This window comes from Tritonibacter aquimaris (assembly GCF_009617595.1).
GTDB classification, from domain to species: domain Bacteria; phylum Pseudomonadota; class Alphaproteobacteria; order Rhodobacterales; family Rhodobacteraceae; genus Epibacterium; species Epibacterium aquimaris.
Genome location: NZ_WIXK01000002.1, coordinates 285,597 through 398,783 on the forward strand (window position 1 = coordinate 285,597; position 113,187 = coordinate 398,783).

Below are 113,187 nucleotides of genomic sequence, written 5' to 3' on the forward strand. Positions count from 1 at the left end.
GAAGATGGGCATTTCTATCAGCTTATCCGCGAAGTCTTGATCGCGAACCTGCACAATCACGCGGCTGCCATCTGTATCGAAGTTGGCCGTCAGAATACCCCCTCTCATTTCCGCCCAGGGTTCTCTGAGCTGGAAGAAGCATTGAAATCGGTGAAACAGGACGCAGCATGAATTGGCGCGCTCTTACAATCGTTCTGTCTGCGGGGCTGGCTTCGGCCGCCTCTGCAGAAACGATTGTTGCTCGTTCCGGAGAGCATGACGGGTTTTCACGACTTGTTATGCGCCTGCCTGAAGGAGCGGATTGGTCGCTGACCCAGAACGGGACAGGCGCAAATCTGAAAATTGATGTACCTGATGTGATTTTTGACACATCTCAGGTGTTTGGCCTTATTCCGCGAACCCGGTTGAAAAAACTGTCGCAGACAGCTGCAGGCCAGCCGCTTAAATTGGAACTCGGCTGTGAGTGTCAGTTGGCGTCACATGTGATGTCCAATGGTTACCTCGTGGTCGATATTCGCGGTGAGCCATCAGAAGCAGGTGTATATCAGCCGGATACAACTGTGTTGCCCCTGTTGCCTGCGGCACCGCCGAACAATGGCTATCGTTTTGCGCTCGGTGACGAAGATGTTGCGGCATCCCGATTTGCGACGGATCTTGCTTCCGCTTTGGCCACGGAAAAAACCATTGTCCGGCCATCCAAAACGCAAGAAAAACCGGATGCGATGGACACTATGCCCGAGGCAGGGGAAGTGCTGACCGAAGCGATGTCTGAGCCTGCGGATGAACCCGCACCAACAGGTATGTCGCTACAGCTTGAAAGTGACCTCATTGCTGATTCTGATTTGCTCGACATGCAAGAGGCTGCACGCGCAGCCGCGGTGAATGAATCTGAGCGTCGCCTGTTGCAGCAAATCGGCCGGGCTAGCAACCAGGGTCTGCTTGAGTTGATGGTATCTGAGGTTGAAAGTGACCTGCGCCAGAATATGCTGGATCCATTGGGGCGAAGTGACCGACCGATGAACCCGCTTGATCATCTGTCCATCACCACGGCGATTGACCGTGAGACGGGTCTTGTTGCGCAGCACGAAGAAGACAGCGCCCATAATTTGCTCTGCTTTGCTAATACAGAAGTGGCGGTTCACAAATGGGGCTCAGACGACCCATTTGCCTCCCAGATCTCCCGCTTGCGCAATGGCCTGGTGATGGAGTTTGATAAGTTTGACGAAGGCAAACTGCTCAAACTTGCCAAGACATATCTTTATTTCGGATTCGGCGCTGAAGCTCGCGCTATGCTGTCGTTGTTGCCCGAGGATACTGACAAAACAGACAATATCGATGTTCTGTTTGCCATGGCGGATATCCTTGATGGTCATGAGCTGCCCATAAATAATGTATTTTCCGGCCAGCAAAAATGTGAGGGGCACGCAGCGCTGTGGTCTGCGCTTGCCGATCGTGAGATCAAGAAAAACGCAAATACAGATGCGATTCAGCAGGCTTATGCGATGATGCCTGTGCACTTGCGGGTTCACCTTGGGCCTCAGATCTCGACGTTTTTCTCACATCTCGGCGAGAAACACATGGCAGAGGCAGCCTTGCGCTCGATCGAGCGGACGGGGGTGGAAGATGTTCCCGATATCAACCTCGCGGAAGCGGCTTTGGCAGAGCTTGAAGGTGATACCGTAGCAGTTGCCCAAGAGTTGGAAGAAGAGGTTGCTGAGGGCTCGGAAAACACGCCTCAGGCATTGATTGATCTGATCGATCTGCATTTCCAAGAACGCCGTGCGCTATCACCAGACGTGCCGGAAATTGTCGCCTCCTATGAGGTGGAAAATCGTGATGCTGAATTTGGGCCTGATCTCAGGGCTGCCGAAATCAAAGCGCTTGCGCTGGAAGGGCGTTTCCAAGAAGCCTTTAGGGAATTGGAGCGTTTGAAAAAACATGATGGGGATACAGCTCATGCAATGTCCATTGTCCCAGTCATGACCCTGCTGACCGAACGAGCAAGCGACGTTGATTTTCTCCATTATGCTCTGACGTTTGCAAACTCAGCATCCCAAAAGGAAACCGCTGCAGTCGCCGATTCGATTGCACGGCGCCTGTTGGATCTTGGCTTTGCATCGCATGCGCAGAAAATTTTGGTAGGGCAAGATGTTACCAGCAAGACTGAGCAGCGCCAGATGATGCTTGCGGAGGCGGCTGTAGCTTTGGGCGAACCTGCGGAGGCGATTGCTGAGCTTGAGAACCTTGAAGGATCAAAGGCGAATCGTTTGCGGGCCCAGGCCTATTTGCTCAGCAAAGATTATAACCAAGCCAGCGAGTATTTCATGGCTGAGCAGGAAACCCAGGAAGCCACACGGGGATACTGGTTGTCAGAAAACTACCAGGCAATCAGCGGTGTCGAAGAGGGCTATGGCGCAGTTGCATCCGTCACAACCGAGATCGATGAAATTGCGCAGGATCCGGTTGGAATGCCACCATTAGCAGAGGCGCGGGCGCTTGTTGAAACCAGCGTCGGGACACGGAACCGGATTGAGGAACTCTTGCGACAAGTGTCTGAAATTCCGGAAAGCTAATCTTTTTCATTGCCCGAATAAGGAGCCGCCGCAACTACGGCGGCTTTCCTTTTTGCTAACCCTTTGTAAAGCTCCTCTGCCTATTTTGAACTCAAGGTGAAACCTTGTTTTCGGAATGGGCAGAATGCCAATACATGTGACTCTCACGCGCTCCATTTCGGGCGCTCTCCTTCGGATACGACCGCTTTTTTGTGCGGTTGTTCTGCTGCCTTTGGGCAGTGCTGCAAATGCAGCCTCTGATCCTGCCATTTCAGGTCTGTGTGATATCGCCGCGCGCCACGCGTCCCGCGACCAAGGTGTTCCTTTGGATGTGTTGCGTGCAATCACCCGTACAGAAACAGGGCGTGGCAGCAAAAATGGGCTGCAACCCTGGCCCTGGACCGTCAATATGGAAGGTGCGGGCAAGTGGTTTGACAACGAAGATGAAGCCCGCCGCTACGTGTTTGCGCATTTCAAGCGTGGGGCGCGCAGCTTTGATGTTGGCTGTTTTCAGATCAACTACCGTTGGCATGGCAAAGCGTTTGATTCGATTGATCAGATGTTTGATCCGATTGCCAATGCTCAATATGCGGCGCGTTTTCTCAAAGAGCTATATGGCGAATTTGGCGATTGGTCCAAAGCTGCCGGTGCTTATCATTCACGCACACCTACATTCGCAAACAAATACGCAGCAAGATTCGAACGCATTCGCACCAATCTCGGCCCTGCGACCGTTGTAGCTTCCCTGCCTGAGCGCACGCGGCAACGCGCTGTCTTTGGCCAGCCATTGCCACTTGTTGCTGTACATAAGCCCGCGCCACTCGTCAGTCAGGGGAGTGTCAGGATGGGCTCTCTTGTGCCGCTTCAGGGCAACACCGCCGCAAATTCAGCTCTAATCCCTCTGAACTAAGAGAGACACACAGTGCCCAAACTTACGCTACAACAGATTTTTAGCCCCACCGTGCTGCTGGCTATGGCCCTGATGGCGATTATCGTCATGATGATCTTGCCGGTGCCTGCTTGGGTCTTGGATGTTGGCCTCGCCGCGTCTTTTGCGCTGGCGATTTTGATTTTCACCATTACGCTGTTTATTGAGCGGCCGCTCGATTTCTCCTCGTTCCCCACCGTATTGCTGGCATCTTTGATGCTGCGCCTGTCGCTGAATGTGTCTTCTACCAAGTTGATTATTGGTCAGGGACATAGCGGCACGGATGCGGCGGGCAATGTGATTGAAGGGTTTGCGCAATTCGTCATGGGAGGCAGCGTGTTCCTTGGGCTGGTTGTCTTTGGCGTTCTGTTGATCGTGAACTTCATGGTGATCACCAAAGGTGCGGCGCGTATGGCTGAGGTGGGCGCGCGCTTCGCACTTGATGGGATGCCCGGCAAACAGTTGGCGATTGATGCTGATATGAGCGCAGGTGCAATCGATCATGCCACTGCAAAAGAACGCCGCGAATTGGAACAGAAAGAAACGACTTTCTTCGGCTCTCTTGATGGTGCCTCCAAATTTGTAAAGGGCGACGCTGTTGCGGGTCTGTTGATCACGATGCTCAATCTGGTGGTTGGCCTGGTGATGGGGCTTCTGATCCACGATATGGCGCTGTCGGATGCCTTTGAAACCTATGCAATTTTGACCGTCGGCGACGGGCTGGTGTCGCAGATCCCATCGGTGATTATCTCGATCGCGGCGGCTTTGCTTTTGGCGCGTGGCGGCGCGCAGGGGTCAACAGATACCGCATTGCTGTCGCAGTTTTCCGGCCACCCCGCAGCCCTTGCAACAGTTGCGGTACTTATGGCGATGTTTGCGCTGGTCCCGGGCTTGCCTTTCTTGCCCTTCATGCTTGGTGCCTGTGGGCTCGGCTATGCTGCTTATGCGCTCTATAAGAAGGCCGAAGCTGAGGCCGAAGCTGCGGTCGACAACCAGATTGAAGAGGCGTCTCAACCCAGCGAGGCCCGTCCGCTTGGTGATGTTTTGGATCTTGATGATCTGCATTTGGAATTTGCGCCTGACCTTGTTGGCATGGTGCTGGATGCGGGAACGGGTTTGGATGCGCGGATTGCCAATATGCGGACCCATGTTGCCACTTCATTTGGGCTCATCCTGCCTGAAATTCGCCTGAGCGATCGCGCCGAGCTGGAAAACGGCACCTATGTGATCAAGGTTCAAGGCGTTGAGCAGGCGCGCGGTACGTTGCATCCAGATATGGTGCTCACATTGATGCCCGAAAGACATGATTCGCTGCCCCCGGGGACAGATGTGACGGAACCTGTCTATGGTGCGCCGGCGCGTTGGATTTCAGAGCATCATCGTGAAAAGGCCAATTTGATGGGCGCAACAGTGGTTGCACCGGCAGAAATCCTCGCCACCCATTTGCTTGAAGTGATCAAACTGAACTTCCCGCGCTTGCTGACGCTTAAGGCATTGCGTCGCCTGCTCGATGAGATGACCCAGCTCAGCGATGATTTCCGCGCTGAAGCCAATCGTAAACTGCTCGATGAGCTGGTGCCCGATAAGGTTCCGATCGACAGCCTGCATACAGTCTTGCGGCTGTTGCTAGAAGAGCGCGTTTCCGTTCGAAATATGCCCCTGATTTTGGAAGCAATTGCCGAAGCTCGCGCGCACACCACCCTGCCTGAGCCAATCTGCGAGCACGTGCGCCAGCGCCTTGGTTTCCAACTGGTGTCTGAGATGAAACGTGCGGACGGCACAATTCCATTGGTGCAACTGGCCCCGGAATGGGAAGATATTTTCTCGACCTATCAAATCGATACGCAGGGTTCGGGGCTGGATATCGCCTTGCCGCCGGATCAGTTCAACAAACTTGCCGATGGATTGAATGAGCGCCTGACGGAAATCACCGAACAGGGCATCAATGCGGCGGTGGTGACATCAACCCGCAGACGTCGCTATCTTAAAACGATCCTGCGTTCTCGGGGGGTAACAAACCCGGTGCTGTCGTTTGAAGAAATTGGCCTTGAGGCACAGCCGTCGCTTGTTGGGCTTGTTCCCGCATGAACATAGACTTGCTCTCAGCCGACGTGGTTACGCTCTTTGGGTTTGCCTTCTGGCATGCGGCGATTGTGTTTCTGCGCGTTGGAGCGATGGTAAGCGTGTTGCCCGCCGTTGGTGAGGCTTATGTACCGACACCGGTCAAACTGGGCATCGCCATGGCGTTCACCTTGATTGTGGCGCCGGCCGCGCCGGTGCAAAATCCACCAGATGGTGTGTTGGACTACGCGGGAATTGCTGTGAGCGAAGCCATCATTGGACTGGCCTTGGGGCTTGCGGTGAGAATCTTTGTGTTCACGTTGCAAACGGCCGGCACGATTGCGGCGAACAGTACCTCGTTGAGCCAGGCTTTTGGGACCGCGGGGCAAGAACCGATGCCTGTTATTGGTGGTTTCCTGGTTGTGGCGGGGGTGACCTTTGCCGTGATCATGGGGCTCCACATCCGTGTGGCGGAATACATGATCCAATCGTATCAGCTGTTCCCAGTGGGTGAGTTTCCAGAGGCCTCAGGCCTGTTGCAATGGATCGTGCAGCGCGTTTCACAAAGCTATACGATGGCCTTTGCATTGGCGGCCCCTTTTGTGATCACCGCCGTGGTCTACAACATTACATTGGGCTTCATAAACAAAGCGATGCCACAGTTGATGGTTGCTTTTGTCGGGGCCCCCGCGATTACCTTTGGCGGCATCTTTATTCTCATGGTCGCAAGCCCGATGATCCTGACATATTGGGGCGAAGCTCTGTTTGGCTTCTTTAAGAACCCTGTTGGGGCGCTGCAATGAGTGATCAGGACGACAGCTCTGATAAGTCATTTGAACCGACACCGGAGAAGATCAAAAAAGCCAGAGAGCAGGGCAATGTTGCCAAGTCGGCGGATCTGTCGTTGGCGGCAGCCTATATGGGGCTGGCCATTGCGTTTTACATCTCTGGCAGCGGCGCGATTCAGAAGCTGGGCGTTACGCTAAAATCCTTTATCGACCAGCCTGATCGTATGGTCGCCATGTTCTTTGATGGCTCATCTTCGGATGCACGAGCTGCCTTGCTGACCACTGTGATGAAATCTATTCTGCCGTGGTTCATTGTGCCTGCGTCTTTGGTGCTGCTCTCTATTCTGGCGCAGAAGGCATTTGTCGTTGCCCCCAGCAAGATCAAACCAAAACTTTCAAAAATTTCCATTATTTCAAACGCTAAGAACAAATTCGGCCGCTCTGGCTTGTTTGAGTTTTTGAAGAGCTTTCTCAAGCTGCTCATCTATACGTTTGGATTGGGATATTACTTATCCTCGCGGATGCCAGAGCTGATCGCATCAGCCGCAACCGGGGCCCTTTCTGTTATTATGCTGATGGGGGACATGGTTATCCAGTGTCTCATCATATCAGTGGTGATTTCGGCCGTGATTGGTGTGGTTGATGCAGGTTTCCAGCACGCAGAATTCCGACGCAGGAATATGATGTCTCGCAAAGAAGTCACCGATGAACAGAAAAACTCGGAAGGTGATCCGCATTTCAAAGGGCAACGTCGCCAGCGCGGTCAAGCGATTGCCCTTGGGCAAATGATCGCCGCGGTTCCAGATGCGGATGTGGTGATCGTGAACCCGACACATTATGCCGTGGTGCTGAAATGGAGCCGTGAACAGGGGGCTGCGCCTTCTTGTGTTGCGAAGGGCGTTGATGAAATGGCGGCTGCCATTCGCGAAAAAGCGCAGGAACATGGGGTTCCGATCCACAGCGATCCACCAACTGCGCGGGCGCTCTATGCTTCTGTTGAGATTGGGCAAGAGATCGAGGAGGAGCACTATGCTCCTGTTGCGGCGGCGATTCGATTTGCGGAATCCATGCGTGAACGCGCGAAAGGGAAAATCTGATGAAACAAAAGATGCTTGATCAAATGGCCAGCGTGACCGAAGCGCAGTACCTTCAAGAGCACGCAAAGATCAAACCCGTGCTTGATGCAGAGGCTGCTCTTCGGTCAAAGCTCACGCAATTGGATGCCCAAGTGAAAGAAGCGCGGGGTCTCAGCAACCAGGATATTGCGATGAAATCCCTGGGTGCGGATCTGTTGTGGCAGGGCTGGCATACGCGGACCCGGCGACAATTGAACGTTGAACTGGCCCAGGCGACGGCGAAAAAACTGATGGCAATGGATCGGCTGCGCAAATCTTTTGGCCGCAAACACGCTGTGGAAACCATGGCAAAAGAAGCCAAGGAAAAGCAAAAAGCCGATCGTCAGGCGCGACTGCTTGAGCAGCTCACCAAACTGTAGGTTTTGCTGTATTACGCAACAAAAAGCCCCGGGTCAGTTTCCTGACCCGGGGCCTTCTTTGGTGATATTGCTTTAGACATCCTGGCGCGAGATTTCGACAATCAAGACGTCATTGATGCCTGATCCAAGCTGGCGTTGGGCGGCTTCGCGCAATGCTGTACGCAGTGGATCCAGCATGTCCGAGCGGGTGAACGCGCCACGAAACCCACCCATATTGGCATGATCAAATAGTACCTGCAGAAACACGTCGCGCAGTTTGGGTTCAAACGCGTGTACTCGTTCCTTCATGCCGATGTCGGTTTCCAAGGACAGCGATACCACGACCAGTGAAGACAGAGATTCATGTTCCACCACTGGAACCACAAATTGGTTTTGGATTTTGAAATACTCATACATGGGCTCCGCTTCGGGATCATGTTCTGGTTTTTCTTCCTTGGCGTGTTCCTTTTCGCCTTTTTCTTCTTCGTGCATTTCACCGTCGGCCATCTCGGCTTTTTCTTCGGGTGCAGGTTTCATCATGATTCCTGCACCGATGCCGCCAGCGGTTCCAACAATCAACAAAATAACGGGGAGAAGTTTGGAGAGCATGGGTAACCTCAGAATGGGAGCACAGCGTCAAGCAACTGCTGGCCGTAGCGCGGTTGTTGGACATCGGTAATCTGGCCGCGGCCGCCATAGGACACGCGTGCGGATGCAATTTTGTCGTAGGTGATTTCGTTCTGGCGGCTGATGTCTTCAGGCCGCACATATCCTGATACCAGCAGTTCGCGAATTTCAAAGTTTACGCGAAGCTCCTGGGAGCCGTTGATGGCAAGAACGCCATTGGGGAGCACATCAACGATGGTTGCCGCAACGCGCAGTTCCAGCTTCTCTTTACGTTTGACCGAGCCCGAGCCGCCGGAGGCTGAGTTGGAATTGACAGAAACCGCTTCGGCGCTGCTTGCGCCTTCTGGCAGTTTGCGGTCCAGCCGTTGTGGCAGGCCAAGAAGCTGCGGCACGCCAAGCGTTTCAGATCCGTTGCGAGATCGAGCCGTGTCATTGGAGATCTCTGCTTTTTCGTCGATTTCAATAACCACGGTCAAAATATCCCCGCGCTGAATTGCACGGCGATCGCCCAACAAGGATTGGCGACTGCCGCTCCATAGCGACGAGTTGTCAACCGCGCGTTGGGGGCGACGTTCTTGTGGCAAACCTTCCCAGAGCATCGCAACATGTTCTGGGGTTTCATTTGCAGGGGTGAACGACGGAGGCTTGCCGAGATGATCCATACGGGCGCATGCACCCGTCAGGACAAGGCTGATTGCTGCCAGTTTTGACAAGATAGAGATCGTTTGCATCAGTTTACCTCAATCGATCCATCGGCCTTTACACGGCCAGAAACAGTGGTGCGCGATGACAGATTCATCACGCGAATAGATTCACCCTCAGCTCCTCGCCCCAATGCGCGGCCTTCGGTGGCAATTGTCAGAGACCCGTTGCGAAAACGCAGTGTCACCAGATCATTGCGTTCGATGATCGCAGGCGGGCCAAAATCGCCAGGTCGTATGGGCCGGCCGGCATAGAGTGCGACACGCGCTTCTTGGCCAACCAGTTCGTCCGCTACCGCGATGGCGCCCACGACGCTGACCTGTTTGTGCGTCAGGTCGGACGGCGCGATGATTTCTTTGGGTCGGATATTGCGCACCGGCACGATGATTTCGGCAATGGCTGATTGCGCAATCAAAGACACAAAGAGAGCGAGGGCGAGTTTCATTAGCGTACCTGGGTGGTTGCGCCCATCATCTGATCGACGGCAGAGATCACTTTGGCGTTCATTTCATAGCCGCGCTGAGCTGCGATCAACTCGGTCACTTCACGCACCGCATCAACAGAGCTGCCTTCGAGATACCCTTGGCGCAGGGTGCCAATCCCATCTTCGCCGGCCGTTGAAACGGTGGCGCCACCGGAGGCTTCGGTTTCTACAAAGAGGTTGCCACCAATTGCTTCCAGCCCTTTGGGGTTGGTGAAGTTAGCAACGCTGAACTGCCCAAGAAGCTGGCCTTCAGCGGTTTCATCGAAGTAGGCGTAAACTTCGCCTTCTGGATTGATGGAGATGCTTTTTGCATCATCAGGAATGGTGATTTCGGGAGAGACCGGGAAACCATCAGAGGTGACAATCAGCCCTTCAGCATCGCGTTTGAGCGAGCCGTCGCGGGTATACGCGGATTGGCCAGAAGGCAGCGTGACTTCAAGGTAGCCATTGCCATCGATCGCAACATCCAAATCGTTGTTTGTTTGGGTCAAAGCACCCTGTTCCAGATGGATGGAAACAGCGGCCGGACGCACGCCAAGCCCGACCTGCACGCCGGTTGGCAGAACGGTACCATCGGAGGCGTTCACGGTGCCCGCGCGGGAGACTTGTTGGTAGTGAAGATCGGCAAATTCTGCACGACGGGCATTGTAAGCCGTCGTGTTCATATTGGCGAGGTTGTTCGAAATGGTTTCAACGCGCAGCTGCTGAGCGCTCATCCCGGTGGCTGCAATTTTAAGAGCACGCATTGTTATGCCTCCTAGGTTCTGATCAGTTTGTTGATGGCGTCGCGGACACGTTGATCTTCGGTTTCCAGAAAGCTTTGTCCCATTTCATAGGCGCGCTGGATTTCGATCATGCGTGTGATCTGGTCGATGGAGTTGACGTTGGATTCTTCGAGAAACCCTTGATGAACGCGCCCATCGAGACTGTCTTCAATCTCACCGTCGACGCGGAACATGACGCCGTCTTCGCGTATGGTCTGGCTTCCTTCGCCGGGTTTGAACAGACCGATCTGCCCAAGTGCACGACCATCGGCGCTCAGCGTGCCATCGAGGCCAAACTTGATGGATTTTGCATCGCCCGGAATAAAGACCGGCGCCCGGCCCGCATCCAGCACCCGATTGCCATCAGCCGTTACCAGATCACCTGCGGCATTGGTGGCAAATGTACCTGAACGTGTCAGCCGCTCACCGCGTGGTGTTTCCACCATGAAATAAGAATCGCCTTCAATCGCGAGATCAAAGGTACCACCGGTTTTGGTCAGCGCACCTTGTTCGTTTGACGTGTTGCGAATGTTTGCTCGCGACATCGAAACAGACTCTGAACCAGGAGAAGAGGCAACAAATTCAGAGAAAATCAGACCTTCTTGGCGGTAGCCGGTGGTGGCTGAGTTGGCGATATTGTTTGCAACAACACGCATTTCCCGCATCAAACCGGTCTGGCGTGAGAGTGTTGTGTAGCTTGCCGAATCCATCAGAAGCCTCCTGCGATGAGTGGCACGAGATGCGCATCAAAAAGGGTTACGAGCGTCTGGGTCATAAAACCCATCACAGCCCAGAATACGACCAGAATGGCCACGAGCTTTGGAACGAAGGTCAGTGTCATTTCCTGGATAGAAGTCAGCGCCTGAAACAGGCCAATCGTCAGACCAACAACAAGCGCGACGGCGAGGATAGGCGTGGACATGATGACAGCAGTCCAGATGGCTTGCCGTAACGTGTCAAAGAAAAGACCTTCGCTCATCATTGTGTTAGACCGGCATCCGCATGATTTCTTGGTAGGCTTGTACGACCTTGTTTCTGACGGTCACGGCTGTCTCAACGGCCAGTTCGGTCTGTGCCAGCGCCTGCACCAAGGCGTGTGGATCCGCAGAGCCGGTCATGGCCTGAACCGAGAGCTGTTCTGACTTTTGCATCGTGGTTGCAAAGTCCTGAAAGCCTTGTTCCACGCGATCTTGAAAACCGTTTGATGTGTTGGATGGGTCAGCCTGGGTGGCAGGGCGTGCTGCAACATAGCCATTGGCGGCGGATAGGGAACGAATATCCATTCTGGATCTCCTAGTTCAGTTTATTTGCGTAGTAGGTCCATCAGGGACGTGGACATTTCCCGCACCTGATCAAACATTTTTAGGTTGGCTTCATAGCTGCGCTGCGCTTCGCGCGCGTCGGCGATTTCGATCATTAGATCAACGTTAGAGCCATCATAGTGACCAGATTCATCGGCCATTGGGTGGTTGGGGTCATAGATCTGTTGCAGCTCACCCCGGTCCAGGATGACACGACCAACCCGAACCTGTTCAGTGTTGTTGTTCAAATCGCGCACCGCCTCAAAAGGTACGGATTTGCGGCGATAGCCCGGGGTGTCGGCGTTTGAGATGTTTTCAGCAACATGGCGCAGGCGGCTGGCTTGCGCCTTGAGACCACTGGCCGAAACCGTAAGAGAATTCGCAAAATCGCTCATGGCTAAAGGGTCCCTTAGTTATCGCGAATGCTGGTGCGCAGCACGTTCATGGTTGATTTGTAGATAGAGATGGCGCGGCTGTGCTGACGGCGAACTTCCACACCTTTCAGGATTTCCTGTTCCAGCGAGACGGAGTTGCCGTTGGGGTCCGCGCCGGTTTCATCGGAGGAAATCGCCCATTCCATCCCATGCCCTTGCCCGTTCAGATGCGACGCGCGGGTTGATACCATGTCACCAGACTGCGTGCCGCGGCGCGCATATACTTCCTTAAAGGGACGGATATCTTTGGTGTGGTAGTTAGGGGTATTCGCATTGGCGATGTTTTGAGACACCAATGCCTGACGGGTCCCAGCATGGGACGCCATCGAGTATGCAATTTTAAAAACGTTCAATTCTGTGAACACCGGGGCTTCTCCCTCGATCAATTTCAATCAAGGCTTAACCCCGATTCCTTTAGAAATTGTTTTCAGAGACACATTGGAGAACCCAAACATGATTCCAGCGCTCAAAGCTCTGACCGAGGAATTGGCATCAAAACGTCTGTCCACAACTGTTGGACGGGTCACCGCGGTATCGGATGGGGTGATAAAAGTCTCTGGTCTTGCCCATGTTGCACGAATCGGGGATCGTGCCACGCTACGGCGCGCTCCGGGAGACGAGCTTGATGGCGAGATCATGAAGATCGAAGGGGATGAAGTATCGATGCTGCCGGATACGGCGCCGGATCGAATTCGAATCGATGATCCCATCCTGTTGCAACCCACCGCGTTGTTTGCGCCATCTGACAGTTGGATCGGCCGGGTTATTGATCCCTTTGGCCAACCGTTGGATGGGCGGCCCATGTTGCGTGGTGAAAACGCGCGCGATTTGATGGCGTCGCCGCCAAAGGCCGCGGCACGCCGCGGTTTGGGCGCGCGCGTTGGCACTGGCTATGCCGTCATGAACACCATGCTGCCAGTGGTAAAGGGGCAACGTATCGGCCTGTTTGCAGGCTCTGGTGTTGGTAAGTCGACGCTGTTGGCCAAGCTTGCACAACATATGGAAGCGGATGTGGTTGTGATGGCGCTGATCGGTGAGCGGGGCCGGGAGGTGAATCACTTCGTCAAGGATGTGTTGGGCGAAGAAGGGATGAAACGTGCGGTAGTGGTTGCTGCTACGTCAGATCAATCTGCATTGGTGCGCCGTCGTTGTGCCTGGGCCGCGATGAGTGTGGCAGAACATTTCCGCGATCAGGGCAAACATGTGCTGTTTCTTGCGGACTCTGTTACCCGGTTTGCAGAAGCGCATCGTGAAATCTCTGTTGCGTCTGGGGAAGCCCCGGCGCTGCGTGGCTATCCGCCATCGGTTACGCCGCTGATCACCGGTCTCTGCGAACGTGCGGGCCCTGGAGAAGAAGATCAGGGCGATATCACAGCTGTATTCAGCGTTCTGGTTGCAGGTTCCGATATGGATGAGCCGATCGCCGATATTTTGCGCGGGGTTCTGGATGGGCATGTCGTCTTGAACCGTGAAATTGCCGAACGAGGCCGTTTCCCGGCTATCGATGTGTCACGCTCTGTTTCTCGGAGCCTGCCAGCGGCCGCGAGCCAAGATGAAAACGACCAGATCTTGCAGGTGCGCAAATTCCTTGGTGCCTATGAACAATCCGAAGTGATGATCCGCGCCGGGCTTTATTCTGAAGGCACTGATCTGACGCTTGATCAGGCGGTAAAGGTCTGGCCCGAGCTGGACGCCTTTTTTGGTCGCGAAGAGGCGGGAGCTGTATCTGATAGCTTTAACCGGCTGCATCTGATCTTGCGCCGCGCTGGCAAATGATCGGTGACACATAAATACACTGCCCACCGCTTTGGGAAACGGTGGGCAGCGGTGAACCTGATGGAGACCACGGAGGTAGCCGCCTGATCATGGTTCACGAGGAAGAGGGGATTGCACCAGCTGTATAAAGCTTGTGCTGATGCCTCGTTGATGGTCGTGTTTCGTTAGATACGCATGCGAGGCACGTCGTTTGGATCGAGGTGCAGCTCGATCAGCACGGGGCCTTTGCGATCCGAGAGTTGGGCAGTGGCGGCCTCTAGCTCTTCTATAGAGCGTACTTCAATCCCTGTACCTCCAAGGGCCGTGGCCACGGCCGCGAAAGATGGCCATTCAAACGTGGTCAGCTCCGGATCCATTTCGCGGTCCAGAAACTGAATGTGTTCTGCGCCATAGGCTGCATCGTTGCAGACGATGATGATCAGATCCAAGCCTAGGCGCACGGCTGTGTTGAACTCATTGATGCCACCCATCATAAATCCGCCATCACCGGTAAACAGAACCACCGGGCGGCTGCGGTCGGCAACCCCTGCACCAATGGCTTCTTGCAGGCCAAGGCCGATAGAACCGAAATTTGCAGTAGGGATAAAACTCTGCGGGTCAGAGACTGAAATACGGCACCAGACTTCGGTCATGAAACGGCCGCCATCGGTCACCACAATGCGGTTTTCCGGCAGTGTCTGTTCCAACAATTCGATGGCTGGGACATAATCTACTGTGCCCGGGGCAAAGCTGCGGGATTTATGTGGTTCATGTTGGGTGAGCTCTGCCGAATCGAGCTCACGGGTAAAGCCGCTGGGCTGAATTTCGGCCTCATTCAACCAAAAGACAAAATTATCAGCTGTAAGCGCCGCATCGGCAACCAGCGCCGCGTCTGGGTGCACAGACAGGCCAATCGCCTTGCCTTTGTTGTCGATCTGCACAACGCGCTTGCCTTCGATAAGCTTGCCGCGATCGGTGGTGAATTCATGTAGGGCAGTGCCAAAACAGATGATGCAATCGGCTTTGCTGATCGCATCATAGGTTGCAGGTGTGCTGAGGGTGCCAAAAATATCCAGATTGTAGGGGTGGTCATTGAACAAGCCTTTTGCCTTGAGTGTTGTGGCAAGCGGGGCTTCTAGCCGGTCGGCCAGCTTGATGATGCTGTCACGTGCGTCGCAGGCACCGGCCCCTGCCAAAATCATCGGGCGTTTGGCCGACGCGATCATACCAACGGCCTCATCCAGCACGTCGCCCTCTGGCGCGTAGGCTGGGGTTTCGAAATGGGTGTAGCCAACCGTGCTATGAGTGGTTTTTTCCCACATATAGTCTGCTGGCATGTTCAGCACGATTGGGCGTTTTTCGACCTGAGCACGATAGATCGCTTGGGCAAAATCCTTTGAGGCTGTTTCCGGCAGGCGCACCTGAACAAACCCTGCACCTGTGGATTTGACCACTTCGCGTTGATCAATAGATTGCAGGTGACGCGGGTTTGAAGCGGGGGTGTCACCGGCCAGTAAAACCATAGGGATGTTACCGCGCACCCCTTCGGTCAGGGCGGTGACACAGTTTGTGAGCGCTGGCCCATGGGTGACGGTCGCGACGCCAACTTTCCCGGAAATATGTGCATAGGCAAATGCCATAAGAACCGAACTGCCCTCATATGCGGCAGGTACAAAGGTTCCGCCAAAGTCACGGACAAAGGAATCGGCAAAGAAGAGATTGGCATCTCCCATCAAACCAAAGAGCGTATCAACCTTATGGTCCCTCAACGCTCGGGCGATGGATTGATAGGTATAGATGCTTTCTTCTGACATTTGCTTCGCGCCTCCTCAAGCTGGAAGAAGTTTCCCTCTTGTGAATGTTAGCTGTGAAGCGCTGCGCAGGCGTTGCGAAGATCAGCAAGAAACGTCGGGTCAATGAACAAATTTCGCGTATTTGGATGAGACGGCGCGCATTTGATGCAGTTAATATGTTGCATATGCAGAATGGGGGCGTGGATGGATCAGTTTGATTTGCGTATATTGGCGGCGCTTCAGGGTGATGGAACCCTGACAAATGCAGCATTGTCAGAGCAGGTTCATCTCTCTGCCTCGCAGTGTTCGAGACGTCGGGTTGCTCTTGAACAAGCGGGTCTGATCGAAGGGTATCGTGCCAAGTTAAGCGCTGAAAAGCTGGGCGTACGCCTGCAGGCGATTGTGCGGGTTACCCTCAAAGAGCACGATAAAGATGCGCACAATGCGTTCTCGAGCTGGGTGTCCGCCCAGCCAGAGGTGCAATCTGCGTTTTCAGCCTCAGGGGATGCGGATTATATCCTGATGGTGCGTATGCGAGATTTAGAGGCATTCTCCGAGTTTCTGCATGAAAGGCTGCTGTTTCAGCCGCAGGTGGCACAGGTGAAATCGGATTTTGTGCTGAAAACATTGAAAGACAGCCAGGAGTTGGATGTTTATTCGGTTTCCGCCAGCTAGGGCACGCGCGTAGGGCAGCCTTCGCAAGGGCCCGCCCTGTTGTCGATGGTGCAATAACCCAGCACAAGTCATGAAGTGCTTTCAGCGGCGTTTCTGGTGGAAGCTTGTTGCAGATCAATACCGGCACAGCTGTTTCGTGGCACGTGGGTGATATGGACACTAGGGAGGCCACGATGCTGGATCAAGACCTTCACACGACACCAATCACCCCGAGTTTGCAACATAATGACGCGCCGCTGATGCGTGTGCGTGATCTTTCTTTGTACTATGGGCAGAAACAGGCACTGGATGGCGTCACGTTCGACCTCTATCCACAGGAAATCCTGGCCTTTATTGGCCCTTCAGGTTGCGGCAAGACCACCGCATTGAAATGCCTGAATCGGATGCATGACGGAAATCGTGGGGTTCGTATTGAGGGCTCCATCGAAATGGAAGGCGTCGATATCCATGACCCAGACATTGATCCTCCGCTGTTGCGCCGCCGCTTTGGTTGGGTTGCCCAAAAGCCGAACCCATTTCCCTTTTCCATCTGGCGCAATGTGGCCTACGGCGCGCGTATCCACGGGTTGATGAACAGTTCTGCAGATCTGGATGCCCATGTCGAAAACTGTCTGCGTCGCGCGTTTTTGTGGGACGAGGTTAAGGATCATCTCCATACGAAACAGGGCACATCCCTTTCAGGAGGGCAGCAACAACGGCTGTGTGTGGCCCGTGCCTTGGCGACTCAGCCAGATGTGTTGTTGATGGATGAACCAACCGGTTCCGTTGACCCAGTTGCGACCGCCAAACTCGAAGCATTGATGCTTGAGCTGAAATCCAGCCATTCCATTGTTGTGGTCACCCATTCCATGATGGAGGCGAAACGCATCGCGGATCGCGTGGCTTACTTCCATCTCGGGCAGTTATTGGAGATTGGATCGACCCAGATGATTTTTGATCATCCCGCAGATCCAAGGACCCGCGCGTTTGTCGGCGGCAAATTCGGATAAGAAAAACCCCCGGCGTTTGGGCCGGGGGGTCAATTTAAAAGTCCAGATTTTCCACACTCAGCGCGTTTTTCTGGATGAATTCGCGGCGAGGCTCTACCACGTCGCCCATCAGCTTGGTGAAGAGGTCATCCGCCTCGACCATGTCATCAACCCGTACTTGCAGCAGGGTGCGTGCATCGGGATCCAAAGTGGTTTCCCACAGCTGATCCGGGTTCATCTCACCCAGGCCTTTGTAGCGTTGTAGCGACAGGCCTTTTTCCCCTTCTTCCAGGATCGCTGAAAGCAGGCCAAGCGGCCCGTGAATGGTTTGGCTGCGATCCTTGCGCTGCAGCAGTGCATGGGTGCCGTAAACCTCTTGCAGGGATTGCGTGAAGCTGCCGGTTTTACGTGCCTCACCAGAGCGTAGCATCGGGCCGTCCAGGCTGCGAACCTCCTCAACGCCGCGCAGAATGCGGGCAAGACGGATGCCATGATCCTGGGTGATACGACCTTGCCAGCCACGTTCATATTCCAGCGCAATCAGATCAAGGCGCTGGGCGACTTTGTCAGCAACACCCTGAAGGTCAGCGTCCACAGCACCGGGAATAAAGGCACCAGCAACCGCGGCTTGTTCCAGAATATGGCGTGGATAATGGGTTGGGAACGCGTCCAGAACTCGTTTCAGCCGTCGTGCTTCGTCCACGACCCGGGTAAGATCTGCGCCCGCTATTTCGGAACCATTGCCCAATTTTAGCACGGCACCGTCGACGCCCTGATTGATCAAGTAATCGTCCATGGCGGACTGATCTTTCAGATACACCTCGGATTTGCCGCGCGACACTTTATACAAAGGCGGTTGAGCGATATAGAGATAGCCGCCTTCAATCAGTTCCGGCATTTGACGATAGAAGAAGGTCAGCAGCAGGGTCCGAATGTGGGCACCATCCACATCCGCATCGGTCATGATGACGATCTTGTGGTAACGCAGCTTTTCGATGTTGAATTCATCGCGCCCAATGCCGGTGCCAAGAGCCATAACAAGGTTGCCGATCTCCTGAGACGACAGCATTCTGTCAAACCGGGCCCGCTCAACGTTGAGGATCTTACCCTTCAGCGGCAGGATCGCCTGTGTTTGCCGGTCGCGGCCGGTCTGTGCAGAGCCACCCGCAGAGTCACCCTCCACAAGGAAGAGTTCGGTTTTGGTTGCGTCTTTTTCCGAGCAATCTTTGAGCTTACCTGCCAGGAAGTTCACATCCATCGCGGTTTTACGGCGTGTCAGTTCGCGCGCCTTACGGGCAGCTTCGCGGGCCAGCGCAGCCTCAATGATTTTGCCAACCACCTGTTTGGCCACATTGGGGTTTTCTTCAAACCATTCGGACAGTTTCTCGTTCATCAGGCTTTCAACAACCGGACGAACTTCTGATGAAACCAGCTTGTCTTTGGTCTGGCTGGAGAATTTCGGATCCGGCACTTTAACCGAGAGCACGCAGGTCAGGCCTTCGCGCGCATCGTCACCGGTAAAGGAGACCTTTTCTTTTTTCGCAATGCCCGAAGATTGTGCATAGTTGTTGATGGTGCGCGTCAATGCCCCGCGGAAACCGGCCACATGGGTGCCGCCATCGCGCTGAGGGATGTTGTTGGTAAACGGCAGCACGGTTTCATGGTAGCTGTCGTTCCACCACATGGCGATTTCCACACCGATGTCATCTTTTTCGCCTTTGATATAGATCGGCGCGTCCATGACCGGAGATTTGGAGCGGTCGAGATATTTAACGAACTCATTGACGCCACCTTCGTAGTAGAGCTCGGTTTCAAGCCGCTCTGCAGGGCGTTCGTCGATCAAAATGATGCGGACGCCGGAATTCAGAAACGCGAGCTCACGCAGGCGTTTTTCCAGCGTCTCGTAAATATATTCCAGGTTGGAGAATGTGTCGGTGGATGCCAGGAAACGCACCTCGGTCCCTGTGCGATCACCACACTCGCCAACAACCTCAAGATGCTTCGCTGTGTCGCCGCGTTCAAAGCGTGCGATGTGTTCTTTCCCGTTGCGCCAGATGCGCAGCTCCAGCCAGTCGGAGAGCGCGTTTACAACGGATACACCCACACCGTGCAAACCGCCGGACACCTTGTAGGAGTTGCTGTCAAATTTCCCGCCTGCGTGGAGCTGGGTCATGATGACCTCAGCTGCGGACACGCCTTCTTCGGGGTGAATGTCGACGGGGATGCCGCGACCATTGTCGCCGACAGAAACGCTGGAATCCGCGTGAATTTTCACGGTTACCGCGTCTGCATGGCCCGCAAGCGCCTCGTCGATCCCGTTATCGACCACCTCATAGACCATGTGGTGCAGGCCCGAGCCATCATCGGTGTCACCGATATACATGCCAGGGCGCTTGCGAACGGCTTCTAACCCCTTGAGAACCTTAATGGAATCCGCGCCATATTCTGCTGGAGTTTGCTCGTTCTCAGACATGCATGCTTTCCTGATTTTACCTTGTGATTTTATACGAATTTCCCAGTGGGATGTCACGGGCAGGGAGGGATATTTCTTGGCGAATTCAAACCGATTTCAAGCTGTTATCCGCCGCATTTGAAATCGCGGCTTAGCGGGGTTCAACCACCGAGGTTTGATCTTTTTCGAGCACTTCGAATTTTTGCACGCGCTCGTTGCATTCGGCAAAAAGTTCGGGCCCTGTTCCGGTCATCCAAGCCTGAATGCCAAGGGCCGAGATCTCATCATACAGGGCGGCCCGGCGATCCGCATCCAGATGCGCTGCTACCTCATCCAGAAGCAGAATAGGCGGCATATCATCGCGTGCTTTTAATGCGCGGGCATTGGCCAGAACAAGCGACACCAGCAGCGCCTTTTGTTCCCCGGTGGAGCAGTCCCGCGCGGGTAGAGATTTGGTGCGATAAGTCCCCAAAAGATCCGTACGGTGGGGGCCTACCGATGTGCGGCCTGTTGCCAGATCGCGAAACCGGCTTTCTTCGAGCGCATCCTGAAAATCTGCCGCTGTGTTTGGCATTGCGGCCTCAGATTGGAGCAGCTCCAGCTCGGCAATGGGAAAAGCGGTTTCTGCCTTTGCCTGGGCCTCATGCAGGGTATCAACAGCATCCAGACGCGCCTGATGAATAAGATGCCCGGTTTCGGCCATCTGTTTTTCGATCACCGCATACCATCCACCATCGCGGATCTGTTGCTTCAGCAGTTTGTTGCGTTCCCGCATGGCTTTTGCGTAGGCCAATGTGGCCTCTGCATGGTCTGGCACAAAGCTTAGCGCGACCCGATCAAGAAACCGCCGCCGCCCCTCAGCATTTTCGATCCAGAGACGGTCCATTGCAGGCACCAACCAGACCACACTGGCAATCTGCCCCAGGGCAATTTGATTGGCGGATTTATTGTCGATCCGCACTTGCCGCGCTTGACCGGACTCAGACCAGGTTTCCACCTCATAGAGCTGCTCATTTGCGCGCAGGGTCGCGCTGAGCTTCCAGCCGGGGCTTTCCGGTCTGCGCGCCATTTCCGAAGCGGAGGCGCGGCGAATACCACGGCCCGGCGAGAACAGCGATACGGCCTCCAGAATATTGGTTTTGCCCGCGCCGTTGTTGCCAAAAAGGGCTACCGGGCGACCATCCAATTGCAAATTCGCCCGCAGATGCGAGCGAAAATGCGAAAGGTTCAAAGATGTCAGTGCAAGCATGGCGACAACGGAAGTTCAAATTCCATAAAGGGTGGTTGCGCCAGGTAGATGCGTGATCCCACGTTAGACCCGCATTGGCATGACAACATAAACAGCGCTGTCATCGTTGCCTTCACGCATCAAAGTGGGGTCGCCAGAAGAGTTGAACATGAACACGGCGTTTTCACGATCAACCTGATTGGCAATTTCCAACAGGTATTTTGCGTTAAAGCCAATATCCAGATGTTCGTCGCTATAGGCTACGGCGAGCTCTTCTTCAGCGGCGCCGCTGTCTGGTGCGTTTACTGACAGGATCAGGCGGTCTTCTTCCAGCTGCAGTTTCACGGCACGTGAACGTTCAGACGAGACAGTTGCGACACGGTCAACAGCCTGGGCAAATTCGGTCGCATCCACTTCGAGGCGTCGTGTGTTGCCCACTGGGATCACGCGGGTGTAATCTGGGAAGGTGCCATCAATCACCTTGGAGGTCAGGGTAATATTGGGGGTGGCAAAGCGCACTTTGGTTTCTGACACAGAAACTGCGATATCCATATCGTCGTCGTCCAAGAGCTTGCGCAGCTCGCCCACGGTTTTGCGCGGGACAATCACGCCCGGCATCGCCTCGGCACCGCCGGGAAGATCTGCATCAATCCGGGCCAGACGGTGGCCATCGGTTGCAACACAGCGCAGTACACGATCGCCGGTGCTGCCATCGGTGATGTGCATATAGACGCCGTTCAGATAGTAACGGGTCTCTTCGGTTGAGATCGCGAACTTTGATTTATCAAACAGGCGGCGCAGAACTGCAGCTTTGGCGGCAAAGTTTGACTGATATTCAGCGGTAGCCATCACAGGGAAGTCTTCGCGCGGAAGCGTTGCCAGCGAGAAGTTTGAACGCCCTGCTTCAACTGTCAGGCGGCCAGTGGCCGCGTCAGCGGTCAAAGATACCAGCGCGCCATCCGGGAGCTTGCGCACGATCTCGTGCAGCGTTGTTGCGGCAACGGTTGTTGCACCGGCTCGTTCAACCTGGGCGTTTGCCCGATCGACAACTTCGATGTCGAGATCGGTGGCCCGAAACTGGACCGTGTCGCCCTCGGCTTCGATCAAAACATTGGCCAGGATAGGAATAGTGTTGCGACGTTCCACAACGGACTGTGCCTGGGCTACAGCCTTCAGAAGCGTGCCGCGTTCGATACTGATCTTCATATCCCTCATTCCTTTCGTCTGGCTTCACCAGCAACCGGCCGTGACGCCGGGAGGCTACGGTAACCTTTTGCGCCCCTAAGACAAGACCTTATTCGATTTCTCCAATTGTAGATGACCAGCGTCAAGGGGCCTCATGGGTAGAAGCGCCGGAAACGTTGCATTGCGGCAGTTTCTGCAACGCAAAACGGCCCCGAAACAGGTCGGAGCCGCCTACAATCGCTGTTTTGCCTCTGCGCGTTACGCTTCGAGCGCGCGGCGCAGCATTTCGACGTCTTCTGCAATCTGGCCATCAACCAGCTTCAGCTCTTCGATCCGCTTTACACCATGCATGACAGTTGTGTGGTCGCGGCCGCCAAAACGGCGCCCGATTTCAGGCAGGCTGCGGCTGGTCAGCTGTTTGCACAGATACATCGCCACCTGGCGCGGGCGTGCATAAGAACGCAGGCGTTTGGGGCCAATGATGTCTGACATGCGGATGTTGTAATATTCAGAGACTTTGCGCTGGATCTCTTCGACGGTGATTTTGCGCTCAGAGGCGCGCAAAACATCGGCCAGACAATCCTGGGTCAGTTCCATATCGATTTCACGGCCAACCAATGATGCAAACGCAAAAAGACGTGTCAGAGCGCCTTCGAGCACGCGAACGTTGGTTGAAATGCGATGCGCCAGGAACTCCAGTACGCCATCTGCAATTTTCAGGTCCGGGAAGCTTTTGCGATGCTGCTGAACTTTGGTCTGCAGGATGCCGAGGCGCAGTTCATAGTCTGTGGGGTGCAGATCAACGACCAGGCCACACTGAAGGCGCGATTTTACACGTTCTTCCAGCTCTTTGATTTCACCCGGAGCGCGATCGGCCGAGATGATGATCTGTTTGTTCTGGTCAACCAGCGCGTTGAAGGTGTGGAAAAACTCTTCCTGGGTTGAATCTTTGCCTGCGATGAATTGCACATCATCCACCATCAGCACGTCTACAGAACGGAACAGATGTTTGAAATCCATCATCTTGCGTTCGCGCAGCGCCTGAACAAAGCGGTACATGAACTGTTCCGCAGAAAGATAGAGCACGTTGAGCTCGGGATTGCTGCGTTTCAGCTCCCAGGCGATCGCATGCATCAGGTGGGTCTTACCCAGACCCACGCCACCATAAAGAACCAGCGGATTAAACGTAACTGGGCCCGCTTCGGCGACGCGGCGTGCGGCGGCATGGGCCAGTTCGTTTGGTTTGCCGACAACAAAGGTGTCAAAGGTGAAGCGCGGATCCAGGGGGGCGGCCTGAAGACCTTCGATTGGCTCCTTGGAGAAGCCGGACGTTTGGGGCGCAGTTTCAGCCGGGGCTGAAACAGGTTCGTCCATCGGCACTTCTACAGAGTCATCATTGTTGTGAATCACTTCAAACAACGGCTTTGAGGCCGCGCTTGGACGTGAGGGGGAATTCACGGCAACATTAAAGGTCAGGCGCTGAACGCGTTCGCCTGACATATTCAGCTCATGCAGAATCAGATCTGAGAAATTCTGACCAACATAGTTACCCATAAAATTGGTGGGTACATTAAACACTGCAATCCCGTCTTCGAGATTTCGCAGCTCCAATGGCTCGATCCAGGTTGTAAAGTTATTCTGCCCAACCGTTTTCAACAAACGCTGTCTGACACTACCCCATTTGTCTATCGTCATTATACGCCTCTTGCGTCCCCACGTGCCGCGACCCTTAAGGGTCTTATGTTTCGTTCCAGCTCATTTCACGAGCTTTGAAAAAGACAAAAATCCCCTTGGCAGATGATGTGCTCATCTTACCTGCAGGGAAGCGTCCCTTCGTCTTTTCCAATGTCCAGCAATTGGTGAATGTTATCACCTTGCAACGATCCACAAGCCGAGTGTCAAAATTTAATCGGTCAAATAACAGCCCATCAATGTGCCACAGAAAAGCACAAAGAAAGACAGGAGCGGTCACTGTGTAACCACCTGTTTTCTTACCTAGATTTATCAGAACTCGGTGGAAACCACCTATGGCAGCTAATCCCCTCAGCAGGTGAATCGCTGAAACATTGGTAGCAATTTAGAGTAGGAGGCAGCAACGAAACTATGATGTTGACTCTGCCTTTGTGGATAAAGAATCTCTGACGGCTGAGTTAAGGTTTTGAGTGCTTTAGAAAAAAAAGAAGCGCCGCAATCTGCGGCGCTTCACAAAACTGTTGGGTACACGTTCTTGGTTACGTGCTCCGAAAAGGAATCAACCCAGCGCTTTTACGCGTGCCGCCAGGCGGGACACTTTCCGGGATGCAGTGTTTTTGTGGTAAACACCTTTGGTCACGCCGCGCATCAGTTCAGGCTGAGCTGCGCGCAGAGCAGCGACAGCTGCTTCTTTGTCACCAGATTCGATTGCTTCTTCAACGTTACGCAGGAAGGTGCGGATGCGCGAACGACGGGCTTTGTTTACGGCAAAGCGGCTTTCGTTCTGACGAGCGCGCTTTTTTGCTTGGGGCGAATTAGCCATTGGAGGACCTCACAGGGTTTAAATTAATCGGCGCAGTGCCAGACAGCCCCGGGTCATTTCACCGGTGTGATTCTAGCCTGAGCGGGCTGCACGCGCATGTATAGCGGCGGCTTTTATCCATATGTGCCTTGGGATGCAAGTGCTGATATGAAGGGCGGCTGCGTGCTTTTGCCAAAGACCACCATGTTTGACGGTCTTTGGCTGTGTGTTGTGTTTACTTGTCGCGGAATTGCGCTTCGCGCTTTTCCAAAAAGGCGGCCATGCCTTCTTTTTGGTCTTCGGTCGCAAAAAGCGCGTGGAACAGGCGACGTTCAAACAACATGCCTTCGGCCAGCGGCAGCTCATAGCTGCGGTTGACGGCCTCTTTGGTTGCCAAAGTGCTGATCTGTGATTTTTCAGCAATTTTCTGCGCTGCTGCGGTGGCTTCATCCAGCAATTTCTTGGCTGGGACTACACGCGACACAAGGCCTGAACGTTCCGCTTCTTCCGCATCCATAAAGCGGCCGGTGAGGTTCATATCCATCGCTTTGGATTTGCCAACAAATCGTGTGAGACGCTGGCTGCCACCCATGCCCGGCATAACGCCAAGGTTGATTTCTGGCTGGCCAAATTTGGCCGTATCTGAGGCAATAATGAAATCACACATCATTGCCAGTTCACAGCCGCCACCCAAGGCGTAGCCAGAAACGGCAGCAATGACCGGCTTGCGGATCGCCGCGATGCGATCGTTTGCCTTGGCGAAAAGGTTCTCGTTGAAGACTTCAACGAATCCTTTGCTCGACATTTCCTTGATGTCGGCGCCTGCTGCAAAGGCTTTCTCTGAGCCTGTTACAACGATGCAGCGAACCTTTTCGCTGGTGTCTGCATCTTCCAACGCATCACAAAGCTCTTGCAGAAGCTCAGTGTTAAGTGCGTTCAACGCCTCGGGGCGGTTCAGTTTAATGAGGCAAACATGGTCCTGCACGTCGACGTTGATCGTCTCATATGCCATTGGGTTCCGCTTTCGATTGTTCCGTCTAAGTTGGATTCATTATCACGCATGAGAGACGGATCAAGCTATCTTTGACAGCTGCCACAGTAGAAGGTTGAACGACCAGACTGGGTGATCCTTAAGATTTCGCCTGTGCAACCCTCACGATGGCAGGGTTCTCCTTCGCGCCCATATGCATCAAAGCTATGCTGAAAATATCCAAGCTCTCCATTGGCTTGACGGAAGTCTTTGAGCGAAGATCCCCCTGCTTTGATCGCGTCTTGCAGGACCTTGCGGATCACCGGGACAAGGCTTGCAACTCGGTCCTTGGAGATCTGGCCAGCCTTGCGTGTTGGGGAAATGCCGCAACGGAACAGCGCTTCGCATACATAGATATTGCCTAAACCAGCGATGATTCCCTGATCCAAGAGCGCGGATTTGATCGGGGTGTTTTTCCTTTCGAGCGCAGAGATCAGGTAGGATTCGTTGAATGCATTCCCCAGCGGTTCTGGGCCCAAGACGTTGATGAGTTTGTGATTTTCCAATCCATCAGTTGTGATCAGATCCATCGCGCCAAAACGGCGTGGGTCGTTGAAGGTGATGCGTGCGCCATTGTCCATGTCAAAGACAACGTGATCATGTTTGGCTGCTGCTGGGTGATCGTGCACAAACTGACCCAAGGGATCACCAGAGACCGTCATACGCCCCGACATGCCAAGATGGACAAGCAAGGTTTCACCACGATCCAGTTCCGCCAGAATATATTTGGAGCGCCGTTTCAGCCTTGATACCCGTGCCCCGGTCAGACGTTCTGACATGCGCTCGGGGAAAGGCCAGCGTAGGTCTGGGCGGTTAATTTGCGCCTTTATGATCACAGCCCCCTCCATCGATGGAGATAAACCACGCATCACGGTCTCGACCTCAGGCAATTCAGGCATTACATCGCTCCTGCAACAGATGACCGTGAGCCGCATTGTGCCCCGGAATTTGCGCCCTATAACTGGGGCGAACCAGAGGAAACGGCAAGTCCCATGACCGAGACATCAGAAAATACCACCCACTTCGGATTTGAAACCGTCCCTGAACACGAAAAAGCAGGTCGTGTGCAGGGGGTCTTCAACTCGGTTGCCTCTAAATATGACATTATGAACGATGTCATGAGCGTGGGGATCCACCGCGTCTGGAAAGATGCAATGATGGATTGGTTGGCCCCGCGCCCCGGTCAAAAGCTACTCGATGTGGCAGGGGGGACGGGTGACATTTCATTCCGCTTCCTCAAACGTGCGGGCTACGGGCATTCAACCGTTCTGGATCTGACGCGCCCCATGTTGGAGGCTGGGCGTCAGCGCGCCGAGGCGGAAAAGATGGCCGATAGTCTGGATTGGGTCACCGGTGATGCAATGGCACTGCCGTTTCAGGACAATACCTTTGATGTCTACACGATATCGTTTGGCATACGAAATGTAACCCGGCCGTTGGAGGCGCTCAAAGAAGCGTACCGTGTGCTGAAACCCGGCGGCCGCCTGATGGTGCTGGAGTTCAGCCAGCTGCCAAATGACGGGCTGCAGAAACTCTATGATCTTTACTCGTTCAACGTGATCCCGCGCATGGGGCAGCTGATCGCAAATGACTATGACAGCTATCAGTACCTTGTTGAATCTATTCGTAACTTCCCAGATCAGGATACATTCCTTGGCATGCTGCGCGAAGCGGGATTTGCCAATGCCAAGTACCGTAACTTGTCTTTGGGCATTGCGGCACTCCACTCCGGCTGGAAGATCTGATCAATGCGCGGTCCCCACAATATTATCCGCCTGATCCGAACAGGCGCCACAATGGTGCGAACCGGGGCCATGAATGTGGTGCTCGACGCGTTTGAAGCACCCCGAGCGCTGCGCATCGTTGCATACGGTCTGGGCTGGCCGTTCCAATGGTTGGGCTACAAAGGTGATGAAAACATGCCGGCGGCCACGCGTGCGCTGACCGCGCTTGGGCCTGCTTACATCAAATTTGGTCAGGTGCTCTCAACCCGTCCTGATGTGGTTGGCGATGATCTCGCCCGTCAGCTGCGCGTGTTGCAGGATAAATTGCCCGCGTTTTCACGAGACGCCGCTGTTGAGCAGGTTGAACGTGAACTGGGCCGCCCAATCGGTGAAGTATTTTCTGAGTTCAGTGAGCCAATCGCGGCCGCGTCTATTGCGCAGGTTCACAAGGCGCGACTGGTCGACAGTGGGCGTGAAGTTGCAGTGAAAGTTCTGCGCCCGGGTATTGAACGCGCCTTCAACCGCGACGTGGACGCTTTTTACTTTGCCGCGCGCATTGTTGATATTTTTGCCCCTGGTGCGCGTCGATTGCGCCCGATGGATGTGGTTGAGCACTTTGATGGCGTGGTGCAGGGGGAGCTGGATCTTCGCCTTGAAAGCGCCGCAGCGTCTGAATTTGCGGCAAATACGCAAAATGACGAAGGCTTCCAGCTGCCGCAGATTCTGTGGAACCACTCTTCGCGCCGCGTGATGACCTTGGGCTGGGCGGATGGCACCGCTCTGGGGGACAATGACGCTTTGGATGCTGCAGGCCATAACCGGCCCGCGCTGGCAGAACGTGTTCTGACACTGTTTTTGCGCCATGCATTGCGTGATGGTTACTTCCACGCGGATATGCATCAGGGCAATCTAAAGGTTGCTGATAATGGCGATATCATTGCCTATGATTTTGGCATTATGGGCCATATCGATGAATATACCCGCCGGGTTTATGCTGAAATCCTCTATGGTTTCATCAAACGCGACTATCGCCGCGTGGCCGAAGTGCATTTTGAAGCGGGCTATGTGCCTGCCAATCAAGACGTCGATGAATTCGCCCGTGCGCTGCGCGCGGTGGGAGAGCCGATTTTTGGGATGGATGCGGATCGTATCTCGATGGGGCGTTTGCTCAACTACCTGTTTGAGGTGACTGAGCGCTTTGGCATGGAAACCCGGACCGAACTTATCTTGCTGCAACGCACCATGGTTGTTGTTGAAGGGGTGGCGCGTTCCTTGAACCCACATATGAATATCTGGGAAACGGCCCATCCGGTTGTTGAGGATTACATCAAAAGTTCAATCGGCCCAAAAGCTGTGATCAACGACCTGGCAAAAACGGCCAAAGTCATGGCCCGATTTGGTCCGCGTCTCCCTGGGCTGGTGGAAAAGGCATTGGTTGCGCAATCCAGTGAGCCTGAAGAACGCCCTAATGGGGGCAAAGCATGGCTTGTGCCTGGTGGTCTGGGCCTGGTGGGCGGGGTCGTGATCAGCGCCTTGGCCTTTTGGGGGTTTTAGGCTTCAGGCGCGATCTATTTGACAAACGCGAATGATAGAGCCAGCTTTTCCAGTATGACGGATCAAACGGACGATATTCTGAACCTGCTGCCTGCACGCCTAAAAGAGGCGCGCCGCGCACAGGGGCTTTCGCTTGAAGCGGTGGCCAATCTTTCGGGTGTCAGCCGCTCGATGGTGAGCCAGATTGAACGTGGTGAATCGAGCCCCACCATTGCAACATTGTGGAACCTTACACGTGCATTGCAGGTCGATTTTGCGGGCCTTCTAGAGGCCGGGCAGAAGCAGGACTGGATTGATGTGCTGCAAGCTGCGGATGTTCCCATTATTCAAAACATGGGGCAAGGCTGTAAAATCAAGATCTTATCTCCTCCCGAAGATGCGGGTGGGCATGAGGTCTATGATATTGAACTGTTGCCTGCAGGCGCATTGATCAGCCAACCTCATACGGTTGGAACGCGCGAACAGCTTACCGTTCTGGATGGAAAAGTTCGGCTGTCTTCGGGCAGCGCCGAAGAGATCCTGCAGACGGGAGATACGGCACGCTACGCTGCAGATGTGCCTCATGCGATTACGGCTGAAAACGATTCAGCCCGTGTATTCTTAATTGTCAAAAACGGTTGAAAGCTGGTCACTCCCTTGCATTGGGGTATTTTTGATCGGGTGCAGTATCCGTTATCGCAGATTTTTTTCCGTGATGTGAAAAATTCCCTCTTTACGGATGGGCATCCAATATGACAGATTTCCTCCAATCAATGGAGTTCTGTCATGTCGAATGCTTTCCTGTCTCATCTCAGTGAAACCCTGACCCAGATCGAAAACGATGGCCTCTTCAAGAAAGAGCGCCTGATCACTTCGCCACAGGGTGGTGAGATCCAAGTTGGGGATCGCAAGGTCATCAACCTTTGCGCCAACAATTACCTTGGCTTGGCCGATCACCCAGATCTGATTACAGCAGCAAAAGCCGCGATGGAGCCCAAAGGGTTTGGCATGGCCTCAGTGCGGTTCATCTGCGGCACGCAGGATCTGCATCGTGAGCTGGAGCAGCGACTGGCGCAGTTCTTGGGCAAGGACGATTCGATTCTGTTTGCGGCCTGTTTTGATGCCAATGGTGGTCTGTTCGAACCGCTGCTGACATCCGAGGATGCGATTGTATCTGACAGCCTGAATCATGCCTCTATCATCGATGGTATCCGCCTCTGCAAAGCGCAGCGTTATCGGTACGCAAACAACGATATGGATGATCTTGAGGCCAAGCTTAAGGACGCACGTGCAAACGGGGCGCGCCATATCATGATCGCAACCGATGGTGTGTTTTCAATGGATGGCTATCTTGCCAACTTGCCCGCTGTCCGGGAACTCGCCGACAAATATGATGCGGTGGTGATGGTGGATGACTGCCACGCAACTGGTTTTATGGGGCCAAACGGTGCGGGGACGCCTGATCATTTTGGTGTTGATATCGACATTCTGACAGGCACCTTGGGCAAGGCCCTAGGTGGGGCGATTGGCGGCTATATCGCCGGCCCGCAGCCCGTTATCGATCTGTTGCGGCAGCGCGCGCGGCCATATCTGTTTTCGAACTCATTGCCGCCAGCGATCGTTGCGGCGGGGCTTGAAGCCATCCGCCTGGTGGAAGACGGCGCAGAGCTTCGCGCGCAGTTGTTTGAAAACACCGCTTATTGGCGCGCGGGGCTTGAACGACTGGGGTTTGACCTGCTGCCCGGTGAGCATCCGATTGTGCCGGTTATGCTCGGCGAAGCGCAGCTCGCGCAAGATATGGCGGCGCGTCTGTTTGAAGAAGGTGTCTATGTGTCTGGCTTCTTTTTCCCGGTGGTCCCGCGCGGGCAGGCCCGCATCCGCACCCAGATGAATGCGGCGCTGACGCGTGAGGATCTTGATCGTGCGCTTGCGGCCTTTGAAACCGCTGGCAAAGCCTGTGGGGTGATCTGATGCGTCCCAATACAATGAAGGCACTGGAAAAGTCCAAGCCCGAAGAAGGCTTGTGGCAGGTGCAGGCCCCCGTGCCGGAAATAGGCCCCGATGATGTGTTGATTAAGGTCAATACAACAGGCATCTGCGGCACCGATATTCACATCTGGAACTGGGATGACTGGGCATCGGCCACGGTGCCGACCCCAATGATCACAGGGCATGAATTTGCCGGTGAAATTGTTGATATCGGTAAAGAGGTAACGGGGCTTAAAATCGGTCAGCGCTGCTCTGGTGAGGGGCATCTGATCGAACATGACAGCCGTCAGTCGCGCGCGGGCAAGTTTCATCTTGATCCCGGAACCCGCGGGATTGGGGTGAATGTTCAAGGAGCGTTTGCGCAGTATCTGCGTTTGCCCGCGTTTAATGTGGTGCCACTGCCGGATGATATCCCAGATGAGATCGGTGCGATCTTGGACCCATTGGGCAATGCGGTACACACCGCGTTGAGCTTTGATCTTTTGGGGGAAGATGTGCTGATCACCGGCGCGGGCCCGATTGGCATTATGGCAGCGGCGGTTGCCCGTCACGCAGGTGCGCGCAATGTGGTGATCACGGATATCAACCCGGATCGATTGGCGCTGGCGGAACATGTGGTGCCTTCGGTGCGTGCAGTGAATGTCGGTTCTGAGGATCTCAACGATGTGATCCATGAGCTTGGCATGACGCAGGGATTTGATGTGGGGCTTGAGATGTCCGGCAGCCAGGCCGCTCTGGATCAGATGGTCGACGCCTTGGTGATGGGCGGAAAGATCGCGCTTTTGGGTATTCCACCGGGGCAATCACCGGTGGATTGGTCGCGGATCGTGTTCAAGGCCATCACCATCAAAGGCGTCTATGGCCGCGAGATGTTTGAAACCTGGTACAAGATGATCGCCATGTTGCAAAACGGGCTCGACGTAAGCCGGGTGATCACCCACCGTTTTGGGGTGGATGACTTTGCCAAAGGCTTTGCTGCGATGAAATCAGGCCGCTCTGGCAAAGTGGTTCTTGACTGGAACAGCTAGTTTCTTAGTTGGCTGCAACGCGCGTGCCGTTTTGTAGCCAATACACATCATCGCCCTCAAACACGCCAACGCTGATCGGGCGCCCGTAGCCTGCGCCGCTGTCAAGGTTGACGCGGTTGCCATAGTGCTGCGGTGCTTTGAGTGCGGTATGGCCGTGGACAACAAGCCAAGGGTGATCTTCCTGAAAGCTGAGGAAGGGTTCACGAATCCAGACTAGATCATTTTCTTCCTGATCCGCCAGCGCCACCTTGGGTCGAATACCTGCATGAACAAACAGATACCCTTCCGTTTGATAGAAGCAGGGAAGGTTGCGAAGGAATGCTTTATGAGCTGCTGGAACTGCTTCTTTTGCATGGGCATGAACCTCAGACAAACGATGTTCGTCTGTGACTTCAATACCGTAGGATGAGAGAGTGGCCCGACCACCCAGATCTTTGTGTAACCAGTTATGTGTAACTTTCAAATGGGGGTCGTGGCGTGGTCCGTCTTCGAGAAACCATTCAAACATACGGTCATGGTTTCCCTTAACCGCAGTCCAATTGCGCCCCGCGTTGATTCCGCCAGAAATGAGCTCCAAAACACCTGCGCTATCAGGGCCTCGATCAACATAATCACCTAGAAACACCACCTGAGCATCCGGGCCGCCATCTGCTTCAATCCAGCCTAGGGCTTCTTGCAGCATGGAGAGCTGCCCGTGAATGTCACCGATGGCGTAGATGGTCATAGTCATATCTTTCAAACGTTTTGACACCTGTATGACAGCTGATTGCAACAGGCGGGTTTCAAATCAGGACAGTATAAAAACAAAAAAGGCCGCATCTGGATGCGGCCTTCTGAATTTTACAAACATGCGCCTGTTAGACGACGTCAAAAGCCAGCGGCTTGATCTGGGTGAAAAGACCCAGCTCTGCCAGTTTTGCGCGTGCTGCTGCCGGTACCGGAGCATCAACATAAAGCAGCGCGATTGCTTCGCCGCCTGCATCGCTGCGGCCAAGGGTAAAGTTCGCGATGTTTACGTCCATGTCGCCCATTGTCTTACCCAATGCGCCAATGATGCCGGGAACATCTTTGTTGGTGGTGTAAAGCATGTGTGCGCCAACTTCGGCATCGATGTTGATGCCTTTGATCTGGATGAAGCGCGGCTTGCCATCAGAGAAGACAGTACCTGCAACCGAACGCTCACGCTTGGAGGTCACAACGGTCACCTTGACGTAGCCATCAAACGAGCCGGTCTTGTCCTGTGTGGTGGTGGAGATCTGAATGCCACGCTCTTTGGCGATAACCGGCGCAGAGACCATGTTCACATCAGGGTTTGCCTTTTTCATGATACCCGCGATGACTGAGCAGTTCAGTGCTTCCAGGTTCATATCGGCAACAATACCATCATAGCAGATGTTGATCGCTTCGATCGGCTCATCGGTCATCTGACCTGCAAACGCGCCGAGGTGATCCGCCAGTTTGATCCAGGGGCCCATGATCTTGGCTTCTTCAGCGGTCACGGATGGCATGTTCAGCGCGTTTTCAACTGCGCCGGTCAGCAGGTAGTTGGACATCTGCTCAGCCACTTGCAGGGCCACGTTTTCCTGTGCCTCGGTGGTTGCCGCGCCCAAGTGCGGGGTGCAGACAACGTTGGGTAGGTTGAACAGTGCGTTTTCTTTTGCAGGCTCTTCTGAGAATACGTCGAATGCAGCGCCTGCGACATGGCCAGACTTCAAGAGTTCCGCCAGCGCTTCTTCGTCAACCAGACCACCGCGGGCACAGTTGATGATACGCACGCCTTTTTTGGTCTTGGCGAGGTTTTCAGCAGACAGAATATTCTTGGTGCCTTCGGTGAACGGCACGTGCAGGGTGATGAAGTCCGCGCGGGTCAGCAGCTCATCCAGCTCGACCTTTTCGACCTGCATTTTTTCGGCCTTCTCTTCCGACAGGAAGGGGTCGAACGCAACGACTTTCATTTTCAGACCACGGGCGCGGTCACACACGATGCCACCGATGTTGCCCGCACCAATAACGCCCAGCGTTTTGTTGGTCAGCTCAACACCCATGAATTTGGACTTTTCCCATTTGCCGGCATGGGTAGATTCGGACGCTTCCGGGATCTGGCGCGCAACAGCAAACATCATCGCAATCGCATGTTCGGCAGTGGTGATCATGTTGCCGAACGGCGTGTTCATCACGATCACGCCTTTTTTCGACGACGCTTCTTTGTCCACGTTGTCGGTGCCGATGCCTGCGCGACCAACAACTTTGAGGTTGGTTGCCGATTCCAGGATGGTTGGGGTCACTTTGGTCGCAGAGCGGATCGCGAGACCGTCGTATTGGCCGATGATTTCGGCCAGTTTGTCTTTGTCCTTGCCAACGTCGGGCAGGAAATCAACGTCGATGCCGCGATCGCGGAAGATCTGCACGGCGGTTTCAGACAGTTTGTCGGATACGAGTACTTTGGGAGCCATGTTTTTGGGTCCTTCAAATATATGGGGTGCGGGAGGGCGCGCGGAAGGGCGCGCCCATATCAATTTGGATTAAGCTTGCGCTTCGATCTCGGCCGCAAAGGCCCAAGCGAGCCAAGGCAGCATCGCTTCCAGATCGGCGGTCTCTACCGTACCACCGCACCAGATGCGCAGACCTGCAGGCGCGTCGCGATAGGCGCCCACGTCCAATGCGACATCTTCGGCTTCCAGACGTTTGGCAACGGCCTTGGCAAAAGCTGCGCCATCCTGGATGCGATCGTCGGTGAACTTGAGGCAAACCGAAGTGTTGGAGCGGGTTGCATCATCCACGGCCAGATTTGCGATCCAGTCGTTGGCGTCGCAGAAATCAAACACGGCTTTGGCGTTGGCGTCCGCACGCGCCTTCAGACCTTCAAAGCCACCAACAGTGCGTGCCCAGTCCAGCGCGACCAGATAGTCTTCAACCGCCAGCATAGAGGGCGTGTTGATGGTTGCGCCGGTGAAGATACCATCGATCAGCTTGCCGCCTTTGGTCAGGCGGAAGATCTTTGGCAGTGGCCAAGCAGGTGTATAGCTTTCCAGGCGCTCAACTGCACGTGGCGAAAGGATCAGCATGCCGTGGGCGGCTTCGCCACCCAGAACTTTCTGCCAGGAGAAGGTGGTCACATCCAGCTTGTCCCAAGGCAGGTCCTGCGCGAATGCAGCAGAGGTCGCGTCACAGATGGTCAGGCCTTCGCGGTCGTCCGCGATCCAGTCACCATTTGGTACTTTGACGCCCGAGGTGGTGCCGTTCCAAGTGAAGACCACATCATTTTTGGGATCAACAGTCGCCAGATCAACAATCTCGCCGTATTCGGCGGTTTTTACTTCGGCGTCGATTTTCAGCTGTTTCACAACATCGGTGACCCAGCCCGCGCCAAAGCTTTCCCAAGCGAGCATTTCAACTTTGCGCTCACCCAGAAGGTTCCACAGGGCCATTTCAACCGCGCCGGTGTCAGACGCAGGAACGATACCAATTTTATAATCAGCGGGGATGCCCAGAACTTCACGGGTGCCTTCGATGGCGGCTTTCAATTTAGCCTTACCAACAGCAGCCCGGTGCGAGCGACCAAGAGGCGCATCAGCAAGTTTGGACAGTTCAAAAACGGGGGGTTTGGCACAGGGGCCAGAAGAAAAACGCGGGTTTGCCGGTCGCGTCGCCGGTTGAGCAATAGCCATCAATGCTACCCTTCCAGATAAGTGCCTCTCGTTGGGGAGAGGTGTCCCACTGACCGGAATAGAGTTGGCGCAAAAAAACAACAACCGCCTTTTTGGGTCAATTCCGGCGTTTATAGCTCCAAATGCGACCTAAAATTTCGCCTTTAGGAAACTTCTGGCTGTTTTGGTGCTAGATAGGAACTGCGAAACGGGGGGCTAGCTCCAGCTGGCGCGGCTCGTTATGAGTTGTGCAGAATCACCACAAAGGACCTGCTCGATGTTCGTCACCACACTGCTTGTGAACCCGGCTTCAAAAAGCTTGGAAACCTCAATGGTTGAAGCTCTTCGCAATGCTTGGGGCGGAGGTGAGCTGCGCTGGTTGGCGGAAGGGATCGCCGCAGAATTTGAGCACGAAACCATGCCCGATAACCGCCGGGATGTATGGGCTGGTCTGCAAAGCTTAGAGGTGGATCTTGTGGTGCAACCTGTTGAGGGGCGTAAGAAAAAAATGCTTCTGGCGGATATGGATTCGACCATGATCCAGCAGGAATGCATCGATGAATTGGCGGATGAAGCGGGTGTTGGCGAACGTGTCAAAGACATCACCGCGCGTGCCATGAATGGTGAACTCGATTTTGATGGAGCCCTCACGGAACGGGTGGGGCTTTTGAAAGATCTGCCCGAAGCGGTGATTGCGGATGTGCTGGCCAATCGCATCACCTTTATGCCCGGCGGTCAGGTGCTATTGGCCACTATGAAGGCAAACGGTGCCTATGCGGCGTTGGTATCCGGCGGCTTCACGGCCTTCACTGCCAAGGTTGCGGCAGAGCTGGGTTTTGATGAAAACCGTGCAAACACGCTTTTGGTGGAAAATGGCAAGCTGACTGGAGATGTTGGTCGCCCGATACTTGGGCGCGAGGCAAAGGTCGAAGCCTTGGAGCAAATCACCGCGCGTCTTGGAATCACCGAGCGCGATGTAATTGCGGTTGGAGATGGTGCCAACGATCTGGGCATGCTCGGTCGTGCCGGTGCTGGTGTTGCGCTGCACGCCAAACCCTCTGTTGCGGCAGAATGTGATATTCGGATCAATCACGGCGATCTCACCGCATTGCTTTATATTCAGGGCTACAGCCAAGCCGAGTTCGCCAGCTGATGTTTGAGGTCAGCTTTGACCTTCTGGCACTGCTGGTCGCGGCCGCTTTTGCTGCTGGATTTATAGACGCCATCGCCGGTGGGGGTGGCCTCGTCACCGTGCCCGCATTGCTGTTGGCGGGCGCTGATCCCGTCACTGCCTTGGCCACCAATAAAGTGCAGGGCCTGTTCGGTGCCGGGAGTGCTGCGCTGTCTTATGCGCGTGGCGGTCATGTGAAATTACAGCGCCAGATCGGGCCCGCGCTTGTGGCCTTTGCCGCATCGATGTGCGGTGCGCTTCTGGTGTCTATTGTGCCAACAGATTTGATACGATTGGTGCTCCCAATTGTTCTGGTGGCGATTGCGCTGTTTTTTGCGCTGCGCAAAGGGCTTGATGATGCTGACAGTCACGCGCGCCTAACGCCCGTGGTCTTTGCTGCAAGCATTGTGCCTTTGTGTGGGCTTTATGATGGGCTTTTGGGGCCGGGCGCAGGCAGTTTTTACATGCTTGGGTTCGTAACGCTGGCAGGCTACGGCATCCTCAAGGCAACGGCCCATACCAAATTGCTGAATTTTGCTTCTAACCTGGGCGGATTGGCCGTTTTTGCAGTTGTGGCGACGCCTTGGTGGTTCGTTGGCTTGGCTATGGCTGCTGCACAAGTGGTCGGTGCGCAATGTGGTGCGGCGCTTGCGCAGCGAATCGGAGCACGGTTGATCAAGCCGCTTCTGGTGGCCACGTCCTGCCTGCTCGCAGCCAAGCTGCTTTGGGAAATGATTTAAGGCGATTTTTCTGCTATGCTTCCAATAAGCTGCCCGCGTTCAGGGCGGTGAATATGCAATGTTGGGAGGGAGAAATGCCGCAATTTATCTTTGCCTATCATGGTGGGAAAACACCTGAGAGCCCCGAAGAAGGTGAAAAGGTCATGACGGCCTGGAACGATTGGTTCGCCTCCATGGGCGAGGTCGTTGATATTCCCGGCGCGCCGGTGGGTCTGTCCAAAACGGTGTCGCAGTCCGGCGTCGCGGACAATGGCGGTGCAAACCCTATTTCTGGCTACACTGTCATATCTGTGGATACGATAGATGAGGCCTGTTCCATGGCGCAAGAGTGCCCAATGGTGCGGGATGGAACCGGCAGTGTCGAAGTGGCTGAAATCCACGAGATGTGACGCGGTCGGCGGTCAGATCCATCGTGTGACGCTACGGATACAGCTGAAACATTTGCTTCATCGATATGCAGTGAAGTGAAAGTCATTGGTGTGAGCTGTGCAATTTTTTCTTGGCGATTTCCCGCCAAACGCCCTTTATACGATGGCGTTTAATACGTTATTGTGGTTTTGTCACACGCGCATGGGGCTTTGGAGTGAGACGGTGGTTTGAACACCGCATGCCGCAGCGCATTTGAGGTAAAAGACAGTCTTGGAGTTGGGACAAATGGTATTGAAACTTGCTCGCGCCGTTGCGGGCCTAAGCATGGTACTCATAGCCAATACAGCAATCGGTCAGCAGGCCCAGACGGACAATATCGTTGGCGAAAACGTCGATTGGAGCGTTTTCCAAAGCGAAAGCCCCAAGGAATGCTGGGGGGTTTCTGCGCCAAAGGAGAGTGTCAACACCCGGGATGGTCGCGTGGTTGCTGTGCGTCGCAGCGAAATTCAACTCTTTGTTGTGTATAATCCGGAAAGCGCGCCCAAAGGGCAGCTGAGCTTCACAGGTGGTTACCCGTTTGCGCCTGGCTCAACCGTGGGCATGCAGATTGGTGATGAACAGTTCCTGCTGACCACCGATGGCGAATGGGCATGGCCACAGACCGTTGCAGATGATGGGAAAATCATCACTGCGATGAAGCGCGGGGCAAGTGCGATACTGACGGCGCGTTCTGCTCGTGGCACCCAGACCAAAGACACGTTCTCGCTTCTTGGCTTTACCGCCGCTGTGGAAGACGCGAACAAGCGTTGTAAATAACGTTTCATGCGTTTGTGAATGCGAACAACTCTGGCCGCCTCTGGGCGGCCTTGTTGCATTTAAAGAAATGAAGTTTGCTGCGCGCATCTTTCATTTGGAAGTTTTGCTTTTCTCCTATATAGAAGCGCATCCAGCCCAATAGCCCGTTTGAGTCCCAAGCCATGACAGCCACAGCGCCGATCACGCAAGACGTTATGACCTTGCCCCGAAAATTGCCTGAAGACGGCAAAATCAATCTGGTGGGCATGACACGCCCGCAGATGCGCGACGCATTGATTGAACACGGGACGCCTGAGAAGCAGGCGAAGATGCGCGTGGGGCAGATCTGGCAGTGGATCTACCAATGGGGCAAACGCGATTTTGCCGATATGACCAACCTTGCAAAGGCCTATCGAGCCCAGCTTGAAGAGGTCTTTGAGATCCGCGTGCCTGAAGTCGTGTCCAAGCTGGTGTCGACAGATGGCACCCGGAAATACCTTGTGCGGATTGCGGGCGGGCACGAAGTCGAGGTTGTCTACATCCCCGAAGACGATCGCGGTACCCTATGTATTTCTTCGCAAGTTGGCTGCACGCTGACATGTTCTTTCTGTCACACCGGCACACAGAAACTGGTGCGCAACCTGACCCCGGCAGAGATTGTGGGGCAGGTTATGATGGCGCGCGACGATCTTGAGGAATGGCCGGTTCCGGGCGCACCAACGGAAAAGACGCGACTGCTCTCCAATATCGTTCTGATGGGCATGGGAGAGCCGCTCTATAATTTTGAAAACGTGCGTGACGCGATGAAGATCGCAATGGATCCCGAGGGGATTTCATTGTCACGTCGCCGCATTACCCTGTCCACATCCGGTGTGGTGCCAGAAATCGCGCGAACCGCCGAGGAAATTGGCTGTTTGCTGGCGATTTCATTCCACGCGACCACCGATGAAGTCCGTGATGTACTGGTGCCAATCAATCGTCGCTGGAACATTGAAGAACTGCTGCAGTCGTTGGCTGATTATCCCAAAGTTTCCAATAGCGAGCGCATTACCTTTGAATATGTAATGCTGAATGGGGTGAACGATTCTGATGAAGATGCCCATCGTTTGATAAATCACATCAAACGCTTCAAAATCCCGGCAAAGATCAATCTGATTCCGTTCAACGAGTGGCCGGGCAGCCCGTATAAGCGTTCTTCAAACAACCGTATTCGGGCGTTTTCCAATATCATTTTCGATGCAGGCTATGCCTCGCCGATCCGCAAAACCCGCGGTGATGATATTATGGCGGCCTGTGGTCAGTTGAAATCAGCCACTGAGCGTGCACGTAAATCGCGCAAAGAAATCGCAGCTGAAGCCGGTATCAAGTCAGAATAAAACAAAAGCCCGGAGAAATTCCCCGGGCTTTTAATTTATCGATCGCGGCCCGGCAGGGAATCGCGAGGTGGTGCGCTTTGCCATTCGTTGAAGATCTGCATCGCTTCTTCTGCGGTTTCCGCGAATTTAAACAGCTCCAGATCATCTTCGGAGATGGTGCCCGCATCGGCCAATGCATCCCAGTTGATGATGCTGTCCCAGAATTTGCGCCCAAACAGGATGAAGGGCACACGTTCCATCCGGCCAGTTTGGATCAAGGTGAGGCTTTCAAACAGCTCATCCAATGTGCCAAACCCGCCAGGGAATACGGTGATTGCCCGCGCGCGCATCAAGAAATGCATCTTGCGGATGGCGAAGTAGTGAAAGTTGAAGCTGAGCGAGGGCGTGACATATTCATTTGGGGCCTGCTCATGCGGTAAAACGATGCTGAGGCCAATCGATGCCCCACCGGCATCAATCGCACCGCGATTGCCTGCTTCCATCACGCCGGGCCCGCCACCGGTGACAATCACGTTCTGGCGCCCACCGCTCTCTTTTGATTTTACGGTCATCAGGCGCGCAAACTCGCGGGCTTCATTGTAGAAATGAGACAGATCTGCCAGCGTTTGCGTGCGGGCGGTTTCTTTGTGTTCGGGGGCCGGGATGCGCGCGCCGCCAAACATGACGATTGTGCTTTCAACGCCTTGTTCATCCAGCATCAACTGCGGTTTCAGCAGTTCGAGTTGCAGCCGCACAGGGCGCAATTCATCCCGGCACAGAAATTCCTCATCTGCAAAGGCCAGCGCATATGCGGGCGAAGAGGTCTGTGGTGTCAGCGGAACATGCTCCGCGCGATCGCGGTCGGAATGTGCATCTGGAAAACGGCTGTGGCGGTCTTCGGTCATATAAACGGCGCCCCTTCAACTTAAAATCAGAGTTTAATCCTATCGCTCCGGGTGGTGGCACACCAGAGAAAACCATGTTTGCGGTAAACTTACAGGGGCGAGATTACACAAGCATGTTTGCCGCCGCGATGCCGATGGTTTAATTGTCGATGAACAACAGGCGCTGGGTAATGATTGCACGGGCTGCAAAAATAAGCAGACAGTAGATATGACCAAAACAATTGCAGATAAGATCTTTGATGCATTGAGCGAGCGCATCGTCACCGGTGTGCTGCCTGCCGGAGAGAAATTGCGCCAAGATCATATCGCACGCGATTATGATGCAAGCCATGTGCCCGTGCGTGAAGCTTTGCTGCGGCTTGAGGCGCATGGGCTTGCGACCTCATTGCCACGTCGCGGAACGCGTGTCAGCGCATTGGACCCTTCTGAAATCCGTGAAGTTGTGGAAATGCGTGTCGCGCTTGAAGTTCTTGCGCTGTCGCATGCCATCCCCAAAATGACCGATGAGGATATCGCAGCGGTCAAAACCGCTTTTGAACGCTGTGAGGCAGCGTCTGACATGTTGGATTGGGATCGCGCAAACCGCGCCTTTCATATGGCGCTGCTGGCCCCGTGCAATATGAACCGGCTTTTGGACACAATTGCAGATCTTCAATTGGCTGCAGCACGTCATCTTTTTGCCTATTGGAAAGGTCAGTGGCGGCCACGCCATGACGCGGATCATGCCGCTTTGGTGCAGGCGATTGTGGAGCGCGACGCCATGACGGCCTGTAGCGTTATGCGTCGCCATTTGCGGCGCGTGCGTTAAACCGGGTGATGATCAGCGCCAGACGGCAGATTGGCACATGACCTTTGTGTGAAATCCGGTTATGAAACTGCGACAATCTTTGACCCTGGGAGTGACACCATGTCTAACGCGCAGCTGGAAACCGCCATCGAGGCCGCCTGGGAGGCCCGCGATACCATTACACCAGCCACCACCGGCGAAACTCGTGACGCCATTGAACAGACCCTGCACGCGCTTGACAGCGGTAAGCTGCGTGTTGCGCAGAAGCTGGACAACGGCGACTGGCATGTGAACCAATGGGCCAAAAAGGCCGTGCTTCTTGGCTTCCGTATCAAAGATATGGAAGAGCAGTCTGGTGGCCCGCAGGGCTCTGGCTGGTGGGATAAGGTCGACAGCAAGTTCAAAGGCTGGGGCGAAGCTGACTGGAAATCCGCAGGTTTCCGCGCGGTTCCCAACGCAGTTGTTCGTAAGTCCGCATATATCGCACCTGGCGTTGTATTGATGCCGTCTTTTGTGAACCTTGGTGCCCATGTGGATGAAGGCACCATGGTAGACACATGGGCGACCGTTGGCTCCTGTGCCCAGATTGGTAAAAACGTACACCTGTCAGGTGGTGTTGGCATTGGAGGTGTTCTTGAGCCGATGCAGGCCGGACCAACCATCATTGAAGACAACTGCTTCATCGGTGCCCGCTCTGAAGTTGTTGAGGGCTGTATCGTACGTGAAGGTTCGGTTCTTGGAATGGGTGTTTTCATCGGCCAGTCCACCAAAATTGTCGATCGCGAAACCGGCGAAGTTTTCTACGGTGAAGTGCCGCCCTATTCCGTGGTTGTTGCAGGCTCGATGCCATCGAAAAACGGTATCAACCTGTACTGTGCGGTTATCGTGAAGCGCGTGGATGAGAAGACCCGCTCTAAAACCGGTATCAACGAGCTGCTGCGCGATTGATTGCTGATCTGGGACTTGGGGCTCTGCCCCAAACCCCGGAGTATTTATAAAAAGATGAAATCAGGTATTTCGGGGCCCCAAGCGGGTCTCGGACTACATCTGTGCAAGAGGCATCACATGTCGGAAAAGAAGAAATCCCGCCAGCAGGTCTATACATTGCTTGTCCAGATTGGCCGCAAAGACGGGGATGGGTTGCCTGAAGGGGCAACAGGTGCGGCATTGATGGTGTTTGCTTCTGGTATTGATGAAGCAGAAGCTGTGCGCGAAACCGTGGCCATTTTGAAGCAGGCAGATACCGCGCCGCTTGATGTGACAGGCTATGGAACCTTGGAAGAGCGTGAGGCGACTGGCCACGATATCAGCGAAGAAGAGCGCGCATTGATGCAGCGTGCGCTGGATGAAAACGCAGTTATCGTCGCGCAGATGACGCCATTCTTTTCTGATAGAACAGATACAACTAGCGACACATTGCACTGACGCCGCCAGCGGCTATTGCTGGCGCGATCCAAACCATTTCCGGTAGATGCGGTCATAAGTGCCGTTTTCGCGCAGTTCCAACAAGCCTCGGTTGATTTCTTCGGTCAGAGGCGAATTGGATGGCAGCGCGATGCCGTAGCTTTCCTGAAGAAAGACTGGTCCGATGGTATAGGCCTGACCTGCGCCGGAATGGCTGGCATAATAATTCAGGATCGGTGCATCAAATACTACCGCTCTGGTTTCGCCAGCTTCAAAACCTGCGATTAGATCGTCCAGATTATCATATCCTTTGTAGCCGATTTCGCGACGGTCGAGAAACCCGGCCGCCGTGGAGCCAGACAGCGTTCCAGTGCGTTTTCCATAAAGATCATTCACGGAAGATATATTGCCGCTGATGGCTTCAACGGTCATCACGGCTGTGATTTTTGCCACAAAAATAGATACGATAAACAAAGATGAGACCACCAGAATAACCCCAAAAATGCGACCAATCGGGGTGCGGGGTACACGTTCTTCAAACCCGCCGTTCACAACAAGATTGAGTGCCCACCAAAAGGATGGAAACCATGCTTCCTTGAGTGGTCGATCAAAATAGGGCTGGGCGCGTCTTTCGACCACCCACATCATCATGCCGCCGCCGCCAAGAAGGACAAAAGCTATGAATATCGCCGTGAGCAAATCTTTAGAAAACAGGGCGCTTAGCAGCGAGGGCTGATAGATATCATCTCTCGGCACCATAACCTGCAGGCCGCTTTCAAAAATTGGATGGCTGAAATCCATGTTGATTTCGCGGCTGGACGTGATGGAAATATTTGCCGCTGCCAGATCTGCTTTGCCATTGGTGACGTCAGAGAGCATGTGCGCAAAACTGTCCACGCGATTGAAAACAAACGGCTGGTCTAGATGGGTAAAGAGTGCGTCAACCAGATCAACCGTGAAACCAACGTCTTTGCCGTTTTCGACCATCGAAAATGGTGGCCGGGTGACGGTATTGACGGTGAGGGATTGAGCCAGGCTTGTTCCTGTGAAAATCAGAAAAAAGAATATCGTGATTAGGTGTCGGCAGAACAAATCGCGACCTCATTGGCATCGTTTATATGGGGCAATGCTTAGGCGTAGATAGCGAAACAGGCAAGATTTAAGCGTTTCATGGCCCATGTAGTTATTGAAAAACCTACAGCGAAGGTATTTTTGAACGCATTTGCCATCGAATGAACCTGGTATGTTATTACGTAATACCCCCCTGAGGGTGTGCTGTGATTGTTTTGTGCGATATGCATTGCTTGCGGCTGAGATGGGGCAGCCGCGATAGATGCAAAGCTGATTGAATTTGGCGCGACGTATAAACATCCGCCTGCATGAAATCCGATGTTTGCCTCTCATGCGAATCCGAGCTACGCCAAGAGTGCTCAAATGAAAGGACATCGCAATATGCCCGCTACGAATCCCGCAATACTGACCGCTGATCTTATCCGCTGCCCCTCGGTGACGCCTGAGGAAGGTGGCGCTTTGGTTTTGCTCGAAAAGCTGCTGGCTGAGGCTGGGTTTGACTGCACGCGCGTTGATCGTGGCGATACCAGCAATCTGTTCGCCCGCTGGGGCAACAAAGGGCATGCACGTAGCTTTGGCTTTAACGGGCATACGGATGTTGTGCCGGTTGGCGATGAGGCTGCCTGGAGCGTTGCGCCTTTTGGAGCAGAAGAAAAAGACGGGTTTCTGTATGGGCGTGGTTCAACAGACATGAAGTCCGGTGTTGCAGCCTTTGTTGCCGCAGCTGTTGACTATGTAAAAGAAACACCTCCCGACGGCGCGCTGATCCTGACCATCACTGGCGATGAGGAAGGTGATGCAACAGACGGTACCACTGCGCTGTTGGACTACATGCAGGCTGCGGGGGAAAAGATGGATGTCTGCCTTGTGGGGGAGCCGACCTGCCCCAATAAGATGGGTGAGATGATCAAGATTGGGCGCCGCGGGTCAATGACCGCATGGTTCACTGTAAATGGTGTTCAGGGGCATTCCGCCTATCCGCATCGTGCAAACAACCCACTGAATGCGATGGTGCGTCTGATGGATCGTCTTGCCAGCCATGAGCTCGACACCGGTACGGATCATTTTGACCCGTCCACCCTGGCGGTGCTGACGATCGACACAGGCAACCCGGCAACCAATGTTATTCCAGCCAAGGCAACATCAGCTGTGAACATCCGGTTCAATGATGCGCATTCCGGCGAAAGCCTGACCAATTGGTTGCAACAACAGGTGGATACGGTTGCAGCGGAATTTGATCTTAGCATCGACATGACCGTAAAGATCTCTGGAGAAAGCTTTATTACGCCGCCCGGAGCGCTGTCTGAAATGGTTTCAGATGCGGTAGAGGCTGAAACAGGTATTCGGCCCGAACTCTCAACCACCGGCGGCACGTCGGATGCACGTTTTGTGCAGCATCATTGCCCGGTAGTGGAATTTGGGCTGGTGGGAAAAACCATGCATCAGGTTGATGAACGTGTTGAAATTGCACAGATCCATCAGCTGAAGGAAATCTACACTCGCATTCTGAAGGATTATTTCGCGTGAATGTGCAGTTCGAGATCGTTTCAGATCCGGCTCCTTGTGTTGCCCTGCGTATGGAGATCTTTGTCCACGAACAAGGCGTGCCGCTTGAAGAGGAAATTGATGATCTGGATGGCGAAGCCATTCATATCCTGGCGCGCGACGGTGATGTGGCGGTGGCGACCGCGCGAATCTTGCAAGATGGTGCAGTGGTAAAAATTGGTCGGGTCTGCGTGGTCAAATCCGCGCGCGGTACAGGATTAGGCGCAGATCTGATGCGCTATGCATTGGAGTGCGTTCAACAGTTGCCTGGGGTTCAACGTGTGAAACTCGGCGCTCAAACTTACGCGATTGGCTTTTATGAACGCTTGGGTTTTGCCGCATATGGGCCCATTTACGATGACGGTGGCATCCCCCATCGTGACATGGTGAAAGAGCTCAAATGACAAAAACCCTTGTGGTGATGATCAAGGAACCGCGCCCCGGACGGGTTAAAACCCGGTTGGGACGTGATATTGGCCTTGTGAATTCCGCCTGGTGGTTTCGCCACCAATCAGCTCGTTTGTTGCGCCGGCTGCGTGATCCGCGCTGGGAATTGGTGCTTGCGACAGCTCCGGACAAGGCATTGCTGTCGCGCGTTTGGCCTGCTGATTTGCCACGGATCCCACAAGGGCAGGGGGATTTGGGCGCCCGCATGGCACGTATGTTGCGCAATGCCGCGGCGAACGGTCCGGTCTGTCTGATTGGTGCGGATATTCCCGGAATTAAACCTGCCAATATTGCCCGTGCCTTTGCGGCGCTTGGCGATCATGATGCTGTGTTTGGTCCCGCGCCGGATGGGGGGTTTTGGTTGGTTGGTGCAAAACACCCGCAAAGATTACCACAGGGCGTATTTCAAAACGCGCGTTGGTCGAGCGAGCATGCCCTGACAGACGCTATGCAAACCTTGCCCGATCACAGTATTGCACTGATGGATACGCTGGCAGATGTGGATACGCTTGCGGATTTGCACCGCCTGAAAGGTTGAAGTCGCTTTTTTGCTCATGACCTCGTCATCTGGCCGTGATAGGCGGGATATATGAGCGCCATTCCCAGCAAGGCCGAGATCCTCGATTGGATCTCCGCCCACCCGACCCAGACCTCCAAACGCGATATCGCCAAAGCCTTTGGCATCAAAGGATCCGACCGGATCGATTTGAAACGTGTGCTTAAGGAGCTTGAGGCCGAGGGTCATCTGGAAACGCGCAAGAAAACCTACCGTGATCGGGATCGGTTGCCCCCGGTCAGCGTGCTGGTGGTGAAAGCCCCCGATGAAGATGGCGACCTTTATGCGCAGCCAATGGAATGGCATGGTGAAGGCGAAGAACCAAAGGTTCTGATCATTAACCGCGCGTCTGACCCGGCTTTGGGCCGTGGCGATCGCATTTTGGCGCGGCTGACGCAGCTGGATGATACCACCTACGAGGCGCGTTTGATCCGCCGCATTGGAACCAATCCCAAACGGGTCTTGGGTATTTTCCGGGCAGGTGCCGAAGGTGGCCGGATTGTCCCCACGGATAAGGCCAGCAGTCAGGAATGGGTGGTTCCGGTTGAGGGTGTTTTGGGCGCAAAAGACGGCGAATTGGTCGAAGCGGAGCAGAGCGGGCCAAAGGGTCGTATGGGCCTGCCACGTGCCCGTATTGTCGAACGGCTTGGTGATCCATCCGCGCCCAAATCCGTATCGCTGATCGCAATTCACCAGCACGGCATCCCAGATCATTTCCCTGACAAAGTGATGGCAGAGGCGGATCAAGCCAAACCCATGGGCCTGAAAGGGCGCGAAGATCTGCGTGATCTGCCCTTGGTGACAATCGATCCACCAGATGCGCGCGATCACGATGACGCATGTTTTGCCCATGCTGACGATGATCCCAAAAACCCCGGTGGTCATGTGATTTGGGTCGCGATTGCTGATGTGGCTGCCTATGTGATACCCGGATCGGCGTTGGACCGTGAGGCCCGTAAACGCGGCAATTCCAGCTATTTCCCGGATCGGGTGGTGCCGATGCTACCTGACCGTTTGTCCGGTGATCTGTGCTCCTTGCACGAAGGTGTGCCGCGCGCCTGTCTTGCCGTGCGCATGCAGATCGACGTGGATGGCAACAAGATCGCACATCGTTTTGTGCGCGGCCTCATGCGTTCTGAGGCCTCCTTGAACTACGCCGAAGTGCAGGCGGCGATGGATGGCGAGCCCAATGAAAAAACCGCACCTTTCCTAGACGATGTAATCAAGCCGCTTTACGCCGCCTACGCCGCCTTGGTGAATGCGCGTAAGGCACGCCAGCCGCTTGATCTGGATCTGCCAGAACGCAAAATCATACTTGATGGTGACGGGCAGGTTGCCTCTGTTGCGTTTCAGGATCGTCTGGACGCACATCGCCTCATCGAAGAATTTATGGTCCTCGCCAATGTGGCCGCGGCCGAGACGTTGATCGAGAAACGCACGCCGCTTTTGTTCCGCGTCCACGAAGAGCCCGCCGAAGAGAAACTGGAAGCGCTGCGCGAAACCGCCAAGGCTGCGGGGCTGACGCTTGCCAAAGGGCAGGTGCTGCAGACCCGGCATTTGAACGCCCTGTTGAATGCAGCAGCGGGCACGGATGATGCAGAGGTTATCAATATCTCGACCCTGCGCTCCATGCAGCAGGCCTATTATAATCCGGAAAACTTTGGCCATTTTGGTCTGGCTCTGCGCAATTATGCGCATTTCACATCCCCCATTCGCCGCTATGCGGATCTGATTGTGCACCGAGCTTTGATCACCAGCCATGGCTGGGGAGAAGATGGGCTCAGCCCGGATGAGATCGAGCGTCTGGAAGAAACTGCGCAGCATATCTCTGACACTGAACGCCGCTCGATGATTGCTGAACGTGACACCACGGATCGATATCTCGCGTCCTATCTGTCAGAGCGCGTTGGCAATGAGTTTGTCGGTAAAATCAGTGGCGTGGCCCGTTTTGGCATCTTCGTTAAGCTGGATGAAACCGGGGCTGATGGTTTGGTGCCTGTGCGTTCAATCGGGCGTGAGTTTTTCCATTTTGATGCCCAGGCTGGCACATTGATGGGGGTCGATACCGGCTTGCAGCTGTCAATTGGCTTGCGTGTTACGGTGCGCCTAGCACAGGCCGCGCCCGTGACAGGTGGCTTGGAGCTGGAGCTTCTTACGCTGGAAGACACTCAGATGCCGAAAGGGCGTGGCAGAGGTGGGAATTACCGCCGACGCAGCCCCGCAGGGAAAACAGTCAAACGCAAAGCTGCAAAATCAAAAATCAAAAATGACAAGGTGAAGCGGAAAGTGGTGCGCAAACGCCGTTCGTGAGGTCAGCGTAAATAACGCCAGTTGCAATGGGCGACTCACGGCCCATGAAGGAAGCTTCGCTTTGTGAAGTCTTTTTTGCATGCGTTCTCTTCGCTACACTGTTGATGAGCAGTAGATATAGAGGTGCAGAATGCTGAAATTGGTGTCGATAACCGCCCTTTGTGTTGCCTTTGGAGTGCATGCGCAGGCCGCACCACAAACATCGTTGCAACCACTTTTGCGCCCCTCGTCGCAGGCGGGCATTCTTCAGGCCAGTGCCGCGAAGCCGGTTAAGCCTGTGCTGCGCCCAAGCGATGCGGCGCAAAACAGCCTTGTTCAGGTGGCGGCCAATCCGGGTTTTCAAAACTGGATCAACGGCTTTCGTTCTCGCGCGCGTGCGCAAGGGATCAAGCCCCGCACGCTGGACCGCGCATTTCGCGGTATCACCTATGATCAGGACGTGATCCGCCGCGATCGCAATCAGTCTGAGTTCACCAAAACCATCTGGGAATATCTCGACAGCGCGGCATCGGATACACGTATCAAAAACGGTAAATCCGCCCTGCGGGAGCACCGCTCAACCTTGGCGCGGATCGAAAGCCACTATGGGGTTCCCAAGGAAGTGGTGACTGCGGTCTGGGGGCTTGAGAGCGCATATGGTTCTTACAAGGGCAGCAATGATATTGTGCAATCCTTGGCAACGCTTGCCTATGATGGGCGGCGCGGAAAGTTCTTTGAATCCCAACTGATCGCTGCGCTGAAAATCCTGCAGGCTGGCGATGTTGCGCCGCGCAAGATGACCGGTAGCTGGGCCGGGGCGATGGGCCACACGCAGTTTATTCCAACCTCATATCTGGCCTATGCGGTGGATTTCACCGGAGACGGAAAACGCGATATCTGGTCAGATGATCCCACGGATGCTTTGGCATCAACGGCGGCCTATCTCAAACGATTTGGCTGGGTTGAAGGGCAACCTTGGGGCGTTGAAGTGCAGCTGCCGCGTGGCTTTAACTTTGCGCTGGCCAGCCGCAAGATCAAGAAATCCCCAGCCGAATGGGGACGCCTTGGGGTCAAGGGCATGAACGGTCGCGTGGTGCCAAACCACGGCAGTGCATCGATTCTTTTGCCAGCAGGCGGGCAGGGTGCCGCCTTTATGATCTTCAAGAATTTCTCGGTGATTGAACGCTACAATGCGGCGGACGCTTATGTGATTGGCGTCGGGCACCTGTCGGACCGTCTGAAAGGCGCAGGACCGATCAAGGCCAATTGGCCGCGTGGCGATCGTGCTTTGACGTTCAAGGAACGTAAGGAAATGCAGCGCCGCCTGACGCGGGCTGGCTTTAGCACGCAGGGCGTGGATGGGAAAATTGGCCCCAATACCATTGCAGCGGTGCGCGCGTATCAGGCGTCACAAGGGTTGACGCAAGATGGCTACCCATCGCTGACGTTGCTGAAACGGCTGCGCTAAGCATAGGTCGAAAAAGCTGTTTGACCGTCTTGAGAAGAGATGGATCAGGGGCGGCTTTTTGATTGGAGCAGCGTGTGCATTTACGGCTGAAATTCAGTGCCGAGCACTAGAGCCACTTACCGAAACCGGGTGTAAAAAAGGGCCCCGAGGGGCCCTTCCTTTATTGTGGGCTCATGCCCCGCAGCCGTTCGGAGCGGCGGCGCAATAGTTCTACGGTTGTTAGCAACGCGATCGATATCAGAACCAGGATGGTTGCCACCGATAGGATCGCAGGGCTGATCTGTTCGCGGATGCCGTTCCACATCTGGCGCGGGATGGTTTGTTCATCCAGGCCACCCACAAAGAGCACCACCACAACTTCGTCGAATGAGGTGACAAAGGCAAAGAGCGCGCCGGAAATCACCCCTGGCAGGATCAGCGGCATCTGAATGCGCAGGAATGTGGTGATTGGATCCGCGCCCAGACTTGCAGATGCGCGCGTCAACGAATGGTCAAACCCCACCAATGTGGCCGTCACAGTAATGATCACAAAGGGAATGCCCAGGGTTGCATGGGCCAGGATCACGCCAAGATAGGGGATGCCCCAATTCTGGATGCCAATGGAGGAGTAAAAGAAGAACAGACCTGTGGCGACAATGATGATCGGCACGATCATGGGTGAAATCAGGATCGCCATAATGATCCGGCGGCCAGGCATTTCCGGGCGCGACAGTCCAAGTGCTGCAATGGTGCCCAGTGTGGTTGCCAGTATTGTCGAAAAGAATCCAACAATGACCGAGTTCTTCGCCGCGTTGATCCAGGCCGCGTTTGACCAGGTATCCGTCCACCAGCTCCATCCGCGAGGTGCGTCAGGGTCGGTCATGCCAAAGGTCAGCAACAGATCATACCACCGGGTGGAATAGCCGGTTGGATCCAGTTTCAGCATCTTCTCCGTGAAGGTGAAGTAGGGTTCTGCGTTAAAACTGAGCGGGATCACCACCAGAATGGGCGCAATCAAAAACAGGAAGATCAGCGCACAAATCGTCAGATAGGTATAGTGCCAGATCCGTTCGAGGCGGGATGCATGTGATGGAAGTGCCATTCTCTCTTACCCCAGTTTCAGATTATCGATGCCCACCAGCCGATCATAGAGCCAATAGAGCAAGAGGATGCCTGCAAGCAGCAGTGCAGCAAGGGCCGCAGCGAGGGACCAGTTGAGCGACTTTTGCATGTGGAAGGCAATCAAGTTTGAAATTAGCTGACCATCTGCGCCCCCAACAAGGGCGGGTGTGATGTAATAGCCAACCGCCAGAATGAAGACGAGCAGCGCACCAGCGCCAATGCCCGGCACGGTCTGGGGGAAGTAGATCCGGCGAAATGCGGTCCAGCTGGTTGCGCCCAAGGATCGCGCGGCGCGCACATAAGACGGGTTGATCGGGCGCATTACGGAATAGAGCGGCAGCACCATAAACGGCAGCAGGATATGCGTCATTGCGATCAGGGTGCCAGTCTGATTGTACATCATCTCCAGGCGGCTTTCGTCACCCAAAAGACCGGAGCCAACAAGCGCATCATTCACCACGCCTTGGCTTTGTAGCAGCACCATCCAACTGGTGGTGCGCACCAGAAGCGATGTCCAGAACGGCAGCAGTACAAGGATCATCAGCAGATTTGATTTTGACAACGGCAGTGTCGCCAGCAGATGAGCAATCGGATAGGCTAGAATGAACGTCAGGAAAGTGATCACCAGTGACAGGAACAGGGTGCGTTTGAACAGCTTCACATAGACCTGTCTGTTTTCATTGACAGAAACAACTTCACCTTCCGCGTTTTTGGTGCGGTCCAGTGCTGCCAGGTAGAAATTCGCAGTATAAGATGACGAGGCATCGCGCATGACCCGCCAAAGTGCGGGATCGGCCCAATCTTCATCCAGCTCTAAGATCGCGGCCTTATAGGGGGCTTCCAGTTTCTTGGCCCGGCGCGCGGCCTTGGTGAACATGGAGCGTGAGCCGGATCTTTCATAATTGATCCGCGTACCCGCCTGACCTGCTGCACGCACTTCGCGCAAAACCAGCAAATCACCTGCAAGTGCTGCATAAGCCTCTTCATCCGGCTCCGTTCCCGCAGGGTTGTTATCAAACCAGGCAGCGAGGTTGGTCATGATGGGCGTGCGCGCACCAGAGGTGACATCTTCGTGCCAGGTGAAGCCTTCATTGTGCACAGAGCGGTGCAGCATTTGGCCAATCGGCATCACAAATGTCAGCAAAATAAAGGCGAGGAGCGGCGCAACCAGCAGAAAGGCGCGACGTCGCGCATGGGATTGTGCCCGCATAAGCGCTTGTTTGAGCGGCTTGCCATCCGCCGTTGTCAGCTGCTGCGACCCATCCGGTAATCCCGGAGGCGTTGCCGCTGATGAAAGAGTTGAATCACTCATGATGGTTTAGACCTTTTCCCCTGAGGTGGGCCGGGCCTTATCAAACAGCCCGGTCCCGAATTGTTTCTGCCCCAAAGGGGCAGTTCCTTAGTTTGCCAACCAGGCGTTGAAGCGCTCGTTCAGCTCGGTGTCTTTGTCGACCCAGAACTCAAAGTTGTTGACGAGAGCGTTGCCGAGGTTTGCTTCGGCTGTTGGCATATGTGGGGCCATTTCGGTTTTGCCGTCAGAGAACAGGCCAACCAATGCGCCAGAGGATTTACGCGCCGGACCATAAGAGATCCAGGACGCCTGATCCGCCAGACGTTGCGTGTCGGTTGAAAACGCAATGAAATCCATCGCCGCGTCCTTGTTTGGTGCTCCTTTTGGAACCACAAACAGGTCAAAGTCGAGGATCTGACCGTCCCAAACCACTTCGAGCGGTTGGTTTTCAGCGATAGCCGCGTTGAAGATCCGGCCATTATACGCGGTGGACATCACAACTTCACCGTCCGCCAGAAGCTGCGGCGGCTGCGCGCCTGCTTCCCACCAGACAATATCGTCTTTGATACGGTCCAGAACCTCAAAGGCGCGATCTACACCTTCTTCGGTATCAAGCAGGTCATAAACCTCTGCGGCAGGAACGCCGTCACCCATCAGCGCCATTTCCAGCGTGGCTTTGGCGGATTTGCGCAGGCCACGTTTGCCGGGGATTTTGCTGGTGTCAAAGAAGTCCGCAATGGATGATGGTTGTGAGGCCACATTGTCGCTGTTGTAGGCAAAAACGGTGGACCATACGATATTGGCAACCGCGCAGTCTTGCAGCGCGCCATCGATAAAGTCATCCGCTGCAGGGGTGCCATCAGGCGCCGCTGGCAGAATGGATGTGTCGATTTCTTCCAGCAGACCTTCGTCACACAGGCGTACGGCGTCAGAGAACTCGACATCCGCGACATCGATGCTGACATTGCCTGCTTCAACCTGGGCTTTGATCGGAGTCGCCGGGTTGTCTGCATCAACCGAGACAATCTTGATGCCAGTTTTTGCAGAGAAAGGTTTGTGGTAAGCTTCAACCTGGCTCTTGGTATAGGCGCCGCCCCAAGACATCACAGTGACTTCTTGTGCATGAACCGCCGCGGCGGCTGTTGTCAGCGCGGTGGCCAAAAGTGCAGTTTTGATTTTCATTCGAAAACTCCCAGTTGTTGCCCTTTGTGATTATTAGTATCGGCGGTTCGGGCTTTTTTCCGCCTGTTGTTGATAGTGTGTTTGGTTGGGTTCACGCGTCGAGCGCGTGGCAATCTTCTGGCAACCAACCAACTTCAATCTGCTGGCCGGGTTCTAGGCGGATCTGGTCCGGTGCGTTGCGGGTCTTGATGATAAATTCATCGTTGCCAGCGACGCGAAGGCGCGTTCTGAAAATGTCACCCATATAGATGAATTCGAGCACCTCAGCTTTTAGGGTGTGGGCGCCGTCTTGCAGGCGGTCTTTGTTATATTCCACGCGTTCGGGGCGGATCGACACTTGCGTGCGCTCACCGGGCTTTGACACATTGACCGGCTTACAGTCGATCAGTTCCCCATCATCAAGCTGCACCAAGGCAATGCCGTTGTTGATTTCCTTTACGGTGCCTTCCAGCGTGTTGTTTTCACCGATGAATTGAGCAACAAAACTGTTTTTGGGTGCTTCATAGAGCTCGGTTGGTGGGGCCAGCTGCTGAATGCGACCATCGTTGAACACGGCCACACGATCCGACATTGTCAGTGCTTCGGTTTGGTCATGCGTGACGTAAACCGTTGTGATGCCAAGGTTGTGGGCAAGGCGGGTGATTTCAAACTGCATTTTTTCGCGCAGCTGCTTGTCCAGCGCACCCAGCGGTTCATCCATCAAGACCAGCTCAGGTTCAAACACCAGCGCGCGAGCAAGAGCGATTCGCTGTTGCTGTCCGCCCGAAAGCTGCGATGGACGGCGGCCGCCAAAGGCCCCCATTTCGACCATATCAAGGGCGCGTTGCACCTTTTGCTCGCGCTCTGACTTGCCGATATTGCGTACCTCAAGCGGGAAGCTGAGGTTTTCAGCAATCGTCATATGGGGAAACAAAGCATAGTTTTGAAAAACCATACCAATACCGCGTTTATGAGGCGGAATATGGTTGATCGAGACGCCATCTAGCCGTATATGGCCGTGCGTAGCGGTTTCGAACCCAGCAAGCATCATCAGGCAAGTGGTTTTGCCGGAACCTGATGGCCCTAGCATGGTTAGGAATTCGCCTTTTGGCAGTGTGAGATTCAGGTCTTTAACGACGAGATTCTCGCCGTCATAGCTCTTTTGCACGCGTTCGAATTCAACAAACGCGTTGTTTGGTGACAGATTAGCCAAATCAGGCTCCCCGTTTATTTCGTTTTATCGACTTTTTTGCCGCTTTTTGTTGAGCATACACCGCTCCTTTTGGTTCGCAAGCTTGGCTCGGAATAAAGAATGCAATTTTGCAGAACGTGCGTATCCGTTGACAGAGTGTTTTACTATCGCCGGACCTCGGCCCATGTATGAATTGCGTCACTTGGTGTGCAATTTGCGTCAAGATGGGGCGGGGATTTGTAATATTGTTGCGACGTTGGCTGTGTTCGCCATCGCATCAATGAAATTTCAAAGTGAAAAAAATGGGCGCTGAGGCCCATTTTTTAGTCTTTTTATGCGCTGCGAAGCATGTCGTTGCGTTGCAGATGCTCCAGACATTCGTCCAGCGACCTTGTTGCGCGCTCCATGAGCAGGTCGATTTCATTGGGTTTGATGATCAAGGGCGGTGAGATGATCATCCGATCGCCTACATGGCGCATGACCAGATCATTGGCAAAACAGCGCTCTCGACAAATGTAACCCACGGTGCCGGTTTCCGCGGCAAAGGCTGCGCGGGTTTCTTTGTTTGGTGTCAGCGCGATGGAGCCCATCAGGCCGGTGATTTTTGCTTCCCCCACCAGCGGATGGTCCGTCAGAGCTTCCCAGCGTTCCTTTAGATAGGGTGCTGCGACGTTTTTGACGTGGCCCAGAATATCTTCTTCTTCAAGAATGCGTAGGTTTTCAAGCGCAACCGCCGCCGCCACCGGGTGACCGGAGTAGGTGTAGCCGTGGTTGAATTCGCCCGTGGCGATGACAGATGCAACCTCGTCGCTTACGATGGAGCCACCAATGGGCGAGTATCCTGAGCTCAACCCTTTTGCGATGGTGATAATATCGGGGCGGATGTTCAGAGCTTCTGATGCGAACCAGTCTCCAGTACGCCCGAAACCACAGATGACCTCATCAGCAATCAGCAGGATTTCGTATTTGTCGCAGATACGTTGAATTTCCGGCCAGTAGGATTTTGGTGGAATAATCACACCACCAGCGCCCTGTACGGGTTCCGCAATAAAGGCGGCAACACGATCTTCGCCCAGCTCAAGAATCGCCTGCTCCAGCTCTTGGGCGCGCGCCAGGCCAAAGTCTTCGGGGTTGCTGTCACCACCTTCTGCCCACCAATTGGGTTGATTGATGTGGTGGACGTCAGCAATGGGCATGCCACCTTGTTCATGCATGGCTGACATGCCGCCCAATGACCCCGCCCCAACGGTAGATCCGTGGTAGGCATTTTTACGGCTGATAATCACGGATTTGCTGGGCTTGCCTTTCAGAGCCCAATAGTGACGCACCATGCGAATATTGGTGTCATTGGCCTCAGATCCAGATCCGGCGAAAAACACATTGTTCAGTTCATCCGGGGCCAGTTCCGCAATCTTGTGGGACAGCTCAATGACCGGGCGATGGGTGGTCTGAAAGAAGGTGTTGTAATATGGCAGCTCGCGCATTTGGCGGGCGGCCACGTCTGCCAGCTCATCGCGCCCATAGCCGATGTTCACACACCAAAGGCCAGCCATAGCATCCAGAATTTCATGACCTTCGCTGTCGGTAAGAGTCACCCCGCTGGCCCGGGTAATGATCCGTGCGCCTTTTTGCGCCAGCTCTCCATTACAGGTGAACGGATGCATATGGTGGGCTGCATCCAGTGCTTGAAGTTCTTCGGTTGGCATGTGGTTGGATATCACAGACATCATAGGGCTCCGGTGTAACGTTACCCCTAGAATATGATCAAATTACCAGCTGTCAATCGAATCAATAATTCACAACATACCCTGTTTGATCTGCTCCATGCCCTGAATCACGTCACGTTCCATCGCCAATGCCGCAAGAGCTCCATCCCGGCGTCTGAGCGCCTCAAGGATGTCTTTATGCCGATCCGGGAAATTCTCGGCTTCCAGTTGGCCACAGACCACCCGCATAGAGGGGCCAAAACGCAGCCAGATGCGCTCTGCTATATCCGCCAGAACTGGGGCATTGGCGTGCTGATAAAGGTTAGCGTGAAATGTGTAGTTATGGGCCAGATACCCAGGCAGATCATTGTCGACAATTGCTTGGTCTAGCGCTGTATCAATGGCCGTCAACTTTGCGATTGAGGCTTCATCCATTACTTCTGCGGCTCGGCGAGCGAGCTCACATTCAATTGATTTCCTTATATAAACAATTTGTTCTAGATCGCTAGGTGTCAGAGAAGGGACAGAAACCCTTCGGTTGCCCTGGAAGACCAATGCGCCTTCAGAGATCATTCTACGGATCGCTTCACGAACCGGTGTCATTCCTACACCGAGAGTGTCGACCAACCCCTGAATGGTTACAGCTTGACCAGGGGCAAATTCTCCAAACAGTAACTTTTCCCGCAACCGCTGATACACGACCTCATGTGTGGGTCTTTTGGCTGTCGTATTTTCTACCTGCATGTCCTGCTGCGTCTTGGCGGTCACCGTCACGCGTCCTCCTGTATTTTGAGCAGAATGCACCAATAAACCGTCGCTGGAAATACAAAGATATTGCAGGACGGGCTTAAACTTGATCAAATTGCAACCAGCCGGACGAGGAAGCCGGTCTCAATTGGGAGTCTGAAAATGACTAAGAAACTAATTACACTATCTGCCGCAGCAGCGCTTTGTGCCGTTTCGGCGGCGGCCGAAGAAGTCCGCGTCTATAACTGGTCCGACTACATCGACGAATCACTTCTGTCCAAATTCGAAGAAGAGACCGGCATCAAATTGATCTATGATGTCTTTGACAGCAATGAGCTGCTTGAGACCAAGATGCTCGCAGGTGGGTCGGGCTATGACGTTGTGGTGCCAACTGGCTCTTTCCTTGCGCGTCAGATCCAAGCGGGCGCGTTCCAGAAGCTTGACCAGTCAAAACTCAGCAATCTGGGCAATATGTGGGATGCAATTGCAGAGCGTACCGCGCTGTATGACCCCGGCAACGAATACTCCGTCAACTATATGTGGGGCACCACGGGCCTGGGTGTGAACACCGCAAAAGTTGCTGCGGCGCTGGGCGCGGATGCACCGATTGATTCGCTTGATCTGGTATTTGATCCGGCAAATATGGAAAAGCTGGCTGAATGCGGCGTGCACTTCCTTGACGCCCCAGATGAGATGATCCCCGCGGCATTGAAATTCATTGGCGAAGATCCCAACAGCAAGGACGCCAAAGTTGTCGCCAAAGCAGAGGCGGTTCTGACGGCGGTCCGGCCCCACATCAAGAAATTCCACAGCTCAGAATATATCAACGCGCTCGCCAACGGTGAGATCTGCGTAGCCTTTGGCTGGTCCGGTGACATTTTGCAGGCACGCGACCGTGCAGCAGAGGCAGAGAACGGTGTTGAAATTGCATACAACGCTCCAAAGGAAGGCGCGTTGATGTGGTTTGACCAGCTGGCAATTCCTGTGGATGCCCCCAATCCCGATGCCGCGCATAAGTTCATTGATTTCATTATGAACGCGCAAAACATGGCGGCTGCGTCCAACTATGTGTTTTACGCAAATGGCAACAAAGCCAGCCAAGAGTTTCTGGTTGAAGATGTGATTGGTGATCCGGCAATCTATCCCAAAGAAGAGACCGTGAAAAACCTCTATATTAAAGAGGCTTACCCGGCCAAGGTTCAGCGGGTCGCGACCCGTCTGTGGACCAAGATCAAATCCGGTACCTAACCTTATTTTAGGACAAAACTGGCCCAGGCGCATATCGGCGCCTGGCGCGCAAGTGCTGACCTAAGACGGTGTTTCCCTCTTAGGTCTGTGTACCCTGTCCAACTTTTCAGCGAGGTGCGGCGTGTCCATTCCCGTTTTCGCCCCATGGGACGACCCCGTGGCGCAGCCTTTGATCCAATTCCGAAATGTGACCAAACGTTTTGGCACTTTTACGGCAATTGATGATCTGACCATCGATATCTACGAACGTGAGTTTTTTGCTCTGCTTGGCCCGTCGGGCTGTGGCAAGACCACTTTGATGCGCATGCTGGCCGGGTTTGAAACCCCAAGTGAGGGCAACATCTTTCTGGCAGGTCAGGACATAGCATCGGTGCCGCCCAATGTGCGCTCGGTCAATATGATGTTTCAGTCCTACGCGCTGTTCCCGCATCTGAGCATCTGGGACAATATTGCGTTTGGTTTGCGCCGCGAGCGTATGCCCAAAGCCCAAATCGAAGAACGCGTCACGGAAATGCTGCGCCTGACACGGCTGGAGAAATTCGCCCGTCGCAAGCCGCATCAGATTTCGGGCGGGCAACGGCAACGTGTTGCACTTGCGCGCTCTTTGGCCAAAGCGCCCAAACTCTTGCTGCTGGATGAACCACTTGGCGCGCTGGATAAAAAGCTGCGCCAGGAAACCCAGTTTGAACTGATGGACATTCAGGAGAAAACGGGCACCACTTTTGTCATCGTTACCCATGATCAGGAAGAAGCGATGACCGTGGCCTCCCGCGTGGCGGTGATGGATCACGGCAAAATCATCCAGGTGGCCACGCCGGACAAAATTTATGAAGAACCCAATTCCGTCTATGTCGCGGATTTTATTGGGGATGTGAATATTATCAAAGGCACAGCCAAACCTACGGGTGAAGATAGCTTTGGTATCACCTGGTCCGAAGGCACAGCCCCGCTGACGGCGCGGTCCAATACGGGTTTTGCCGATGGGCAAAATTGCCATCTCGCCATTCGTCCCGAAAAAGTAGCGATTTCATCCGAAAAACCCGTTGATGCAGCAAATGCGGTGCAGGGTAAGATTCTGGATATCGCCTATCTCGGCAATATTTCCACCTACCACGTCGAGCTGCCCACAGGCGATATTGTCAAAGCGCAATCCGCCAACACCCGGCGCATTGCCCGGCGCGCCTATACCTGGGAAGATACGGTCTGGCTGTCATGGACGGATACCGCTGGTATCTTGCTTGAACAATGATGCGGCGCGCGGTTCTGATTCTGGTTCCATATGCATGGCTGATTGCCCTGTTTTTGGTGCCCTTCCTCATCGTGTTGAAAATATCGCTCTCTGATGTTGCGATTGCCCGGCCGCCTTATTTGCCCCAGTTTTCCTGGGTCGAAGGTCTCTGGGCCTTTATTGCAGAGCTTGATTTTGAAAATTTTGTCTGGCTGACGCAGGATGATCTCTATTGGAAGGCCTACCTCAGCTCATTGCGCATTGCAGTTGTTTCAACTGTGCTGGCGCTAATGCTGGGATACCCTATCGCTTATGCGATGGCACGGGCGCCATCCGTCTGGCGTCCAACGTTGCTGATGCTGATCATCTTGCCGTTCTGGACCAGTTTCCTGATCCGTGTCTATGCGTGGATGGGTATTCTGGCCAATGAAGGTCTGCTCAACCAATTTCTGATGTGGACCGGGCTGATCAGTGAGCCTTTGATCATCCTCAACACAAATATCGCGGTCTATATCGGCATCGTTTACACCTATCTGCCCTTTATGATCTTGCCGATCTACTCGGCGTTGGATCGGATGGATGCCTCGCTCATTGAGGCGGCCGAAGATCTGGGGTGCTCGCGCTTTAGCGCCTTCTGGCTGGTGACTGTACCACTCTCGAAGGCAGGTATCATTGCGGGTAGCTTCCTTGTGTTTATCCCGACCCTGGGCGAGTTTGTGATCCCGTCGCTTTTGGGCGGATCAGATACGCTGATGATCGGCAAAGTGCTGTGGGAGGAGTTCTTCTCCAACCGTGACTGGCCGGTGGCCTCTGCGGTGGCGGTGGTTCTGTTGCTGCTTCTGGTGATCCCGATCGTATTGTTCCAGCGCAATCAGCAAAAAGAGCAGGAGGGTGTGAAATGAACCGGATGAGTTGGTTTAATACAGTCTCGCTGACGCTGGGCTTTGCCTTCCTCTATATCCCGATGGTGATCCTGATCATCTACAGCTTTAATGAAAGCAAGCTGGTCACCGTTTGGGCTGGGTTCTCCACCAAATGGTATGGTGAACTCTTGCGCAATGAGGCCTTCCTCAACGCGGCCTGGGTCACGGTCAAAGTTGCGGTGATTTCTTCAACCATCGCAACGGTTTTGGGCACAATGGCGGCCTATGTGCTGGTGCGCGGTGGGCGTTTCCTGGGCCGGACGCTGTTTTCCGGCATGATCTACGCGCCATTGGTGATGCCCGAGGTGATCACTGGCCTGTCGCTTTTGCTCTTGTTTATTGGCATCGGGCTTGATCGCGGTGTGCTTACCATTGTGCTGGCACATACGACATTTTCAATGTGCTATGTGTCCGTTGTGGTGTCGTCGCGCCTCGTCACTTTTGATCGCTCCCTCGAAGAGGCGGCGTTGGATCTTGGCGCAACAGCGATGGAAACTTTCCGTTTGGTGACGCTGCCGATCATTGCGCCTGCGGTGATTTCCGGCTGGCTTTTGGCCTTTACCTTGTCGCTTGATGATCTGGTGATTGCGTCTTTTACTGCAGGTCCTGCCGCAACCACGCTACCGATCAAGATCTTCTCAGCCGTGCGTTTGGGGGTCAGCCCAGAGATCAACGCGCTCTCAACCCTGTTGATTGCGATTGTCTCTGTTGGGGTGATTGTTACATCGCTGGTGTCAAAACGGCAGTTGGTCAAGCAACAGCGAGAAGAGCGCGAAGCGTTGCGCAGCTAAGGAAAAACTGCGGCACACTAAAATTTGTGCCGCAGTATCTAGTCAGTTCTGAAGGTCTGCAGCTTTGCCAATTCCAGCTGTAGCGCTTCTGTATTCCGGTCGCCATCCCGCTCGCTGCGCCAGGCGCAATAGGCCGCCATACGCCAATGATACCAGGGGCGTATATCGAGGTAACGCGCAACAACAATTGGGTCGGGGTAGGCCGCAAGGAACGCTTCTTCTTCTGCTGGGTTGAGAGGGGTTCCACGATAGATGAGCTGCATTGCGGGGGATAAAAACAGCGCCAGATCCTCGCACGGGTCACCAATTACGGGGCACTGCCAATCGATCAGTCGCAGGCCATTGCTTGTGCGCAAAAGATTGCCAGGTACCGGATCGCCATGCACCAGCGCCAAGTGCCCGGTTGGGGCAACATCGGTTTGGGGGCGCGCTTGATGCAAATTATATTCTCCGCGCAGCAGAGATATTATTGATTCGGTTTGCTGGTTCAGCGCGTTAGAGCCATTTGGACCCAGCGCGATATCTTCCGGTAAGCGCGCTTGATGCAGGTTGAATAAAAGCCGGGCAACAGCGGTGACGCCCTCGGTCCAGATACTGCCGTCCACGTGATCATAGATCAGCCAGCAGTGATCATGAAATCTGCCAAAATCGACAAGCTTAGGGGAAATACCTTGCCCCTCAAGCGCACGTAGCGCGGAGCTTTCACGATCAAGGCTATTGGCAAACAATGGGTTTGTGCCGCTCTGATCAAAAACTTTCAGAACCTGTTGCCCTATTCGAAACACCCGATTTGAACGCCCACCTTTTAGATGTACGGGCGCCGTGGTGTTATATCCTTTGTGCTTGAGATGCGCGAGCAGGCGCGCATCTAAAAGGGCGAGAGGGGGTTGCAGAATGTGCTCCAGCTAAAGCTCTAGTTTCAGACCACACCCTGCCAAGCGTTTTATGCCCCTGGATCCCGGAGTGCGGTTACGTCTGTGGAACTGATCGCCGATCCGCCGTTCATGATCAAGATCACTTGATTGCCTTGCAGCTGGGTTTCACGGATGGAACTGTAAATTTCCGCAGTTTCCGAGAGCAACAACTCATCGTCGCGGTAGCTTTCCATGGTGAAGCTGTACGAGCCGGATGGAAGCACATTGCCATCGGCATCGGTGCCGTCCCAATTGTAAGGCTCTGCAGAGACCGGCAACAGGATCCGGTTCACCTCTGTGCCATCTTCGTTTTTCACAATCAGGCGGACATCATCCGCAGTTGCCACTGGATTGGGGGAAACAGCAATTGGTGTGCTGCCGTCAAAATGGCCTGGAACGGCGGCGCGGGCTTCCATTCCAACCCATTGGGTGACGGTCGCCATGGCGGAAAGGCTCAGCTGCGCTTGCATACCGGCAAGCAAATCATTGCCCTGAACCTGTTGCTCGACCATAGAGAACTGCGCCAACTGTGACGCATATTCCTGCGAATCAAGCGGCTCCAGCGGATCTTGGTAGCGCGCTTGTGTTGTAAGCAGGCGCAGGAATGTTTCGAAATCGGTTGAAATCCCTGCGGCGCGGCCGCTGGTGCTTGCTGAAAAAGCCCCACCTGTCGGCAAGGTGGACGAGTTGGTGACGGGGGTTGTCATGGCGTTACACTCTCATATCGAGCCCGGTCTCGCCCAGGCTCAAGGTTTGCATCGGTTGTGTCGAAACAGGGAGTTCATCTCCGCTTTCAACATTGGCGTTGGTGGCGTTTTTCACTGCGGGTTCACTGCTCTGCTGAGACTGGTGTTGGCGATCGCCGCTGGAGAATTCAAATGAGATGGTTTCAAACCCCATGCTTTTGAATTCTTTTTCCAGCTCACCCGCGTGCCGCCGCATGAGATCAATCGTATCACTCCGCTCGGCATTGATTATGACTTTTACCCCAGTGTCGCTGGTGGCGAGCTGCATGTTGACGCGGCCCAACTCCTTTGGATTGAGCATCACATCAACTTTGCGCTCCCCTTTCGAAGCAAAAGCCGCAGTCAGCTGAACTGCGATTCTTTGTGCGGTATCAGGGCTTTGTGTAACATTGGGGCGAAAGACTGCTTCGGTCAGTGCTTGGCTGATGCCAATACTGTTTGCGCCAAATCTCAGGTCACTTACCCTGTCGAATGGAACCGGTTCAAATTGCGCGCTCTGTTGCGCGCCATTTTGTGCCAGAAGCGCTGCAGATGAAACAAAACCATTGCTTGTAATCTTGCGATCGCTGGCGGCCGCGCTGCTTTCGCTGCTTGTAATCCGATTGTGCTGCTCTTGGCCTTCGGCGTTTTGACCCTCTTTGTGATCCTGATTTAGCATTTCACCAGAGGGCGCACCCTCTGACAAAGGCTTGCCTGCCTGCGTTGTCTGTGGCGCGGGCGCAATCGCAGCAGTTTCGGTTTTCTTCTCACGGGGGTCTACATGAGGCGTAGCTGATTGTAGCGCGGCAGTGGGCTGAGATTGGGCAGCGGCCGTGTCGGCCCTCTGAGGGATATTTGCTGTCGCGTCACTGGTTACTGTCTTGGCTTGTACACGATCTTGTACGATTTCAGGCTGTTGCTGCAGAGCCGTATTCAGAGCTGCCGTTTTTGCGCCAGGCCCCTCTTTGGGGGGCGTGATTTGAATGTCGGCGCCCTCTTCTGGGGCCTGTTGCGACGATTCCCAAATGTGTGATGAAAATTCGACAGGTGCCGCCGCCCGTTCACTGCTGGGCGCGGCCTGAGCAGCTGCTGTGGTGGCTACCAATGGTTTTGTTGTCGCATTTTGCTCAGGTGGCACCGTCTGATGTTGCGTTGGCACTTGAAGCAAGGCAGCGGCTTCAGCTGCTACCCGGGCACTATCAGAATCGGTCGCGTCTGACGCTTGATCTGAAGGATCACTTTCGGTCTTTGTTGCGCCAGTGTCAGTGTCTACATCTTCAGAAGGGGCGGCAGTGAGCTCTCCCTCCGAAATAGCGAGCTGTTGTTCGGGCTCCGCTTCCGGCTGTGTTGACGGACTATTTGTATCAGGTGCCCCATCAACGATTGCATCCAGTGACGTCGCGGTATCGCTGTTTTTCGGTTTCTCATCGCTGGGGTCTGGAACGGATGTTGGTGATCCTGCCTCGTTTTTCCCATTGGAATGACCTTGATTCGAAGCGTCCAGAGTTGCCTCTGCAGTGTCCAGTTCCGAATAAATTTGCGCAAACGAATCTGTTTCCGCGGATGCTTGGGGCACGCTGTCGGAGCGACTCGAGGAGATTTTCTGATTGTTTTCAGATACCTGAAGTATTCCAGCAAGGTTCATCTTGGTTCCAGACATTCTATCTTGACAGAAGGACAATACAAAAAACCGGTTACCGCATTTTTAACCGCTTTCTGCGCATTCTGGGAAAAATCGAAACATTTCCCTATTTCGAACTGCGAGATCCAGAATGGAAAGCCCAACCACTATTAATACACTTACCGCCAATCCTATTCAGGCAAAGATAACGCCGAAGGTCGATCCAATGCGACAGGCCGCGATGGATCTCGAAAGCGCGTTTTTATCAGAGATGTTGAAAGCGGCCGGGCTAGGCAAAACCAGCGAATCTTTTGGCGGTGGCGCGGGCGAAGACCAGTTTTCGAGTTTTCTGGTGGAAGCACAGGCCAAACAAATGACCAAAGCCGGCGGAATTGGACTGGCTGAATCGCTTTATAATGCCCTCAAGGAGTCGCAGTCATGATTGACAGTAAATCGCAGGAATTGATCGACGAGTTGGACAGCATCCTGGAAGAAGAGCGCGATGCTCTGATTCAGGGCCAACTGGAAAAATTGGAATCTTTGCTCGCGCGCAAAGATGTTCTGATCTCTGAATTGAATGCACATGATGCGTTGGATCGTGAAAGCCTGATTGGTGTGCATGAAAAAGTGTCGCGAAACCAGGTTTTGCTCGACAGTGCGATGCAAGGCATCCGAACCGTTGCCGCGCGCATGCAGGAATTGCGTAAAGTACGTAAAGGCCTGGATGTCTATGATAAGGCTGGCCGTAAAAGCAGCTATTCAACTCGTGCCAGCCTGAAACTGGAAAAGCGCGCCTAATCAATCGCAATTTAGAGAAAATTCTAGAAATGCAAATTTGGACTTTAGCACTCCGTTAGTACCTAAAGGTGCAAAGTCACATTGCACCTCATGATGGGGTGGCGCGAAAGCCGATCGGCACTTCGCACTGTCAGAAAGACGTCAGAGAATGCTCCATTTGGGGCTGGGAAAAATCAGGGGAAAAATACCCCCTGCACACAAGGATTAAATGCTATGACCAGCATTCTGACCAACAACGGCGCAATGGTTGCGCTGCAGACCCTGAAGTCGATCAACAACAACCTGACCGACACTCAGAACGCGATTTCCACCGGTAAGGAAATCAACACTGCGAAAGACAACTCTGCGATCTGGTCCATCTCCAAGGTTATGGAAGCGGATGCGAAGAGCTTTGAAGCTGTTGAAGATTCCCTGGCTCTGGGCCAAGCGACCGTGGGTGTGGCTGTTTCTGCGGTTGAACAGATCACCGATATCCTGAATGACATTCGTGAAAAGGTCGTACAGGCAACCGGTGAAAACGTGAACCACACCGCAATTGGTGCAGAAATCACTCAGCTGAGCGACCAGGTTGAGCAGATTATTGACGCGGCCCAGTTCAACGGTGCAAACCTTCTGGACGGTACAAGCGTTGATGGCACTAACGCTGATCTCACTGTTCTGTCTTCAGTAAACCGCAACGCGGGCGGTTCTGGTGTTACGGTTTCCAACATCACCGTGAGCGCCCAGAACTTCGCGTCTGACCTTGATCTGTCCAGCATCGACGTAAGCACTGCAAGCAACGCTGAAAGCGCTCTGGATGACGTCGAAACCTTCCTGCAGCAGCTGACAGAGTCTGGTGCGGAAATTGGTGCGGCAGCAAACCGTATCGATCGCCAGCTGGAATTCATCGGCAAGGTGAAGGATGCTACCAAGGAAGGCATTGGTGCCCTGGTTGACACTGATATGGAAGAAGCATCTGCGCGACTGAAAGCACTGCAGACTCAGCAGCAGCTGGGTGTTCAGGCTCTGTCGATTGCGAACTCTTCGCCGTCGACCCTGCAGCAGCTGTTCCGTTAAGTTGAATACCGATCAGGGCGTTTTTAAACGCCCTGATCACCTGACCTCAGAGAATCTGATGTAGTATGTTAGGAAAACACGTGAATGCCCAATTGAAGGCTAGAAATGCCTACTCAGCAGCAAGCGCAACCGTAAGTACGCCTAAAAGTTTCGAATATAAGGTGATTGCTCACGTAACGCAGCAAATCATCGAAGCTGCGAAAAAAGGTTCTAAAGGGTTTCCGGCCTTAGTTGCGGCAGTTGATAAAAATCGAAAACTTTGGCGCATTCTGGAAGCGGATCTACTAAGCCCAGAAAACGAACTGCCCGATAGCGCAAAAGAAAACCTCGTTTATCTTGCTGAGTTCACGCGCCAACACACTACAAAAATCATCCGAAAAGAGGCTGGCGTTCAGCCCATTTTGGAAATCAACACAGCCATTTTGCGTGGCCTTCGCGGAGGAGCGACCTGAATATGAGTGGATTGGTCCTGAAACTGGCGCCAAAAGAGCGCGTCCTTGTGAATGGCGCAGTCATTGAAAATGGGGACCGTCGGAGCCGTCTTTCCATTGTGACGCCGGATGCGAATATCTTGCGTCTGCGTGATGCAATTCATCCCGAGGATGCCAATACGCCGGTACGTCGCGTGTGTTATGCAGCCCAGCTGATACTGACCGGTGATGTAGACCCGGATGAAGATCGCCTCGCTATGTTGCGCCGTATTGAAGAGCTTAGCCAAGTTTTTGTCGATGCGGATAGCCGTAGATCACTGGCGGAAGCAACCGAAGCATTGGTGGGCGACAATCACTACCGCTGCCTGAAAGCTTTGCGTACATTGTTGCCACGCGAAGAGCGTTTGCTGGCAATTCGCCCATCCTAAAGACAGGGGGCTGCCTTTAGGCATCTCCCCGTGTATCAGATGTTGTAATTGGCATCGCTGCGCACCTTTTGCAGCTGCCGATTCAACGTTTGAATGCGCAGACACTGCAGTAATCAATAGGGCGCGCGCCAATAGGTTGCGGCTCATGAGGCGGCTCTTCTGGTCGCCTTTTGCTGGAATGCTACCTGAAACCTTCAATCAACCCTGTATGATAGTGTCTTGCCCCAAGGGCTGTTGCCGCGCCTTTTCTGCGCCTGTGCTATCTCACCCCATTCGATCGCTGCACGAGATTGGTTTTTCACACGAACGGTTGGCGCGGATATGAGGCGGATGCTGTTTGTGCACATGCTCTGATCCAGTTGTTTCAGCATTGGGCAGTGATCCCTTGAAAAACATGCGCGGCGGTTTCTATTGGGCTGATGCGTTAGTTTGCAATCAATACTGAATGATCGCACTCTCCCATTCCTTGATGAAATCGCGGCGTTTCAGCTGGTCCAAGTATATCATCAAGGAGGGCTCTAAGGGTATGAGCGGCCGCGTCTCGGTGTGTTTTGCAGAAAACAGTGGTGGCAGAAGTGATGCAGGCTGGTCTTTGCCCTCTGGTGTGTAGCTCAATGTGAATTCAACAAAAGCGCGTGCGACCTCTTTGCGTTCTGAGGTCTTGGCCAGATAGATTGTGCGCATCATTGTGGTGGAGAAATCTGTTGGCACGATGACGACGATGTTTCTTGCGCTGTGTGCTCGTGTCTCGGCGTAGCTACCAAGCACGTTATAGGCCAAATAGATTTCTCCGGCCTCTACTGCATCAATCATCGCTCCTGAGCAACAGTAGAGCTTGGTACCAAGGCTCCCCATGACTTCTGTGAGCCGCCAATAGGTTTCTGATGTGCGCGCATCTTGCGTAGCAAATAGGTATCCAACCCCTGAATCGCGAATATCGTAGGTGGCAACACGACTGCGAAAAAGATCGCTTTGACTGCGCAGTAAGGCAATTAAATCTTGTCTGGTCTCAGGGATTGGCAGGCCGGTAAATGCCTGTTTGTTAAGAATAATCGAAGCTGGTTCAGCCGTGAAGCCAAACAGGCTTTGGCGCCATTGTGCCCATTCAGGATAGTCCAGATCGTTCAGCCGTTCCGCATGGCCATCGTTGACCAATTTGATCTGCAGATCCATGGCGCTTGAAATCACCACATCAAATCGGTGAGGTTGAGTATTGGCGATATTGTAGATATCCGCAGTGCCTGCAACAAAGTATTCCACCGACCAATCTGGGTGCTGCGCCACAAACGCCGTGATCAGCGGTGCCAGATAAAGTGTATCCGTGCTTGAGAGAACCTGCAGTTTTTGTGGAGCCTGAGGATCGCCAAATAATCTTTGATCTTCCCACACTTGGGCACAAGTGACCTGCGCCCATAAGGCCAAGATCAGAGCGAAAGTACAGCGCATGCGCCACCTCCATCTGCGTTGTAAAGCCTGAGAGAGCCGCGATGCGCCCGTGCAACATCCTGCACGATGGTGAGGCCAAGGCCCGAGCCAATGATACCACCTGCATTCGCCCCCCGCGTGAACCGATCAGGCAGGCGGTCAATTTCATCTTGGGCAAAGCCCGGCCCACGGTCACGAATGCAAAACCGCGGCGGGTCAGCCAGAACTGTGACATCCACGGATGTTTCTCTTGGAGCGTATTTCAGCGCATTGTCGATCAGATTACGCATAGCGTTTTGCAACTGTATCGCGTCCCCTTCGATCTTTACCTGCTGTTCGGCCTGCAAATGCAGATCAATGTCGCGCATCTCGGCGATGGGGGTCATGGCGGTCACAAGTTCTGAGGCTATCTCGTCGAGCTCCAAAGAAGACGTTTCCAGATGGTCGGCGCGAAATGTGATCATGGCGTGATCGAGCAATTGCCCCGCCGCGCGCGAGCTTTCATCGATGGCCCGCACCATTGACCGAAGCGCGGTGCGGTTTTCAGGCTTTTCAACACGTTGCAAGGTGCTCTCCGCATAAGAACGCACGGTTGCCAGCGGTGTTCGAACCCGATGGGCCGCCTCGGCAATAAAATCCTCTGACTGGTTGAGCGAAACTTCGAGGCGTCGCATCAGGTTGTTGAGGGATTGTACCAGAGGGGCCATTTCATAGGGTACGGGTTTTGCCACCGGGCTAAGATCTTGCGGCCCGCGGCGCTGCACAGATCCAGCAAGCCGGGACAGCGGGCTGATCGTCGCCTGCGTCACCCAAAAAGACAGGATTGCGGCCAGGGTAAAAAAGCCAAATCCAAAGAGGGCGGCGTTGCGGGAGATACGTTGCAACACACCGGAAAGGCTGCCTTGGGTCTGGGCCACCGTGACGCTTAGCTCAATACGCTGATCTGCTCCGACCAACGTGCGGGTCTCTGAGGCAACGCGCAGATCAGCGCCTTTGAACTGGGTTGGATAGAAATGCGTCTCTCCAAGGTGTGTGTGGTTTTGCTCCAACCCTTCATAGCCAGAGATCAGCTGATTATCCTGATAGATCGCATAAAAAATCCGATCATCAGCAGTGGTGTTTAAAATGGAGAAAGCGGCATAGGGAAGCTCGATATCCAGCGCGCCATTTCGAATGGCAGCAGCGTCCAGGATTGATGTGATCGAAGCGCCTAAAATACGGTCCTGGGTGTCCTGGGCGATCTGCACTGCATAGCTGCGCACCGCAAAAAACAACAAGAGTGCCAATACCGCAGCGCCACCGATCAACCAGACCATCAGCGTTTTGCGCAATGACCCGGCAACATTAGTCATGTTCAAGCCTGTAGCCTAGCCCGCGGTGCGTCGAGATGGTCACATCCGAGCCGTCCAGATGTTTGCGCAGGCGCCCGATGTAGACCTCAATTGCATTCTCGGATGCGTCTTCGTCATAGGAAAACAGCCGATCAAACAGTTTCTGTTTGGAAAAAATTTGATTGGGCGCGTTTATGAAAATCTCTAGAAGGCGTAATTCACGGTTTCGCATTTTAATGGCGTTGCCTTTGATCATGACCTGCCCGGCCACCGGATCATAAGACAAATCCCCCATTGTAATTACTGGTTGTGAACTGCCTTGCTTGCGCCGCAAAACCGCACGACACCGTGCATCCAATTCCGCGTGATCAAAAGGCTTGGTCACATAATCATCTGCACCAAGGTCCAGCAGGCTGATTCTGTCCGACACCTGCGATCGGGCGGTCAGAACAATTACAGGCGTGTCTTTTTTTGTGGCGCGATGATGCTCTAGGAAACGGCGGCCGTCTCCATCCGGCAGCATAATATCCAATAGAATAAGATCATATTCGGAGGTTTCGGAAAATGCGATGGCCTCAGATATTAATTCCGCATTATCAACGACATGACCATCCATTTGCATGCGTGATGCAACTGCATGCGCCAGCTCATTGTTGTCTTCGACCAATAAAAACTTCATGGATAAAATAGCTCTTTTGTTGGCGTGACAGGTTTGTGTCAGGTTCGTTTGGTTAAGTTTTGCCAATTGTGCCGCACTGCGGCCGGTTGTCAAACTGGGAGGAAATCATGACAACTTTTAAACTGGGCCGTCGCGCCCTGTTGGCGACTGCTGTTGCAACGCTGAGCTTGGGCGCGCCAGCCTTTGCTGAGGGCGACAAAGCTCTTGATAGTATCCACTTTCTGATCCCTGGTGGTGCAGGCGGCGGCTGGGATGGCACCGCACGGGGCACCGGCGAAGCGCTGACAGGTGCTGGCATCGTTGGCAACGTATCGTACGAGAATATGTCAGGTGGTGGCGGCGGCAAGGCGATCGGTTATCTGATCGAAAACGCCGACAGCAACCACGGCACGTTGATGGTGAACTCCACTCCAATTGTGATCCGCTCGCTAACAGGCGTATTTCCACATAATTTCCGCGACTTGACCTTGGTTGCAGGCACCATTGGTGACTATGCTGCGATTGTGGTTGGCAAGGACAGCCCCATCAATTCAATGGAAGATCTGCTGGCGGCCTATGATGCAAACCCGTCCAAAACCGCAATTGGTGGTGGATCTGTTCCCGGCGGCATGGATCATCTTGTTGCCGCGATGGTGATGGAAGCGGCAGGAAAAGATGCGCTGGGGGTGAAATACATCCCCTATGATGCGGGTGGCAAAGCGATGGCCGCGCTGCTCTCTGGTGAAATCGCGGCGCTTTCCACCGGCTTTTCCGAAGCTGTTGATCTGGCCGCAGCAGGTGAGGTTAAAATCATTGGTGTAACCTCTGATGATCGGATCGATACAGCACCTGACGCGAAAACCATGAAAGAGCAGGGGATCGATACCAGCTTTGTAAACTGGCGTGGTTTCTTTGCGGCTCCGGGCCTGCCCGAAGAGAAATTGTCGGCCTATCAGGACGCTCTGGCAAAAATGTATGACACACCCGAATGGGAGGCCGTGCGGTCTCGTAATGGTTGGGTCAATATCCATAATTCCGGCGCTGATTTCCAAACCTTCCTTGAAGGCCAGGAACAGACAATCGGCGATCTGATGAAGAAACTCGGCTTTCTCTAATTCAACAATTCACACGTGCTGAAAAACGGCAGAGCGAAATGCCGCTCTGCCACTTGAGGTTTGGGGATAGAATATGGAACTTGATCGCTGGATCGCGCTGATCCTCGTTTGTATTTGCGTTGCTTATGGGTATGCGGCGTTTTTTGTAATGGATGGTAACCTTGCGCCGTTTATGCGTCGTAATCCAATTTGGCCAAGCACGTTCCCAAAAGTTTTATCCACTTTGGGAGTATTGGCCGCATTGGGAATTCTGTTTGCCCCCAAAAAAGCCACCACAAAAGAAATGGAAATCGATTATCGCCGCCTTGGGCAATATCATCTTGGACAGGCCGTCATGTTGCTCGCATTGATGGTGGTTTACGCGTTGTGTTTGCGCCCGGTTGGCTTTTTGATTTCAACCTCGCTGTTCTTGTTCCTGGGGACGTTTGTTCTGGGAGAGCGGCGGTATCTGATCATGGTGCCTGTCAGCGTGTCCGCCGCCTTGGTTGTGTGGTTCCTGGTGCAGCAGGTGCTCGGCATCTACATGCGTCCCTTCCCTGGAATTTTTGGAGGCTGATATGCTTGAAGGACTGTTGATTGGCCTGCAGACGGCCTTTTCATTGCAAAACCTGCTGATGGTTATCGGTGGCTGCCTCATCGGGACATTCATCGGCATGTTGCCGGGGCTTGGCCCAATGTCGATTATCGCGATCATGATCCCGGTTGCGATCTCGCTTGGGGATCCCTCTGCCGCGCTGATCCTGCTGGCGGGGGTTTATTATGGCGCGATTTTTGGGGGATCGACCTCTTCCATTTTGCTCAATGCGCCTGGGGTGGCGGGTACCGTGGCCTCCAGTTTCGATGGATATCCCATGGCGCGTCAGGGCAAGGCGGGTAAGGCCCTGACTGTTGCCGCGATTGCCAGCTTTGCTGGTGGTACCATTGGTGCAATCTTGCTGATGATCTTTGCGCCGGCCCTTTCGTCTGTGGCCTTGCTGTTTCACTCGGCTGAGTATTTCGCACTGATGGTTGTGGGCTTGTCTGCTATTGCCGCTTTTGCTGGCACCGGACAGGTGGCAAAGGCCATGATGATGACATTGCTTGGCCTGATCATGGCCACTGTGGGTGAGGGCGCGCTGTTTAACATGCCTCGCTTCACCATGGGGATTATGGACCTGCAGTCTGGATTTGGATTTGTGACCCTGGCGATGGCGATGTTTGCTCTGCCAGAAGCCCTGTTCCTTGTGCTGAAGCCCAAGAAGATGGACGGTGATAGCGACGGTGAAATCAAAGATCTGCGGATCAGCAGGACGGAGGCAAAATCGATCGCTCCCGTCATTGGCCGACAGTCGCTGCAGGGCTTTTTCATTGGTGTTTTGCCTGGTGCCGGGGCAACCATCGCTAGCTTTTTGGGCTATGCGGTTGAACGCAACATTGCCAGTAAGGAAGAACAGGACCAGTTTGGCAAAGGCTCCATCAAGGGGCTGTCTGCGCCTGAATCCGCAAACAATGCGGCCTGCACCGGATCCTTTGTGCCGCTGCTGACGCTGGGCATTCCGGGATCAGGCACCACTGCGATCCTTCTGGGTGCGCTGATTGCTCTCAACGTGAGCCCGGGGCCGCGTCTCATGGTTGATAATCCGCAGATCTTCTGGTCGGTGATCATGTCCATGTTTATTGGCAATCTGGTGCTGCTGATCCTGAACCTGCCGCTTATCCCCTATATCGCAAAGGTTCTGACCATTCCGCGCAACTATCTGATTCCGTTCATTTTGTTTTTCACCCTGATGGGGGCCTATATCGGCCAGAACAATGCAACCGAGCTGTTGTTGCTGGTTGGGTTCGGGATCTTTGCGACCGCGCTTAAGTTTGCGGATTATCCGCTGGCGCCGCTGCTGATTGGCTTCATCTTAGGTGGAATGATGGAGGATAATTTTGCCCGCTCCATGCAGCTTTATGATGGTATTGCCTTCATTTGGGAGCGCCCAATGACCCTTGGTCTGTTGGTGATTGCCGCTTTGCTGGTGGTTTTGCCAAGCTTCCGTGCCCGCCGCGCTCGCGCCCGTGCACAAGGGGTGGCCGAAGGGGATTAATAGCTGCGCCCTCAAAAAAAGATGAGCCCCGCTGATCGATGATCGCGGGGCTCATGTATTTTTAGTCTGATGTGCGCGCTTAAAGTGGGTTGCCCGCATAGGTCGTTTCACCACGTTCACGGGCCAGACGGATCTGTTTCTGGCGCTCGCGGAACCGGGCTTTGTCGGCCTCGGTAGTGTCAGCTGCGCAGAGGTGGCAGGAGACGCCCGCCTCATATTCTGGGCGTTTCATGTCTTCCGGCAGGATCGGTCTGCGGCAGCCATGGCAAAGCGAATGCGGCCCTTCTTTCAGCCCGTGGCCAACAGAAACCCGATTGTCAAAGACGAAACATTCGCCTTCCCAGGTGCTATTCTCTGCAGGCATTTCTTCGAGATAGCGCAGGATGCCACCTTTCAGGTGGTACACATCATCAACGCCCTGACCGAGCAGGTAGTTGGTGGATTTCTCACAGCGAATGCCACCGGTGCAAAACATCGCAACCCGTTTGTTGTGGAAACGGTCTTTGTTTTCTTCCCACCAGGCAGGAAATTCACCAAAGCTGTCGGTCTTGGGATCAACCGCGCCTTCAAAGGTGCCAATTGCCACCTCATAGTCATTGCGGGTGTCGATCACCACAACATCTTCTGAACGGATCAGCTCGTTCCATTCTTCAGGCTCAACATAATGGCCCACGCGCGCCTTGGGATCCACGTCAGGCTGGCCCATGGTCACGATCTCTTTTTTCAGACGGACCTTCATTTTGCCAAACGGAGGATGATCACTGGTGGCTTCTTTCCACTCAAGATCGCTACAGCCCGGCAGCGCCTTGATATGCGCAAGCACCGCGTCGATGCCTGCACGGGGCCCGGCGATGGTGCCGTTGATGCCTTCTTTGGCCAGCAGCAGCGAACCTGTGACATCCTGTGTCTGACAGAGTTCCAGCAGCGCAGGTTTGATCCCGGCGGGATCTTCAAAGCGGGTGAAGTGATAGAGAGCAGCGATTGTGTACATGAAACCGCCCTTAAAACGCTGGACCGCGCATTTCAAGCATTTCCAGTGCCAAAAACCCCCTATGCAATGGGGATATGTGGCGCAGGAATAACATGCGAAAAATATATCATTTACGGTTGCGTGATGGAGCGAGACCTAGGAAGCTGTTGTTGGGGAGAGCTTTTCCAGAACACCAATTGAAAGGGTGGCCTCATATGGGCTCAGCACTGATTGTAATCGATGTGCAAAATGATTTTTGTCCCGGTGGTGCATTGGCCGTGCCCGAAGGGGATGCAGTGGTCGCACCGATCAACGCCATGATGGCGCGTTTCGATACAGTGATTCTGACCCAGGACTGGCACCCAGTAGGCCATCAGTCTTTTGCCAGCGAACACCCCGGCAAAGCGCCTTATGACACAGTTGAACTGCCCTATGGCACGCAGGTTCTTTGGCCGGATCATTGTATCCAGCAAACGCAGGGGGCCGCGTTTCACCAGGAGCTGCGCACGGATGCGGATCTGATCATCCGCAAAGGGTTTCGCACTGAAATCGACAGCTATTCTGCCTTCTTTGAAAACGATCAGAAAACAGTAACCGGTCTTGCAGGCTATCTGCGCGAGCGCGGCATTTCTGAGCTGACGATGGTTGGCCTCGCAACCGATTTTTGCGTTGCCTATTCGGCACTGGATGCCCGCAAACTGGATTTTGAGGTGACGGTGGCCTTATCCGCTTGTCGCGGGATTGATCTGAACGGCTCTCTCGACGCGGCACTCAGCGATATGACAGCTGCCGGAGTGAATTTGGAAGGTTAAGACAGATTGGGAACGCATCTTGCGTAGGACTGGGGGTTTATGAGTGCGTGAAACAGGGGTGAGTTCTGACATGTCAGAAACCTGTCCGGTGAATGAACATGAGCGGCGCTACAGCAAAGAAGGTCTGCTGAAGCGCTATGCGCAGCATAAAACCGACCATTTTCGCGGGCGATTGCTTTTTTCTGCAGGTTGGTGCGCCATCGTCGCTTTGCTGTTGTCACCTGAGGTCGCGGCGGTTTGTTTTGTCTTGGTGGCGCTGGGGGATTGGGTCGATAGCTGGTATCTGCGCGGGCTGGCCAGGGCGCAACCCGAAGAGATCGATTTGCGCAAAGCAACCCGCTGGAGCGTGCTCACCGGTGTTTTCGATATCGCGCTCTTTGCTACCGCTGCGGGATTGCCGACCTATTTGTGTGAGTTGGAACTCAACTGGCATACCCTGCATTGGGAACCGATATTTTCGATCTATGTGCTGATCAGCTTTGCCATGGTTCAGATTATGTTTTTGCCATTGCATCCGATCGCGGTGATTTCCCGGGTGGTTATCCTTTTCGCGGTGCCGACGGTTATTCTCGCGATCGGCAGTTCCAACGCGCATCTTGCCTCAGATCCGCATTTTCTCAATGTTGGTGGTATTTTGGTGGTTATCACCACGGCAATTTGGACGGGAAGATTGGTGAATGCGCGCCATAGTCGCCGCCGCAGAACAGAGCTCAAACAGGCGAAACAGCAGCGCGAATTGCAAAGCGCCTATGCCCAGATGTTTGCACAGCAAGTAGAGGCGCGTCGGCTGGCGCTGGTGGCCGAAAGCGCCAATGACAGTGTTATGATCATGGATCGTGCGCGCCGCATCAGTTGGGTCAACGAAAGTTTTACCCGTATGACGGGCTATAGAGCCTCGGAAGCGATTGGCCGTCGCCCGCGTGACCTACTGGCGAGCGACAATACGGATAGCGCGGTGCTTGCACAGCTGAATAGAAAGGCGGCTCGCGGTGAATCTGCGCGTGTGGTGCTTCACAATCGGCGCAAGGATGGCTCTCCCATTTGGATTGAGACCAGTCAGGTGCCAATGATGAATTCACGCGGTGAGCTGGAAACACTGATCGCGATTGAACGCGACATCACCGCTGCAAAAGAACACGAAAAAGAACTCGAAGCGGCCCGCGTTGCAGCAGAAGAGGGCGCGCGCTCCAAAGCGGAGTTTCTGGCCACGATGAGCCACGAAATACGCACACCTTTGAACGGTGTGATTGGTATGGCGCAGCTGCTGGAGCAAACGGCGCTTGATGAAGAACAACAGAAATTCACCGATACGATTCACAGCTCTGCACGATCTTTGCTTGCGCTGATCAACGATGTTTTGGACATGTCCAAGATGGAGGCGAAGGAAATAACCCTGTCGCCGGTGAGTTTCTCGGTCAGGCAGTGTTTTGAAGAAACCTTGCGACTGCTGGAACCACTTGCCCGTGAAAAAGGTATCGATCTGGAATTGCATATCGCGCCAGATACACCCGAGCATCTGTTTGGCGATGATCGGCGCATCACCCAGATCTTGATGAACATTCTGGGCAATGCAGTAAAGTTCACCGATCAGGGTAAGGTCACGGTGCAGGTTTCCTGCCCCACACAAACGACAGAGCCACGTCTGCAATTTTCTGTGCAAGACACGGGGATCGGTATTGCCCCTGAAATGCTCGACCGGGTTTTTGAACGGTTTTCTCAGGCTGATGCGGCAATCTCGCGACGTTTTGGCGGAACGGGCCTGGGGCTGACGATTTCGCAGAAACTGGCCCATGCGATGCAGGGGGAAATATCCGTATCTTCCACTTTGGGGGAAGGGTCATGTTTCACGGTCCAGCTTCAGGTGCAGGCAGCGCATTCCGCCCCGATTGAGGTGGATCTGGCCAGCGATGATGAGGTCGATCTCACCGGCACCCGCGTGCTTGTGGCCGAAGACAATCAAGTTAACCGCATGCTGGTGCAGAAGTTTCTGAAAAACACCGGAGCTGAGATCGAATTTGCGTTCGATGGGCGTGAGGCCATTGAAAAGGCCAAAAGCATCTCACCCCATATTATCGTCATGGATCTCTCGATGCCGCATGTGAACGGGCTGGATGCCACGCGCGCTATTCGCCAGCTCCCGATTGAGCAGCCCTATATTGTTGCGCTTACGGCAAATGCCTTTGATGAAGACAAAAAAGCCTGTCTGTCGGCCGGCATGGATGATTTCCTGTCAAAACCCGTTAATCGCAAAACCTTGCTCTCACGGCTGCAAAATGTTGTTTCTGAAATAAATGGCAGGCGCAATCTGCTTTACGATGGCACTGCGCCTCGCCTAGATAGTGGCAAAACCACCGGGTGAACTGGCATGTTGGATATCGCAACGCGCGTCTATAATCACAAATGGAAAATCGATCCGATCGTGCGATCGTTGATTGATACGGATTTCTATAAGCTGCTGATGTGCCAGTCGGTGTTTCGCAACCGCCCGGATGCAGAGGTTCGGTTTTCACTGATCAATCGCTCGACCCATATCCCGCTGGCCAATCTGATCGACGAAGGTGAATTGCGTGAGCAATTGGACCACATTCGCACCCTGTCGCTCTCTCGGGGCGAAAGCACCTGGCTACGCGGCAATATGTTTTACGGCAAACGGCAGATGTTCCGCTCTGATTTTATGGAGTGGTTTGAAAACCTGCGCCTGCCGCCCTACCAGCTTGAGCGCAAAGGCGATCAGTATGAGCTCACCTTTGAGGGCAAATGGCCTGAGGTGATGCTGTGGGAAATCTCTGCACTGGCGGTGTTGATGGAGCTGCGCTCGCGTGCGGTTTTAAACGATATGGGGCGGTTCGAACTGCAGGTGCTTTATGCGCGCGCGATGACCCGTGTCTGGGAAAAGATCGAGCGCTTGCGTCAAATCCCTGATCTGTCGATTGCTGATTTCGGCACCCGCCGCCGCCACGGTTTTTTGTGGCAGGACTGGTGCGTGCAGGCGATGATCGAGGGGCTGGGCTCACGTTTTTCCGGCACCTCAAACTGCCTGATCGCCATGCGCCGCGAGGTTGAGGCAATCGGGACCAACGCGCATGAATTGCCGATGGTCTATTCCGCTTTGGCCAAAGATGATGCGGCGTTGCGTCAGGCCCCTTATGATGTGTTGTCGGATTGGCATGATGAACATGATGGCAATCTGCGCATCATTTTGCCGGATACCTATGGCACCTCGGGGTTCTTGCAAGACGCGCCTGATTGGCTGGCGGGCTGGACCGGCATTCGCATCGACAGCGGTGATCCCGCAACTGGCGCAGAGACTGCGATCCGCTGGTGGAAAGAACGCGGTGAGGACCCAACCCAGAAACGCATCATCTTCTCGGATGGTCTGGACGTGGATAAAGTTGAAGAGCTGCATGCGAAATTTGCAGATAGGGCGCAGGTGTCCTTTGGCTGGGGCACCCTGCTGACCAATGATTTCCGTGGGCTGGTTCCAAATGATTTGCTGTCACCGTTTTCATTGGTGTGCAAAGCAGTGTCCGCCAATGGCAGACCAACCGTGAAACTTTCGGATAATCCCGAAAAGGCCATGGGCCCAGCAGATGAGATCGCGCGCTACAAGCGGGTGTTTAATGTGGGCGATCAGGATCGGTTTGACGTGGTGGTCTAAGCATCAAAGCCAAAGTTGTAGCTTTTGATTTGGCGGCTGGAAAACGGCGCCCCTTCTTTCAGGTCGTGCACACCAGCCATCGCGCTAAGGCAGGTGCCCCAAAAACCAGCAGCCTGTGGTGAGGTTTTTGACAACCCCATGCGCCAGCGTCCGGGGTATTTGCTAAACAGTGCCTTTGCCGCTGCTGTGCCGCAGCCCAATCGGCGGTGTTCGGGGAAAATCGTGAACTCTGACAGCTCATGCTGCCCTTCGGGAAGCGAAAGCACAAAGGCAAAGCCAATCGGCCCAGAGGCCAGCTCAATCCAATAGGCGTCTAGGTCGCAGCGTTTTAATACCCGTGTTGCCACCTGCGCCGGATCGACGTTTTGATCATCCACGATCTCCGCAAGATACCGCGCAAGGACGGGCAACAATCTTGGGAAATGCTCCGGTTCAATGCGACTGAGCAAAACCATATTTGTGTCAATCTGTGAATTTGCGGTCATTGTGCCCACCTTGCGCCTTTCGCCCCTCAGCAACGGTAGGAAAGCGGGCCTCAGACGTCTAGAAATTTTCAACGTTTCTGCGCATCGCTCACAATTGTCGTTTTGATTTCGCGCGTTGCGCACTACACCGATCTCATGTTGCGGCACCCTCTTTTTATCGGGCATGAAATTTACCGACGTTCCAGCTACGGCGGGGCCCACCCTTTACGGGTGCCGCGCGTCTCGACTGTGATGGATCTGTGCCGCGCGCTGGGCTGGTTGCCAGATCAGCACTATCGGCTGTCACCGCGCGCAAAACCTGCGGCGCTGACCCAATGGCACAGCCCTGAATATATTGATGCGCTTATACGGGCAGAAACCCTGCAAGATGTGTCGGTGCAGGAGCGCGCGCAATTTCAGCTCGGCACCCATTCCAATCCGATCTTTGCAGAGATGTTTCGCCGCCCTGCAACATCTGCCGGAGGGTCTATCCTTGCGGGGGAATTGCTGGCCAAACCCGGGCGCGTCTATGTTCCCGGTGGCGGCACCCATCACGGCATGCCTGAACGCGCCAATGGGTTTTGCTACCTCAACGATGTGGTGCTGGCGATCTTATCGCTGCGCCACAACGGCATCCGCCGGATCGCATATGTTGATATCGACGCCCATCATCCCGATGGGGTGGCCGTTGGGTTTCACGGTGATCCGGACATTCTGATGATTTCCATTCATGAGGAAAACCTCTGGCCGCGCACCGGTGACATAGAAGACGACGCAGGTGGATCGGCCATCAACCTGCCCGTACCCCGTGGCTTTAACGACAGCGAAATGGAGCTTGTTCGCGAACGGCTGATCCTGCCCGCGCTGATCCAGTTTGAACCCGAGGCGATCGTGTTTCAATGTGGTGCAGATGCCGTTGTCGAAGACCCGCTGGCGCATCTGGCGCTGTCCAACAATGCCCATTGGTCTGTTCTGGCGGCGCTGATGCCGCTTGCGCCGCGCATTCTTGCATTGGGCGGTGGTGGCTATAACCCCTGGTCGGTGGCCCGCCTGTGGAGCGGCGTTTGGGCCACCTTGAATGGGTTTGATATTCCGACATACCTGCCAAACCCGGCGCAGGCGGTGTTGGCGGGGCTCGAATTCAAGGGACACAGCCTTGGACGCAACCCTCCGGCGCATTGGTTTACCACGCTGCGCGATCAGCCTCGGATTGGCCCTATCCGAGACGAGATTGATGCAAGAATTATGTATTTGCGGCAGCGATCCGGGCTTTAGGGGCGATGGGTATTTCTACGGAGCGCATTGTCCTAAGCGCAGTAAAGTTGCGTATTGGGTGAATTTAAGATTATGTTATTGTTCACTTTTGAACCTGCTCCCGCTATGAAGCGCGCAAACCGTTGCAGGCCAGACCCGGACATGCTGCGGATGCAAACACTGGCACCATCTGCGAGAACTTGGTAACTCTCGCCAACCGCAGCCAATTGGAAGGACCGACAAATGAGCGCGACGGCCCGTAAGCAAGCTCCGAATGCAGAGGACATCCGTGCCCGCAAAGGTGGCGATCCCTTGGTCAGCCTGACGGCCTACACCACGCCTATGGCGCAGGTGATGGACAGCCATTGTGATATCGTTCTGGTTGGTGACAGCGTTGGCATGGTGCTCCACGGGATGAACTCAACCCTGGGCGTGACCATGGAGATGATGATCATGCACGGCAAAGCGGTGGCGCGCGGCGTGCAAAAAGCGATGCTTGTGATCGACATGCCCTTTGGCTCCTATGAAGAAAGTCCAGAGCAGGCGTTTCGCAACGCATCCCGTATGATGCGCGAAACAGGCACAGCCGCGGTGAAACTGGAAGGTGGCGTGGAAATGGCTGAGACCATCCGCTTTCTGGTCAAACGCGGCATTCCGGTGATGGCCCATATTGGCCTGACGCCACAATCGGTGAACACGCTGGGCGGCTATAAGGTTCAGGGGCGCGATGACGCGGCCGAACAGGTGCTGGCAGATGCGCGTGCCATTGACGAAGCGGGCGCCTTTGCCGTGGTGCTGGAAAAACTGCCCGCGTCGCTAGCCGATGAAATCACCGCAGAAATTTCGATCCCAACCATTGGAATTGGCGCATCCGCAGGCTGCGATGGGCAGATTCTGGTGGTGGATGACATGCTGGGCTTTTTCACAGCCTTTAAGCCTAAATTCGTCAAACGTTATGCGCAGATGGGTGTCGATGCCGAAGCCGCAGTGGCGGAATACGCTGCAGAAGTCCGGGCGCGGACTTTCCCCGCAGCGGAACATGTCTTCAGCGATCAGGCCCCTGCATCCAAAAAGCAGGGCAGCGCAAAATGACCGCGCCCATCATTCGTGCGCTCAGCGATTTGCGCGCATTGCATGCAGGTTGGATCCGCGCGGGCGAGGTGGTTGGTGTTGTGCCCACGATGGGGGCGCTGCATCAAGGTCATCTTGCACTGGTTGAAGCCGCCAAAGCCAGCTGTGATCGGGTGATTGTCACTATTTTTGTGAACCCGAAACAGTTCAACAACGCCGAAGATCTGGCAAAATATCCCCGCACCGAAACCGAAGACGCCGCCAAGCTCGCGCCGTTTGGTGTGGATGCTGTCTTTGTGCCCGAACCGGATGAAATCTACCCCGAAGGCTACGCCACCACGGTTGCTGTCAGCGGTATCAGTGATGAACTTGAAGGCGCGTTCCGCCCAGGCCATTTCGATGGTGTTTCAACTGTTGTTGCCAAGCTGTTCCTGATGACCGGCGCACACAAGGCCTTTTTTGGCGAAAAAGACTACCAGCAGCTGATGCTGGTGCGTCGGATGGTGCGTGATCTGAATATCCCGATTGATGTGATCGGCTGCCCTACGGTGCGCGAGCCTTCTGGCCTGGCGATGTCGTCGCGCAACCTGCGTCTTTCAGATGATGCAAAAGCGCGCGCAGCAAAGCTGTATCAGACCCTGCAGACAGCCGCGGATCAACTGGCGCAGCACACCCCGTGGCAGGCCGTTCAGGCTGAGGCGCTGGCCGCGCTTGAAGCGGCTGAATTTGGTGAGGTCGAATATTTTGATCTGCGCTGCGCCAATACGCTTGCCAAAGTCAGTGATGGCGCACAGCCCGCCCGCCTGTTGGTTGCAGCGTGGCTGGACGGTGTGCGCCTGATCGACAATATCGCTGTTGGATCAGATCTTTAGATCTGGTCCAAAGATCACATTGGCATAGTCCGCCAGATAGATTTTGAGCCAGGGCGTAAACCGCGCAGGGTGGCGCTGAATCTCGGCCTGAAGATCATGATAATCAACCCAGCGGGTGTTCATGACCTCGTCGGGGTTGGCGGTAACTGTGATTGGCCGATGCGCATGGGCCAGGAACACATCCACTTCCTCATGTTCTATCATGCCATTGCCCACATCGGCGCGATATTCCAGACGATGGCGAAATTCAGGATAAAGCCCGGTGATGCCAAGCTCTTCACGCAACCGGCGCACGGCACAGGCAACAGATTCTTCGCGCCAGCGGGGATGGGTGCAGCAGCTGTTCGCCCAAAGCTCCGGGGTGTGGTATTTCTGTGATGCACGTTGTTGCATCAGTATCTTGCCCGATTGCACCACAAAAACAGACACAGCCTTGTGGCGCAGCCCCTGTTCATGGGCTGTGATCTTGTCAACGGGTTTAAGTTTTCCGTCGACCCAGGCAGGGATCTCAATACTCATATCGGTTTTCGGCCCAGATGGTTTTGCTGGCGGGTAGGCGCGTGCTAAGATAATCAGCCTAGCAGCCCGATGAAGGCTTCGGCAGAAAAAAAACCGCGGCCAGTGGTCGCGCCTTTGTTATCTGTTGGGGCGGCTAGTTTCGCGGCCAACAGGGCAAAAGATCACCGGTTTCAGGACGGGCAAGAAAGATTGCGCGCGCAATTGCCCGACTGAGACACAGCGCGCCGGCATGGCACAATTGCGGTAACAGCGCATCCACCGGCGCCGCGTTTGATGTGCTGAGCGCAAACACCAGATCCCCATCCATCGGAGTGTGCGCAGGTACAATGGCGCGGGCGATGCCATCGTGGGATGCTACGGCCAGCCGTTTGCATTGCGCCTTGGTCAGCGGCGCATCCGTGGCCATAATCGCCAATGTGGTATTGCTGCCCTCTGCTGCGGTGAGCTTGGTGGGCACTGTTGCAAAACCTGCCCTGGGGTCTGGGCCCAAGGCGCCAAATTCACCGTCAATTTCAAAAGGTGCGGCCCAGAAATGCTGTTCGCCGGGCGTGGTGACGGTACCCACAGGGTTTGCAGCCACCAAAGCTGCAACAGTGTAGCCGCTTTCCAAAACAAAAGACGCAGAGCCTAAGCCACCTTTTAACGTGGCAGTGGTCGCCCCCGTGCCCGCACCGTGTGATCCAAGCGCAAACTCCTGCGACGCAGTGGCAAATGCTGCGCGCCCAAGCGCGTTATAGGGGTTTTTGTCCCAATCCTTGTTGCCGCCATTCAGCAGATCAAACAGGATTGCGCCGGGGGCAATGGGCACGCGCGCGGTGCCAACTTCAAATCCACGGCCCGCTGCATGTAGTGCCTCCATCACGCCAGAACAGGCCTCAAGCCCAAAAGCTGAGCCGCCCGCCAGCACCAATGCATCCACCTGTGCCACCGATTTATCAGGTGCCAGCAAATCAGTGTCGCGACTTCCGGGTGCGCCGCCCATTACATGACAAGAGGCCGTAAAGGGCGCATCTGCGGTCACCACAGTCACCCCGGATTTCAGGCTCTGATCCTCGGCATTGCCCACCTTAAGCGCGGCAATATCTGTGATCAGATTGCGGGGGCCGGGGCGGAGCATGGGTCAGTCCTCGTCGATTTTGCCGCGCAGTGACTTGACCGCGCCGCGCTGCTTTTTGGCAGCGATCCGGCGTTGAATAGAGCCGCGGCTCGGTTTTGTTGCAATGCGCCGTTTCGGGGCCACCAATGCCTGTGCGATCATCTCTGCAAGCCGCTCGCGAATCAGGTCGCGATTGCGCGCCTGGCTGCGGGTTTCATCACAATAAAGCACAATGGCACCTTCTTTGGTCCAGCGCCTGCCGGCAAGACGGCGCAGGCGTTTTTTCACTGCAGGTGTCAGGCTGGGGGAACGTTCCGCCTCAAAGCGCAGTTCCACCGCAGTGGAGACTTTGTTGACGTTCTGCCCGCCGGGGCCAGACGCGCGCATGAACTGCTCGGTCAGCTCCCAGTCTTGCAGGGTTATGGTGTCATTGATGCGCAGCATTGGACCTTCCTTTGTGCGCCTTATGCCATCGGATACGGCAAAAGAAAATCGTGACCACATTGGCCAAATAAAAAGGGCTGCTCGAGTTTGCGCAACGAACAGCCCTTCTTGAGTATTCGGAGGTGCGCCGGTTAGGCGGTCACCAATTTGAGGGTTGCATCCACTAAGGGCTGCCTCAGTGCTGCGTCTCCCAAACTGTTCCGACACCGTTCTCCAAGTTCCCAATAGACACTAGAGCACCTCCTTTCTGAATGTTACGCGTAAAGGAAGCCTCGCATAGAAAACTTGAAAGTCAAAACAAAATCATGTGGCGCGCGTAGTGAGTTTCCCCACGATGATGCGGAATGGCACAAGCGCAACCAGCGCAAGTGATAGCTTCACACACCAATCTGCAAAGGCCAGAGACACCCAGATCGGCTGCGGCTCGCCCCCCCCTAAAAATGGCACAACTTCCCAGGCCCAGCTGATCGCAGCATCGGCGTCAGGGCCAAAGATGGTGACCGAAGCAGAGAAGGCGATGGTGAAAAACAGCGCGGTATCAAGCGCAGAGCCCACAACAGTCGACACCAGCGGCGCGCGCCACCAGGCACCGGCCTTAAAACGGTTAAACAGCGCCACATCGGTGAGCTGTGCAATCAAGAAGGCACTGCCAGATGCAATCGCGATCCGCAACGGCACGGCAGGGCCGAATTCAAGCATGATCTGGCTGCCGATCAGCGAGCAGATGACGCCGGTGATAAAGCCAACAAAGACAACTTTGCGTGCCGCCGCCGCACCATAAACCCGGTTCATAATATCGGTGACAAGGAAGGCGAAAGGATAGGTGAAGGCCCCCCAGGTCAGCCATTGACCAAAGAGAAATTGCACCAGGATATTCGACGCCACCACGATGGCGGCCATAGCAATAATGCCAGGAAGATGTACGCGGGTCATGAACAGGATCCGTTTTAACAAGGTTGCGGCAACTTGGGCTGTGTCAAACAGCCAAGCCCGGCTCATGCGCGATCTTGTGGCAAAAATCAAGCGTGGTGACACCCGCCCGATGCTGGATTTTCACCAAAAACCGGCTCCCGCTGGGTCAAGCGCGGCGTCAACGTGGCAGTTGATATTCCACCAGCTCGCTTTTTTGAAACGACAGGAAGTTGTTGTCAGACACCATTGCGGCCCGCAGTTGCCCGGTGCTTGTTTGCCAAACCGAAAGCCCTTCGAGGTTGCCATGGGTGCCAAGCGGGGTTGTCAACAAGGTCGTCTCGTTGCGGATTGCATCTCCGTCGATCTCCCAGCGTCGCAGGCGCGATTTGAAACCAACAAGGGCAAACTTGCGCTCAAGCAGGTAGAGCCGCCCATCGGGGCCAATGTCTAGCCCGACAGGCAGATAGCCTGCGGATTTTGGCACCTCAAACGGCTGCTGCCATGTGCGGCCGTTCCAGCGCCAGACCGGAAACCCTTCGCCAGGTGCTTTTTCCGGCAAGGTATACAGATTGCCATTCTTGTCGTTTGCCAGGCCTTCCAGCGCTTTGTTGAAACCAAAATGGCGAAAACTGCGCGGCTGCGGCAGGTCTTCGGCCTTGGCGGTTCGGGTTTCATAGCGGCTGACCCGCGCAAAGCCTTCAAATGAGACATAGATCGTCCCATCCGGGGTGACGCTCAACCCTTCGCTGTCAAGAAAGTCACGCCCGCTTTTCATCTCTTTGCCCCAGATGTTGCGCAGCTGGTTATGGGCTTTCAATTGCATGCCCGTCAGCGCACCATCATCGCGCAAAAGTTTACCCTGAAGCAGATGTGAACGGTCTGTCAGCACCGTCACATTCTCGCCTTTGGCATCCACAGCAACCGCCGAAAGCCCACCAAACCAGGGTTCTTTTAGCTCCAGCGACAGGCTGGACAGAAGCTTGGCCTGATTGGGGGCAGTCTGTGAAACATTGGCTGCATAGGCTGCAACGGCCGCACAGATGGCGGCCACTGGCAAAATCAGTTTGATCGTAAAACGGCGGCGCATTGTTGGGGCAGATCCGATAAGGTGTAATCGCGTTTCGGTTTAGGCTTTGGCGCGTTTGGGTCAACCGGTTTTGGCGGCGGCGGGTTTAAAATATTGCGAACCCATTCCTGTGCCTCGGCGCAACCGTCCCCTTTTGGCGGTGCGGCCTGATTGACACAGCCGCGCGCGCCCTTGGGGCAGGCAAGACGCACATGGAAATGATAGTGATGCCCCCACCAGGGCCGAATTTTACGCAGCCAGCGCCGATCGCCTTTGGCATCTTTGCACATCTGGACCTTTGCGCCGGGAAACACAAAAATCCGCGCCACCCGTTTATCTTTGGCCGCCGCACGTAAAATCGCGTGGTGTTGTTTGCTCCAGGAGCTGTTCACATAGGCGCCCGCTGCGCGCCGCATCGAGATTGATGAGATGTTTTCGCGCGCATTGCGCGACAGGTTCAGCCGATCAGCAGGCCGCATCCAGATATCAGCATCAAGCCCGATCTGATGGCTGCGATGGCCTGACAGCATCGGCCCGCCCCGCGGCTGGCTGATGTCACCAATATAAAGCCCGTCCCAGCCCTTTTGCCGAGCCGCGACCCGGCTCAGATCTTGGATGAAATCAATGGTTTCGGGGTGGCCCCAATTGCGGTTTCGCGACAGGCGCATAGCTTGCCAGGTCGGGCCGGTTTCCGCCAGCTCCACTGCGCCTGCAACACAGCCCTTGGCATAAGATCCAAACGGTGCGGGCTTTTGCGCCGATCCTTCTGCCTTGGCTCCAAACAGCTGTTTGGCTGGAGGCGCGGCCATGGCGGCGGTGCTGAGAACAATCAATAAAGACGCAAGTAGTGTTTTCAAACCTGATCTCCTTCTGCTCGCACCCAGCGTAGCAGAAGAAGGCCAAATACAAAGAGGGCAATCACCGGCATAATTCCCAGTCGCGCACTTTCGCTTACAGCCGTGGCAATGCCGATCAGCAGGGGGGCAAGAAAGGCCGTGGCGCGCCCCGAAAGCCCATATAGACCAAAGCTTTCGGCGGCATTTTCGACCCGCGTATGACGCACCATCAGGCTGCGGCTGCTGGCCTGCAAGATGCCGCCAAAGCCGCCGATTAAAACCCCGCAAATAAAGAACAGCGCATCAGGAAGCTGTGACCCTTCCTGCAATGCAATGCCAAAGAACTGCTCGCGCGACATAGAAACGATGGTGGTTGAAACCAGAATCAAGATCCAGATCGCGCCAAGAATTACCGGTTTCGGGCCCAGATGACGGTCGGCCTTGCCGCCAAGCCAGCTAAACAAGGCAGCAGAAATCGCAGCAATAATACCAAAGATCCCAATCGAGGCGATGTCCCAACCCAGCACAAGGCGCGCATAGACCCCTCCAAACATATAGAGCCCGTTTAGCGCATCGCGATAGAGCATCGACGCGCCCAGAAACCAGCCAAGGCTTTGGCGCTCGCGCAGGGCTTTGATAGAGGCCAGCACTTGTTTGCCCGCCGTTATCAGGCCAATGCGGCGCGATGGGGCCACAGGTTCACGCACCCACAAAGCGTAGGGCGCGATGAACAGTAAAAACCACAGGGCGGTGAATGGCCCAACCGCACGGGTGCCCTCGCGATCGGCAGCAGACAGGCCAAAGATGGGATCAAGCCCGATAATGGTTTTTCCGTCTGGCTGCTCAACCAGCAACATCAGCACAAAAAACAACGCCAGCACACCGCCGAGATAGCCAAAGGCAAAGCCTGACCCTGAAACCGCGCCCACGTCTTCTTGTTTGGACAGCCCCGGCAGCTGCGCATTGACAAAGATCGCGGCAAATTCCGCACCAATAAAGCCAATGCCAAAGCTTACCAGCATCAGATAAAGGTTTGAGCCATCGGCCGCCATGAACCACAGCCCAAATGCGCCCAGCACATAAAGCAGCGAAAACCCAAACACCCAGCGCAGCTTGCTGCCGGAGGCATCCGCAATTGCACCAATAAACGGCGCAAGCAGTCCAATCGTAAGACCGGTGATCGTCATGCAGCGCGCCCAAAGCGTCTGCGCCTGCGCTTTGGCAACAGGTTCAGCCGTGCCAAGCCCCATGAAATAATCGGCCGCAACAGCTGCAAAAAACGGGCCAAAGATAAAGGTCACAAGCAGCGTGTGATAAGGCTGGCTCGCCCAGTCAAAGAACCACCACCCCCAGATGCGTTTTCTGTTGGAAACGGTTGTCATCATCGTGCCCTTCGTCTTTTGCTGGCTGCTCTTATGGCGACGCGCTTGAACAGTATCAAGGCATAGTATTTTTGCATTTACCTCAGAACCTTGAGCCTGACAGCAGATTTACCATGCGTAAATAGCTTGCCATTACAAACCTTGCGCATAGGCTCCACACCGCATACCTATTGGGCTCTTGCAACAAAGGGAAAAGACATGCAGTCGTTGTTTCAAATCTTGATGCTGGTTCTGGATATCGTCTGGTTCTTCATCATTGCCCATGTGATCATGAGCTGGCTGATCAACTTCCAGGTCTTGAACCTGCATCAACAATTTGTTGGCCAGATCTGGTATGGTCTCAACCGTATCCTTGAGCCAATCTACGGCCCGGTGCGCCGTTTGCTGCCAAATATGCAAGGCATTGATATTGCGCCGCTTCTGGTTCTGGTTGGCGTCTATGCGCTGCGTATTGTCCTGGTGAACAACGCCGCCGCTTTCTAGCGTAGCCTGATTAAATCTTGCGTTTCCGTCTGGGGCGGCCTCTTGCCGCCCGATTCACCTTGTGAGATTGTAGCTCAAACCCGAGCAGCACTCACAAGCACGAGGCCCCAATGTCAGGCCCCACAGGCGCGACCCCACTTTTGCGCGAAATTTTTGGATTCGATGAATTTCGCCCGGGCCAGGGCGAAATTGTTGATGCCGTAAGCGCCGGGGAAAACGTGCTGGCGATCATGCCAACCGGCGGCGGTAAATCCCTGTGTTATCAACTGCCTGCGCTTTTGCGCGATGGCATCACCGTGGTAATTTCACCGCTGATTGCGCTGATGCGCGATCAGGTGCGCGCGCTACAGGAAGCTGGAGTTTGCGCTGGTGCGCTGACCTCTGGCAACACGCCGGAAGAAACCGATGCGGTCTGGGATGCAATCGAACAGGGTCAGCTGAAGCTTTTGTATATGGCGCCGGAACGGCTGGCCTCTGGGGCGTCGCTCAATACGCTGCGTCGTATCGGGGTCAGCCTGATTGCGGTGGATGAAGCCCATTGCGTCAGCCAATGGGGTCATGATTTTCGGCCGGATTACCTGCGCATCGGGGAACTGCGTCGCGCGCTCGATGTGCCATTGGTGGCCCTGACCGCCACGGCAGATCAGGAAACCCGCGAAGAGATTGTTGAAAAGCTCTTTGATGGTGAACAACCGCGCGCCTTTCTGCGTGGCTTTGACCGTCCCAACATCCATCTGGCCTTTGCGGTCAAGGATGGGCCACGCCGTCAGATCCTTGATTTCGCCGATGCGCGCCGGGGCCAATCCGGCATTGTCTACTGTGGCACCCGCGCCAAGACCGAAGGGCTGGCCCATGCGCTGCGCGAAGCGGGTCATGTGGCCTGCCACTATCATGGCGGTATGGAGGCCGAAGACCGCCGGATTGTAGAAACCCGCTTTGCCCGCGAAGATGGGTTGATCGTGGTCGCAACCGTGGCCTTTGGCATGGGGATCGACAAGCCGGATATTCGCTGGGTGGCCCATGCGGACCTGCCAAAATCGATTGAATCCTATTATCAGGAAATCGGCCGCGCCGGTCGTGATGGGGCGCCTGCGGAAACCCTGACGCTTTATGGCGCAGAAGACATCCGCCTGCGCCGCGCCCAGATCGACGAAGGCCTCGCCCCGCCGGAACGGCGCGCCGCAGATCACGCGCGTCTTAATGCGCTTTTGGGCTTGGCCGAAGCGTTGAAATGCCGCCGCCAGACCCTTTTGACCTATTTCGACGAAGAGGCAGAGCCCTGCGGCCACTGTGATCTATGTGACAGCCCGGTTGATGTGTTTGATGGCACCACTGCGGTGCGCAAGGCGCTTTCGGCAATTTTGCGCACCGATGAGACCTACGGCAGCGGCCATCTGATTGATATTCTCACCGGGCAGCAGACCGACCGTATGCGCGACCGCCGCCATGATGAGCTTTCGGTGTATGGCTGTGGGCAGGAATATAACAAACGCGAATGGCAGGCGGTGTTTCGCCAGATGATGGGCCATGATCTGGTGCGCCCAGACCCGGAACGCCACGGCGCGCTGCGCATGACAGAAGCGGCGCTGCCGATCCTGAAAGGCGAAAACACAATTGAGCTGCGCCGCGACACGATTACCAAGGCCACCCGCCGCCCGGCGGTGAAGGCATTGGTATCTGAAGAAGACGCGCCGCTTTTGTCGGCGATGAAAGCCAAACGCCGCGCCCTGGCAGAGGCGCAGAAAGTGCCCGCCTATGTGATCTTCCCGGATCGCACCTTGATTGAGATGGCGGAAAAACGCCCGCAAACGCTGGATGAAATGGCGCGGATCGGTGGCGTTGGTGCGAAAAAGCTCGATCGTTACGGCGATGCGTTTCTTGCGGTGATCACTGGCGAGGCGGCGCAGCTGCATCCGGCGCGGCGCAAGCTTGCAAGCGCGGGGGCTGGTACAATTTATGATGCGCTGCTTGAGGCGCAATCGCGGCTTGTGCGCGGTGAAGATGGAGTGGATAAACCGCTAAGCTGTTCTGCCTCGATGCTGGCAAAAGTTGCGCAGATGCGTCCCGATGATGAGTTTGGTGTGAACCGGCTTTTGGGGGAGCGCCGCGCCGAACGTTTCGCTGCGGCGTTTCTGGATGTTTTGCGCGGCGCGGGCTAGGTCAGATCAAGGATCAACAGGGCCAAGATCAAAGGGGAAGTGAATGCTGGTAGTTGTGTCTCCGGCCAAGAAGCTGGACTGGGATGAACGTACTATTGAGATGAGCGCGCCGCTCTTTCAGGAGGATGCGATTTATCTCAATGAGGTGGCGCAGGGCCTGTCGGTGGCAGAGCTGCAAAAGCTCATGCATATCAGCGAAAACCTGGCCAAGCTGAACTACGACCGTTTTCGCAGTTTTCACCCCACACCCGCTCCCGAAGATCTACGTCCGGCGGTGCTGGCCTTTGCGGGGGACACTTATCAGGGGCTTGAAGCAGGCTCGCTTGATGCGGATGAACTGGCCTATGCGCAGCGCCACCTGCGTATTCTTTCGGGGCTTTATGGTGTTTTGCGCCCGCTTGATGGCATGCAGCCCTACCGGTTGGAAATGGGATCGCGGCTGAAAAACGCGCGTGGCAAATCGCTCTATGATTATTGGGGCAGCCAGATTGCCGAGACGCTTAATGCGCAAGCGTCTGAAACAGGTGCGAAATTCCTGCTGAACTGTGCCAGCCAAGAATATTTTGGTGCGGTCGATCTGGATGTTTTACAGCCTAAATTAGTGACGCCGGTCTTTATGGAAAACAAAGATGGCAAAGCCAAGATTGTCAGCTTTTATGCCAAACGTGCCCGCGGTGCGATGGCGCGATATGTGATCCAGAACCGCATCACCGATCTTGAGGGCGTGTTGGAATTTGACAGCGGCGGATACGCCTATCAGCCCGAGATGTCAGAGCCCACAAAACCGGTGTTTTTGCGCGCGGGCTAAGATTTCAACGGCTCAGCGCCCGCGGGATGATGCGCTTCGATCCGCTCGTGGATGAGGTTTTTGCGCAGAGGTTTGGTGAGATAGAAATCCAGACCTGCCGCCAGAATACCTTCACTGTCGCCCGTCATCGCATGGGCGGTCAGTGCCACCACGGGCACGTGTGCGCCGGTGGTGGATTCAATGCGGCGAATTTCACTGGTGGCTTGTTTGCCGTCCATTTTGGGCATGGAAATATCCATGAAAATGAGATCCGGCTTGTAGCTTTGATATAGCTCCACCGCCTCAAGCCCATTGTTGGCAAACTTCAGCTCGATATTGAGATCCTTGACCATCTTGCGGAATACAAGCTGGTTGGTCTTGTTGTCTTCCGCCGCAAGAATGCGCATTTTTTCTGCGCCAGTAGGTGTTTGTGCGAGGTCGGCATCTGAATGAACCTCTACGGCCACGGTTTGTGGAGGTGTTTCCTGCGATGTTTCCTGCGCGGGGGCAGGTTGATCCGATGAAATAGTGCTGATCTTATTGAACAGTTCCAGCCGCATGACCGGTTTGGTCACGACCGAATTGGCAAGCGATTGTACGTCTTCGCTGCTCACCACGCTGGGTGTTGCACTGAGCGCGAGAATTGGTATCTCGGCGGCGCGCGCGCGGATTTCGCGCAGCAGCGCTACTCCATCGCTTTGGCTCATGTCGCAGTCGCAGATGACCAGATCAATGGCTTCCTGCAGCTTTGCCATTGCCTCTTCGGGATTTGAGGCACGTTCGATCGCAAGCCCAAGCTGAAGCAGCTGTTTTTCGACAATCTCACGGTTGGCAGGCTGGTCGTCCACCACCAATACCTTGCGCAGGTTTTCTGGCAGTTTGGGCAGATTGATGGTTTTGGGCTCTCCCACCGGCAGCACCAGACGGAAGCCAAAACAAGAGCCTTTGCCAACGTCGCTTTCAACCCAGATCTCACCGCCCATCATTTCAATCAGGCGTTTGGTGATGGCAAGGCCAAGACCCGTGCCTTCAAACTGGCGATTGCGCTCATCTTCGACCTGGTTGAACTCACCAAACACATGTTGAAGCTTGTCTTCGGGAATGCCAATGCCCGTGTCTTCCACGGTAATATGGATCGCACAGGTGTCCTGATCCGGCGTGGGCACACCGGTTGCGCGCAGCGCCACATGGCCGCTTTTGGTGAATTTCACCGCATTGCCAACAAGGTTGGTCAGGATCTGGCGGAACCGGCCAGGATCCCCAATAAAGGTAGAGGGCAGGAACAGGTCGAAATCGACCATCATCGACAGGCCCTTGTCGCGCGCGCTCGGCTGCAACAGCATCACAACCTCATGCAGGCTCTGCTCAAGGTTAAAGGGCTCTGGGTGCAGGATCAGCTTGTCGGCTTCGATCTTGGAGTAATCCAGCACGTCATTGATAATCACCAATAGCGCTTCGCCAGAGTTCTTGATCGTATCCGCGTATAGTTTTTGCTCGGTGCTGAGGCCCGTGTCGCTCAGCAGTTCAGCCATGCCAACAACCCCGTTCATCGGGGTGCGGATTTCATGGCTCATATTGGCGAGGAAGGCGGATTTTGCCCGGTTTGCCGCTTCGGCGCGTTCGCGGGCGGTGCGCAGCTCTTCTTCGTATTGCACCGTGGTGGTAATATCGAGCGCAAGGCTCACCATATCGCCTTCATGGCCGCGCTGATCCAGCAGCTTGAGGTAGCGGTCATCCCACAGGCGCACCACAACCGGTTCCGGGGTTGGCGACATCCAGCGCTCTGTCATCATCTTGCGCCAGCTGTCCATTGGCCGATCGCCGGTGTTGATCAGCCCTTCATCGGTCAAAAGCTGCAGCAGCCGTACATAGGAAATGCCGGGCTCAACCTCTTCGAGACCGTCAAAAATATTCAGATAGGCGGTGTTTGCCCCGATCAGCTTGCCGTCGGAATCAAAAAACGCAAACCCATCCTGAAACGCCTGGATGGAATGCCAAAGCCGCCGTTCCGCAACCTCGATCTTTTCGTTGGCCTGGGTGAGGTCAGATTTGACCTTCTCATTTTCCACCCGCACATTGGCCACTTCTGCCTGGGTCGCCCCAATGCGTTTGGTCAGCGCCAGCGCATGACGGCCCAGCTTGCGGTTGGCGGCCGTCAGTTCGGCCTGCTTGAGCTCAAGCAAGCGTTCAGCGGCCAATCTGGCCCGCCGCTCTTCTGCCAACTTGTCAGCAAGGTTCATCCCTGCGCACTCCAAAACTAGGCCGTAAAAAACAGCACGGCGGCGCGAAAAAACACTGTCACCGTGATGTGGTTGCCTATTGGTGTTACGTGAGTAATGCTTGCGATGGCGTTAAACGAGATGCGGCTTTCTTGCCAAAAATGAACGCCGATATGCGATGGCTTCCCCCAACGAATTCGATTCAAGCTTCTCTTGAAAATGAGAGAAGTTCTTTATTTCAGGTGTTTAGAATGATCATCGTGGGGAATGGGCAGGCCCATCGCCTGCAACAAATGCGGCCAATTACATATTTAAAGCGACATGCCGACTGATAGTGTAGAGCGAATTGCGCTAAGTTTACGGAAGGGTGCGGGGAATCATTCACGCCGCCCTTCATGCAGCCAGGCTGCAACCATCAGTCCTGCTGCCAACAGGAGCAGCAACCATGCCGGTAAAAGCGGTGTTTGACGCACCGCTAGGGTCTCATAGGCGTTGCGGGGGGTAATCCCAATCCAGCCCCGCCCCGCGGCAGGGCGTCCAGCACGTATGTCACGCAGCCGCGGCAGCCCCTCATCAATAGAGACATCCCCACCATTCATTGATGCGATCACCGGGTTGAGCCAGGCACCGGTCGCGATTGTCTGCTCAAACTCGCGCGGGGCGGCAGGGCCAAGGCCGATGACCGCCTCCTTTTCGCCTTCGCGCAGACGATACAGCCCGATTTCAGGCCCTTCAAACTGGGCGCCCCACTGACCCGGCGCATGCTCTTGCATCTCAAGCCTGCTCTCGCGGCCATCCGGATGGGTGATGGTCAGCGCGCCGATATCATCACTCAGGCTGCGGCGCAGGATGCGCATGTTCTGCCCATTGGCCTCGGCCCAGAGCATATCCTCTTCCAGATCCGGCTCTTTCATCATCCAATGGGCCAGCCTGCGCAACAGCTCCAGTTGGGGCCCGCCGCCTTCATAGCCACGGCTCCACAGCCAGGCATGATCAGACGCCAAAAGCGCAACCCGCCCCGCGTCCACACGGTTGAGGATCAGCAAAGGCTGCTCATCAACACCGGTCATCACAATATCACCCTCGGAATGACCCAGCTCAATCTGGCGCAGCCAACTGCCCCAGCTCTCGCCATTTTGCAGATCGGACGTCACCGGATGGCGCTGGCCAAGGTCTGACACTTTGGGCTGATAATGCTGTTCAATCACCCGCGCGGTGGGATGGGCGGGCAAAACCTGCGCCAGCGGCGAGCGATAGATGGAATCCGCGCTGGCAAAATCAGGGCCCGCTGCAACCAGCACCGCACCGCCTTCGCGCACATACCGCGCCACATTCTCAAGATAGACCGGAGGCAGAATGCCGCGCCGCTTGTAGCGGTCAAAGATGATCAGATCAAAATCCTCGATCTTCTCCAGAAACAGCTCGCGGGTTGGAAAGGCAATCAGCGACAGCTCTTCGACGGGCACGCCATCTTGTTTTTCGGGTGGTCTGAGAATGGTGAAATGCACCAGATCCACCGCGCTGTCAGATTTCAACAGATTGCGCCAGGTGCGCCCGCCGGGATGCGGCTCTCCGGAGACCAACAGCACCCGCAGCCGGTCGCGCACCCCGTTGATCTGAATAAGCGCGGTATTGTTGCGATCGGTCAGCTCATCTGTGGCGGTGGGCACGGTAAACTGGATAACGTTGCGCCCGCCATGGGGCAGGGTGAGCGGCAGATCAAAATCGCGCCCGATTGGCAGGCTAAAGCGCTGCGCGTCCCCGCCATCGATGGAAATCGCCAGCTCTGCCAGCGCGGCATCCGGTGCTGCGCCTTGATCTTCTATGCGCAGGGTCAGCGTCACTGGCTCGCCGATAATGGCAAAGCTGGGGGCTTTTTGCACCACAAGGCGGCGATCCCAGTCACCTTCACGGCCACTGCGCAACAGATGCAGCGGCGCGGGCAGCTCTGGCGCGGCCTCTGCATCATGGATCTGCCCATCAGAGATCGCAATGATACCAGCAACCCGTCCGCGCGGCTCATTGGCCAGCGCGTCAGAAAGGCTCTGCATCAATGTGGTGCCGCTGTTATCAAGGCCATCACCAATCACTACCTCACGCAGCTCGGTATTGGCGCGGGCAGCAACGGCATCACGAATATGATCTAGGGCTTGCGCGGTTTGATCCGGGCGGTCCGACAGGCTCTGACTGGCGCTTTCATCCACCAGCGCAATGACAATATCGCTTAGCGGTGCGCGTTCTTCGCGTTGCGACACCGGGCCGGTCAACGCGGCCAGCACCACCAGAGCCGCCAATGCACGCAACGCCCAGCCTGACAGGCGGTGCCAGATCGCCAACCCCAGTGCAACAAGGCTCAGCGCAGCCAGCGCCCAGATCACGGGCCAGGGCAGCATCGGATCAAAGAGAATATCAAAACTCACGCGCTCATCCTCGTCCTTGCTCCAGCATCATTGCCCCAGCCGATCCAACAGGGCCGGCACATGAACCTGATCGGATTTATAATTTCCGGTCAGAACATGCATGATCAGATTGATGCCAAACCGATAAGCCATCTCGCGCTGGCGCTCCCCGGCAAAACCACGCCCCACCGGCAGCAAGGGTCGCCCGTTTTCATCTACGGCCCAGGCAGATGCCCAATCATTGCCGCCAATAACCACCGGCGTCACCCCATCGTTGAGGTTGCGAAACGGCAGCCCTTCGATCTGTTCGGCGTCTTCGGGCGCGGCCTCAACCCAGACCGGCGCTCCCCGTTTGCGCCCGGGAAAATCCTGCAGCAGATAAAACGCCCGCGTCAGCACATGGTCGCTGGGCACCACATCCAGCGGTGGAATATCCAGCGGCCGCGCCAAAAGCTGCAGATGCCGCGCCGCCGGGCTATTGGCCCCGGCCCGCGCCAGATCCGCATCGCGGGTGTCAAACAGGATCATGCCGCCAGATTGCAAATAGGCGTTGAGCTTTTCATAGGCCTTGGGCGAAGGTTGCGGCTGTTTTACGCTCACCGGCCAATAGAGCAGGGGGTAAAACGCCAGCTCATCTTGTTCCAAATTCACCCCGGCGGGGTTCGCAGGCTCAATGGAGGTGCGATAATACAAGACATCGCTCAACCCGCGCAGCCCGCGGCGCGACAGCTGATCCAGCTGTTGATCCCCGGTCAGCACGTATCCCAGCGTCACTTCTGATGCCAGCGCGGCAGGGTTGTCTGTTTCCTGCGCAGCTGCATCCTGCCCGTACAGCATCATCGCGATGATGACAGGCGCTGCCACACGGGCGATCCGCACCAGGCCAGACAGGGCCAGTGTTGCCACCACATCTACGGCCAGCAACACCAACGCCAGCGCCAACAGCCAGCCCCCCAGCGGTTTTTCCTCAGCCGGGGTAAAGCCACGCAGGGTCACGCTTGCAGGCCATGTCGCCATTTCAATCACCGTATCCGCGCCAATCACATTGCGGGCCAGGGCGCGGCTGTTGCTTTGGTAAAGGCCGGGTTGCAGGTCGCGGCTTAGCACGGCGCTCACAAGGTCAGGGCCGGCAACGCCCGCGAGTTCGCTGCCATCTTGCAGCTGGCCAAACCCGTTCAATACCTGCACCGGGCTCCAGATCGTACCTTCAAGACTGGCCTCATCCGGGCGTTGGGCGGCGCTGGTGATCGACAAGCGCTCCAGCATGTCCACAAACAAGCCCGAAAGCGGCAGGCTGCTCCATTCCGCATTGGCCGTGACATGAAACAGCACCACCTGCCCCTGACCCAGCGCCTTGCGCGTCACCAGTGGGGTGCCATCTCCAAGCTCTGCAATCACCCGCTCTGCCAGGGTGGGATCGGGCTGCGCCACCACCTGCGAGGTCACGGTGACCTCATCAGGGATCTCCAGCCCATAAAACGGAGAGTTCTGCGCAAAGGATGCCAGCGTTTTGGGCGCCCCCCAGCTCATGGCGCCGCCCAGACTGCGGCCACCGCTGCGCAAACGTACCGGCATCAGCGGATGTTCTTCGGCGCGGGAGGTATCGCTTGCCGCCAGTCGCGGCCCGGCAAAGCGCACAAGCAGCCCGCCAGCATTGACCCATTCAATCAGCGCGTCCTCCTGGGATTTTGGCAGCCGCGCCACATCCGCCAGCACAATCACATCCGGGTTTGCTGGCAGAATGTCACTCAGGCTGCCCTCCAACAGATCGGTGCTCTCGATCAGGGCGCTGCGCAGATAATGCAGCGGCGACAGCAGCGCGAGCCCTTCATTGCCGCTGGCCGCACCAATCAGCGCAACCTCACGGCGGCGCAGCGCATCATCCACCAGCGCCACCGCCCCGGAAGAGCGCGCGCCCTCAATCGAAAACCACTGCAGCCGCGCGCGCAGCTCAGCTGGTAACAGCAGCTTTGCGCTGGCATCACTCTTACCGGGGGCAAAGCTCAGGTCGATCTGCGCCAGCGGTCGCAAACTGCCGCTTGGGTCGGTGCCCTGTGCCAACACGCGAATATCTTGCGCAGTTTCTGCGTTTGCACGGGTTGCGCGCAGCTCAATTGCACCATCAACAAATTCAGGCGGGCGCAATCCCATAGGCTGCGCCGGTGGGGCCACAACCGTTACTGCTCCGCGCGCTTCAACCGCGCTGAGCAGATCCGCATGGCCAGTGCTGTTGATGCCGTCGCTGAACCACAGGGTGTCAAACCCACCTTCAACAGCCGCGATTGCAGCCAAGGCCACTTCTGTTGTGGCTTCTGTGCTGTGCCAGGCTTCGGGCAAAATCCCCGCGACCTGTTGTTGCCAGACATCGGCGGATTGAAACTGCAAGGCTTCGGGCGCGCTGCGACGCAGCAGCGCCACCGGGCGGCCATCGCGGCCTGCCTCGCCCAGATCCTGCGCCAATTGCGCCTGTAGCGCGCTCCAATGGCGCGCCCCGGCCCAGCTGGCATCCAGCACCACCAGCAATGGCCCCGCGCCGCGATCCTGCTGATCCGGGTTCAACACCGGCCCGGCGAGGCCGACAATAATCGCCGCCGCCGCCAGCAAACGCAAAAGCAGCAGCCACCAGGGGGTGCGGTCGCTTTGGCTTTCGTCGTCTTTCAACCCAGAAAGCAAGGTTACCCCGGCAAAGATCTGTTTGCGTGGCGCAGGCGGCACCGCACGCAGCACAAACCACAGGATCGGCAGCGCCAAAAGCCCCAGCAACAGCCAGGGTGCGCCAAATCCTATGCCTGCAATGATGTTCATGCGCTGGTCCTTTGCATGGCGTGGTAAATCCACATCAGCCCGTTTAGGGCGCTGTCATCGCTATGATGCACGCCCATGCTCCACCCCGCATCACGGCAGAGGCGCTGCAACAGATCGCGCCGCTCGGCCAGACGCGCCTTGTAGCGGTCGCGCAGCGCGCTGGCCTTTAGCGTTTCATGTTCAAGCGCCCCGGAGGGGCTTTGAAACCGGGTGCGCCCAGCAAAGGGGAAATGCTCTTCGGCCGGGTCAAGCACCTGCAACACCACACCCCGCACCCCGCGATCCGCAGCCTTGGTGAGCGCCAGTTGCAGCTCTTCAAAGGGGCCAAGAAAATCAGAGACAAACAGCGCCCGCGCATGGGGGATCAGCGCCCGGTGTTCCGGTGGCGCAAAATCCTGCGCCTCCTGCTGCATCAGCATTTGTGTCAGCCGCAGCACCTGTGCATTGCCCCGACGCGGCGGCAGCACACCCCCGGTCAGCCCCACACGTTCGCCCGCCCGCAGCATCAAGATCGCACAGGCAAGCGACAAGACACGTGCGCGCTCAATCTTTTGCGGCAGGCCATCATGTGACGCAAACTGCATTGAGCCACCAAGATCGCACCACAGATGCACCGTCTGTGCGATCTGCCATTCGCGCTCGCGCACGAACTGATGATCGCCGCGCGCAGATCGGCGGTGATCAATCATGCGGCGGCTGTCGCCCTGCTGCAGCGGACGGTATTGCCAGAAATCATCGCCAAGCCCGGCACGCCTGCGCCCGTGATCACCCAATAGGATCGATCCGGCCAGCTGCTCTGCCTGCACCAATAGGGGCGGCAGCGCACTGGCCTCTTCTTCGGCGCGCTGGCGTAAATGGGCGCTCACGCGGCGGCCCCGGCAATCTGCGCCGCCTGTACCTTGGCGGCAACATCCGTGATCAGATCAGGCAGGCTGTCACCGCGCGCCCGCGCAGCAAAGTTCAACTGCATCCGGTGGCTCAGCACTGGCAGCGCCATATTGATGACGTCCTCCGCATTGGGGGCAAGCCGCCCGTCCAGCATTGCCCGCGCCCGCACCGCCAGCATCAGCGCCTGCGCCGCGCGCGGCCCCGGACCCCAGGCAACGCTGTCGCGCACCTCAGCCGAGACATCCACCTCTGACGGGCGGAAAGCACGCACCAGATCCAAGATCAGCTCCATCACCGATTCCCCCACCGGCATGCGCCGCAACAGGGTCTGCGCCGCCACCAGTTCTGCGGCGGTAAACACCGCATGGGCGTTGTCTTCTTCAACTCCGGTGGTGGCCAATAGAATGTCGCGCTCGGTTGCGCGATCCGGGTAGGGCACATCAATCTGGAACAGGAACCGGTCCAACTGCGCCTCTGGCAGCGGATAGGTGCCTTCCTGCTCAATCGGGTTCTGGGTGGCAAGCACATGAAACGGCACACCCAATGTGCGGGTATCGCCCGCCACGGTGACTTCGCGCTCCTGCATTGCCTGCAACAGGGCCGATTGCGTTCGCGGGCTGGCACGGTTGATTTCATCCGCCATCAAGAGCTGGCAAAAAATAGGCCCCTGAATAAACCGAAATGCCCGGCTGCCATCCGCAGCAGTATCCAGCACTTCTGAGCCCAAAATATCCGCAGGCATCAGATCGGGTGTAAACTGGATGCGGCTGCCATCCAGCCCCATCACGGTGGACAGGGTCTCTACCAGACGTGTCTTGCCCAGCCCCGGCAGGCCAATCAGCAAGCCATGACCGCCGCACAACAGCGTTGCAAGGGTCAGATCCACCACCCGCTCCTGGCCAATAAAGCGTCGGGTGATCGAGGCCCGCGCCTCCTGCAGCTTGCGCTCCAAGGTCTCAATTTCCGTCAGCAAATTCTCAGCTTCGGACATAGCTTTCCCTTTACACCGCCTATACACTGTCACTCTATCGCGCTTATCAGAAATGGCAAAAGCAATGAGTGGACAAAATACCGTTACGCCAACTGCCGATGGTCTGGCCGAGGCCGCCAAAGCCGCCTCCAAAGGCAAGGGCCTGCCGCCGGTACATCTGTGGAACCCGCCGTTTTGCGGCGATCTCGACATTCGCATCGCCCGTGATGGCACCTGGTTCTACCTTGGCACCCCAATTGGCCGGTTTGAGCTGGTGAAACTGTTCTCCTCCATCCTGAAACGCGAAGAGGGCAAATATTTCCTCGTCACCCCGGTGGAAAAAGTCGGCATCACCGTGGATGACGCGCCTTTTGTGGCAGTGGATTTTGAAGCCACAGGTACAGGTGAAAGCCAAGAGCTGCGCTTTACTACCCATGTGGGGGATGAGGCCACCGCAGGCCCCGATCACCCGATCCGCGTGGTGCGTGACCCCGAAACCGGCGAGCCCGCGCCCTATGTGCTGATCCGCGCCGACCTAGAGGCGCTGATTGACCGCAAAAGCTTTTATCGTCTGGTAGATCTTGGCGCCCATCACGACGGCTGGTTTGGCCTGTGGTCCGGCGGCCAATTCTTCCCGGTGATCCCCTCAGGTGAGCTGGTGTGACAGCAGCTCCCACTGATCGGCCTTCACTTCAAGCGTTTCATCGCGCAGGTAAAAATGAAAATGCCGTGTGCCACTGCCCTGCAGGTCGATCCACGGCGTTGGATCTAGATCGTCGCGGCTGTTGCCTGCTATTTGATAAAACTCGCCCCAATTGGGGGCAAGGCCGCTGAAACGGCATTGGCCACCATACCAGCCATGATCATTGAGAGCGGTCAGCCGATAACGCGCGCAATTGTGAAACTGCAAGGTGATCCGTTCAACGCCTGCAAACGCCCGAAACTGATAATGGTTGGGTCTCAGCTGCACCTCTAGATCGGTGTCTGTTACGGCAATCTGCGGATCTGGCGTATTTGGATGCGCGTTCCAATCGTGATTGAGCTGGGTGAATTCTGGCACATCCTCAGCGCAGAAATGCCAGGGCAGGGGCGTATGCGGTAGTATCTCCACCCGTGGTGCGTGGGTTTTGCTAAAGGCTTTCTGCACCCGTTCCAGCGGATGATCGACCAAAACGCTTATGTCTCCCATTGCGCCCAATGGGCGGGTAGTCAGGCAGCTGTGTTGTTGGTGGTTTGAGACTTCAAGTATGTCCATGACCTCTTCATCCACCATGATCCGATCACCGGGGTTTGGCACATACGTCAGAGCAGAGAGGGCCAGAACCGTGCGCCTTCGCTGCGCGTCTGTCGGCGCCAGTGAAAATGCATCGTGAAGAATAGCGTGTGGTTTGTGCATGAAAAAACCATGTTGAACAGACGCAGATTGACAGAGGATGTGTGATCCTACCAGCGCTGTTTCGCCATCGTGAAACTTTGCTCTAAATACCGGGTTTTCGCAGACTTGGCGCTCCCGTAGGCTAAGGTTAGACCGCCGCTGAAACCTAAACGCCTCGACCAAGATGCAGGACGCCCATGCCCCGATTTGCCGCAAACCTTTCGATGCTCTTTACTGAGCTGCCCTATCTGGATCGCTTTCAGGCAGCCGCAGATGCAGGCTTTGAAGCGGTGGAAGTGCTGTTTCCCTATGAGGTTGCGGCCAAGGAAACCCAGCGCGCGCTTTTGGCCAATGGGCTCGAACTGCTGCTGATCAATGCACCGCCGCCCAATTACACTGGCGGGCGTCCCGGTTATGCGGCAATGCCGGAAATGGAGGAGCGTTTTCAACGCGATATTCGCCGGGTGATGCGTTATGCGGATGTTTTGCGCCCCAAGATGATCCATGTGATGGCGGGCTATAGCGAAGGCGAAGAGGCGCGCGCCTGTTTTATCCGCAACCTGCAATATGCCGCGGATCAGGCTCCGGCGCAGCAATTCACCATTGAGCCGCTGAACCGGGGTGACCAGCCCGGCTATTTTCTCAATGATTATACGCTGGCGATGGGGGTTCTTGAAACGGTGGCGCGCTCCAATGTTGGGCTGCAATATGATGCCTATCACGCACAAATGATCCACGGCGATGCCGCTGCGGTGTGGCAGGAATTTGGCCAGCACGCGGTACATGTGCAGATCGGCGCTGCGCCCAGCCGCTGTGAGCCGGGCACCGGGCCGGTTGATTTTGCAGAACTTTTTGCCGCAATCGATGCCAGCGGCTATGACGGCTGGGTGAGCGCAGAATACACGCCGTCAACCACCCGCACCGAAGATTCACTGGGCTGGATGCAATTTGATGAAACATGAGGCAGATCAATTGTTTTTGCACCATGATGTGCCTATTTACTGATCAGATTTTTTATCAGGAGCCGCCATGTTGCCTGCCCGTATTGTTCCGCACGTCGTTGCTTTCATTCTTTCCGGTACCATGTCCTGTATCGTGACGCTGGTGGCGAGCCTGCGCACGGTGGGCCTTGGGGCTGAGACGGTGCCCGCCTGGCTTGGTGCCTGGAGCTTGGCCTGGCCGATTGCATTCACCGTCATGCTGGTGATTGGCCCCTTTGTGCGCAAATTGGTCTGGAAACTGGTGCCCGCACAGGAACGCCCCGCACAGCAATAACAGCGCATTTGGGGGTGCGCTCCCGCCGAGGGTTGCACATTTAACAAATGTGCCCCTCGTTGGGCCGGGCGCCGGGCTACCGCCCGGCGTGGATGCTATTGCGGATGGCCTATGATGATTAAACCCATAGATGGTTAATCGGCGCGCACAAACCGCACCCGCGCACCGCAGGTGCCACGCCCAACTGTGCAGGACGCATCAGCGTCCGAAGCGGGCGGGAGCACACCCCTTGCGTTAATGCGCTTCGGCCCAGTTGAGGCCACGCCCCGCTTCCACCACAAGCTTCACATCCAGATGGACCACAGGATCCGAGGCCCCCTCCATCACCGCTTTGGCAGCTGCAATCGTGTCATCGGCGGCCTCTTCTGGCACCTCAAACAGCAATTCGTCGTGCACCTGCAACAGCATCCGCGCGGGCAGATGTGCAATTGCGTCCGGCATGCGGATCATGGCGCGCCGGATCACATCAGCGGCTGTGCCCTGGATCGGCGCGTTGATCGCCGCGCGTTTGGCAAAGCCTGCCCGCGGCCCTTTGGCGGCAATTTCCGGCGTATGGATTTTACGGCCAAACAGCGTCTCCACATAGCCATGCTCTTTGGCAAAGGCGACGGTGTCGTCCATATAGCGGCGAATGCCGGGGAACCGTTCAAAATAGCGGTCAATAAAGCCCTGCGCCTCTTTGCGCGGGATGCGTAGATTGCGCGCCAGACCAAAGCCCGAAATCCCGTAAATCACACCAAAGTTGATCGCCTTGGCCTGACGCCGGATATCGGGGGTCATCTCATCCATTGGCACATCAAACATCTCTGATGCGGTCATGGCGTGAATATCGTGACCCTGGGCAAAGGCGTCTTTCAGCGCATCAATCCCCGCCACATGGGCCAGGATGCGCAGCTCGATCTGGGAATAATCCAGCGCCAGCAATACATTGCCGGGCCCCGCCACAAAAGCTTCGCGAATACGGCGGCCTTCTTCGCTGCGGATCGGAATGTTTTGCAGGTTGGGATCAGATGAGGCCATCCGCCCAGTGTTGGCACCGGTCTGCAGATAGGACGTATGCACCCGGCCGGTATCTGGGTTGATATGATCCTGCAACGCGTCGGTGTAGGTGGATTTAAGCTTTGAAAGTTGCCGCCAATCCAGCACCTTACCGGGCAGGTCATGTTCGGTGGCCAGATCTTCCAAAATATCGGCACCGGTGGAATATTTGCCGTTCTTGCCGCGTTTGCCGCCGGGCAGGGACATTTTATCAAACAGGATCTCGCCCAGCTGCGCGGGCGAGCCCACGTTGAAATCTTCCCCCGCGAGCGCGTGAATTTCTGATTCAAGTCCGGCCATTTTCTGGGCAAAGGAGTTTGACATCCGGCTCAGCGTGTCGCGATCCACTTTGATCCCGTGCATCTCCATCTGCGCCAGCACCGGCACCAGCGGGCGCTCCAGCGTTTCATAGACACGGGTCACCTGACGCTGATGCAGTTTGGGTTTGAACAGCTGCCACAGGCGCAGGGTGATATCAGCATCCTCGGCGGCATAGGCGGTGGCCTCATCGATGGCCACTTTGTCAAAGGTGATCGCGGATTTACCAGTGCCAAGCAGAGGTTTGATCGGGATCGGTTTGTGATCAAGATAGCGCTCAGACAGCGTGTCCATACCGTGCCCATGTTCGCCGCCATGCAAGGCATAAGACATCAGCATGGTGTCATCCACCGGGGCAACGCTCACGCCATAGCGGGTAAAGATCTTGGCATCATATTTGATGTTCTGGCCGATCTTGATGATCGCGGGATCTTCCAGCACCGGTTTCAGCAGCGCCAGCGCGTCCTCCAATGGCATCTGCCCCTCGGCCAGACCTTCGCTGCCAAACAGATCGTCACCCCCCGCCTTATGGGTCAGCGGGATATAACAGGCGGTGCCCGCCTCAACACAAAGCGAAATCCCCACCAGATCCACCTGCATCTCATCCAGGCCGGTGGTTTCGGTATCCACCGCAACCCAGCCGCGTTCACGGATCTGGTCAATCCAAACCTGCAACGCCGCTGCATCGCGGACACATTCGTATTTCTCCGCCTCAAACGCCACGGCCTCGGGCGCGGCAATTTCTACCGCCGCTGGCGCATCTGCAATCACCGGAACCTCAAGGCCCAGCTGATCCGCCATCCGTTTTGACAGCGTGCGCAGCTCCATATCCGCAAGGAAGCTCAGCAGCGTATCAGCCTCGGGCGCGCGCACTTCCAGCTCTTCAAGGCTGAAATCCAGCTCCATATTGCAATCCAGCTGCACCAGCTGTTTCGACAATTCAATCTGGTCACGTTTTTCGATCAGGGTCTGGCGGCGTTTGGGCTGTTTGATCTCTTCGGCGCGATCCAAAAGTTCCTCAAGGGAGCCATATTCATTGATCAGCAAAGCCGCGGTCTTAATCCCGATCCCCGGCGCGCCCGGCACATTGTCCACGCTGTCGCCCGCAAGCGCCTGCACATCCACCACCCGTTCCGGGCCAACGCCGAATTTCTCCTCAACACCGTCGCGATCGATGCGTTTGTTTTTCATCGCGTCGAGCATCTCAACCCCGCCGCCCACAAGCTGCATCAGATCCTTGTCCGAGCTGATAATGGTACAGCGCCCACCAGCGTCGCGCGCCTGACAGGCCAGGGTTGCAATGATATCATCCGCCTCAAAGCCTTCGACCTCTTTGCAGGCAATGTTGAAGGCGCGCGTTGCATCGCGGGTCAGCGGAAACTGCGGTCTCAGATCCTCGGGTGCGGGCGGGCGATTGGCCTTGTAGAGATCATAAAGATTGTTGCGAAAGCTCTTGCCGGAATGGTCAAAAATCACCGCCACATGGGTGGGTGCATCCGCCCCGTGATTGCCCGCCACATAGCGCTGCAGCATATTGCAAAACCCCGAAACCGCGCCAATCGGCAACCCATCGGATTTGCGCGTCAGCGGCGGCAGCGCGTGATACGCTCGGAAAATGAACGCTGAACCATCGATAAGATGCAGGTGACAGCCCGCGCCGAATTCAGTATTGCTCATGCCATTATTCTCCAAGTCCGTTTGATTGAGTTACTGACATGTTCCGATTTGTTCTTCTAGTCGCTCTTTGCATCTTTACGCAGCCTGCTGCGCTCATGGCCGCCGGTGGTGCCAGCTTCCGCGTGCCGCAAGTGCTGGAAAAACAAGAACAAACCGAAAACCTGCAGGCCCTGCTGCCCCCCTGTTACAACACGTCCGAAGCGGGCCAGCCCTGCGTGCGGGTTCTGGCCTGTATTGGCGATGAAGGGGTCTATTTCGATGGTCAGGCCCGCGGCGAAGGGGTGGGAATCATCTTGGGGCGCACCAACACAGGTCTGCAATGTTCCGGCCATTGGGGCGCGCATGAGCAGCTTGGCGCTGGTCGGGCACGGCTGAAATGTGGGGATGGCTCGCAGTTTCACCTGAATTTTGCCTCCCGCGATGGCGACACCGGCACCACCATCAGCTCTGGCAAAGACAGCCAGGGCCGGATGATCCGCGCCTGGTCCGGGGCCAATGTGCTGCATTTCCTTGATCAGGGCGACAATATGCCTAATCTGAAATGTGGCGATCTGATGGTGCCGCTGAAAGCAACTGCCCAGGCGCAATAAGCGCGCCTGCCCCCCCATTCTGTTTTCCCATTTTTCAATAACGGTATTTGCACGCGTCCTGCGCGTTGGCCTGCTGGTGTCGCCGGTCGCTCAGGCACAAGAGGTTCTCGACCGCAGCGCGGAACTGATTTCCGAGATCTGCCCACAGGCGACTGACCTGCTGTCCTGACGCAGCAACACACAAAGAGGCTAAAAAACAAAACGCGCCAGCGGATAAACCGGGGCGCGTTTTCATGTCGCTCAGGCTGTTGTCTTTACTCAGGCCGCAGCAGCAAGACGATCAACATGATCCTTGTGAATGTATTTGCAGTCACAATAGGGGCATTCCACATAACCCACGTCCTTGGGGATTTGCAGGTAAACCCGCGGATGGCCCAGGGCTCCTTCTCCGCCGTCACAGACGACGCGATAACTATCCACAATCTTTGTTTCAGGCGCTTGCACGGTCATTGCTGGCGATCCTTGTTCTTTTCCGCTAGGCGTGATTTTCAGATGGGCGCAATTATGAGCCAAAATCAGGGGCAAGTATAGCAATGAATGACGCCGCGATCCGAATCCAATCTCTGCGCAAGACCTATGGCGGGCGCAAAGGGCAGCCGGAAAAACACGCATTGAAAGGAATTGACCTCGACGTGCCGCGCGGCTCGGTCTTTGGTCTGCTGGGGCCCAATGGCGCAGGCAAATCCACCTTGATCAATATCCTTGCAGGTCTTGTGCTGAAAACCAGCGGCAAGGTTTCGATCTGGGGCTTTGATCAGGATGAAAACCCGCGCCAGTCGCGCGCGGCCATTGGGGTTATGCCTCAGGAATTAAACCTGGATCCCTTCTTTACCCCCTTTGGCGCGCTTGAGGTGCAGGCGGGTCTTTACGGCGTGCCCAAGGCGCAGCGCAAAAGCGCACAAATCCTGCGGATGATCGGGCTTGAAGACAAAGCCGACGCCTATGCCCGCACGCTGTCTGGCGGGATGCGCCGCAGGCTTTTGCTGGGCAAGGCGCTGGTGCATCATCCCAATATTTTGGTGCTCGATGAACCCACCGCCGGGGTGGATATTGAGCTGCGCCAGATGCTGTGGGAAAATATCCGCAAATTGAACGATCAGGGCATGACCATCATCCTGACCACCCATTATCTCGAAGAAGCCGAAGAAATGTGCGACGAGATCGCCATTATCAACCAGGGTGAAATGGTGGCGCGCGACACCACGGCCAATTTGCTGGGTCGTATGGATCAACGCACGATGGTGGTGCATCCGGCTACGCCGGTTGTGGATCTGCCGCAGGGCGCGGGGATTGAATCAGAGCTGCGCGGCGATGGTGCCGTTGTGCTGCGTTACCGCAGCCAGGTGACCACCGCAGAAATGGTGCTGGAAACCGTGCGCGGTGCCGGGATTTCCATTCGTGACGTCAAAACCGAAGAGGCCGATCTCGAAGACGTGTTCCTCTCGCTGACGTCTTCGGTGGCATAACACCGCCCTGTTGCGCGGGGGGCGCACGCCCTGTAGGAAGAAATTAACCTATAAAAACAACAAGGTAGGTTTCGCTGCGAAACCTACCTTGATTGCTGCACGCGCGGTTTTTGTGTCGTGTTGATCACAGCATTGCCATTTGTTGTTGTTCTGGAACTGTGTCCAGAACAGCGCGAACAGTGGCAATAGGGCTGGGGCATATGCAGATTTTGATGGGACTCAATACGCTGAGCGCGCGGTTTTTGGGGCTGGTTGGCCTTTTGGCTGCTGCGCTGGCAATCGAAATGGAAATCCGCACGGTATTTTTCCTGGATCCCACCGCAACCTATATGGTGGCCTCCTATGTGCTCGCGATGAGCCTGCTGTTCCTGTCGCCCAAATTGCACCGCTGGACCTTGCAGCTCACCCGGCGTTTTGGCCCGCGCATCCTGCTCGCCAAAGGCTGTGGCATTTGGTTTGGTCTTGTGGCGCTGTTTCTTTTTGCCGCCCGCGATGAGGTGATCTCTCCGGCGCATCCCGAATTTCCCGCACCCTATGGTGAATTGTTGACTGACACGGTGGTGGCGCAGCTGCTGCTCTGGAGCCTGATTGTGCTGGTGGTGACGGTGTTCCCCTTTGGCCTGTCTTACCGGCTGGCCCGCGAAGAACGCGAAGAAGAGATGCCAGATCGCACAGGGGTTTCGCTGCTAAACCTTTTGTCCTGGGGGCCGCTTGTGGTGGCGACGGTGGTGGCGGCCTGGGGGCAATGGGGGATCGAGGTTGCCCCCTCCGCCGCCTATCAAGCCTGGGTGCAGGGGCGGCTTTTGCTGCTGTTGCCCGCGATTTTTGTGGCACTTTTCCTCTGGCCGCTGTGGGCCAACCACCGCCCGCGCCCGCCGCTGCATGTACTGGTGCGTGGCGTTATCTGGGTGGTGCTGTTCCTGTTTGTGGCGGGAAATCTGCTTTATGGTGTGTTGCCCTGGGCCTGGGATCTGCTGCAGCGTTGAGTAGAAAAGCTGAATAAGGGCTGCACTTGGTTAAGGTGGTTCCCCAACGGTGCCTTAGGCTGTAGAAGGCCTGTGACCAATTCATAGCCCCACAGTGCCGGAGCAATTTTATGCCAACACCTAAACCCGTTGTTCTTTGTATTCTTGATGGCTGGGGCAGCTCGGATGGGGTTGCGGCCAACGCGCCGCATCTGGCTGAGACGCCGACCTTTGATGCGATTATGGCCAAAGGTCCGCAGGCGCAGCTTATCACCCATGGTCCCGATGTTGGCCTGCCCACCGGGCAGATGGGCAACTCTGAGGTGGGCCATACCAATATTGGCGCGGGCCGGGTTGTGGCGATGGATCTGGGCCAGATCGATCTGGCGATCGAGGATGGATCCTTCTTTGATAACAATGCCTTGCAGGCGTTCATTGCGCGTCTCAAAGAAACTGGCGGTGCCGCGCATCTGATGGGGTTGGTGTCCGATGGCGGGGTGCATGGCCATGTGACCCATATCCTTGCCGCCGTAAAAGCCATCCGCGATGCGGGGGTGCCGGTCTATCTGCATGCGATGACAGATGGGCGTGATGTGGCTCCGAAATCGGCGCTGGGTTATGTTGCTGAACTTGAAGAGAAAATGGCAGCAGGTGCCAAGATCGCAACCGTCACCGGCCGCTATTACGCGATGGACCGCGACAACCGCTGGGAGCGGGTCAGCCAGGCCTATGAGGCGATGATCAAAGGCGCGGGGCAATTCACAGCGGCCAGCGCAGTTGAGGCCATCGAGGGGTCATATGGGCGCGATGAGCTGGATGAATTTGTTAAAGCCACGGTGATTGATGGCTTTGAAGGTGTCAAAGACGGCGATGGTATCTTTTGTCTTAACTTCCGCGCCGACCGCGCGCGTGAGATCCTGCGCGCCATGGGTGAGCCGGGTTTTGCAGAGTTTGAAACTGGCACCCGTCCAGAGCTCGCTGGGCTGTTGGGCATGGTGGAATACTCGGACGGGCACAACACCTATATGACCACCGCCTATCCCAAGCGTGAGATCGTCAACACCCTGGGCGCATGGGTTGCCAAACAGGGCAAGCGTCAGTTCCGTCTGGCCGAAACCGAGAAATACCCGCATGTGACCTTCTTTTTGAACGGGGGGGTGGAAACACCTTATGAAGGCGAAGACCGTTTCATGCCCAAATCGCCCAAGGTGGCGACCTATGATTTGCAGCCGGAAATGTCCGCCCCCGAAGTGACCGCAAAATTTGTTGAGGCGATCGAGGCGGGTTATGACCTGATTGTGACCAATTATGCCAACCCCGATATGGTGGGCCACACCGGCGATCTGCAGGCGGCGATGAAAGCCTGCGAAGCGGTGGATCAGGGGCTGGCACAGGTTGTGGCCGCGCTCGAAAAAGCGGGTGGTGCAATGATTGTCACCGCAGATCACGGCAACTGCGAAGTGATGGTGGACCCGGACACCGGCGGTGCCCATACGGCCCATACCACCAATCTGGTGCCGGTTGCGCTGGTGGGTGGCCCTGAAGGTGCGGCGCTGAAAAACGGCCGTCTTGCGGATCTTGCCCCGACCATTCTTGATCTGATGGGGCTGGAACAGCCTGCAGAGATGACCGGGGAGAGCCTGCTGAAATGATCTGGCGCGCGGCGCTCTTTTCCCTGTTGGCCGGTTTCTTTGGGGTCTGCGCTGGTCAGATGGCCCAGGCGCAGGATCCTGCGGCTATGGCCGAGGCTGCTGCCGCGCGTCTAGAGGCGGCAGGTGTGCAGCTTCAGGAGGCCGAGGGCGCGCGCAACCGGGTGAAAGCGCTGACCGAGACGGTGCAGGCCTATGAAGATGGGCTTGCGGCCATGCGCGATGGTTTGCGCCGGGTGGCGCGCCGCGAAACCGCGCTGAGCGCGCAGCTTAAGGCGCGCGAAGAGG

General features: G+C 55.4%; 108 protein-coding genes (2 of these 108 running past the window's edge). 57 read left to right on the forward strand and 51 right to left on the reverse strand.

The genetic code is table 11. The features are described from left to right. From motA to GG681_RS04975, 7 genes are all read left to right on the forward strand, one after another. Positions 1–171: the final stretch of a flagellar motor stator protein MotA gene (gene motA, locus GG681_RS04945; protein WP_153545708.1), read on the forward strand. Its footprint begins 699 nt before the window's first position; the window shows 171 of its 870 coding nt (coding positions 700–870); its start codon lies off the left edge, out of view; the stop codon is at positions 169–171. Next, positions 168–2,573 carry a hypothetical protein gene (locus GG681_RS04950; RefSeq protein WP_153545710.1) on the forward strand — a complete coding sequence of 802 codons (2,406 nt, stop codon included), beginning with the start codon at positions 168–170 and terminating at the stop codon, positions 2,571–2,573. The genes motA and GG681_RS04950 overlap by 4 nt, the downstream gene beginning before the upstream one ends. 124 nt (positions 2,574–2,697) lie before the next feature. Next, positions 2,698–3,462 (forward strand): lytic transglycosylase domain-containing protein, encoded by a 765-nt coding sequence (locus GG681_RS04955; RefSeq protein WP_153545712.1) that lies wholly within the window; start codon positions 2,698–2,700, stop codon positions 3,460–3,462. Positions 3,463–3,525: 63 nt separating this feature from the next. Next, on the forward strand, positions 3,526–5,568 hold the full coding sequence (gene flhA, locus GG681_RS04960) for a flagellar biosynthesis protein FlhA (RefSeq protein WP_153546136.1): 2,043 nt from the start codon (positions 3,526–3,528) through the stop codon (positions 5,566–5,568). Continuing rightward, positions 5,565–6,344: a flagellar biosynthetic protein FliR gene (locus tag GG681_RS04965; RefSeq protein ID WP_153545714.1), complete on the forward strand. Its 780-nt coding sequence runs from the start codon at positions 5,565–5,567 to the stop codon at positions 6,342–6,344. Before flhA ends, GG681_RS04965 begins: the two co-directional genes overlap by 4 nt. After that, a complete protein-coding gene (gene flhB / locus GG681_RS04970; protein ID WP_153545716.1) occupies positions 6,341–7,426 on the forward strand; it encodes a flagellar type III secretion system protein FlhB in 1,086 nt (361 codons plus the stop codon). The genes GG681_RS04965 and flhB overlap by 4 nt, the downstream gene beginning before the upstream one ends. Continuing rightward, positions 7,426–7,824 (forward strand): hypothetical protein, encoded by a 399-nt coding sequence (locus GG681_RS04975; protein ID WP_153545718.1) that lies wholly within the window; start codon positions 7,426–7,428, stop codon positions 7,822–7,824. Before flhB ends, GG681_RS04975 begins: the two co-directional genes overlap by 1 nt. Before the next feature lie 72 nt (positions 7,825–7,896). On the opposite strand, the gene GG681_RS04980 is transcribed toward GG681_RS04975, so the two are convergent. Genes GG681_RS04980 through GG681_RS05020 form a run of 9 tightly spaced genes read right to left on the reverse strand, consistent with a single transcriptional unit; the run spans position 7,897 to position 12,480 of the window. Further along, positions 7,897–8,412, reverse strand: coding sequence for a flagellar basal body-associated protein FliL (locus tag GG681_RS04980; RefSeq protein WP_153545720.1), 516 nt, complete (start codon positions 8,410–8,412; stop codon positions 7,897–7,899). Positions 8,413–8,420: 8 nt separating this feature from the next. Then, a complete protein-coding gene (flgH, locus tag GG681_RS04985) occupies positions 8,421–9,161 on the reverse strand; it encodes a flagellar basal body L-ring protein FlgH (protein WP_153545722.1) in 741 nt (246 codons plus the stop codon). Continuing rightward, the gene (gene flgA, locus GG681_RS04990) at positions 9,161–9,577 is read right to left on the reverse strand and encodes a flagellar basal body P-ring formation chaperone FlgA (RefSeq protein ID WP_153545724.1); all 417 of its coding nucleotides are present in this window, start codon (positions 9,575–9,577) and stop codon (positions 9,161–9,163) included. Before flgA ends, flgH begins: the two co-directional genes overlap by 1 nt. Further along, positions 9,577–10,362, reverse strand: coding sequence for a flagellar basal-body rod protein FlgG (gene flgG / locus GG681_RS04995; RefSeq protein WP_153545726.1), 786 nt, complete (start codon positions 10,360–10,362; stop codon positions 9,577–9,579). Before flgG ends, flgA begins: the two co-directional genes overlap by 1 nt. 11 nt (positions 10,363–10,373) lie before the next feature. Further along, positions 10,374–11,090 (reverse strand): flagellar hook-basal body complex protein, encoded by a 717-nt coding sequence (locus tag GG681_RS05000; RefSeq protein ID WP_153545728.1) that lies wholly within the window; start codon positions 11,088–11,090, stop codon positions 10,374–10,376. Further along, a complete protein-coding gene (locus GG681_RS05005) occupies positions 11,090–11,362 on the reverse strand; it encodes a flagellar biosynthetic protein FliQ (protein ID WP_153545730.1) in 273 nt (90 codons plus the stop codon). Before GG681_RS05005 ends, GG681_RS05000 begins: the two co-directional genes overlap by 1 nt. Before the next feature lie 4 nt (positions 11,363–11,366). Continuing rightward, positions 11,367–11,663, reverse strand: a complete 297-nt coding sequence (fliE, locus tag GG681_RS05010) for a flagellar hook-basal body complex protein FliE (protein WP_153545732.1) — start codon at positions 11,661–11,663, stop codon at positions 11,367–11,369. A gap of 20 nt (positions 11,664–11,683) precedes the next feature. Then, a complete protein-coding gene (gene flgC, locus GG681_RS05015) occupies positions 11,684–12,076 on the reverse strand; it encodes a flagellar basal body rod protein FlgC (RefSeq protein WP_153545734.1) in 393 nt (130 codons plus the stop codon). Between the two features lie 14 nt (positions 12,077–12,090). Next, on the reverse strand, positions 12,091–12,480 hold the full coding sequence (locus GG681_RS05020) for a FlgB family protein (protein WP_328593269.1): 390 nt from the start codon (positions 12,478–12,480) through the stop codon (positions 12,091–12,093). Between the two features lie 88 nt (positions 12,481–12,568). On the opposite strand from GG681_RS05020, the gene GG681_RS05025 reads away from it, so the two are divergent. Continuing rightward, on the forward strand, positions 12,569–13,891 hold the full coding sequence (locus tag GG681_RS05025) for a FliI/YscN family ATPase (protein ID WP_153545738.1): 1,323 nt from the start codon (positions 12,569–12,571) through the stop codon (positions 13,889–13,891). 164 nt (positions 13,892–14,055) lie between these two features. On the opposite strand, the gene GG681_RS05030 is transcribed toward GG681_RS05025, so the two are convergent. After that, positions 14,056–15,684 carry a thiamine pyrophosphate-binding protein gene (locus tag GG681_RS05030; RefSeq protein WP_153545739.1) on the reverse strand — a complete coding sequence of 543 codons (1,629 nt, stop codon included), beginning with the start codon at positions 15,682–15,684 and terminating at the stop codon, positions 14,056–14,058. A gap of 183 nt (positions 15,685–15,867) precedes the next feature. On the opposite strand from GG681_RS05030, the gene GG681_RS05035 reads away from it, so the two are divergent. Beyond that, positions 15,868–16,338: an Lrp/AsnC family transcriptional regulator gene (locus GG681_RS05035; RefSeq protein ID WP_235899729.1), complete on the forward strand. Its 471-nt coding sequence runs from the start codon at positions 15,868–15,870 to the stop codon at positions 16,336–16,338. A gap of 239 nt (positions 16,339–16,577) precedes the next feature. Continuing rightward, positions 16,578–17,327 (forward strand): phosphate ABC transporter ATP-binding protein, encoded by a 750-nt coding sequence (locus tag GG681_RS05040; protein WP_214645132.1) that lies wholly within the window; start codon positions 16,578–16,580, stop codon positions 17,325–17,327. Between the two features lie 34 nt (positions 17,328–17,361). Here the strand turns inward: GG681_RS05040 and gyrB are convergent, their stop codons facing one another. From gyrB to mutM, 7 genes are all read right to left on the reverse strand, one after another. Further along, the gene (gyrB, locus tag GG681_RS05045) at positions 17,362–19,779 is read right to left on the reverse strand and encodes a DNA topoisomerase (ATP-hydrolyzing) subunit B (protein WP_153545745.1); all 2,418 of its coding nucleotides are present in this window, start codon (positions 19,777–19,779) and stop codon (positions 17,362–17,364) included. Positions 19,780–19,909: 130 nt separating this feature from the next. Continuing rightward, complete coding sequence (recF, locus tag GG681_RS05050; protein WP_153545747.1) at positions 19,910–21,007, reverse strand: DNA replication/repair protein RecF; 1,098 nt, start codon at positions 21,005–21,007, stop codon at positions 19,910–19,912. Positions 21,008–21,070: 63 nt separating this feature from the next. Further along, positions 21,071–22,192 (reverse strand): DNA polymerase III subunit beta, encoded by a 1,122-nt coding sequence (gene dnaN, locus GG681_RS05055; protein ID WP_153545749.1) that lies wholly within the window; start codon positions 22,190–22,192, stop codon positions 21,071–21,073. Between the two features lie 237 nt (positions 22,193–22,429). Further along, complete coding sequence (dnaA, locus tag GG681_RS05060) at positions 22,430–23,866, reverse strand: chromosomal replication initiator protein DnaA (RefSeq protein ID WP_153545751.1); 1,437 nt, start codon at positions 23,864–23,866, stop codon at positions 22,430–22,432. Positions 23,867–24,422: 556 nt separating this feature from the next. Continuing rightward, entirely contained in the window at positions 24,423–24,686 is a 264-nt protein-coding gene (gene rpsT, locus GG681_RS05065) for a 30S ribosomal protein S20 (RefSeq protein WP_153545753.1), read from the reverse strand. 214 nt (positions 24,687–24,900) lie between these two features. Continuing rightward, positions 24,901–25,677: an enoyl-CoA hydratase gene (locus tag GG681_RS05070; protein ID WP_153545755.1), complete on the reverse strand. Its 777-nt coding sequence runs from the start codon at positions 25,675–25,677 to the stop codon at positions 24,901–24,903. A gap of 65 nt (positions 25,678–25,742) precedes the next feature. Next, positions 25,743–26,594: a bifunctional DNA-formamidopyrimidine glycosylase/DNA-(apurinic or apyrimidinic site) lyase gene (gene mutM, locus GG681_RS05075; RefSeq protein WP_153545757.1), complete on the reverse strand. Its 852-nt coding sequence runs from the start codon at positions 26,592–26,594 to the stop codon at positions 25,743–25,745. 93 nt (positions 26,595–26,687) lie between these two features. Here mutM and ubiE point away from each other — a divergent pair, with 93 nt between their 5' ends. The 5 genes from ubiE to tdh all read left to right on the forward strand — a co-directional run bounded on the left by ubiE (position 26,688) and on the right by tdh (position 31,969). Then, the gene (gene ubiE, locus GG681_RS05080) at positions 26,688–27,440 is read left to right on the forward strand and encodes a bifunctional demethylmenaquinone methyltransferase/2-methoxy-6-polyprenyl-1,4-benzoquinol methylase UbiE (protein ID WP_153545759.1); all 753 of its coding nucleotides are present in this window, start codon (positions 26,688–26,690) and stop codon (positions 27,438–27,440) included. A gap of 3 nt (positions 27,441–27,443) precedes the next feature. Further along, the gene (gene ubiB / locus GG681_RS05085; protein ID WP_153545761.1) at positions 27,444–28,973 is read left to right on the forward strand and encodes a 2-polyprenylphenol 6-hydroxylase; all 1,530 of its coding nucleotides are present in this window, start codon (positions 27,444–27,446) and stop codon (positions 28,971–28,973) included. A gap of 54 nt (positions 28,974–29,027) precedes the next feature. Continuing rightward, a complete protein-coding gene (locus GG681_RS05090) occupies positions 29,028–29,594 on the forward strand; it encodes a helix-turn-helix domain-containing protein (RefSeq protein WP_153545763.1) in 567 nt (188 codons plus the stop codon). Positions 29,595–29,738: 144 nt separating this feature from the next. Continuing rightward, positions 29,739–30,923, forward strand: coding sequence for a glycine C-acetyltransferase (locus GG681_RS05095; RefSeq protein WP_153545765.1), 1,185 nt, complete (start codon positions 29,739–29,741; stop codon positions 30,921–30,923). Positions 30,924–30,937: 14 nt separating this feature from the next. Next, positions 30,938–31,969 (forward strand): L-threonine 3-dehydrogenase, encoded by a 1,032-nt coding sequence (gene tdh, locus GG681_RS05100; RefSeq protein ID WP_153546138.1) that lies wholly within the window; start codon positions 30,938–30,940, stop codon positions 31,967–31,969. 4 nt (positions 31,970–31,973) lie between these two features. Here the strand turns inward: tdh and GG681_RS05105 are convergent, their stop codons facing one another. From GG681_RS05105 to GG681_RS05115, 3 genes are all read right to left on the reverse strand, one after another. After that, complete coding sequence (locus GG681_RS05105; RefSeq protein ID WP_328593270.1) at positions 31,974–32,693, reverse strand: metallophosphoesterase family protein; 720 nt, start codon at positions 32,691–32,693, stop codon at positions 31,974–31,976. Positions 32,694–32,826: 133 nt separating this feature from the next. After that, positions 32,827–34,422, reverse strand: coding sequence for a phosphoglycerate dehydrogenase (serA, locus tag GG681_RS05110; protein WP_153545766.1), 1,596 nt, complete (start codon positions 34,420–34,422; stop codon positions 32,827–32,829). A gap of 69 nt (positions 34,423–34,491) precedes the next feature. After that, positions 34,492–35,637: a phosphoserine transaminase gene (locus tag GG681_RS05115; RefSeq protein ID WP_153545767.1), complete on the reverse strand. Its 1,146-nt coding sequence runs from the start codon at positions 35,635–35,637 to the stop codon at positions 34,492–34,494. Between the two features lie 256 nt (positions 35,638–35,893). Between GG681_RS05115 and serB the strand changes: the two genes are divergently transcribed. The 5 genes from serB (at position 35,894) to rlmN (ending at position 40,067) form a co-directional block, all read left to right on the forward strand. After that, positions 35,894–36,769 carry a phosphoserine phosphatase SerB gene (gene serB / locus GG681_RS05120; protein ID WP_153545769.1) on the forward strand — a complete coding sequence of 292 codons (876 nt, stop codon included), beginning with the start codon at positions 35,894–35,896 and terminating at the stop codon, positions 36,767–36,769. Beyond that, a complete protein-coding gene (locus GG681_RS05125) occupies positions 36,769–37,527 on the forward strand; it encodes a TSUP family transporter (protein ID WP_153545771.1) in 759 nt (252 codons plus the stop codon). Before serB ends, GG681_RS05125 begins: the two co-directional genes overlap by 1 nt. A 74-nt stretch (positions 37,528–37,601) precedes the next feature. After that, positions 37,602–37,916, forward strand: a complete 315-nt coding sequence (locus GG681_RS05130) for a YciI family protein (RefSeq protein WP_153545773.1) — start codon at positions 37,602–37,604, stop codon at positions 37,914–37,916. A 265-nt stretch (positions 37,917–38,181) separates the two neighbouring features. After that, the gene (locus tag GG681_RS05135) at positions 38,182–38,712 is read left to right on the forward strand and encodes an invasion associated locus B family protein (protein WP_153545775.1); all 531 of its coding nucleotides are present in this window, start codon (positions 38,182–38,184) and stop codon (positions 38,710–38,712) included. Between the two features lie 161 nt (positions 38,713–38,873). Beyond that, positions 38,874–40,067 (forward strand): 23S rRNA (adenine(2503)-C(2))-methyltransferase RlmN, encoded by a 1,194-nt coding sequence (rlmN, locus tag GG681_RS05140; RefSeq protein ID WP_153545777.1) that lies wholly within the window; start codon positions 38,874–38,876, stop codon positions 40,065–40,067. A gap of 35 nt (positions 40,068–40,102) precedes the next feature. Here rlmN and GG681_RS05145 read toward each other — a convergent pair whose 3' ends face one another. Then, the gene (locus GG681_RS05145; protein ID WP_153545779.1) at positions 40,103–40,951 is read right to left on the reverse strand and encodes an LOG family protein; all 849 of its coding nucleotides are present in this window, start codon (positions 40,949–40,951) and stop codon (positions 40,103–40,105) included. Between the two features lie 208 nt (positions 40,952–41,159). Here GG681_RS05145 and GG681_RS05150 point away from each other — a divergent pair, with 208 nt between their 5' ends. The 3 genes from GG681_RS05150 to GG681_RS05160 all read left to right on the forward strand — a co-directional run bounded on the left by GG681_RS05150 (position 41,160) and on the right by GG681_RS05160 (position 43,163). Continuing rightward, positions 41,160–41,759, forward strand: a complete 600-nt coding sequence (locus GG681_RS05150) for a GntR family transcriptional regulator (protein ID WP_153545781.1) — start codon at positions 41,160–41,162, stop codon at positions 41,757–41,759. A 99-nt stretch (positions 41,760–41,858) separates the two neighbouring features. Then, the gene (gene dapD, locus GG681_RS05155) at positions 41,859–42,686 is read left to right on the forward strand and encodes a 2,3,4,5-tetrahydropyridine-2,6-dicarboxylate N-succinyltransferase (protein ID WP_153545783.1); all 828 of its coding nucleotides are present in this window, start codon (positions 41,859–41,861) and stop codon (positions 42,684–42,686) included. A 117-nt stretch (positions 42,687–42,803) separates the two neighbouring features. Continuing rightward, complete coding sequence (locus GG681_RS05160) at positions 42,804–43,163, forward strand: hypothetical protein (RefSeq protein ID WP_153545785.1); 360 nt, start codon at positions 42,804–42,806, stop codon at positions 43,161–43,163. 12 nt (positions 43,164–43,175) lie between these two features. Here GG681_RS05160 and GG681_RS05165 read toward each other — a convergent pair whose 3' ends face one another. After that, positions 43,176–44,129: a transporter substrate-binding domain-containing protein gene (locus GG681_RS05165; protein ID WP_153545787.1), complete on the reverse strand. Its 954-nt coding sequence runs from the start codon at positions 44,127–44,129 to the stop codon at positions 43,176–43,178. A gap of 465 nt (positions 44,130–44,594) precedes the next feature. On the opposite strand from GG681_RS05165, the gene dapE reads away from it, so the two are divergent. From dapE to GG681_RS05190, 5 genes are all read left to right on the forward strand, one after another. After that, entirely contained in the window at positions 44,595–45,740 is a 1,146-nt protein-coding gene (gene dapE / locus GG681_RS05170; RefSeq protein ID WP_153545789.1) for a succinyl-diaminopimelate desuccinylase, read from the forward strand. Continuing rightward, positions 45,737–46,162, forward strand: coding sequence for a GNAT family N-acetyltransferase (locus GG681_RS05175; protein ID WP_408057652.1), 426 nt, complete (start codon positions 45,737–45,739; stop codon positions 46,160–46,162). Before dapE ends, GG681_RS05175 begins: the two co-directional genes overlap by 4 nt. Then, positions 46,159–46,743 carry a TIGR04282 family arsenosugar biosynthesis glycosyltransferase gene (locus GG681_RS05180; RefSeq protein ID WP_153545791.1) on the forward strand — a complete coding sequence of 195 codons (585 nt, stop codon included), beginning with the start codon at positions 46,159–46,161 and terminating at the stop codon, positions 46,741–46,743. Before GG681_RS05175 ends, GG681_RS05180 begins: the two co-directional genes overlap by 4 nt. A gap of 51 nt (positions 46,744–46,794) precedes the next feature. Further along, positions 46,795–49,071 carry a ribonuclease R gene (gene rnr, locus GG681_RS05185; protein WP_153545792.1) on the forward strand — a complete coding sequence of 759 codons (2,277 nt, stop codon included), beginning with the start codon at positions 46,795–46,797 and terminating at the stop codon, positions 49,069–49,071. A 130-nt stretch (positions 49,072–49,201) separates the two neighbouring features. Continuing rightward, positions 49,202–50,518, forward strand: coding sequence for a lytic murein transglycosylase (locus GG681_RS05190; RefSeq protein ID WP_153545794.1), 1,317 nt, complete (start codon positions 49,202–49,204; stop codon positions 50,516–50,518). A gap of 160 nt (positions 50,519–50,678) precedes the next feature. Here the strand turns inward: GG681_RS05190 and GG681_RS05195 are convergent, their stop codons facing one another. The 6 genes from GG681_RS05195 to GG681_RS05220 all read right to left on the reverse strand — a co-directional run bounded on the left by GG681_RS05195 (position 50,679) and on the right by GG681_RS05220 (position 57,713). Beyond that, on the reverse strand, positions 50,679–51,599 hold the full coding sequence (locus GG681_RS05195) for an ABC transporter permease (RefSeq protein ID WP_153545796.1): 921 nt from the start codon (positions 51,597–51,599) through the stop codon (positions 50,679–50,681). 6 nt (positions 51,600–51,605) lie between these two features. Then, positions 51,606–52,931, reverse strand: coding sequence for an ABC transporter permease (locus GG681_RS05200; RefSeq protein ID WP_153545798.1), 1,326 nt, complete (start codon positions 52,929–52,931; stop codon positions 51,606–51,608). A gap of 87 nt (positions 52,932–53,018) precedes the next feature. Then, a complete protein-coding gene (locus GG681_RS05205) occupies positions 53,019–54,092 on the reverse strand; it encodes an ABC transporter substrate-binding protein (RefSeq protein WP_153545800.1) in 1,074 nt (357 codons plus the stop codon). A 91-nt stretch (positions 54,093–54,183) separates the two neighbouring features. Next, positions 54,184–55,284 carry an ABC transporter ATP-binding protein gene (locus tag GG681_RS05210; RefSeq protein WP_153545803.1) on the reverse strand — a complete coding sequence of 367 codons (1,101 nt, stop codon included), beginning with the start codon at positions 55,282–55,284 and terminating at the stop codon, positions 54,184–54,186. Between the two features lie 311 nt (positions 55,285–55,595). After that, on the reverse strand, positions 55,596–56,990 hold the full coding sequence (locus GG681_RS05215) for an aspartate aminotransferase family protein (RefSeq protein WP_153545805.1): 1,395 nt from the start codon (positions 56,988–56,990) through the stop codon (positions 55,596–55,598). Positions 56,991–57,059: 69 nt separating this feature from the next. After that, on the reverse strand, positions 57,060–57,713 hold the full coding sequence (locus GG681_RS05220) for a GntR family transcriptional regulator (RefSeq protein ID WP_153546143.1): 654 nt from the start codon (positions 57,711–57,713) through the stop codon (positions 57,060–57,062). A gap of 165 nt (positions 57,714–57,878) precedes the next feature. On the opposite strand from GG681_RS05220, the gene GG681_RS05225 reads away from it, so the two are divergent. From GG681_RS05225 to GG681_RS05240, 4 genes are all read left to right on the forward strand, one after another. Further along, the gene (locus tag GG681_RS05225; protein ID WP_153545807.1) at positions 57,879–58,964 is read left to right on the forward strand and encodes a polyamine ABC transporter substrate-binding protein; all 1,086 of its coding nucleotides are present in this window, start codon (positions 57,879–57,881) and stop codon (positions 58,962–58,964) included. 121 nt (positions 58,965–59,085) lie between these two features. Next, entirely contained in the window at positions 59,086–60,213 is a 1,128-nt protein-coding gene (locus GG681_RS05230) for an ABC transporter ATP-binding protein (protein ID WP_328593271.1), read from the forward strand. Next, complete coding sequence (locus GG681_RS05235) at positions 60,213–61,094, forward strand: ABC transporter permease subunit (RefSeq protein WP_153545811.1); 882 nt, start codon at positions 60,213–60,215, stop codon at positions 61,092–61,094. The genes GG681_RS05230 and GG681_RS05235 overlap by 1 nt, the downstream gene beginning before the upstream one ends. After that, positions 61,091–61,906, forward strand: coding sequence for an ABC transporter permease (locus tag GG681_RS05240; RefSeq protein ID WP_153545813.1), 816 nt, complete (start codon positions 61,091–61,093; stop codon positions 61,904–61,906). The genes GG681_RS05235 and GG681_RS05240 overlap by 4 nt, the downstream gene beginning before the upstream one ends. Positions 61,907–61,944: 38 nt before the next feature. Here the strand turns inward: GG681_RS05240 and GG681_RS05245 are convergent, their stop codons facing one another. The 3 genes from GG681_RS05245 to fliK all read right to left on the reverse strand — a co-directional run bounded on the left by GG681_RS05245 (position 61,945) and on the right by fliK (position 65,190). Then, a complete protein-coding gene (locus GG681_RS05245; RefSeq protein WP_153545815.1) occupies positions 61,945–62,766 on the reverse strand; it encodes a phosphotransferase in 822 nt (273 codons plus the stop codon). A gap of 83 nt (positions 62,767–62,849) precedes the next feature. Continuing rightward, a complete protein-coding gene (locus GG681_RS05250) occupies positions 62,850–63,527 on the reverse strand; it encodes a flagellar hook capping FlgD N-terminal domain-containing protein (RefSeq protein WP_153545817.1) in 678 nt (225 codons plus the stop codon). A 4-nt stretch (positions 63,528–63,531) separates the two neighbouring features. Continuing rightward, positions 63,532–65,190 carry a flagellar hook-length control protein FliK gene (fliK, locus tag GG681_RS05255; protein WP_194287139.1) on the reverse strand — a complete coding sequence of 553 codons (1,659 nt, stop codon included), beginning with the start codon at positions 65,188–65,190 and terminating at the stop codon, positions 63,532–63,534. 202 nt (positions 65,191–65,392) lie between these two features. Here fliK and GG681_RS05260 point away from each other — a divergent pair, with 202 nt between their 5' ends. The 5 genes from GG681_RS05260 to flbT all read left to right on the forward strand — a co-directional run bounded on the left by GG681_RS05260 (position 65,393) and on the right by flbT (position 67,879). Beyond that, positions 65,393–65,608 carry a rod-binding protein gene (locus GG681_RS05260; RefSeq protein ID WP_235899755.1) on the forward strand — a complete coding sequence of 72 codons (216 nt, stop codon included), beginning with the start codon at positions 65,393–65,395 and terminating at the stop codon, positions 65,606–65,608. Then, positions 65,605–65,964: a flagellar export chaperone FlgN gene (locus GG681_RS05265; protein WP_153545823.1), complete on the forward strand. Its 360-nt coding sequence runs from the start codon at positions 65,605–65,607 to the stop codon at positions 65,962–65,964. Before GG681_RS05260 ends, GG681_RS05265 begins: the two co-directional genes overlap by 4 nt. 213 nt (positions 65,965–66,177) lie before the next feature. Further along, positions 66,178–67,020: a flagellin N-terminal helical domain-containing protein gene (locus tag GG681_RS05270; RefSeq protein ID WP_153545825.1), complete on the forward strand. Its 843-nt coding sequence runs from the start codon at positions 66,178–66,180 to the stop codon at positions 67,018–67,020. A gap of 80 nt (positions 67,021–67,100) precedes the next feature. Continuing rightward, positions 67,101–67,472, forward strand: a complete 372-nt coding sequence (gene flaF / locus GG681_RS05275) for a flagellar biosynthesis regulator FlaF (RefSeq protein WP_328593272.1) — start codon at positions 67,101–67,103, stop codon at positions 67,470–67,472. A gap of 2 nt (positions 67,473–67,474) precedes the next feature. After that, positions 67,475–67,879: a flagellar biosynthesis repressor FlbT gene (gene flbT, locus GG681_RS05280; protein WP_153545829.1), complete on the forward strand. Its 405-nt coding sequence runs from the start codon at positions 67,475–67,477 to the stop codon at positions 67,877–67,879. A gap of 435 nt (positions 67,880–68,314) precedes the next feature. Here the strand turns inward: flbT and GG681_RS05285 are convergent, their stop codons facing one another. The 3 genes from GG681_RS05285 to GG681_RS05295 are packed head-to-tail and all read right to left on the reverse strand — an operon-like array spanning position 68,315 to position 71,314. After that, the gene (locus tag GG681_RS05285) at positions 68,315–69,325 is read right to left on the reverse strand and encodes an ABC transporter substrate-binding protein (protein ID WP_153545831.1); all 1,011 of its coding nucleotides are present in this window, start codon (positions 69,323–69,325) and stop codon (positions 68,315–68,317) included. Further along, positions 69,304–70,656: a sensor histidine kinase gene (locus tag GG681_RS05290; protein WP_153545833.1), complete on the reverse strand. Its 1,353-nt coding sequence runs from the start codon at positions 70,654–70,656 to the stop codon at positions 69,304–69,306. The genes GG681_RS05285 and GG681_RS05290 overlap by 22 nt, the downstream gene beginning before the upstream one ends. Further along, a complete protein-coding gene (locus GG681_RS05295) occupies positions 70,649–71,314 on the reverse strand; it encodes a response regulator transcription factor (protein ID WP_153546145.1) in 666 nt (221 codons plus the stop codon). Before GG681_RS05295 ends, GG681_RS05290 begins: the two co-directional genes overlap by 8 nt. Before the next feature lie 107 nt (positions 71,315–71,421). Here GG681_RS05295 and GG681_RS05300 point away from each other — a divergent pair, with 107 nt between their 5' ends. The 3 genes from GG681_RS05300 (at position 71,422) to GG681_RS05310 (ending at position 74,480) form a co-directional block, all read left to right on the forward strand. Next, positions 71,422–72,408, forward strand: coding sequence for a Bug family tripartite tricarboxylate transporter substrate binding protein (locus tag GG681_RS05300; RefSeq protein WP_153545835.1), 987 nt, complete (start codon positions 71,422–71,424; stop codon positions 72,406–72,408). Between the two features lie 73 nt (positions 72,409–72,481). Next, the gene (locus tag GG681_RS05305) at positions 72,482–72,964 is read left to right on the forward strand and encodes a tripartite tricarboxylate transporter TctB family protein (protein WP_153545836.1); all 483 of its coding nucleotides are present in this window, start codon (positions 72,482–72,484) and stop codon (positions 72,962–72,964) included. A gap of 1 nt (position 72,965) precedes the next feature. Beyond that, positions 72,966–74,480: a tripartite tricarboxylate transporter permease gene (locus GG681_RS05310; RefSeq protein WP_153545838.1), complete on the forward strand. Its 1,515-nt coding sequence runs from the start codon at positions 72,966–72,968 to the stop codon at positions 74,478–74,480. Positions 74,481–74,559: 79 nt separating this feature from the next. Here GG681_RS05310 and trhO read toward each other — a convergent pair whose 3' ends face one another. Continuing rightward, a complete protein-coding gene (trhO, locus tag GG681_RS05315; RefSeq protein WP_153545840.1) occupies positions 74,560–75,471 on the reverse strand; it encodes an oxygen-dependent tRNA uridine(34) hydroxylase TrhO in 912 nt (303 codons plus the stop codon). A gap of 194 nt (positions 75,472–75,665) precedes the next feature. On the opposite strand from trhO, the gene pncA reads away from it, so the two are divergent. From pncA to pncB, 3 genes are all read left to right on the forward strand, one after another. Beyond that, positions 75,666–76,262, forward strand: a complete 597-nt coding sequence (gene pncA, locus GG681_RS05320) for a bifunctional nicotinamidase/pyrazinamidase (RefSeq protein ID WP_153545842.1) — start codon at positions 75,666–75,668, stop codon at positions 76,260–76,262. A 70-nt stretch (positions 76,263–76,332) separates the two neighbouring features. Further along, a complete protein-coding gene (locus tag GG681_RS05325; protein WP_153545844.1) occupies positions 76,333–78,621 on the forward strand; it encodes an ATP-binding protein in 2,289 nt (762 codons plus the stop codon). Positions 78,622–78,627: 6 nt separating this feature from the next. After that, on the forward strand, positions 78,628–79,920 hold the full coding sequence (gene pncB, locus GG681_RS05330) for a nicotinate phosphoribosyltransferase (RefSeq protein WP_153545845.1): 1,293 nt from the start codon (positions 78,628–78,630) through the stop codon (positions 79,918–79,920). On the opposite strand, the gene GG681_RS05335 is transcribed toward pncB, so the two are convergent. Next, positions 79,917–80,405, reverse strand: a complete 489-nt coding sequence (locus GG681_RS05335) for a GNAT family N-acetyltransferase (RefSeq protein WP_235899732.1) — start codon at positions 80,403–80,405, stop codon at positions 79,917–79,919. The two genes, pncB and GG681_RS05335, sit on opposite strands and share 4 nt — an antisense overlap. Positions 80,406–80,540: 135 nt before the next feature. On the opposite strand from GG681_RS05335, the gene GG681_RS05340 reads away from it, so the two are divergent. The 3 genes from GG681_RS05340 to panC all read left to right on the forward strand — a co-directional run bounded on the left by GG681_RS05340 (position 80,541) and on the right by panC (position 83,581). Then, positions 80,541–81,659, forward strand: a complete 1,119-nt coding sequence (locus GG681_RS05340; RefSeq protein ID WP_153545847.1) for an acetoin utilization protein AcuC — start codon at positions 80,541–80,543, stop codon at positions 81,657–81,659. A gap of 222 nt (positions 81,660–81,881) precedes the next feature. Further along, positions 81,882–82,730 (forward strand): 3-methyl-2-oxobutanoate hydroxymethyltransferase, encoded by an 849-nt coding sequence (panB, locus tag GG681_RS05345; protein ID WP_153545849.1) that lies wholly within the window; start codon positions 81,882–81,884, stop codon positions 82,728–82,730. Continuing rightward, the gene (gene panC / locus GG681_RS05350; protein ID WP_153545851.1) at positions 82,727–83,581 is read left to right on the forward strand and encodes a pantoate--beta-alanine ligase; all 855 of its coding nucleotides are present in this window, start codon (positions 82,727–82,729) and stop codon (positions 83,579–83,581) included. The genes panB and panC overlap by 4 nt, the downstream gene beginning before the upstream one ends. Here panC and idi read toward each other — a convergent pair. The 7 genes from idi to GG681_RS05385 form a co-directional block, all read right to left on the reverse strand. After that, positions 83,570–84,100, reverse strand: a complete 531-nt coding sequence (gene idi / locus GG681_RS05355; protein WP_153545853.1) for an isopentenyl-diphosphate delta-isomerase — start codon at positions 84,098–84,100, stop codon at positions 83,570–83,572. The genes panC and idi overlap by 12 nt on opposite strands. Before the next feature lie 133 nt (positions 84,101–84,233). After that, a complete protein-coding gene (locus GG681_RS05360; protein ID WP_153545855.1) occupies positions 84,234–85,217 on the reverse strand; it encodes a P1 family peptidase in 984 nt (327 codons plus the stop codon). 3 nt (positions 85,218–85,220) lie between these two features. Continuing rightward, a complete protein-coding gene (arfB, locus tag GG681_RS05365) occupies positions 85,221–85,640 on the reverse strand; it encodes an alternative ribosome rescue aminoacyl-tRNA hydrolase ArfB (RefSeq protein ID WP_153545857.1) in 420 nt (139 codons plus the stop codon). A gap of 303 nt (positions 85,641–85,943) precedes the next feature. Continuing rightward, positions 85,944–86,573 carry a queuosine precursor transporter gene (locus GG681_RS05370; RefSeq protein WP_153546149.1) on the reverse strand — a complete coding sequence of 210 codons (630 nt, stop codon included), beginning with the start codon at positions 86,571–86,573 and terminating at the stop codon, positions 85,944–85,946. A 157-nt stretch (positions 86,574–86,730) separates the two neighbouring features. Beyond that, positions 86,731–87,639: an esterase-like activity of phytase family protein gene (locus tag GG681_RS05375; protein WP_153545859.1), complete on the reverse strand. Its 909-nt coding sequence runs from the start codon at positions 87,637–87,639 to the stop codon at positions 86,731–86,733. Further along, on the reverse strand, positions 87,612–88,427 hold the full coding sequence (gene mepA / locus GG681_RS05380; protein WP_153546151.1) for a penicillin-insensitive murein endopeptidase: 816 nt from the start codon (positions 88,425–88,427) through the stop codon (positions 87,612–87,614). The genes GG681_RS05375 and mepA overlap by 28 nt, the downstream gene beginning before the upstream one ends. A 44-nt stretch (positions 88,428–88,471) precedes the next feature. Continuing rightward, positions 88,472–89,836, reverse strand: coding sequence for an MFS transporter (locus tag GG681_RS05385; RefSeq protein WP_153545861.1), 1,365 nt, complete (start codon positions 89,834–89,836; stop codon positions 88,472–88,474). A gap of 198 nt (positions 89,837–90,034) precedes the next feature. On the opposite strand from GG681_RS05385, the gene GG681_RS05390 reads away from it, so the two are divergent. The 3 genes from GG681_RS05390 (at position 90,035) to yaaA (ending at position 93,286) form a co-directional block, all read left to right on the forward strand. Further along, positions 90,035–90,319, forward strand: coding sequence for a YggT family protein (locus GG681_RS05390; RefSeq protein ID WP_153545863.1), 285 nt, complete (start codon positions 90,035–90,037; stop codon positions 90,317–90,319). 110 nt (positions 90,320–90,429) lie between these two features. Continuing rightward, positions 90,430–92,478, forward strand: a complete 2,049-nt coding sequence (gene recQ / locus GG681_RS05395) for a DNA helicase RecQ (RefSeq protein WP_153545865.1) — start codon at positions 90,430–90,432, stop codon at positions 92,476–92,478. A 43-nt stretch (positions 92,479–92,521) separates the two neighbouring features. Further along, a complete protein-coding gene (gene yaaA, locus GG681_RS05400; protein ID WP_153545867.1) occupies positions 92,522–93,286 on the forward strand; it encodes a peroxide stress protein YaaA in 765 nt (254 codons plus the stop codon). On the opposite strand, the gene GG681_RS05405 is transcribed toward yaaA, so the two are convergent. The 5 genes from GG681_RS05405 to GG681_RS05425 all read right to left on the reverse strand — a co-directional run bounded on the left by GG681_RS05405 (position 93,283) and on the right by GG681_RS05425 (position 102,567). Further along, positions 93,283–95,505 (reverse strand): response regulator, encoded by a 2,223-nt coding sequence (locus GG681_RS05405; protein ID WP_153545869.1) that lies wholly within the window; start codon positions 95,503–95,505, stop codon positions 93,283–93,285. The genes yaaA and GG681_RS05405 overlap by 4 nt on opposite strands. Positions 95,506–95,861: 356 nt before the next feature. Then, positions 95,862–97,904, reverse strand: a complete 2,043-nt coding sequence (locus GG681_RS05410; protein WP_328593273.1) for a hypothetical protein — start codon at positions 97,902–97,904, stop codon at positions 95,862–95,864. A gap of 27 nt (positions 97,905–97,931) precedes the next feature. Further along, entirely contained in the window at positions 97,932–100,688 is a 2,757-nt protein-coding gene (locus GG681_RS05415) for a DUF4159 domain-containing protein (RefSeq protein WP_153545871.1), read from the reverse strand. Next, on the reverse strand, positions 100,685–101,554 hold the full coding sequence (locus GG681_RS05420) for a DUF58 domain-containing protein (protein ID WP_328593274.1): 870 nt from the start codon (positions 101,552–101,554) through the stop codon (positions 100,685–100,687). The genes GG681_RS05415 and GG681_RS05420 overlap by 4 nt, the downstream gene beginning before the upstream one ends. After that, complete coding sequence (locus tag GG681_RS05425; protein WP_153545873.1) at positions 101,551–102,567, reverse strand: AAA family ATPase; 1,017 nt, start codon at positions 102,565–102,567, stop codon at positions 101,551–101,553. Before GG681_RS05425 ends, GG681_RS05420 begins: the two co-directional genes overlap by 4 nt. A gap of 64 nt (positions 102,568–102,631) precedes the next feature. Between GG681_RS05425 and GG681_RS05430 the strand changes: the two genes are divergently transcribed. Next, on the forward strand, positions 102,632–103,210 hold the full coding sequence (locus GG681_RS05430) for a DUF1285 domain-containing protein (RefSeq protein WP_153545875.1): 579 nt from the start codon (positions 102,632–102,634) through the stop codon (positions 103,208–103,210). On the opposite strand, the gene GG681_RS05435 is transcribed toward GG681_RS05430, so the two are convergent. Next, on the reverse strand, positions 103,193–103,942 hold the full coding sequence (locus GG681_RS05435; protein ID WP_153545877.1) for a hypothetical protein: 750 nt from the start codon (positions 103,940–103,942) through the stop codon (positions 103,193–103,195). The two genes, GG681_RS05430 and GG681_RS05435, sit on opposite strands and share 18 nt — an antisense overlap. A 176-nt stretch (positions 103,943–104,118) precedes the next feature. Between GG681_RS05435 and GG681_RS05440 the strand changes: the two genes are divergently transcribed. Together GG681_RS05440 and GG681_RS05445 are read left to right on the forward strand one after the other, a co-directional pair. Beyond that, complete coding sequence (locus tag GG681_RS05440; RefSeq protein ID WP_153545879.1) at positions 104,119–104,883, forward strand: hydroxypyruvate isomerase family protein; 765 nt, start codon at positions 104,119–104,121, stop codon at positions 104,881–104,883. Between the two features lie 67 nt (positions 104,884–104,950). Then, entirely contained in the window at positions 104,951–105,196 is a 246-nt protein-coding gene (locus GG681_RS05445; protein ID WP_153545881.1) for a DUF2798 domain-containing protein, read from the forward strand. A 234-nt stretch (positions 105,197–105,430) separates the two neighbouring features. On the opposite strand, the gene polA is transcribed toward GG681_RS05445, so the two are convergent. Then, on the reverse strand, positions 105,431–108,229 hold the full coding sequence (gene polA, locus GG681_RS05450; protein ID WP_153545883.1) for a DNA polymerase I: 2,799 nt from the start codon (positions 108,227–108,229) through the stop codon (positions 105,431–105,433). Positions 108,230–108,267: 38 nt separating this feature from the next. Between polA and GG681_RS05455 the strand changes: the two genes are divergently transcribed. After that, complete coding sequence (locus tag GG681_RS05455; protein ID WP_153545885.1) at positions 108,268–108,819, forward strand: hypothetical protein; 552 nt, start codon at positions 108,268–108,270, stop codon at positions 108,817–108,819. Positions 108,820–109,077: 258 nt separating this feature from the next. On the opposite strand, the gene GG681_RS05460 is transcribed toward GG681_RS05455, so the two are convergent. Then, on the reverse strand, positions 109,078–109,269 hold the full coding sequence (locus GG681_RS05460; protein ID WP_153545887.1) for a zinc-finger domain-containing protein: 192 nt from the start codon (positions 109,267–109,269) through the stop codon (positions 109,078–109,080). A gap of 83 nt (positions 109,270–109,352) precedes the next feature. Here GG681_RS05460 and GG681_RS05465 point away from each other — a divergent pair, with 83 nt between their 5' ends. The 4 genes from GG681_RS05465 to GG681_RS05480 all read left to right on the forward strand — a co-directional run. Then, positions 109,353–110,285, forward strand: coding sequence for an ABC transporter ATP-binding protein (locus tag GG681_RS05465; RefSeq protein WP_153545889.1), 933 nt, complete (start codon positions 109,353–109,355; stop codon positions 110,283–110,285). Positions 110,286–110,497: 212 nt separating this feature from the next. Further along, on the forward strand, positions 110,498–111,271 hold the full coding sequence (locus GG681_RS05470; RefSeq protein WP_153545891.1) for a hypothetical protein: 774 nt from the start codon (positions 110,498–110,500) through the stop codon (positions 111,269–111,271). Between the two features lie 110 nt (positions 111,272–111,381). Then, entirely contained in the window at positions 111,382–112,902 is a 1,521-nt protein-coding gene (gene gpmI, locus GG681_RS05475; RefSeq protein ID WP_153545893.1) for a 2,3-bisphosphoglycerate-independent phosphoglycerate mutase, read from the forward strand. Further along, positions 112,899–113,187, forward strand: partial view of a murein hydrolase activator EnvC family protein gene (locus GG681_RS05480; protein ID WP_408057653.1) — the 5' end (the start) only. Its footprint extends 860 nt past the window's final position; the window shows 289 of its 1,149 coding nt (coding positions 1–289); the start codon lies at positions 112,899–112,901; its stop codon lies beyond the right edge, outside the window. Before gpmI ends, GG681_RS05480 begins: the two co-directional genes overlap by 4 nt.

What these genes read in the sequence shown, in the direction of transcription:
- GG681_RS05090 (WP_153545763.1), top strand. Translation starts at nt 29,028, where the DNA reads ATGACGGATCAAACGGACGATATTCTGAACCTGCTGCCTGCACGCCTA.
- GG681_RS05025 (WP_153545738.1), top strand. Translation starts at nt 12,569, where the DNA reads ATGATTCCAGCGCTCAAAGCTCTGACCGAGGAATTGGCATCAAAACGT.
- GG681_RS04950 (WP_153545710.1), top strand. Translation starts at nt 168, where the DNA reads ATGAATTGGCGCGCTCTTACAATCGTTCTGTCTGCGGGGCTGGCTTCG.
- GG681_RS05215 (WP_153545805.1), bottom strand. Translation starts at nt 56,990, where the DNA reads ATGTCTGTGATATCCAACCACATGCCAACCGAAGAACTTCAAGCACTG.
- tdh (WP_153546138.1), top strand. Translation starts at nt 30,938, where the DNA reads ATGAAGGCACTGGAAAAGTCCAAGCCCGAAGAAGGCTTGTGGCAGGTG.
- GG681_RS04955 (WP_153545712.1), top strand. Translation starts at nt 2,698, where the DNA reads ATGCCAATACATGTGACTCTCACGCGCTCCATTTCGGGCGCTCTCCTT.
- trhO (WP_153545840.1), bottom strand. Translation starts at nt 75,471, where the DNA reads ATGTACACAATCGCTGCTCTCTATCACTTCACCCGCTTTGAAGATCCC.
- GG681_RS05300 (WP_153545835.1), top strand. Translation starts at nt 71,422, where the DNA reads ATGACAACTTTTAAACTGGGCCGTCGCGCCCTGTTGGCGACTGCTGTT.
- GG681_RS05160 (WP_153545785.1), top strand. Translation starts at nt 42,804, where the DNA reads ATGTCGGAAAAGAAGAAATCCCGCCAGCAGGTCTATACATTGCTTGTC.
- GG681_RS04975 (WP_153545718.1), top strand. Translation starts at nt 7,426, where the DNA reads ATGAAACAAAAGATGCTTGATCAAATGGCCAGCGTGACCGAAGCGCAG.
- GG681_RS05310 (WP_153545838.1), top strand. Translation starts at nt 72,966, where the DNA reads ATGCTTGAAGGACTGTTGATTGGCCTGCAGACGGCCTTTTCATTGCAA.
- GG681_RS05150 (WP_153545781.1), top strand. Translation starts at nt 41,160, where the DNA reads ATGACCAAAACAATTGCAGATAAGATCTTTGATGCATTGAGCGAGCGC.
- rnr (WP_153545792.1), top strand. Translation starts at nt 46,795, where the DNA reads ATGAGCGCCATTCCCAGCAAGGCCGAGATCCTCGATTGGATCTCCGCC.
- GG681_RS05105 (WP_328593270.1), bottom strand. Translation starts at nt 32,693, where the DNA reads ATGACCATCTACGCCATCGGTGACATTCACGGGCAGCTCTCCATGCTG.
- mepA (WP_153546151.1), bottom strand. Translation starts at nt 88,427, where the DNA reads ATGGCCGCGCCTCCAGCCAAACAGCTGTTTGGAGCCAAGGCAGAAGGA.
- GG681_RS05005 (WP_153545730.1), bottom strand. Translation starts at nt 11,362, where the DNA reads ATGATGAGCGAAGGTCTTTTCTTTGACACGTTACGGCAAGCCATCTGG.
- GG681_RS05470 (WP_153545891.1), top strand. Translation starts at nt 110,498, where the DNA reads ATGGGACTCAATACGCTGAGCGCGCGGTTTTTGGGGCTGGTTGGCCTT.
- GG681_RS05125 (WP_153545771.1), top strand. Translation starts at nt 36,769, where the DNA reads ATGTTTGAGGTCAGCTTTGACCTTCTGGCACTGCTGGTCGCGGCCGCT.
- flhA (WP_153546136.1), top strand. Translation starts at nt 3,526, where the DNA reads ATGGCCCTGATGGCGATTATCGTCATGATGATCTTGCCGGTGCCTGCT.
- gyrB (WP_153545745.1), bottom strand. Translation starts at nt 19,779, where the DNA reads ATGTCTGAGAACGAGCAAACTCCAGCAGAATATGGCGCGGATTCCATT.
- GG681_RS05370 (WP_153546149.1), bottom strand. Translation starts at nt 86,573, where the DNA reads ATGACCCGCGTACATCTTCCTGGCATTATTGCTATGGCCGCCATCGTG.
- flgA (WP_153545724.1), bottom strand. Translation starts at nt 9,577, where the DNA reads ATGAAACTCGCCCTCGCTCTCTTTGTGTCTTTGATTGCGCAATCAGCC.
- fliK (WP_194287139.1), bottom strand. Translation starts at nt 65,190, where the DNA reads ATGAACCTTGCTGGAATACTTCAGGTATCTGAAAACAATCAGAAAATC.
- GG681_RS05305 (WP_153545836.1), top strand. Translation starts at nt 72,482, where the DNA reads ATGGAACTTGATCGCTGGATCGCGCTGATCCTCGTTTGTATTTGCGTT.
- GG681_RS05235 (WP_153545811.1), top strand. Translation starts at nt 60,213, where the DNA reads ATGCGGCGCGCGGTTCTGATTCTGGTTCCATATGCATGGCTGATTGCC.
- pncB (WP_153545845.1), top strand. Translation starts at nt 78,628, where the DNA reads ATGTTGGATATCGCAACGCGCGTCTATAATCACAAATGGAAAATCGAT.
- yaaA (WP_153545867.1), top strand. Translation starts at nt 92,522, where the DNA reads ATGCTGGTAGTTGTGTCTCCGGCCAAGAAGCTGGACTGGGATGAACGT.
- panC (WP_153545851.1), top strand. Translation starts at nt 82,727, where the DNA reads ATGACCGCGCCCATCATTCGTGCGCTCAGCGATTTGCGCGCATTGCAT.
- dnaN (WP_153545749.1), bottom strand. Translation starts at nt 22,192, where the DNA reads ATGAAGATCAGTATCGAACGCGGCACGCTTCTGAAGGCTGTAGCCCAG.
- ubiE (WP_153545759.1), top strand. Translation starts at nt 26,688, where the DNA reads ATGACCGAGACATCAGAAAATACCACCCACTTCGGATTTGAAACCGTC.
- GG681_RS05385 (WP_153545861.1), bottom strand. Translation starts at nt 89,836, where the DNA reads ATGACAACCGTTTCCAACAGAAAACGCATCTGGGGGTGGTGGTTCTTT.
- dnaA (WP_153545751.1), bottom strand. Translation starts at nt 23,866, where the DNA reads ATGACGATAGACAAATGGGGTAGTGTCAGACAGCGTTTGTTGAAAACG.
- GG681_RS05360 (WP_153545855.1), bottom strand. Translation starts at nt 85,217, where the DNA reads ATGCTCCGCCCCGGCCCCCGCAATCTGATCACAGATATTGCCGCGCTT.
- GG681_RS05200 (WP_153545798.1), bottom strand. Translation starts at nt 52,931, where the DNA reads ATGAGTGATTCAACTCTTTCATCAGCGGCAACGCCTCCGGGATTACCG.
- GG681_RS05340 (WP_153545847.1), top strand. Translation starts at nt 80,541, where the DNA reads ATGTTGCGGCACCCTCTTTTTATCGGGCATGAAATTTACCGACGTTCC.
- GG681_RS05205 (WP_153545800.1), bottom strand. Translation starts at nt 54,092, where the DNA reads ATGAAAATCAAAACTGCACTTTTGGCCACCGCGCTGACAACAGCCGCC.
- GG681_RS05040 (WP_214645132.1), top strand. Translation starts at nt 16,578, where the DNA reads ATGCGTGTGCGTGATCTTTCTTTGTACTATGGGCAGAAACAGGCACTG.
- GG681_RS05465 (WP_153545889.1), top strand. Translation starts at nt 109,353, where the DNA reads ATGAATGACGCCGCGATCCGAATCCAATCTCTGCGCAAGACCTATGGC.
- GG681_RS05260 (WP_235899755.1), top strand. Translation starts at nt 65,393, where the DNA reads ATGCGACAGGCCGCGATGGATCTCGAAAGCGCGTTTTTATCAGAGATG.
- GG681_RS05375 (WP_153545859.1), bottom strand. Translation starts at nt 87,639, where the DNA reads ATGCGCCGCCGTTTTACGATCAAACTGATTTTGCCAGTGGCCGCCATC.
- dapD (WP_153545783.1), top strand. Translation starts at nt 41,859, where the DNA reads ATGTCTAACGCGCAGCTGGAAACCGCCATCGAGGCCGCCTGGGAGGCC.
- flgH (WP_153545722.1), bottom strand. Translation starts at nt 9,161, where the DNA reads ATGCAAACGATCTCTATCTTGTCAAAACTGGCAGCAATCAGCCTTGTC.
- GG681_RS05440 (WP_153545879.1), top strand. Translation starts at nt 104,119, where the DNA reads ATGCCCCGATTTGCCGCAAACCTTTCGATGCTCTTTACTGAGCTGCCC.
- ubiB (WP_153545761.1), top strand. Translation starts at nt 27,444, where the DNA reads ATGCGCGGTCCCCACAATATTATCCGCCTGATCCGAACAGGCGCCACA.
- GG681_RS05430 (WP_153545875.1), top strand. Translation starts at nt 102,632, where the DNA reads ATGAGTGGACAAAATACCGTTACGCCAACTGCCGATGGTCTGGCCGAG.
- GG681_RS05070 (WP_153545755.1), bottom strand. Translation starts at nt 25,677, where the DNA reads ATGGCATATGAGACGATCAACGTCGACGTGCAGGACCATGTTTGCCTC.
- rlmN (WP_153545777.1), top strand. Translation starts at nt 38,874, where the DNA reads ATGACAGCCACAGCGCCGATCACGCAAGACGTTATGACCTTGCCCCGA.
- GG681_RS05225 (WP_153545807.1), top strand. Translation starts at nt 57,879, where the DNA reads ATGACTAAGAAACTAATTACACTATCTGCCGCAGCAGCGCTTTGTGCC.
- GG681_RS05325 (WP_153545844.1), top strand. Translation starts at nt 76,333, where the DNA reads ATGTCAGAAACCTGTCCGGTGAATGAACATGAGCGGCGCTACAGCAAA.
- GG681_RS05165 (WP_153545787.1), bottom strand. Translation starts at nt 44,129, where the DNA reads ATGGTCGAAAACGGCAAAGACGTTGGTTTCACGGTTGATCTGGTTGAC.
- GG681_RS05135 (WP_153545775.1), top strand. Translation starts at nt 38,182, where the DNA reads ATGGTATTGAAACTTGCTCGCGCCGTTGCGGGCCTAAGCATGGTACTC.
- flgG (WP_153545726.1), bottom strand. Translation starts at nt 10,362, where the DNA reads ATGCGTGCTCTTAAAATTGCAGCCACCGGGATGAGCGCTCAGCAGCTG.
- GG681_RS05335 (WP_235899732.1), bottom strand. Translation starts at nt 80,405, where the DNA reads ATGACCGCAAATTCACAGATTGACACAAATATGGTTTTGCTCAGTCGC.
- GG681_RS05290 (WP_153545833.1), bottom strand. Translation starts at nt 70,656, where the DNA reads ATGACTAATGTTGCCGGGTCATTGCGCAAAACGCTGATGGTCTGGTTG.
- idi (WP_153545853.1), bottom strand. Translation starts at nt 84,100, where the DNA reads ATGAGTATTGAGATCCCTGCCTGGGTCGACGGAAAACTTAAACCCGTT.
- fliE (WP_153545732.1), bottom strand. Translation starts at nt 11,663, where the DNA reads ATGGATATTCGTTCCCTATCCGCCGCCAATGGCTATGTTGCAGCACGC.
- GG681_RS05220 (WP_153546143.1), bottom strand. Translation starts at nt 57,713, where the DNA reads ATGCAGGTAGAAAATACGACAGCCAAAAGACCCACACATGAGGTCGTG.
- GG681_RS04980 (WP_153545720.1), bottom strand. Translation starts at nt 8,412, where the DNA reads ATGCTCTCCAAACTTCTCCCCGTTATTTTGTTGATTGTTGGAACCGCT.
- pncA (WP_153545842.1), top strand. Translation starts at nt 75,666, where the DNA reads ATGGGCTCAGCACTGATTGTAATCGATGTGCAAAATGATTTTTGTCCC.
- polA (WP_153545883.1), bottom strand. Translation starts at nt 108,229, where the DNA reads ATGAGCAATACTGAATTCGGCGCGGGCTGTCACCTGCATCTTATCGAT.
- GG681_RS05390 (WP_153545863.1), top strand. Translation starts at nt 90,035, where the DNA reads ATGCAGTCGTTGTTTCAAATCTTGATGCTGGTTCTGGATATCGTCTGG.
- rpsT (WP_153545753.1), bottom strand. Translation starts at nt 24,686, where the DNA reads ATGGCTAATTCGCCCCAAGCAAAAAAGCGCGCTCGTCAGAACGAAAGC.
- GG681_RS05145 (WP_153545779.1), bottom strand. Translation starts at nt 40,951, where the DNA reads ATGACCGAAGACCGCCACAGCCGTTTTCCAGATGCACATTCCGACCGC.
- GG681_RS05425 (WP_153545873.1), bottom strand. Translation starts at nt 102,567, where the DNA reads ATGTCCGAAGCTGAGAATTTGCTGACGGAAATTGAGACCTTGGAGCGC.
- dapE (WP_153545789.1), top strand. Translation starts at nt 44,595, where the DNA reads ATGCCCGCTACGAATCCCGCAATACTGACCGCTGATCTTATCCGCTGC.
- GG681_RS05295 (WP_153546145.1), bottom strand. Translation starts at nt 71,314, where the DNA reads ATGAAGTTTTTATTGGTCGAAGACAACAATGAGCTGGCGCATGCAGTT.
- flhB (WP_153545716.1), top strand. Translation starts at nt 6,341, where the DNA reads ATGAGTGATCAGGACGACAGCTCTGATAAGTCATTTGAACCGACACCG.
- arfB (WP_153545857.1), bottom strand. Translation starts at nt 85,640, where the DNA reads ATGCTGCGCATCAATGACACCATAACCCTGCAAGACTGGGAGCTGACC.
- GG681_RS05455 (WP_153545885.1), top strand. Translation starts at nt 108,268, where the DNA reads ATGTTCCGATTTGTTCTTCTAGTCGCTCTTTGCATCTTTACGCAGCCT.
- gpmI (WP_153545893.1), top strand. Translation starts at nt 111,382, where the DNA reads ATGCCAACACCTAAACCCGTTGTTCTTTGTATTCTTGATGGCTGGGGC.
- recQ (WP_153545865.1), top strand. Translation starts at nt 90,430, where the DNA reads ATGTCAGGCCCCACAGGCGCGACCCCACTTTTGCGCGAAATTTTTGGA.
- GG681_RS05130 (WP_153545773.1), top strand. Translation starts at nt 37,602, where the DNA reads ATGCCGCAATTTATCTTTGCCTATCATGGTGGGAAAACACCTGAGAGC.
- GG681_RS05095 (WP_153545765.1), top strand. Translation starts at nt 29,739, where the DNA reads ATGTCGAATGCTTTCCTGTCTCATCTCAGTGAAACCCTGACCCAGATC.
- mutM (WP_153545757.1), bottom strand. Translation starts at nt 26,594, where the DNA reads ATGCCTGAATTGCCTGAGGTCGAGACCGTGATGCGTGGTTTATCTCCA.
- GG681_RS05030 (WP_153545739.1), bottom strand. Translation starts at nt 15,684, where the DNA reads ATGTCAGAAGAAAGCATCTATACCTATCAATCCATCGCCCGAGCGTTG.
- GG681_RS05405 (WP_153545869.1), bottom strand. Translation starts at nt 95,505, where the DNA reads ATGAACCTTGCTGACAAGTTGGCAGAAGAGCGGCGGGCCAGATTGGCC.
- GG681_RS05190 (WP_153545794.1), top strand. Translation starts at nt 49,202, where the DNA reads ATGCTGAAATTGGTGTCGATAACCGCCCTTTGTGTTGCCTTTGGAGTG.
- GG681_RS05195 (WP_153545796.1), bottom strand. Translation starts at nt 51,599, where the DNA reads ATGGCACTTCCATCACATGCATCCCGCCTCGAACGGATCTGGCACTAT.
- GG681_RS05285 (WP_153545831.1), bottom strand. Translation starts at nt 69,325, where the DNA reads ATGCGCTGTACTTTCGCTCTGATCTTGGCCTTATGGGCGCAGGTCACT.
- GG681_RS04965 (WP_153545714.1), top strand. Translation starts at nt 5,565, where the DNA reads ATGAACATAGACTTGCTCTCAGCCGACGTGGTTACGCTCTTTGGGTTT.
- GG681_RS05460 (WP_153545887.1), bottom strand. Translation starts at nt 109,269, where the DNA reads ATGACCGTGCAAGCGCCTGAAACAAAGATTGTGGATAGTTATCGCGTC.
- GG681_RS05115 (WP_153545767.1), bottom strand. Translation starts at nt 35,637, where the DNA reads ATGGCTATTGCTCAACCGGCGACGCGACCGGCAAACCCGCGTTTTTCT.
- flbT (WP_153545829.1), top strand. Translation starts at nt 67,475, where the DNA reads ATGAGTGGATTGGTCCTGAAACTGGCGCCAAAAGAGCGCGTCCTTGTG.
- GG681_RS05240 (WP_153545813.1), top strand. Translation starts at nt 61,091, where the DNA reads ATGAACCGGATGAGTTGGTTTAATACAGTCTCGCTGACGCTGGGCTTT.
- GG681_RS05035 (WP_235899729.1), top strand. Translation starts at nt 15,868, where the DNA reads ATGGATCAGTTTGATTTGCGTATATTGGCGGCGCTTCAGGGTGATGGA.
- GG681_RS05250 (WP_153545817.1), bottom strand. Translation starts at nt 63,527, where the DNA reads ATGACAACCCCCGTCACCAACTCGTCCACCTTGCCGACAGGTGGGGCT.
- panB (WP_153545849.1), top strand. Translation starts at nt 81,882, where the DNA reads ATGAGCGCGACGGCCCGTAAGCAAGCTCCGAATGCAGAGGACATCCGT.
- serA (WP_153545766.1), bottom strand. Translation starts at nt 34,422, where the DNA reads ATGGCTCCCAAAGTACTCGTATCCGACAAACTGTCTGAAACCGCCGTG.
- recF (WP_153545747.1), bottom strand. Translation starts at nt 21,007, where the DNA reads ATGCTTGCACTGACATCTTTGAACCTTTCGCATTTTCGCTCGCATCTG.
- GG681_RS05415 (WP_153545871.1), bottom strand. Translation starts at nt 100,688, where the DNA reads ATGAACATCATTGCAGGCATAGGATTTGGCGCACCCTGGCTGTTGCTG.
- GG681_RS05270 (WP_153545825.1), top strand. Translation starts at nt 66,178, where the DNA reads ATGACCAGCATTCTGACCAACAACGGCGCAATGGTTGCGCTGCAGACC.
- GG681_RS05265 (WP_153545823.1), top strand. Translation starts at nt 65,605, where the DNA reads ATGATTGACAGTAAATCGCAGGAATTGATCGACGAGTTGGACAGCATC.
- serB (WP_153545769.1), top strand. Translation starts at nt 35,894, where the DNA reads ATGTTCGTCACCACACTGCTTGTGAACCCGGCTTCAAAAAGCTTGGAA.
- GG681_RS05000 (WP_153545728.1), bottom strand. Translation starts at nt 11,090, where the DNA reads ATGGATTCGGCAAGCTACACAACACTCTCACGCCAGACCGGTTTGATG.
- GG681_RS05435 (WP_153545877.1), bottom strand. Translation starts at nt 103,942, where the DNA reads ATGCACAAACCACACGCTATTCTTCACGATGCATTTTCACTGGCGCCG.
- GG681_RS05180 (WP_153545791.1), top strand. Translation starts at nt 46,159, where the DNA reads ATGACAAAAACCCTTGTGGTGATGATCAAGGAACCGCGCCCCGGACGG.
- GG681_RS05445 (WP_153545881.1), top strand. Translation starts at nt 104,951, where the DNA reads ATGTTGCCTGCCCGTATTGTTCCGCACGTCGTTGCTTTCATTCTTTCC.
- flgC (WP_153545734.1), bottom strand. Translation starts at nt 12,076, where the DNA reads ATGAGCGATTTTGCGAATTCTCTTACGGTTTCGGCCAGTGGTCTCAAG.